110 protein-coding genes and 1 pseudogene (2 of these 111 only partly in view) are annotated in these 115,343 nt (G+C 69.7%); 86 read left to right on the top strand and 25 right to left on the bottom strand.

Annotation, left to right across the window (positions count from 1 at the left end; genetic code table 11):
• Positions 1-686, top strand: partial view of a thiamine-phosphate kinase gene (locus tag ABN034_RS09665; RefSeq protein ID WP_349690658.1) — the 3' portion only. 331 nt of this gene lie to the left of the window's left edge; only the last 686 of its 1,017 coding nucleotides appear in the window; its start codon lies beyond the left edge, outside the window; the stop codon is at positions 684-686.
• A 97-nt stretch (positions 687-783) separates the two neighbouring features.
• Here ABN034_RS09665 and rpmB read toward each other — a convergent pair whose 3' ends face one another.
• Complete coding sequence (rpmB, locus tag ABN034_RS09660; RefSeq protein WP_349690657.1) at positions 784-996, bottom strand: 50S ribosomal protein L28; 213 nt, start codon at positions 994-996, stop codon at positions 784-786.
• A 363-nt stretch (positions 997-1,359) separates the two neighbouring features.
• On the opposite strand from rpmB, the gene recG reads away from it, so the two are divergent.
• A complete protein-coding gene (gene recG, locus ABN034_RS09655) occupies positions 1,360-3,630 on the top strand; it encodes an ATP-dependent DNA helicase RecG (protein ID WP_349690656.1) in 2,271 nt (756 codons plus the stop codon).
• Positions 3,631-3,655: 25 nt separating this feature from the next.
• On the opposite strand, the gene ABN034_RS09650 is transcribed toward recG, so the two are convergent.
• Positions 3,656-4,333: an HAD family hydrolase gene (locus ABN034_RS09650; protein WP_349690655.1), complete on the bottom strand. Its 678-nt coding sequence runs from the start codon at positions 4,331-4,333 to the stop codon at positions 3,656-3,658.
• A gap of 144 nt (positions 4,334-4,477) precedes the next feature.
• Between ABN034_RS09650 and rsmD the strand changes: the two genes are divergently transcribed.
• The 11 genes from rsmD to ABN034_RS09595 all read left to right on the top strand — a co-directional run bounded on the left by rsmD (position 4,478) and on the right by ABN034_RS09595 (position 14,316).
• Positions 4,478-5,068 (top strand): 16S rRNA (guanine(966)-N(2))-methyltransferase RsmD, encoded by a 591-nt coding sequence (gene rsmD, locus ABN034_RS09645; RefSeq protein ID WP_349690654.1) that lies wholly within the window; start codon positions 4,478-4,480, stop codon positions 5,066-5,068.
• Between the two features lie 12 nt (positions 5,069-5,080).
• Positions 5,081-5,560: a pantetheine-phosphate adenylyltransferase gene (coaD, locus tag ABN034_RS09640; RefSeq protein WP_349690653.1), complete on the top strand. Its 480-nt coding sequence runs from the start codon at positions 5,081-5,083 to the stop codon at positions 5,558-5,560.
• 131 nt (positions 5,561-5,691) lie between these two features.
• On the top strand, positions 5,692-6,330 hold the full coding sequence (locus ABN034_RS09635; protein ID WP_349690652.1) for a F0F1 ATP synthase subunit B family protein: 639 nt from the start codon (positions 5,692-5,694) through the stop codon (positions 6,328-6,330).
• Positions 6,331-6,437: 107 nt separating this feature from the next.
• A complete protein-coding gene (locus tag ABN034_RS09630) occupies positions 6,438-7,037 on the top strand; it encodes a YceD family protein (protein ID WP_349326250.1) in 600 nt (199 codons plus the stop codon).
• Between the two features lie 4 nt (positions 7,038-7,041).
• Positions 7,042-7,233 carry a 50S ribosomal protein L32 gene (rpmF, locus tag ABN034_RS09625; RefSeq protein ID WP_349326251.1) on the top strand — a complete coding sequence of 64 codons (192 nt, stop codon included), beginning with the start codon at positions 7,042-7,044 and terminating at the stop codon, positions 7,231-7,233.
• 26 nt (positions 7,234-7,259) lie between these two features.
• Complete coding sequence (gene rnc, locus ABN034_RS09620; RefSeq protein ID WP_349690651.1) at positions 7,260-8,045, top strand: ribonuclease III; 786 nt, start codon at positions 7,260-7,262, stop codon at positions 8,043-8,045.
• 25 nt (positions 8,046-8,070) lie between these two features.
• Positions 8,071-8,937 (top strand): bifunctional DNA-formamidopyrimidine glycosylase/DNA-(apurinic or apyrimidinic site) lyase, encoded by an 867-nt coding sequence (gene mutM, locus ABN034_RS09615; protein ID WP_349690650.1) that lies wholly within the window; start codon positions 8,071-8,073, stop codon positions 8,935-8,937.
• Positions 8,938-9,287: 350 nt separating this feature from the next.
• Positions 9,288-9,485: a hypothetical protein gene (locus tag ABN034_RS09610; RefSeq protein WP_349690649.1), complete on the top strand. Its 198-nt coding sequence runs from the start codon at positions 9,288-9,290 to the stop codon at positions 9,483-9,485.
• Between the two features lie 246 nt (positions 9,486-9,731).
• Positions 9,732-13,301: a chromosome segregation protein SMC gene (gene smc, locus ABN034_RS09605; RefSeq protein ID WP_349690648.1), complete on the top strand. Its 3,570-nt coding sequence runs from the start codon at positions 9,732-9,734 to the stop codon at positions 13,299-13,301.
• A 164-nt stretch (positions 13,302-13,465) separates the two neighbouring features.
• Positions 13,466-14,119, top strand: coding sequence for an IucA/IucC family C-terminal-domain containing protein (locus ABN034_RS09600; RefSeq protein ID WP_349690647.1), 654 nt, complete (start codon positions 13,466-13,468; stop codon positions 14,117-14,119).
• A gap of 17 nt (positions 14,120-14,136) precedes the next feature.
• Positions 14,137-14,316: a hypothetical protein gene (locus tag ABN034_RS09595; RefSeq protein WP_349690646.1), complete on the top strand. Its 180-nt coding sequence runs from the start codon at positions 14,137-14,139 to the stop codon at positions 14,314-14,316.
• A gap of 85 nt (positions 14,317-14,401) precedes the next feature.
• Here ABN034_RS09595 and ABN034_RS09590 read toward each other — a convergent pair whose 3' ends face one another.
• Entirely contained in the window at positions 14,402-15,331 is a 930-nt protein-coding gene (locus ABN034_RS09590) for a M56 family metallopeptidase (RefSeq protein WP_349690645.1), read from the bottom strand.
• Positions 15,328-15,708, bottom strand: coding sequence for a BlaI/MecI/CopY family transcriptional regulator (locus ABN034_RS09585; RefSeq protein ID WP_349690644.1), 381 nt, complete (start codon positions 15,706-15,708; stop codon positions 15,328-15,330). Before ABN034_RS09585 ends, ABN034_RS09590 begins: the two co-directional genes overlap by 4 nt.
• Positions 15,709-15,873: 165 nt before the next feature.
• Here ABN034_RS09585 and ABN034_RS09580 point away from each other — a divergent pair, with 165 nt between their 5' ends.
• From ABN034_RS09580 to ABN034_RS09535, 10 genes are all read left to right on the top strand, one after another.
• Entirely contained in the window at positions 15,874-17,289 is a 1,416-nt protein-coding gene (locus tag ABN034_RS09580) for a cytochrome ubiquinol oxidase subunit I (RefSeq protein WP_349690643.1), read from the top strand.
• Entirely contained in the window at positions 17,280-18,245 is a 966-nt protein-coding gene (cydB, locus tag ABN034_RS09575) for a cytochrome d ubiquinol oxidase subunit II (protein ID WP_349690642.1), read from the top strand. The genes ABN034_RS09580 and cydB overlap by 10 nt, the downstream gene beginning before the upstream one ends.
• Complete coding sequence (cydD, locus tag ABN034_RS09570) at positions 18,242-19,921, top strand: thiol reductant ABC exporter subunit CydD (protein WP_349690641.1); 1,680 nt, start codon at positions 18,242-18,244, stop codon at positions 19,919-19,921. The genes cydB and cydD overlap by 4 nt, the downstream gene beginning before the upstream one ends.
• Positions 19,918-21,594: a thiol reductant ABC exporter subunit CydC gene (gene cydC, locus ABN034_RS09565; protein ID WP_349690640.1), complete on the top strand. Its 1,677-nt coding sequence runs from the start codon at positions 19,918-19,920 to the stop codon at positions 21,592-21,594. Before cydD ends, cydC begins: the two co-directional genes overlap by 4 nt.
• A 103-nt stretch (positions 21,595-21,697) precedes the next feature.
• Positions 21,698-22,663, top strand: a complete 966-nt coding sequence (locus tag ABN034_RS09560) for an LLM class F420-dependent oxidoreductase (RefSeq protein WP_349690639.1) — start codon at positions 21,698-21,700, stop codon at positions 22,661-22,663.
• A gap of 182 nt (positions 22,664-22,845) precedes the next feature.
• Positions 22,846-23,901 (top strand): DUF3048 domain-containing protein, encoded by a 1,056-nt coding sequence (locus ABN034_RS09555; protein WP_349690638.1) that lies wholly within the window; start codon positions 22,846-22,848, stop codon positions 23,899-23,901.
• 58 nt (positions 23,902-23,959) lie between these two features.
• Positions 23,960-24,805, top strand: a complete 846-nt coding sequence (locus tag ABN034_RS09550; RefSeq protein ID WP_349690637.1) for a TrmB family transcriptional regulator — start codon at positions 23,960-23,962, stop codon at positions 24,803-24,805.
• Between the two features lie 57 nt (positions 24,806-24,862).
• Positions 24,863-25,117 carry an adenylosuccinate synthetase gene (locus tag ABN034_RS09545; RefSeq protein WP_349690636.1) on the top strand — a complete coding sequence of 85 codons (255 nt, stop codon included), beginning with the start codon at positions 24,863-24,865 and terminating at the stop codon, positions 25,115-25,117.
• Positions 25,118-25,222: 105 nt separating this feature from the next.
• A complete protein-coding gene (locus ABN034_RS09540; RefSeq protein WP_349690635.1) occupies positions 25,223-25,885 on the top strand; it encodes an adenylosuccinate synthetase in 663 nt (220 codons plus the stop codon).
• A gap of 427 nt (positions 25,886-26,312) precedes the next feature.
• Complete coding sequence (locus ABN034_RS09535; RefSeq protein WP_349690634.1) at positions 26,313-26,570, top strand: hypothetical protein; 258 nt, start codon at positions 26,313-26,315, stop codon at positions 26,568-26,570.
• 385 nt (positions 26,571-26,955) lie between these two features.
• Here the strand turns inward: ABN034_RS09535 and ABN034_RS09530 are convergent, their stop codons facing one another.
• The 3 genes from ABN034_RS09530 to ABN034_RS09520 all read right to left on the bottom strand — a co-directional run bounded on the left by ABN034_RS09530 (position 26,956) and on the right by ABN034_RS09520 (position 28,938).
• Entirely contained in the window at positions 26,956-27,471 is a 516-nt protein-coding gene (locus ABN034_RS09530) for a DUF222 domain-containing protein (RefSeq protein ID WP_349690633.1), read from the bottom strand.
• A gap of 475 nt (positions 27,472-27,946) precedes the next feature.
• Complete coding sequence (locus ABN034_RS09525; protein WP_349690632.1) at positions 27,947-28,264, bottom strand: hypothetical protein; 318 nt, start codon at positions 28,262-28,264, stop codon at positions 27,947-27,949.
• Positions 28,264-28,938 (bottom strand): RNA polymerase sigma factor, encoded by a 675-nt coding sequence (locus ABN034_RS09520; protein WP_349690631.1) that lies wholly within the window; start codon positions 28,936-28,938, stop codon positions 28,264-28,266. The genes ABN034_RS09525 and ABN034_RS09520 overlap by 1 nt, the downstream gene beginning before the upstream one ends.
• A gap of 190 nt (positions 28,939-29,128) precedes the next feature.
• Here ABN034_RS09520 and ftsY point away from each other — a divergent pair, with 190 nt between their 5' ends.
• The 27 genes and pseudogenes from ftsY to ABN034_RS09385 all read left to right on the top strand — a co-directional run bounded on the left by ftsY (position 29,129) and on the right by ABN034_RS09385 (position 59,353).
• Positions 29,129-30,331, top strand: coding sequence for a signal recognition particle-docking protein FtsY (gene ftsY / locus ABN034_RS09515; RefSeq protein WP_349690630.1), 1,203 nt, complete (start codon positions 29,129-29,131; stop codon positions 30,329-30,331).
• 68 nt (positions 30,332-30,399) lie between these two features.
• A complete protein-coding gene (locus tag ABN034_RS09510) occupies positions 30,400-31,710 on the top strand; it encodes an aspartate aminotransferase family protein (RefSeq protein ID WP_349690629.1) in 1,311 nt (436 codons plus the stop codon).
• A 200-nt stretch (positions 31,711-31,910) separates the two neighbouring features.
• Positions 31,911-32,174 (top strand): hypothetical protein, encoded by a 264-nt coding sequence (locus ABN034_RS09505; protein ID WP_349690628.1) that lies wholly within the window; start codon positions 31,911-31,913, stop codon positions 32,172-32,174.
• 296 nt (positions 32,175-32,470) lie between these two features.
• Positions 32,471-34,204: an ABC transporter substrate-binding protein gene (locus ABN034_RS09500; RefSeq protein ID WP_349690627.1), complete on the top strand. Its 1,734-nt coding sequence runs from the start codon at positions 32,471-32,473 to the stop codon at positions 34,202-34,204.
• On the top strand, positions 34,201-35,862 hold the full coding sequence (gene ggt, locus ABN034_RS09495) for a gamma-glutamyltransferase (protein ID WP_349690626.1): 1,662 nt from the start codon (positions 34,201-34,203) through the stop codon (positions 35,860-35,862). Before ABN034_RS09500 ends, ggt begins: the two co-directional genes overlap by 4 nt.
• A gap of 88 nt (positions 35,863-35,950) precedes the next feature.
• On the top strand, positions 35,951-36,457 hold the full coding sequence (locus ABN034_RS09490; protein ID WP_349690625.1) for a MerR family transcriptional regulator: 507 nt from the start codon (positions 35,951-35,953) through the stop codon (positions 36,455-36,457).
• On the top strand, positions 36,412-36,675 hold the full coding sequence (locus ABN034_RS09485; RefSeq protein ID WP_349690624.1) for a thioredoxin family protein: 264 nt from the start codon (positions 36,412-36,414) through the stop codon (positions 36,673-36,675). Before ABN034_RS09490 ends, ABN034_RS09485 begins: the two co-directional genes overlap by 46 nt.
• 253 nt (positions 36,676-36,928) lie before the next feature.
• Complete coding sequence (locus ABN034_RS09480; protein WP_349690623.1) at positions 36,929-38,062, top strand: DUF4872 domain-containing protein; 1,134 nt, start codon at positions 36,929-36,931, stop codon at positions 38,060-38,062.
• A 73-nt stretch (positions 38,063-38,135) separates the two neighbouring features.
• Positions 38,136-39,515, top strand: coding sequence for an aminodeoxychorismate synthase component I (pabB, locus tag ABN034_RS09475; RefSeq protein WP_349690622.1), 1,380 nt, complete (start codon positions 38,136-38,138; stop codon positions 39,513-39,515).
• A gap of 275 nt (positions 39,516-39,790) precedes the next feature.
• Complete coding sequence (locus ABN034_RS09470; RefSeq protein ID WP_349690621.1) at positions 39,791-41,203, top strand: ammonium transporter; 1,413 nt, start codon at positions 39,791-39,793, stop codon at positions 41,201-41,203.
• Positions 41,200-41,538: a P-II family nitrogen regulator gene (locus ABN034_RS09465; protein WP_349326280.1), complete on the top strand. Its 339-nt coding sequence runs from the start codon at positions 41,200-41,202 to the stop codon at positions 41,536-41,538. Before ABN034_RS09470 ends, ABN034_RS09465 begins: the two co-directional genes overlap by 4 nt.
• A gap of 4 nt (positions 41,539-41,542) precedes the next feature.
• Complete coding sequence (locus ABN034_RS09460; protein ID WP_349690620.1) at positions 41,543-43,876, top strand: [protein-PII] uridylyltransferase; 2,334 nt, start codon at positions 41,543-41,545, stop codon at positions 43,874-43,876.
• 104 nt (positions 43,877-43,980) lie between these two features.
• The gene (ffh, locus tag ABN034_RS09455; RefSeq protein ID WP_349690619.1) at positions 43,981-45,585 is read left to right on the top strand and encodes a signal recognition particle protein; all 1,605 of its coding nucleotides are present in this window, start codon (positions 43,981-43,983) and stop codon (positions 45,583-45,585) included.
• Between the two features lie 11 nt (positions 45,586-45,596).
• Positions 45,597-46,679: an amidohydrolase family protein gene (locus ABN034_RS09450; protein WP_349690618.1), complete on the top strand. Its 1,083-nt coding sequence runs from the start codon at positions 45,597-45,599 to the stop codon at positions 46,677-46,679.
• 68 nt (positions 46,680-46,747) lie between these two features.
• The gene (locus tag ABN034_RS09445; RefSeq protein WP_349690617.1) at positions 46,748-48,244 is read left to right on the top strand and encodes a DUF3375 domain-containing protein; all 1,497 of its coding nucleotides are present in this window, start codon (positions 46,748-46,750) and stop codon (positions 48,242-48,244) included.
• Positions 48,241-48,945, top strand: coding sequence for a DUF4194 domain-containing protein (locus tag ABN034_RS09440; protein ID WP_349690616.1), 705 nt, complete (start codon positions 48,241-48,243; stop codon positions 48,943-48,945). The genes ABN034_RS09445 and ABN034_RS09440 overlap by 4 nt, the downstream gene beginning before the upstream one ends.
• Positions 48,942-52,346 (top strand): ATP-binding protein, encoded by a 3,405-nt coding sequence (locus ABN034_RS09435; RefSeq protein WP_349690614.1) that lies wholly within the window; start codon positions 48,942-48,944, stop codon positions 52,344-52,346. Before ABN034_RS09440 ends, ABN034_RS09435 begins: the two co-directional genes overlap by 4 nt.
• The gene (locus ABN034_RS09430; RefSeq protein ID WP_349690613.1) at positions 52,343-53,524 is read left to right on the top strand and encodes a Wadjet anti-phage system protein JetD domain-containing protein; all 1,182 of its coding nucleotides are present in this window, start codon (positions 52,343-52,345) and stop codon (positions 53,522-53,524) included. Before ABN034_RS09435 ends, ABN034_RS09430 begins: the two co-directional genes overlap by 4 nt.
• Before the next feature lie 197 nt (positions 53,525-53,721).
• Entirely contained in the window at positions 53,722-54,267 is a 546-nt protein-coding gene (gene rpsP, locus ABN034_RS09425; RefSeq protein WP_349690612.1) for a 30S ribosomal protein S16, read from the top strand.
• 3 nt (positions 54,268-54,270) lie between these two features.
• Complete coding sequence (locus ABN034_RS09420; protein ID WP_349326289.1) at positions 54,271-54,519, top strand: RNA-binding protein; 249 nt, start codon at positions 54,271-54,273, stop codon at positions 54,517-54,519.
• Between the two features lie 33 nt (positions 54,520-54,552).
• Positions 54,553-55,062, top strand: coding sequence for a ribosome maturation factor RimM (gene rimM / locus ABN034_RS09415; protein ID WP_349690611.1), 510 nt, complete (start codon positions 54,553-54,555; stop codon positions 55,060-55,062).
• 60 nt (positions 55,063-55,122) lie between these two features.
• A complete protein-coding gene (gene trmD / locus ABN034_RS09410) occupies positions 55,123-55,911 on the top strand; it encodes a tRNA (guanosine(37)-N1)-methyltransferase TrmD (RefSeq protein WP_502878999.1) in 789 nt (262 codons plus the stop codon).
• A 175-nt stretch (positions 55,912-56,086) separates the two neighbouring features.
• Complete coding sequence (gene rplS, locus ABN034_RS09405) at positions 56,087-56,446, top strand: 50S ribosomal protein L19 (protein ID WP_349690610.1); 360 nt, start codon at positions 56,087-56,089, stop codon at positions 56,444-56,446.
• A gap of 79 nt (positions 56,447-56,525) precedes the next feature.
• Positions 56,526-57,407 carry a signal peptidase I gene (lepB, locus tag ABN034_RS09400; RefSeq protein WP_349690609.1) on the top strand — a complete coding sequence of 294 codons (882 nt, stop codon included), beginning with the start codon at positions 56,526-56,528 and terminating at the stop codon, positions 57,405-57,407.
• Between the two features lie 30 nt (positions 57,408-57,437).
• Positions 57,438-58,079: pseudogene (locus ABN034_RS09395) on the top strand (ribonuclease HII); the annotation flags it as partial.
• Positions 58,080-58,258: 179 nt separating this feature from the next.
• Positions 58,259-58,591 (top strand): DUF2469 domain-containing protein, encoded by a 333-nt coding sequence (locus ABN034_RS09390; protein WP_349326293.1) that lies wholly within the window; start codon positions 58,259-58,261, stop codon positions 58,589-58,591.
• Between the two features lie 12 nt (positions 58,592-58,603).
• Complete coding sequence (locus tag ABN034_RS09385; RefSeq protein ID WP_349690608.1) at positions 58,604-59,353, top strand: ribonuclease activity regulator RraA; 750 nt, start codon at positions 58,604-58,606, stop codon at positions 59,351-59,353.
• A 16-nt stretch (positions 59,354-59,369) separates the two neighbouring features.
• On the opposite strand, the gene araD is transcribed toward ABN034_RS09385, so the two are convergent.
• Both araD and ABN034_RS09375 read right to left on the bottom strand, forming a co-directional pair.
• On the bottom strand, positions 59,370-61,202 hold the full coding sequence (araD, locus tag ABN034_RS09380) for an L-arabinonate dehydratase (protein ID WP_349690607.1): 1,833 nt from the start codon (positions 61,200-61,202) through the stop codon (positions 59,370-59,372).
• A gap of 25 nt (positions 61,203-61,227) precedes the next feature.
• Entirely contained in the window at positions 61,228-62,910 is a 1,683-nt protein-coding gene (locus ABN034_RS09375; protein ID WP_349690606.1) for a thiamine pyrophosphate-binding protein, read from the bottom strand.
• A gap of 199 nt (positions 62,911-63,109) precedes the next feature.
• Between ABN034_RS09375 and ABN034_RS09370 the strand changes: the two genes are divergently transcribed.
• From ABN034_RS09370 to ABN034_RS09325, 10 genes are all read left to right on the top strand, one after another.
• On the top strand, positions 63,110-63,469 hold the full coding sequence (locus ABN034_RS09370) for a YraN family protein (protein WP_349690605.1): 360 nt from the start codon (positions 63,110-63,112) through the stop codon (positions 63,467-63,469).
• Between the two features lies 1 nt (position 63,470).
• On the top strand, positions 63,471-64,946 hold the full coding sequence (locus ABN034_RS09365) for a YifB family Mg chelatase-like AAA ATPase (protein WP_349690604.1): 1,476 nt from the start codon (positions 63,471-63,473) through the stop codon (positions 64,944-64,946).
• A 17-nt stretch (positions 64,947-64,963) separates the two neighbouring features.
• The gene (locus ABN034_RS09360; protein WP_349690603.1) at positions 64,964-66,346 is read left to right on the top strand and encodes a recombinase family protein; all 1,383 of its coding nucleotides are present in this window, start codon (positions 64,964-64,966) and stop codon (positions 66,344-66,346) included.
• Between the two features lie 301 nt (positions 66,347-66,647).
• Complete coding sequence (locus ABN034_RS09355; protein WP_349690602.1) at positions 66,648-66,878, top strand: hypothetical protein; 231 nt, start codon at positions 66,648-66,650, stop codon at positions 66,876-66,878.
• 213 nt (positions 66,879-67,091) lie between these two features.
• Positions 67,092-68,195, top strand: coding sequence for a hypothetical protein (locus tag ABN034_RS09350; RefSeq protein WP_349690601.1), 1,104 nt, complete (start codon positions 67,092-67,094; stop codon positions 68,193-68,195).
• Entirely contained in the window at positions 68,192-68,596 is a 405-nt protein-coding gene (locus ABN034_RS09345) for a hypothetical protein (RefSeq protein ID WP_349690600.1), read from the top strand. The genes ABN034_RS09350 and ABN034_RS09345 overlap by 4 nt, the downstream gene beginning before the upstream one ends.
• Positions 68,593-68,787: a hypothetical protein gene (locus tag ABN034_RS09340; protein ID WP_349690599.1), complete on the top strand. Its 195-nt coding sequence runs from the start codon at positions 68,593-68,595 to the stop codon at positions 68,785-68,787. Before ABN034_RS09345 ends, ABN034_RS09340 begins: the two co-directional genes overlap by 4 nt.
• The gene (locus tag ABN034_RS09335; protein WP_349690598.1) at positions 68,784-69,056 is read left to right on the top strand and encodes a hypothetical protein; all 273 of its coding nucleotides are present in this window, start codon (positions 68,784-68,786) and stop codon (positions 69,054-69,056) included. Before ABN034_RS09340 ends, ABN034_RS09335 begins: the two co-directional genes overlap by 4 nt.
• 548 nt (positions 69,057-69,604) lie before the next feature.
• Positions 69,605-70,801, top strand: a complete 1,197-nt coding sequence (locus tag ABN034_RS09330; protein ID WP_349690597.1) for a hypothetical protein — start codon at positions 69,605-69,607, stop codon at positions 70,799-70,801.
• Positions 70,802-70,804: 3 nt separating this feature from the next.
• The gene (locus ABN034_RS09325) at positions 70,805-70,999 is read left to right on the top strand and encodes a hypothetical protein (protein ID WP_349690596.1); all 195 of its coding nucleotides are present in this window, start codon (positions 70,805-70,807) and stop codon (positions 70,997-70,999) included.
• 136 nt (positions 71,000-71,135) lie between these two features.
• On the opposite strand, the gene ABN034_RS09320 is transcribed toward ABN034_RS09325, so the two are convergent.
• Both ABN034_RS09320 and ABN034_RS09315 read right to left on the bottom strand, forming a co-directional pair.
• The gene (locus ABN034_RS09320) at positions 71,136-71,270 is read right to left on the bottom strand and encodes a hypothetical protein (protein WP_349690595.1); all 135 of its coding nucleotides are present in this window, start codon (positions 71,268-71,270) and stop codon (positions 71,136-71,138) included.
• Positions 71,267-71,638, bottom strand: coding sequence for a hypothetical protein (locus tag ABN034_RS09315; protein WP_349690594.1), 372 nt, complete (start codon positions 71,636-71,638; stop codon positions 71,267-71,269). Before ABN034_RS09315 ends, ABN034_RS09320 begins: the two co-directional genes overlap by 4 nt.
• A gap of 211 nt (positions 71,639-71,849) precedes the next feature.
• Between ABN034_RS09315 and dprA the strand changes: the two genes are divergently transcribed.
• The 3 genes from dprA (at position 71,850) to ABN034_RS09300 (ending at position 75,506) form a co-directional block, all read left to right on the top strand.
• Positions 71,850-73,073, top strand: coding sequence for a DNA-processing protein DprA (dprA, locus tag ABN034_RS09310; protein ID WP_349690593.1), 1,224 nt, complete (start codon positions 71,850-71,852; stop codon positions 73,071-73,073).
• A 145-nt stretch (positions 73,074-73,218) separates the two neighbouring features.
• Positions 73,219-74,229 carry a tyrosine recombinase XerC gene (locus tag ABN034_RS09305; protein WP_349690878.1) on the top strand — a complete coding sequence of 337 codons (1,011 nt, stop codon included), beginning with the start codon at positions 73,219-73,221 and terminating at the stop codon, positions 74,227-74,229.
• An 86-nt stretch (positions 74,230-74,315) separates the two neighbouring features.
• Positions 74,316-75,506, top strand: coding sequence for an aminotransferase class V-fold PLP-dependent enzyme (locus tag ABN034_RS09300; RefSeq protein WP_349690592.1), 1,191 nt, complete (start codon positions 74,316-74,318; stop codon positions 75,504-75,506).
• A gap of 124 nt (positions 75,507-75,630) precedes the next feature.
• Here the strand turns inward: ABN034_RS09300 and ABN034_RS09295 are convergent, their stop codons facing one another.
• Positions 75,631-76,374: a peptidoglycan DD-metalloendopeptidase family protein gene (locus tag ABN034_RS09295; RefSeq protein WP_349690591.1), complete on the bottom strand. Its 744-nt coding sequence runs from the start codon at positions 76,372-76,374 to the stop codon at positions 75,631-75,633.
• Positions 76,375-77,122: 748 nt separating this feature from the next.
• Between ABN034_RS09295 and rpsB the strand changes: the two genes are divergently transcribed.
• From rpsB to ABN034_RS09265, 6 genes are all read left to right on the top strand, one after another.
• Positions 77,123-78,103 carry a 30S ribosomal protein S2 gene (gene rpsB, locus ABN034_RS09290; RefSeq protein ID WP_349326302.1) on the top strand — a complete coding sequence of 327 codons (981 nt, stop codon included), beginning with the start codon at positions 77,123-77,125 and terminating at the stop codon, positions 78,101-78,103.
• A 118-nt stretch (positions 78,104-78,221) separates the two neighbouring features.
• On the top strand, positions 78,222-79,040 hold the full coding sequence (gene tsf, locus ABN034_RS09285; protein WP_349326303.1) for a translation elongation factor Ts: 819 nt from the start codon (positions 78,222-78,224) through the stop codon (positions 79,038-79,040).
• Between the two features lie 161 nt (positions 79,041-79,201).
• Entirely contained in the window at positions 79,202-79,960 is a 759-nt protein-coding gene (pyrH, locus tag ABN034_RS09280; RefSeq protein ID WP_349326304.1) for a UMP kinase, read from the top strand.
• Positions 79,961-80,080: 120 nt separating this feature from the next.
• Positions 80,081-80,635, top strand: a complete 555-nt coding sequence (gene frr / locus ABN034_RS09275; RefSeq protein ID WP_349326640.1) for a ribosome recycling factor — start codon at positions 80,081-80,083, stop codon at positions 80,633-80,635.
• A 110-nt stretch (positions 80,636-80,745) separates the two neighbouring features.
• On the top strand, positions 80,746-81,621 hold the full coding sequence (locus ABN034_RS09270; RefSeq protein ID WP_349690590.1) for a phosphatidate cytidylyltransferase: 876 nt from the start codon (positions 80,746-80,748) through the stop codon (positions 81,619-81,621).
• Between the two features lie 2 nt (positions 81,622-81,623).
• Positions 81,624-82,211 (top strand): histidine phosphatase family protein, encoded by a 588-nt coding sequence (locus tag ABN034_RS09265; RefSeq protein ID WP_349690589.1) that lies wholly within the window; start codon positions 81,624-81,626, stop codon positions 82,209-82,211.
• 54 nt (positions 82,212-82,265) lie between these two features.
• On the opposite strand, the gene ABN034_RS09260 is transcribed toward ABN034_RS09265, so the two are convergent.
• The 3 genes from ABN034_RS09260 to ABN034_RS09250 form a co-directional block, all read right to left on the bottom strand.
• The gene (locus ABN034_RS09260) at positions 82,266-84,089 is read right to left on the bottom strand and encodes an ABC transporter ATP-binding protein (protein WP_349690588.1); all 1,824 of its coding nucleotides are present in this window, start codon (positions 84,087-84,089) and stop codon (positions 82,266-82,268) included.
• Positions 84,089-85,969: an ABC transporter ATP-binding protein gene (locus ABN034_RS09255; protein WP_349690587.1), complete on the bottom strand. Its 1,881-nt coding sequence runs from the start codon at positions 85,967-85,969 to the stop codon at positions 84,089-84,091. Before ABN034_RS09255 ends, ABN034_RS09260 begins: the two co-directional genes overlap by 1 nt.
• A 288-nt stretch (positions 85,970-86,257) precedes the next feature.
• Positions 86,258-86,680: a TIGR03668 family PPOX class F420-dependent oxidoreductase gene (locus tag ABN034_RS09250; protein WP_349690586.1), complete on the bottom strand. Its 423-nt coding sequence runs from the start codon at positions 86,678-86,680 to the stop codon at positions 86,258-86,260.
• 357 nt (positions 86,681-87,037) lie between these two features.
• Here ABN034_RS09250 and rlmN point away from each other — a divergent pair, with 357 nt between their 5' ends.
• From rlmN to ABN034_RS09235, 3 genes are read left to right on the top strand one after another with little or no spacing between them, the layout of a single operon-like run.
• Complete coding sequence (rlmN, locus tag ABN034_RS09245) at positions 87,038-88,159, top strand: dual-specificity RNA methyltransferase RlmN (RefSeq protein ID WP_349690585.1); 1,122 nt, start codon at positions 87,038-87,040, stop codon at positions 88,157-88,159.
• Positions 88,160-88,189: 30 nt separating this feature from the next.
• Positions 88,190-88,942, top strand: a complete 753-nt coding sequence (locus ABN034_RS09240; RefSeq protein ID WP_349690584.1) for a class I SAM-dependent methyltransferase — start codon at positions 88,190-88,192, stop codon at positions 88,940-88,942.
• Positions 88,943-88,965: 23 nt separating this feature from the next.
• The gene (locus ABN034_RS09235; RefSeq protein WP_349690583.1) at positions 88,966-89,856 is read left to right on the top strand and encodes a phosphotransferase family protein; all 891 of its coding nucleotides are present in this window, start codon (positions 88,966-88,968) and stop codon (positions 89,854-89,856) included.
• A 313-nt stretch (positions 89,857-90,169) separates the two neighbouring features.
• Here the strand turns inward: ABN034_RS09235 and pdxA are convergent, their stop codons facing one another.
• The 5 genes from pdxA to ABN034_RS34315 form a co-directional block, all read right to left on the bottom strand.
• Positions 90,170-91,171 (bottom strand): 4-hydroxythreonine-4-phosphate dehydrogenase PdxA, encoded by a 1,002-nt coding sequence (gene pdxA, locus ABN034_RS09230; protein ID WP_349690582.1) that lies wholly within the window; start codon positions 91,169-91,171, stop codon positions 90,170-90,172.
• The gene (locus tag ABN034_RS09225) at positions 91,168-92,523 is read right to left on the bottom strand and encodes a four-carbon acid sugar kinase family protein (protein ID WP_349690581.1); all 1,356 of its coding nucleotides are present in this window, start codon (positions 92,521-92,523) and stop codon (positions 91,168-91,170) included. Before ABN034_RS09225 ends, pdxA begins: the two co-directional genes overlap by 4 nt.
• Before the next feature lie 5 nt (positions 92,524-92,528).
• Complete coding sequence (locus tag ABN034_RS09220) at positions 92,529-93,020, bottom strand: DUF6328 family protein (RefSeq protein WP_349690580.1); 492 nt, start codon at positions 93,018-93,020, stop codon at positions 92,529-92,531.
• Between the two features lie 47 nt (positions 93,021-93,067).
• Positions 93,068-93,274: a VOC family protein gene (locus tag ABN034_RS09215; protein WP_349690579.1), complete on the bottom strand. Its 207-nt coding sequence runs from the start codon at positions 93,272-93,274 to the stop codon at positions 93,068-93,070.
• Positions 93,275-93,338: 64 nt separating this feature from the next.
• Positions 93,339-93,578, bottom strand: coding sequence for a zinc finger domain-containing protein (locus ABN034_RS34315; RefSeq protein WP_502878998.1), 240 nt, complete (start codon positions 93,576-93,578; stop codon positions 93,339-93,341).
• A gap of 277 nt (positions 93,579-93,855) precedes the next feature.
• On the opposite strand from ABN034_RS34315, the gene ABN034_RS34310 reads away from it, so the two are divergent.
• The 5 genes from ABN034_RS34310 to ABN034_RS09195 all read left to right on the top strand — a co-directional run bounded on the left by ABN034_RS34310 (position 93,856) and on the right by ABN034_RS09195 (position 98,011).
• Positions 93,856-94,260 (top strand): helix-turn-helix domain-containing protein, encoded by a 405-nt coding sequence (locus ABN034_RS34310; RefSeq protein WP_502878997.1) that lies wholly within the window; start codon positions 93,856-93,858, stop codon positions 94,258-94,260.
• Entirely contained in the window at positions 94,155-95,117 is a 963-nt protein-coding gene (locus ABN034_RS09210; protein WP_502878996.1) for an NsdA family TPR-like regulatory protein, read from the top strand. Before ABN034_RS34310 ends, ABN034_RS09210 begins: the two co-directional genes overlap by 106 nt.
• Positions 95,114-95,590, top strand: coding sequence for a hypothetical protein (locus ABN034_RS09205; RefSeq protein WP_349690577.1), 477 nt, complete (start codon positions 95,114-95,116; stop codon positions 95,588-95,590). The genes ABN034_RS09210 and ABN034_RS09205 overlap by 4 nt, the downstream gene beginning before the upstream one ends.
• Before the next feature lie 461 nt (positions 95,591-96,051).
• Entirely contained in the window at positions 96,052-97,032 is a 981-nt protein-coding gene (gene purU / locus ABN034_RS09200; RefSeq protein WP_349690576.1) for a formyltetrahydrofolate deformylase, read from the top strand.
• 112 nt (positions 97,033-97,144) lie between these two features.
• Complete coding sequence (locus tag ABN034_RS09195; protein WP_349690575.1) at positions 97,145-98,011, top strand: bifunctional methylenetetrahydrofolate dehydrogenase/methenyltetrahydrofolate cyclohydrolase; 867 nt, start codon at positions 97,145-97,147, stop codon at positions 98,009-98,011.
• Positions 98,012-98,069: 58 nt separating this feature from the next.
• Here the strand turns inward: ABN034_RS09195 and ABN034_RS09190 are convergent, their stop codons facing one another.
• Positions 98,070-98,981, bottom strand: coding sequence for an LLM class F420-dependent oxidoreductase (locus ABN034_RS09190; RefSeq protein ID WP_349690574.1), 912 nt, complete (start codon positions 98,979-98,981; stop codon positions 98,070-98,072).
• Positions 98,982-99,221: 240 nt separating this feature from the next.
• Between ABN034_RS09190 and ABN034_RS09185 the strand changes: the two genes are divergently transcribed.
• The 3 genes from ABN034_RS09185 to ABN034_RS09175 all read left to right on the top strand — a co-directional run bounded on the left by ABN034_RS09185 (position 99,222) and on the right by ABN034_RS09175 (position 102,080).
• Entirely contained in the window at positions 99,222-99,866 is a 645-nt protein-coding gene (locus ABN034_RS09185; protein WP_349690573.1) for a DUF1989 domain-containing protein, read from the top strand.
• The gene (locus ABN034_RS09180; RefSeq protein WP_349690572.1) at positions 99,863-101,071 is read left to right on the top strand and encodes an oxidoreductase; all 1,209 of its coding nucleotides are present in this window, start codon (positions 99,863-99,865) and stop codon (positions 101,069-101,071) included. Before ABN034_RS09185 ends, ABN034_RS09180 begins: the two co-directional genes overlap by 4 nt.
• A gap of 67 nt (positions 101,072-101,138) precedes the next feature.
• The gene (locus tag ABN034_RS09175) at positions 101,139-102,080 is read left to right on the top strand and encodes a polysaccharide deacetylase family protein (protein ID WP_349690571.1); all 942 of its coding nucleotides are present in this window, start codon (positions 101,139-101,141) and stop codon (positions 102,078-102,080) included.
• Between the two features lie 36 nt (positions 102,081-102,116).
• Here the strand turns inward: ABN034_RS09175 and ABN034_RS09170 are convergent, their stop codons facing one another.
• Positions 102,117-103,688, bottom strand: coding sequence for a PucR family transcriptional regulator (locus ABN034_RS09170; RefSeq protein WP_349690570.1), 1,572 nt, complete (start codon positions 103,686-103,688; stop codon positions 102,117-102,119).
• A gap of 179 nt (positions 103,689-103,867) precedes the next feature.
• Between ABN034_RS09170 and dxr the strand changes: the two genes are divergently transcribed.
• The 4 genes from dxr (at position 103,868) to ABN034_RS09150 (ending at position 108,564) form a co-directional block, all read left to right on the top strand.
• Positions 103,868-105,112, top strand: coding sequence for a 1-deoxy-D-xylulose-5-phosphate reductoisomerase (dxr, locus tag ABN034_RS09165; protein WP_349690569.1), 1,245 nt, complete (start codon positions 103,868-103,870; stop codon positions 105,110-105,112).
• Positions 105,103-106,389, top strand: a complete 1,287-nt coding sequence (locus ABN034_RS09160) for a M50 family metallopeptidase (RefSeq protein WP_349690568.1) — start codon at positions 105,103-105,105, stop codon at positions 106,387-106,389. The genes dxr and ABN034_RS09160 overlap by 10 nt, the downstream gene beginning before the upstream one ends.
• A gap of 166 nt (positions 106,390-106,555) precedes the next feature.
• Positions 106,556-107,692 carry a flavodoxin-dependent (E)-4-hydroxy-3-methylbut-2-enyl-diphosphate synthase gene (gene ispG, locus ABN034_RS09155; RefSeq protein WP_349690567.1) on the top strand — a complete coding sequence of 379 codons (1,137 nt, stop codon included), beginning with the start codon at positions 106,556-106,558 and terminating at the stop codon, positions 107,690-107,692.
• A gap of 26 nt (positions 107,693-107,718) precedes the next feature.
• Positions 107,719-108,564 (top strand): GNAT family N-acetyltransferase, encoded by an 846-nt coding sequence (locus tag ABN034_RS09150; RefSeq protein WP_349690566.1) that lies wholly within the window; start codon positions 107,719-107,721, stop codon positions 108,562-108,564.
• Positions 108,565-108,668: 104 nt separating this feature from the next.
• On the opposite strand, the gene ABN034_RS09145 is transcribed toward ABN034_RS09150, so the two are convergent.
• The 3 genes from ABN034_RS09145 to ABN034_RS09135 all read right to left on the bottom strand — a co-directional run bounded on the left by ABN034_RS09145 (position 108,669) and on the right by ABN034_RS09135 (position 111,385).
• Entirely contained in the window at positions 108,669-109,067 is a 399-nt protein-coding gene (locus ABN034_RS09145) for a type II toxin-antitoxin system VapC family toxin (protein ID WP_349690565.1), read from the bottom strand.
• Between the two features lie 110 nt (positions 109,068-109,177).
• Positions 109,178-110,035, bottom strand: coding sequence for a putative hydro-lyase (locus ABN034_RS09140; protein WP_349690564.1), 858 nt, complete (start codon positions 110,033-110,035; stop codon positions 109,178-109,180).
• Between the two features lie 84 nt (positions 110,036-110,119).
• Positions 110,120-111,385: an MFS transporter gene (locus ABN034_RS09135; RefSeq protein WP_349690563.1), complete on the bottom strand. Its 1,266-nt coding sequence runs from the start codon at positions 111,383-111,385 to the stop codon at positions 110,120-110,122.
• A 163-nt stretch (positions 111,386-111,548) separates the two neighbouring features.
• On the opposite strand from ABN034_RS09135, the gene ABN034_RS09130 reads away from it, so the two are divergent.
• Both ABN034_RS09130 and ABN034_RS09125 read left to right on the top strand, forming a co-directional pair.
• Positions 111,549-112,250, top strand: coding sequence for a GntR family transcriptional regulator (locus ABN034_RS09130; RefSeq protein WP_349690562.1), 702 nt, complete (start codon positions 111,549-111,551; stop codon positions 112,248-112,250).
• Between the two features lies 1 nt (position 112,251).
• Positions 112,252-115,343, top strand: the 5' portion of a protein-coding gene (locus tag ABN034_RS09125; RefSeq protein WP_349690561.1) for a hydantoinase B/oxoprolinase family protein. The gene runs 547 nt beyond the window's last position; only the first 3,092 of its 3,639 coding nucleotides appear in the window; the start codon lies at positions 112,252-112,254; its stop codon lies off the right edge, out of view.

The raw sequence follows: 115,343 nt of genomic DNA, 5'->3' as shown, positions 1-115,343 counted from the left end.
GGGCGATCGAGTTCACCGACGGCCTACGCGACGAGTGTGACCTGGTGGGTGCGTCCGTCGCGGGTGGCGACGTCGTGTCCTCGCCGGCGGTGGTGGTCGGGATCACCGCGTTGGGCTCACTGGAGGGGCGTCGCCCGCTCACCCGGTCCGGAGCACGCCCCGGCGACCTGGTGGCCGTCTGTGGCCGGCTCGGCTGGTCCGCTGCGGGACTCGCCGTACTAGGCCGGGGGTTCCGGTCGCCGCGGGTCGTGGTGGAGGCGCATCGCCGGCCGCAGCCGCCGTACGACGCGGGACCGGAGGCGGCGAGTCTCGGCGCGACGGCGCTGGTCGACGTGAGCGACGGACTCCTCGCCGACCTCGAGCACGTCGCCCGCGCGAGTGGCGTACGCATCGATGTGGACTCCAGCACCCTCGAGATCGGCGAACCGCTCCAGGCCGTGGCGGCGGCGATAGGCGTCGAGCCGCTGTCGTTCGTTCTGACCGGCGGGGAGGACCATGCGCTCGCCGGGACGTTCGGTCCGGACGTGGTACTCCCAGCGCGCTGGACAGTGATCGGCCGGGTGTGCGCGGCGGGAGAGGCAGACCTCGCCGCGGAGCCGGCGATGGCGACCGCGCCGACCGGTCCGCTCGTCACTGTCGACGGCGTGGCCCACGAAGGGCGGGCCGGTCACGAACACTTCCGTTGAACGTCTGGGTGCCCGGCGCGGGCGTCCGAGGACGGCAAACGGCCGGCCATCCCGGACGGAACGGCCGGCCGTCGTGAGACCGGGGCAGGGCTTGGGGTCAGCGGCTGACCTTGCCCGCCTTGAGGCACGAGGTGCAGACGTTGAGGCGCTTCGGCGTGCCCTCGACGGTCGCGTGCACCCGCTGGATGTTGGGCTCGAATCGCCGGGCGGTGCGGGCCTTGATCCTCCGCTTCAGTGCGCGCGTACCCGTGCGGGCCACGTTGTTGCCGAACCTGGGACCCTTGCCACAAACGTCGCAGACGGCAGCCACGGCAGACACTCCTGTGCAGATTCTGGATATGGACGGTCGCCCGGCCGATCGGCGCTCAAGGGTGGCACGCACGGAAGTGACACGTACCGGCCGCGCCGACGGGGGCAACCGGTCGAGAGTATCCGACCAGGGCCACGACGCGCCAACCGGGGCGGTGGGGGTGGTGATCGGTACTCTCGCGGGCATGAGCCCGCCGACGGGATCACCGGAGTGCCACGCGCCCATGACCAGGCACGCTGGCGATAGGCTCGCCGATGAGGTGATCGGCCGGATCCGTGCCGCCCGAGGTCGACGCGTTCGGCCACGCCGGCGGCCAACCGCACCCAATCCAGGAATGTGGCCCCTGCGGATCGGGGTGGAGTGATGGCAAAAGTCCTTCCGTTGAAGTCCACGACGACGCTGGGCACCCACCTGGCTGGAGTCCTCAGCGAGGGCGCGGCGCGTGGCCTGCGTGACCGCCTCGACATCGAGACCGTCGGCGACCTGCTGCGGCACTATCCACGCCGTTACGTCCAGCGCGGTGAACTCACCAACCTCGACGATCTCCGCGTCGGCGACGAGGTCACCGTCATGGCGGAGATCGCCTCGGTCACGGGCCGCCCGATCAAGATGAAGAACCGCCCGCGCAAGGGCCACATCCTCGAGGTCGTCGTCACCGACGGCCGCGGCAGGCTGTCGTTGACGTTCTTCAACCAGGCGTGGCGGGGTCACCAGTTGCAGGTCGGCCTGCGCGGGCTGTTCGCCGGCAAGGTGGAGGCGTTCCGCAGCAAACGCCAGCTCACCCATCCCGACTTCGTACTCCTCACCGATGACGAGGACTTCGACAACAACCTCACCGAGGCGTTCGCCGGGCAGCTGATGCCGATCTATCCGGCGACCACGCAGGTGGCCACGTGGACCATCGCCCGGTGCGTACGCAGGACCCTCGACGCGCTGGAGATGGTGCCGGACCCGATTCCGGCCGAGATCCGCGAACGGCACGGCCTGCTGGGTCTGCGCGACGCGTTCTTCGCCCTGCACCGGCCCGCTTCGCAGTCCGACGTCACCGCGGCCAGGAAGCGGTTCCGCTTCGAGGAGGCGTTCGTCCTCCAGGTCGAGTTGGCCCGGCGCCGGTCGGCGGCGCGGGAGCTGCCGGCCACACCGCGGGTCGCGCGAACCGACGGCGTACTGGCGGCGTTCGACGGGCGCCTTCCGTTCGAGCTCACGGCGGGTCAGCGCGCGGTCGGCGAGGCGATCGAGCACGACCTCGCCCGCGACCACCCGATGCAGCGCCTGCTCCAGGGCGAGGTCGGTAGCGGCAAGACGGTCTGCGCGGTCCGCGCGATGCTGGCGGTTGTCGACGCCGGGGGACAGGCGGCCCTGCTGGCGCCGACGGAGGTTCTCGCCCAGCAGCATCACCGCTCGATCACGCAGTTGCTCGGCCCGCTCGCCGAACGCGGGCTGCTCGGCGGCTCCGACCAGGGCACCCGGGTCGTCCTGTTGACCGGCGGACAGAGCACGGCCACCCGCCGCAAGGCGCTGCTCGACATCGCGTCCGGCGAGGCCGGCCTGGTCATCGGCACGCACGCGCTGCTCGAAGACCAGGTGATGTTCGCCGATCTGGGGCTCGTGGTGATCGACGAGCAGCACCGGTTCGGAGTGGAGCAGCGCGCCGCGCTCACAGAGAAGGCGGGCGGTGCCCCGCCGCACGTCCTGGTGATGACGGCCACGCCGATTCCACGTACGGTCGCCATGACGGTGTTCGGCGATCTCGAGGTCTCGACGCTCACCGAGCTGCCGAAGGGCAGAGGGGCCATCCAGACCACCGTCGTTCCCATCGCCGACAAGCCGTCCTGGCTCGATCGGGTCTGGGACCGGGTCCGTGAGGAGGTCGCCCAGCGTCGGCAGGCCTACATCGTCTGTCCACGGATCGGCGACGACGGCGCCGAGGAGGAGATCCTCCCACCGGACGGCACCAGTCCACCGGTGCTCAAGCTCCTCCAGGGCGGCCGCTCACGCACCCGGGCACCGTCGAGCCGGCCCGAGGCGGAGTCTCTTCTCGACCTCGCCGCGTCGCTGCGCACCGGACCGCTGGCCGACCTCCGCGTCGAGGTGCTGCACGGCCGCCTGACATCGGATGCCAAGGACGCAGTGATGCGCGACTTCGCGGCCGGCGAGATCGACGTCCTGGTGGCGACGACGGTCATCGAGGTCGGTGTCGACGTTCCCAACGCCTCGACGATGGTCGTGATGGACGCCGACTGGTTCGGGGTGTCCCAGCTCCACCAGCTGCGCGGCCGGGTGGGCCGGGGCGGGCTGCCCGGGCTGTGCCTGCTCGTCACGAACGCGGAGGAGGGCACGCCCGCCCGCACACGCCTCGACGCCGTCGCGTCCACGTCGGACGGATTCGAGCTCAGCCGCCTCGACCTCGAGCAGCGCCGCGAAGGCGACGTCCTCGGCGCCGACCAGTCCGGCCGGCGGTCGAGTCTGCGGATGCTGGCGGTGATCCGGGACGAGGACGTCATCGCCGACGCGCGGGCCGACGCCACCGAGGTCGTCGCCGGCGATCCGGAGCTGCGTCGCGTGCCGGCCCTGCAGGAGGCGGTCAGGGCGCTGTACGAAGCCGACCGGGCCGACTATCTCGAGAAGACCTGATCTGATCTCAGCGCGCCGCCGATCCTCAGCTGTCCAGGACCGCCGTGAGGCTGGTGATCGTGTCTCCTGTCCAGGTCACCGGGTCGAAGACGTGCGCGTCGGCGTGGTCGGGCGCGAGCAGCCGGCGTGGCCGCATCCCGACCGTCGCGGCGCCCACCAGCTCGTTGCTGTCGCCGTCACCGACGTAGACGCAGTCGGTGGGCTCGACGCCCAACCGCTCACAGGCACGTAGGTAGATCGCCGGGTCGGGCTTCTTGACGCCGACCTGCACGGAGAACACCGGTGCGTCGACATGGCCCGCGATCGGCAGCTCGTTCCACACCTCCGGGAGTTCGAGGGTGCAGTCGCTCACCAGGCCGACGGCGATGCCACGTTCCCGCAGCGTACGAAGGACCGGCTCGGCGTCTGGTCGGAGGCGTACGTAGTCCCGCTGGGTCCGCCGTCGGACCGCGCAGGCGGCCGCGCAGCTCGCGTCGTCCACATCGACACCGCAGGCGGCGGCGAGCCAGCGCATGGTCGACGGAAGGTCGCCATGGCGTCCGCGCGCGCGGTCCGGCCACGAGCGGTGGAGCGCCTCGGCGTAATCGTCGGCCGGGACGCCCAGGGCGGCGGCAACCTCCGCGTGTCCGGCCAGGCGTTCGGCCGCCGGGACGCTCGCGGTGAGAGTGCCGAAGAAGTCGAAGATCACCGCGCTATGGCCCATGCACAGCAGGATAGGGCCGCACCCGCCGATCCATGATCATGAAAGGAGACAGGCTCTCTACGCCGCAAATCCTTCATGGTCACGATCATGATCACGGGAGGTCTGGCGCGGGAATCGGGTGCGGGCTTGAGATGATGGCGGACGATGAGCCGCATCGTCGCGGGTGAGGCCCGCGGACGCCGCCTGGCCGTACCCGACGGGCGTGACACCCGCCCCACCTCCGACCGGGTCCGCGAGGCGTTGTTCGCCTCGCTCGAAGCCGACATCGGCAGCCTGGTCGGTTGTCGCGTCCTCGACCTGTACGCCGGAAGTGGTGCGGTCGGCATCGAAGCCCTCTCCCGGGGCGCCACCGGTGTCGTCCTGGTCGAAACCAATCGCCGTGCCGCGAACGTCATCCGGCAGAACCTCCGTACTGTCGGTCTCCCTGGGGGACAGGTCCTCACCACCAAGGTGGAGCGACTCATCGCCGAACCGCCCGGCGATCGGCAGGCGTTCGACGTGGTTTTCCTCGACCCGCCGTACGCCATGACCGGCGAAGCGCTGGCGGGTGTCCTGACCGGCCTTCTCGCCCACGGGTGGCTCCTTCCCGGTGCCGTCGTCGTCCTGGAACGCTCCACCCGGTCCGGAGAGTTCGGCTGGCCGGACGGATTCGCGGCCGATCGCATGCGACGCTACGGGGACACGACCCTTTGGTACGGTCACGCCGCCGGTGAGGGCGAAGCAGCCGAGGAGTAGGAGGAGGCGTCCGTGCATCGCGCTGTCTGTCCGGGATCGTTCGACCCGGTGACCAACGGTCATCTCGACATCATCGTTCGCGCGGCCCGGCTCTTCGACGAGGTGACCGTCGCCATCGGGGCGAACCCTCGCAAGGAAGGACTGTTCACGGTCGATGAACGCATGGAGATGCTGCGGGAGACGACGAAGGACCTCGGGGACGTACGCATCACGACGTTCGACGGCCTGCTCGTCGACTTCTGCCGGGAGCGCGGGATCCAGGCGATCGTCAAAGGCCTGCGCGCGGTCGGCGACTTCGACTATGAACTACAGATGGCCCAGATGAACCTTCGCCTCGCCGGGATCGAGACCGTCTTCGTCCCGACGAGTCCCGAGTACTCTTTCTTGTCATCACGTCTGGTGAAGGAAGTCGCGACCTACGGCGGTGATGTCTCCGGGCTCGTGCCGGATCATGTCCACCGTCTGCTCGCGCAGAGGCTCGGTGAGGGGTGAGCATCGTGGCCGGTCACGGGGGATCCGAACGAACCCGTCCGTCGCGCGGACATCGTGCCCAGCGCGGCTGGCGGCTCGAGGTGCCGGATCCGCCTGATCCGGTACCAGCAGAAGTCCCGGAGGGACCCCCGGTGGACGTGCAACACAAGCTCGACCAGATACGCCGGAACGTCGAGAAGGCGCGCTCGATGCCGATGTCGGCGTCCTGTGTGGTGAATCGCAAGGAACTCCTCGCCAGTCTGGCGGAGGTGCAGCGGCTGCTGCCGAAGGAGTTCGCCGAGGCCGTCGCGGTCATGGAGCACCGCCAGGCCGCGATCGAGCAGGGCCGCGCCGAGGCCGCCCGGCTGGTGGACGAGGCGCGTCGCGAACGGCAGGCCCTCGTCTACAACACCGACATTCACCGCGAAGCGCGCAGAACGGCTGACGAGATGCTCGCGCAGGCGCAGTCCGAGGCGGAGGGGCTCCGCCGTGAGGTCGACGACTACGTCGATCACAAGCTGGCCGGCCTGGAGATCGCTCTCAACAAGACGCTGGCCTCGGTGGCCCAGGGGCGGGACCGGCTCCGGGGGCGGGCGCCCGCCAATCGCCGCGGTGAGGTCCCGCTCTCGCCGCGCGAGGCGGACGAGTACGTCGATCACAAGCTGAGCCGCTTCGAGCACTCGCTGCACAAGACCCTCGACGCGGTGACGAGGGGGCGGGAGCGACTCCGCGACCGCAGCGGCCTCGACACCTACACGGCCGAAGAGGACGCGCCGCCCCTGCCGACCTGAGGGGGTGGGGGTCCGTTTGAGGCTGTCAGCGCTCCTCAGGTACCCTCAGTAGCCGGTCTCATTCGCAGGCCAGGCCAGTCATGTGCAACGACGAAAGCTAGGACGCCTTGAGCACCGTTGACCCTCAGGCGCCGCTCGTGCTCGACATTCGCGAGCTCGGCCGCCGCCCGGGGGCCCAGCGCAAGCTCCGGCTCTCGGTGGACGCGCCAGCTGGTCTGGGTACGGATGTGCTCGGCGTTCCCGAGGGCACGACGATCGAGCTGCAGCTTCGGCTCGAGGCGGTGGTCGAGGGTGTGCTCGCGTCCGGCACGGCGTGGGTGCAGCTCGCCGGTGAGTGCGTGCGGTGTCTGGAGGCGATCGAGCAGACGCTCGACGTCGAGTTCCAGGAACTCTACGCCTATCCTGACAGTGACGTTGAGGACGATGAGGCCAGCCGGCTCGAGGGCGACCTGCTCGATCTCGAACCGGTGGTCCGGGACGCGGTGGTGCTCGCGCTGCCGTTCCAGCCGGTGTGCCAGGACGACTGCCCTGGGCTCTGCACAGAGTGTGGGGTGCGTCTGGCCGACGACCCTGATCATCGGCACGACCCGGGGATCGATCCCCGCTGGGCCGCCCTCGCGGCTCTCGCGGGTGAGGACCTGGCCGGACATGAACCCACCGACGACGAGAGAGCCGGCTCGACCCGGCGCCCTGATGTAAAGGAGTAGTGCCGTGGCCGTTCCGAAGCGGAGGGTTTCGCGGAGCAACACCCGCAGCCGACGGGCGCAGTGGAAGGCCAGTGCGCCGCAACTCGTCACGTGCGCCAACCCGGCGTGCCGAGCGCGCCACCTGCCGCACCGCGCCTGCCCCGATTGCGGGCAGTACGGTCCTCGTGGCGAGCGTCGTCAGGTCCTCGACGTCTGAGATCGCCTGTGGACAGCGCCGGGGGGTTGACGACGTACGACGAGCTCAACGAAAGGTTCGGGCTCACGCTCGACAGCGCCCTGTTGGAGCGGGCGCTGACGCACCGTTCGTACGCCTACGAGAACGGCGGCCTGCCCACCAACGAGCGGTTGGAGTTCCTGGGCGACTCCGTGCTCGGCCTTGTCATCACCGACGCGCTCTTTCGTACCCACCCTGATCTGTCCGAGGGCCAGCTCGCGAAGCTGCGGGCAGCGGTCGTCAACATGCGTGCACTGGCGGGCGTCGCCCGCGGGCTCGAGCTGGGGAAGTACCTCCGGCTGGGGCGTGGCGAGGAGACGACGGGCGGCCGGGACAAGTCGTCCATCCTTGGCGATGCGGTCGAGGCCGTGATCGGCGCGGTCTATCTCGCGGGCGGGTTCCCACTGGCTGGCGAGTTCGTCCACCGTCTCTTCGACCCGTTGCTCGAGGCCTCGGCGCGGATGGGTGCCGGTCTGGACTGGAAGACCAGCCTGCAGGAGTTGACGGCGCGAGCTTCGCTCGGCGTACCGGAGTACGTCGTCGACGAGGAGGGTCCCGATCACGAGAAGCTCTTCACCGCGCACGTGGTGGTCGGCGGGACCGACTATGGCGTCGGCTCGGGTCGGAGCAAGAAGGAGGCCGAGCAGCAGGCCGCTGAGGTCGCGTGGACGGCAATCCGTACCCTGATCGGCGAGAGCGCGGACGTCTCCGACGAAGACCCCGGTGGCACCAAGAACTCGCGTACGTCCGGATCCGGCGCCAGGTCGACGTCCACGCCGTCCGGCGCGGCGTAGCCCGCCCACCCACCCGGATCCGGTCATGCCTGAGCTGCCTGAGGTCGAGGTGGTACGGCGAGGGCTGGAACGCTTCGTCGTCGGCCGCCGGATCGCTTCGGTGGAGGTTCGCCATCCCCGGCCGTTGCGCCGGCATCTGGCGGGGCCGCGCGACTTCGGTGACCGGCTGGTGGGACGGCGTGTCGTCGCGGTCCGTCGTCGGGGGAAGTACCTCTGGCTCCCACTCGATTCCGGTGACGCCGTTCTGGCCCACCTGGGAATGAGTGGGCAATTCGTTCTCCAACCTCTTGATGCCGGAGATGAACCGCATCTCCGGATACGGTTTCGCTTCGACGATCTTGCCGGCCAAGAACCCATTGAACTTCGTTTTGTCGATCAGCGGATGTTCGGCGGTATGTCGCTCAGTGTCGGGGGCGCGGAACTGCCCGAAGAAATCATTCACATCGCCCGAGATCCGATCGATCCGGAATTCGACGACAAGTCATTCTCGACGGCGGTCAGAAAGCGTCGTACCGGCGTCAAGCGTGCCTTGCTCGACCAGAAATTGATCTCGGGCGTAGGCAACATCTACGCCGATGAGGCGTTGTGGCGGGCTCGTCTTCACTACGCGCGGGCGACCGAACATCTGCGGCAGGCCGAGATCTCGCGCCTGCTCACGGCGGTCCGCGAGGTGATGTGTTCCGCACTGGAGGCCGGCGGAACCTCCTTTGACCGCTTGTATGTCAACGTCAATGGCGAAAGCGGTTATTTTGAACGCTCGCTCGCGGTCTATGGTCGTGAGGGTGAGCCGTGTGGACGGTGTGGCACACCGGTTCGACGCGAGGCGTTCATGAACCGTTCGTCCTTTACCTGTCGGCGCTGCCAGCCGCGGCCACGGCGCGGACGGTGGTGAGTGGGCAGGTGGGTGTGGACTCCCGAACGTTTCGTGCGAAGGCAGGCAAGCCGTGCTTGACGACGTGCGGTGCGTCGCTGTGGTGAACCGTGACGATGACGGGCTGTGTTGATGGTGTGGCGCGATGAGGATGACGTCACGATTCATCAGAGGAATGCCGATGCGGACCTGGGAGTAAGCGATTGGGTGGGTAGCGCGACCATGGAGCTACTTTGCGTGGCCACCCCGTCACCTTGACGGCATGGCCGTCTGATGAGACGCTAGAGAAGCCGCCAGCACTCCCTGCCAAACTTGAGTGCTGTGCCGATTTCTGGCCCATCCTTTCGGTCTCTCAGCGTGGAGGACCCCATATGGCGAAAGCGCTCCTCGGCCACGTCGGTGGCCCTGACCCCCGTCTGGTCTCCGAGGTGCGACGTCTGCAGCAACGAGTATCGGAGTTGGAGGCGCACGTGATGCGTCTCCAGGCCGAGAACGACTCCCTGAACGCGGCTGTCCACGAAGGACAGCTGCTCACCATCGAAGCGCAGCACGAGCCTGTGCTGACCTGAGGGAGCCGGAGTTCGATCCGCAGACCTGCCTCGACTACCAACGACTGACGGGACGCCTCCTGGAGGCGTCCCGTTTGGTATGTCCGGACCCGCTGCACTTGTCGCGGCCGTCACGAAGGCGTGGCCTGTCCGACGCCGTTGCTGCGCGGGTGCGCGTCGGTTTCGGCCAGCGGGCTCGGCGCGAGTATCGTCGGGACGGCCGCCCTCGGCTTCGTGGTCCGCGCGCAACCAAGGAGAGTCGCCCCGTTGTACCTCAAGAGCCTGACGCTCCGCGGGTTCAAGTCGTTCGCGTCCTCGACGACCCTGCACTTCGAGCCAGGCATCACCTGCGTGGTCGGACCCAACGGGTCCGGCAAGAGCAACGTCGTCGACGCCATCGCCTGGGTGATGGGCGAGCAGGGCGCGAAGAGCCTGCGTGGCGGCAAGATGGAAGATGTCATCTTCGCCGGCACATCGGGGCGGGCGCCGCTCGGGCGTGCCGAGGTCGTCCTCACGATCGACAACACCGATGGCGCTCTGCCGATCGACTACTCCGAGGTCACGATCAGCCGGATCATGTTCCGCAACGGCGGGTCGGAGTACTCCATCAACGGTCAGACCTGCCGACTGCTCGACATCCAGGAGCTGCTGTCGGACTCCGGCATCGGCCGGGAGATGCACGTCATCGTCGGACAGGGCCAGCTCGACACGATCCTGCACGCGACTCCTGAAGACAGGCGCGGGTTCATCGAGGAGGCCGCCGGCGTCCTCAAGCACCGCAAGCGCAAGGAGAAGGCCCTCCGCAAGCTCGATGCGACCGAGGGCAACCTCACCCGGCTGCAGGACCTGCTCACCGAGATCCGCCGGGCGCTACGTCCGCTCGGCAAGCAGGCCGAGGCGGCGCGCAAGGCGGCGGTCATCCAGGCCGACGCCCGTGATGCCCGCGCCCGGCTCCTTGCCGACGATCTCGTCCAGCTCTCCACCACGCTCGCCCAGGAAGTGGCGGACGAAAACGCCCTCCGCGAGCGCAGGGCGGCCGTCGAGGCCGAGCTGACCGGGTTGCAGCGCGAGGAGGCCGAGCTCGAGGAGGCTCTGCGCGAGGACGCGCCACGGGTGGCACGGGCACAGGAGACGTGGTACCGCCTGTCCAGCCTGAAGGAGCGGCTCGGCGGCACCGCCAGCCTGGCGAACGAACGCAGCCGGCACCTGGCCGAGGCCCACGAGGAGGAGCGCAGCGGCCGCGATCCCGACCAGCTCGAGGCCGACGCCGCTCGTGTCCGTGAGGAGGAGCAGCAGATCGCGGCCGAGGTCGAGGGCCACCAGGTCGCGCTCGACGAGGCGATCGGCTACCGCCAGGCGCAGGAGCGGGCCCACGCCGAGGAAGAACGCCGGATCGCGGCCCTGCTGCGGGCCGCCGCCGACCGCCGGGAAGGACTCGCCAGGCTCGCCGGCCAGGTCGACACCGCACGCAGCCGGCTGGAGACCCGCGAGAACGAGATCGCCCGCCTGACCGCCGCCAGGGTCGAGGCCGAGGCACGTGCCGAGACCGCCGGGGGAGAGTTCACTGCCCTGGAGTCGCAGGTGATGAGCCTCGACGCGGGCGAGAGTGGTCTGGACGCCCAGCATGAGGAGGCCCGTGGCGTCCTCGACGCGCTCAAGGAGCGCCTCGACGCGCTCCGGCAGGCCGAGCAGGAGGCCGAGCGGGAGCGGGCCGCACAGGCGGCGCGCAAGGAGGCTCTCGAGCTCGGCCTGTCCCGCAAGGACGGAGCCGCGGAGCTGCTGGCGGCGACAGACCGGGTTTCAGGCCTGCTCGGCTCCGTCGCGGCCCTGCTCTCGGTCGAGCCGGGCTACGAGGCGGCGGTGGCCGGAGCGCTCGGTCGGGCCGCCGACGCCGTCGCGGTCGAGTCGGTCGACGCCGCGGTGGGTGCCCTGCTGCATCTGCGTTCGGAGGATCTCGGCCGGTCCGGGCTTGTCCTCGGTGGCACCAACCCCGTCGCCCAGGACGACCCCCACGCTTGGCCGGCGCTGCCGGTCGGCGCCCGGTACGCCGTGGACGTCGTCTCTGCCCCCGCGGAGATCCTGCCCGCTCTGGTCCGCCTGCTGGCGAAGGTCGCGGTCGTCGACGACCTGGCGGCGGCCCGCTCGCTCGTGGAGGACCGGCCCGAGGTCGTCGCGGTGACACGCGAGGGTGACCTGCTCGGCGTCCACGTAGGTCATGGAGGGTCCGCGGCCCAGCCCAGCCTGCTCGAGGTCCAGGCCGCGGTTGACGACGCCGAGGAGCGGTTGCGGCAGGCTCGTGACCGGGCCGAGCGGCTGGGGGCGGAACGCACGGAAGTCGAGCAGGAGCGCGCGGTCGCCAGCAAGCGGGTCGAGGAGACGCTGGCCCGACTTCACGAGTCCGACGCCGAGCTGGCCGCGGTCAGCGAGCGGCTGGGTGAGCTCGGCTCGACCGCCCGGTCCGCCCGGGCGGAGGCCGACCGCCTGGGCACCACGATCGACGAGGCGCGTGCGGCGATGGCGCGCGACCAGGCCGGCCTGGGTGAGCTCGAGGAACGTCTCACCAACGCCGAGGACGCGAGCGACGAGGAGCCCTCCACCGACGAGCGCGACCGGCTCGCCGAGGTCTGCCGCGAGTGCCGGCAGCGGGAGATGGAGGCACGCCTCGCCCTTCGTACGGCAGAAGAACGCGGCCGGGCACTCTCCGGGCGGGCCGACTCGCTCGAACGCGCCGCCCGCGAGGAGCGGGCCGCGCGTGAGCGCGCCAGGGCGCGCCGCGAGCGCCGGGCCCGCGAGGCCCAGGTGGCGGCCGCGGTCCTGGCCGCTGTGGAGCAGGTACTCGCCCGCCTTGACGTGTCTCTCGCCGCCGCCGGCCGTGAATGCCAGGAGGCCGAGCAGGCGCGCGCCGCCCGAGAGGCGGAGGTCCAGGCGGCCCGGCAGCGGGTGCGCGCCCTCAACGCCGAGCTCGACACGCTCACCGACTCCGTCCACAAGGACGAGATGGCCCGCGCGGAGCAGCGGCTGCGGATCGAGCAGCTGGAACAGCGCGCCGTCGAAGAGCTGGGTATCGAGCCTGCGACGCTGATGGCGGAGTACGGCCCCGAGGTCCCTGTGCCCCCCTCGATTCCCGTGCCGGGGGAGGAGCAGGAGCAACTGGAGGAGGAGCCGAAGCCGTACGACCGGGCCGAGCAGGAGAAGCGGCTCAAGCGGGCCGAACGCGAACTGCGCATCCTGGGCAAGGTCAACCCGCTCGCGCTCGAGGAGTTCGCCGCGATGGAGGAACGCCACAAGTTCCTCACCGAGCAGCTCGAGGATCTCAAGGCGACCCGGAAGGACCTGCTCGAGATCGTCCGCGAGGTCGACGATCGGGTGGAGCAGGTCTTCACGTCGGCCTACCACGACACCGAGAAGCAGTTCGCGGAGATCTTCGGCCGGCTGTTCCCCGGGGGCGAGGGTCGCCTCGTGCTCACCGACCCGGACAACATGCTCACGACCGGCGTCGAGGTCGAGGCCCGCCCGCCGGGCAAGAAGGTCAAGCGCCTGTCCCTGCTCTCCGGCGGGGAGCGGTCGCTCGTGGCGGTGACGTTCCTGGTCGCGCTGTTCAAGGCCCGGCCGAGCCCGTTCTACCTCCTCGACGAGGTCGAGGCCGCGCTCGACGACACCAACCTCGGGCGGTTGCTCGAGCTGTACGAAGAGCTCCGCGAGACCAGTCAGCTCCTGGTCGTCACCCACCAGAAGCGGACGATGGAGGTCGCCGACGCGCTCTACGGCATGTCGATGCGCGGCGACGGTGTCTCGGTCGTGATCAGTCAGCGAATCCGCGAGGCCGAGTCCGCCTGACGTCTGGGTTGTCCGCCGTACGACGGATGGCGGCCGGTCGCGGCCCCCGGTTTGCCTACCTTGGTTAGCCTTCCCTAAGCTGTGCCGGTGTCGAGCGGCGGGTATGCACCCATCGACGCGGGATCCCAGCCCACGCTCATGGCCATCACCGGGAGGCGAGTGACGTGAGCGGACAGCCGGTGCTCACGCGGCCGCGGGTGACCTCCCTGAGGGCAAGCGAGCTGGTCGATCCTGGCCGTCAGGAGCTCGCTGCGCACCTGCGGGAGATCCAGTACGCCTGGTCCTGCACTCCCGCGGTGGCCGCCGCGCTCTTCTGGAAGCAGTACAGCTGGTTTGTCGTGCAGGTCGCGCTGGAGGACCCGCGAGCCGATCTGCGCCTGGCTGCGGTCCAGCTGCAGCTGGCCATGGATCCTCCGTACATCGCCGTGGAGACGACGCCGACCGAGGCGGCGCCCGATGATGATCTCGCCGCCCGTCTGGCCACCCACCTCATCGCCGGCCACCTCAGACCGTTCGTCGAACGGCTGAACGCCATGACCCGTGCGGGTCAGCGGTTGCTGTGGGGTTCGGTCGCGCACGCCCTCGCCTATCCCTTGGCCGAACGCACGACAGACCCGGCGCGTGAGGTCCCGGCGTTCCTCGCAGCGGTCGGTCCCGAGGTTGCCGGCCTGGTCGATGTCGACGCCAGCGGTGAGATCGGACGTCGGACCTGCTGCCTGGCCTTCCGGTGCGGGACGCCGAGCGTGTGCGACTACTGCCCGATCCAGCGGCTCGATCGGCCCGGCCGGCGTGCTGTGGGGTTTGGCGCCGACACCTAGCCGGGGATCGTCCATGTGTGACTGCAGTGGTAGGTGGCTTGTTACTGATCGTGGCTGTTGCCCTGGTCGTCCTGGCGTTGGTCGCGACCATCATCGGCGGCGTTGACCTGCGCAAGGAGCTGGTCCGGCTGGCCAAGCAGGTACGACCAAAGCAGAAGCAGCAACAGGACGACGAGGGTCTGGACAAGGCCGCCTAGGGGTGGCTGATGGATCACGATGGATCAGACACCCCCTAGCGACGTTCGGCGGTCGAGGAGTTCGGCGGATGCCGCGGCGCAGCGTTCAGTCGAGCAGGGCCGCGACCCGGAGTAGCCATGGCACGGCGACGGTCACGGTCGGTACGGCGACGACGGCCGCGGCTGCGAGATAGCAGAACATCGCGAGCATCCGGTGATCCGCGTGGGGCTCGGCCATTCGGCGTACCCGTTGGAGCGTCCCGGTGCCGCTGGCGGCGAGGCCACCGGCCGGTGCGGCGGTGGCGGAGAGGGCGACGAGTGCCCGAGCCACCGGCTGGGCGCCCACCCGGTCCCGAGCCGCGTCGTCGGCGAGCATCTCGACGAGGAGCTGGTTCTGCCGCAGTGTCGTACGGCCGCGGAAGAAGCGGGGGAACGCCTCGCGGAGAGCGGTGAACGCCTCCAGGACCAGGTCGTGGCGGGCCCGCAGGTGGGCGCGTTCGTGGGCCAGGACGGCGGCGACTTCGGCGCGGCTGAGGCGGTCGAGGGCACCTGAGGACATGACGACGCGGGAGTGGCGAACGCCTGGCACGCAGTAGGCGAACGGCGTCTCCTCGGCGAGGATCCGCATGCCGGGTACGCCAAGCCCACGAGGGCGGTCAGGCTCTGCCGGCGCGGCGGCTACGAGGTCGAGCAGGTCGCGGTGGCGCCGGCGTCGGGCACGGGTACGAATGGCGACCCGCGCGGACGTCCAGGCCAGGCGTGCGACCACGACGCAGGTGAGGGTCGTCACCAGGGTATGGGCCGCGATCTCGGCCGGCCCGGGGAACGGCTGGAACACGATGTCGAGGCCGAGGCTGAGTCCCGCGCCGAGCGCGGCGAGGACCGCCGCGAGTGCGAGTGCCTGCCACAGGACGATCGCCGCGCGCGGCACCCGGGAGGGCCAGCTGGCGCGGGCCAGGAGCAACGGCGCCGGACCGGCGAGCAGGAGGGCGAGGATGCCGAGGATCACCGGTGTCGTCGGCGAGGCGACAGTCATGGCGCGTCGTCGCGCCGCTCGAGGCTGGCGAGGGCGTCGCGCAGGGCGGCGGCCTCCTCCGGAGATGCCTGGTCGACGAAGCGCACGAGGGCGGCGGCCCGGTTGGCGCGGTTGCCGGCGTCGTCGAGCGCTTCGCGCATGAGGCCGGCGATCAGCTGGTCCTTGCCCGCGGCGGCCTCGTAGCGGTAGGCCCGCCCGTCGCGGACCCTGCGTACGACGGACTTCTTGGCGAGCCGGTCGAGCACCGTCATGACCGTGGTGTACGCGATGTCGCGGTCACGGGCGAGGGTCTCGTGCACTTCGCGGACGGTCACGGGGTCGGGGGCGGACCAGACGAGTTCCATGACGTCGCGTTCGAGGTTGCCCAGCCGTGCCATGGCACCCATCCTACGACGCCGTGTCGTAGGAGCTCGGCCATGGGAATGTGGGATCGGCCACGCGGACAAGGAAGGTGATCCGACAACCACGAAGGTGACTCAGCCGCGCCGGGTGTGACCAAGCTTACGACATAACGTCGTACTACATGCCGTAGTATTTGTGCCATGGACGTCGTGGACCTCGCGCGGTGGCAGTTCGGCCTCACGACGATCTATCACTTCTGGTTCGTCCCCCTCTCGATCGGGCTGTCCGCGATCGTGGCCGGGCTGCAGACCGCATGGGTGATCACCAAGGCCGAGCGGTACCTCGCCCTCACGAGGTTCTTCGGCACGCTGTTCGTCATCAACTTCGCGATGGGCATCGTCACCGGGCTCGTGCAGGAGTTCCAGTTCGGCATGAACTGGAGTGCCTATTCGGTGTTCGTGGGTGAGGTCTTCGGGGTCCCACTCGCGATCGAAGGACTGCTGGCGTTCTTTCTCGAGTCGACGTTCCTGGGGCTGTGGGTCTTCGGGTGGGACCGTCTGCCGAAGCTCGTCCATCTCGGGTGCATCTGGCTGGTCGCGATCGGTACGCAGATCTCGGCGTACGTCATCCTCATGGTCAACGCCTGGATGCAACATCCGGTCGGCTACCGACTCGACCCCGCGACGGGACGGGTTCAGCTCACCGACTTCGGTGCGCTGCTCACCAACCCGATGGCGGTGGAGGCGGGTCTGCACACGGCCGCGGCCTGCTTCCTGACCGGCGGCGCCTTCGTGGCGGGATTGGGCTTCTGGCACCTCGCGCGGCGTCGGCGACCGGCGGGTGAGCTCGTGGCGTTCCGGACGGCGGCGAAGCTGGGCGCCGTCGTGACGCTGGTCGCGGGCGCGGCGCTCGCGGTGACGGGCGACTCGATGATGAAGCTCCTGACGCGTCTGCAGCCGATGAAGGTGGCCGCGGCCGAAGGGCTCTTCGCGACCGAACAGCCCGCTGGCTTCTCTCTTCTGACGATCGGCACCGCCGACGGCCGACGGGAGTTGTGGAGTGTTCGCCTGCCCGAACTGCTGTCGTTCCTCGCGACGGGCGACGTCGGCGGTCGGGTGCACGGGGTCAACGATCTGCAGGAGAGGTACGCGGCGACCTTCGGTCCCGGAAACTACATCCCGAACGTCCCGGTGACCTACTGGAGTTTCCGGCTGATGATCGGGCTGGGGGTGCTCGCGGCCGTCCTCGCGCTGGTGGGTCTGGTGCTCCTGCGCCGGCCGAGTCTCCTTGCCCACAAGGTGGTCGGCCCTGCCGCACTCGTCGTCCCGGTCCTGCCGCTGCTCGCGAGCAGCGCCGGTTGGCTCTTCACCGAGGGCGGACGTCAACCGTGGCTTGCGTTCGGATTGTTCCAGACGGCCGACGGGGTGTCGCCCGGCAGGACGACCGGTGAGGTCGCGTTCTCGCTCGCCGTCTTCACGGTGGTCTATGGCGCGTTGGCCGTGGTCGAGGTCGGTCTGCTCCGCCGAGCGGCGAGCCGGCTTCCTTCCGCGCACACGAAGGAGGAGTCGTATGCCGGGGACGGCGCGGAGGAGGACGAGGTGCCGGCATGGAGCTGACGACCCTGTGGTTCGGACTGATCGCGTTCTTCTGGACGAGCTACTTCGTCCTGGAGGGTTTCGACTTCGGCGTCGGCATGCTCGCGCGGGTGCTGGGTCGCGACGAGGCGGGGCGCGGTGTCCTGCTCTCGACGATCGGGCCGTTCTGGGACGGCAACGAGGTGTGGCTCGTCGTGGCGGGCGGCACGATGTTCGCGGCATTTCCCGCGTGGTACGCGGGCTTCACCAGCATCTACTACGTGCCGCTGGTCGCGATCCTGGTGGCGCTCATCGTGCGTGGAGTCGCGCTGGAGTATCGCGGCAAGCATGACGACCGGGTGTGGCGGCGCCGCTGCGACCTCGGCGTCGCCCTCGGTTCTCTTGTACCACCACTGGCCTGGGGGGTCGCGCTGGCAGGGGCGGCGCGCGGGCTGCCGCTCGACGCGTCCGGGGAGTACGCCGGTGGCGTGCGGGAGCTCCTTTCTCCGTACGCACTGCTGGGTGGCATCGCCTTGCTGGGCTTGTGTCTGGCTCATGGCGCGACCTTCCTGCGCCTTCGTACGACCGGGGACCTGCGGCGCCGGGCCGAGATCGCGCGCCGGCGGATGGGCCCACCCGTGGTCGCGGTGTGCGGGGGATTCCTGGCATGGACGGCGCTCTCAGGTGGTGCGGGTGCCTGGCTCGCAGTCGTGGCGGGCGGCTGCCTGATGATCGGTCTGCTGGTGCGTCACGACCTCCTTGCGTTCGCGGGGACGACGGTCGCGGTGGGCTGCACGATCACGGCGGTGCTGGTGTCGGCGTACCCGGCGCTGATTCCGTCGACGCTTGACTCCGGTACCGGCGTCACCGTGACGAGTGCCGCCTCGTCCGGTTACGCGCTCTCGGTCCTTGGTTGGGTGGCGCTCTTCTTCGTTCCGCTCGTGCTGGGTTACCAGGGGTGGAGCTACTGGGTGTTCCGGCGACGGGTCGCAGGATGAGGCCGTTGGACCCGCGCCTGTTGCGGCAGGCGAGAGCGACGGGGCTGTACGTGGGGTTCTGCGTGGCGCTCGGTGCGGCAGCTGCCGGTCTCGTCATCGCGCAGGCGAGCTTGCTGGCCGACGGGATCGCGGACGGGTCGCCTGTCCTGGTCCCTCTCGGCGCGGTCGTCGTCGCCCGGGCAGTGTTGATGTGGCTCCAGGAGGTGGCCGCGGGACGTGCCTCGGCCGCTGTCAAGTCGACCTTGCGTCAACGCCTGCTGGCTCATGCTCTTGCCCTTGGCCCGTCCTGGCTCGCGGGAGAACGCAAGGCAGCGTTGACCACACTGGCCACCACCGGCCTGGATGCGCTCGACGGCTACTTCGCCCGGTACCTTCCCCAACTCGTGCTGGCCGTGATCGTGCCGGTTTCGTTGGTGGCGTACATGTTCGGTGTCGATGCGATCGCCGCCGTGACCGTCGGCGCGACGTTGCCGCTGATCCCGGTGTTCATGGCGCTCGTGGGGCTCGCGACGCAGAGCCGGACCCGGCGCCGGTGGCGCGCCCTCGCCGTCCTCGCGCACCACTTCGCCGACACGGTGGCGGGGCTCGCGACCCTCAAGGCGTTCGGTCGGGCGCGGCAACAGGCCCAGCTCCTCCGCCGTAGCTCCGAGCGGCATCGCACGGAATCCCTTGCCACGTTGCGGATCGCCTTCCTGTCCTCGCTGGTGCTCGAACTCCTGTCCACGTTGTCGCTTGCTCTGGTAGCGGTCGGAGTCGGTCTCCGGTTGGTCGACGGGCACCTCGACCTGCACACGGCGGTCCTCGTTCTCGTGCTCGCACCTGAGGCGTACCTCCCACTCCGTCAGGTCGGGACGCATTTCCACGCGAGTGCGGACGGGCTCGCCGCGGCAGACGAGGTGTTCCGGGTGCTGGAGACGCGGGGAGCATCCGACGGGCGCGGGCGCAGGCTGAGCACCATGGGAGACCTGGGCAAGGCCAGCTTGACGGTCGCTGACCTCGAGGTCAGGTATCCCGATCGAGCCGAACCCGCCGTCTCCGGTCTGTCGTTCACGCTGCGTCCGGGTGAACTGCTCGCACTACGCGGACCGAGCGGTGCGGGGAAGTCCACGGTTGTTGGCGTGCTGCTGGGCTTCGTCGCTCCGACCGCAGGACAGGTACGCCTCGGACCGGTCGACCTGGCCGAACTCGACATCGACGACTGGCGGGCCGGGCTCGCCTGGGTGCCGCAACGTCCTTGCCTGCAAGCCGGAACGGTGGGCTCCAACGTCCGGTTGGGCGCTCCGGAGGCGACCGACGCGCAGGTCGGGACGGCCTTGTCCGCTGCGGGCGCCGCCGCGCTCGATCCCGAGCGACCGGTGGGGGAGCGAGGTTACGGTCTCTCGGCAGGGCAGGTACGCAGAGTCGCGCTTGCCCGAGCTTTCCTGCGGGCGCAGGCGCGTCGGGCAGCGGGCTGCCCGTGCCTGCTGCTGCTCGACGAACCCACCGCAGGCATCGATCTCGTCACCGAGCAACGCATCGCCCGCACTCTGCGCGACTCAGGGCACACGACGCTGCTCGTCACCCACCGGCCCGCCCTGCTCACCCTGGCTGATCGGGTCGTGGAGGTCCCTCTGCACAAGGCCCCGACCTCCCGACCCGGTCTGGTGGCGCCCGATCCCATGTACACGGTGTCGTGATCGCCCTCCGGCTCGCCCTCGCGACCGTGGCCGGTGTCGCCGCGGCGGCGTGTGCGATCGCGTTGCTGGCCACGTCTGCGTGGCTGATCGCGAAAGCGGCCGAACAGCCACCTGTCCTTGCGCTGATGGTGGCCATTGTCTGCGTACGTGCGTTCGCCCTCGGACGTGGCGTCCTTCGTTATGCCGAACGACTGCTCGCCCACGACGCCGCGTACCGGCTCCTGGGTGAGGTCCGGCATCGGACGTACACCCGGTTGGAACGCCTGGCCCCCCACGGGCTTGCGGCCTTCCGTTCCGGCGACCTGATGGCGCGTCTGGTCAACGATGTCGATGCGGTCCTGGATCTCGTCCTGCGCGTCGCTCTCCCCGTCATCGTCGCGGCACTCGCCGGTACCGCCACCGTGACGCTGCTCGCTCTCATCCTTCCGTCCGCAGGCGGAGTGGCGGCGGTCGCTTTGGGGCTCTGCCTGATCGGCGTTCCGTGGCTCGTGTCACGGACCGGCCGTCGTGCCGAGCGCGCACGCGCACCTGGGCGGGGCTCGCTTGCGGCCAGGACGACCGAGCTGCTCGACGCCGCTCCGGACCTGCTCGCCTACGGCGCGACGGGACTGGCACTGGCGGACCTTCGGGCGACCGACCGTGCGCTGCGGCGTGCGGAAGCACGGTCGGCCTGGAGCTCCGGTCTCGGGGGTGCGCTCGTTCTGCTGCTCGTGGGCGCGATCACGTGGTCTGGTCTCGGCCTCGGCGCCCGGGCTGTCGACTCGGGTGAGCTGACTCCGGTCCTCCTGGCCGTACTCGTCCTGACCCCGCTCGCGTTGGCCGACGTGTGGACAGGACTGCCGCTCGCGGCCGCGGCCGCCGGACGCTCCGCCCCCGCGCTCGCCCGCGTCCGCGCGATCGGGCAGGCGGCACCTGTGGTGCGCGAGCCAGCGGTGCCCCGCGCCCTGCCGGAGCCTCCGTACCACCTCCGCGTCACCGACCTCGCCGTGCGCTGGACGCCAACCGCGGCGTGGGTTTTCACCGGTGTCAACCTCGACCTGCCACCGGGACACAGGGTCGCGCTCGTGGGTCCGACCGGGTGCGGCAAGAGCACGCTCGCGCAGGCGCTGGTGCGGTTCGTCGAACCTGGCCGCGGCAGCATCACGGTCAACGGCGTCGACCTGCGTGAGCTGTCGGGGGACGACGTACGTCGGATCGTCTGCCTGAGTTCGCAGGAGGCGTACGTCTTCGACACCACGGTCGCGGAGAACCTCCGCCTCGCCCGCCCGGACGCCAGCGAGGACGAGGTCCGCGACGCCCTGGGCAAGGCGAGGTTGCTCACCTTCGTGGAATCGCTTCCTGCCGGACTCGCCACCCGCCTCGGGGAGCACGGCGTACGTATGTCCGGCGGACAACGCCAGCGCCTCGCCCTCGCCCGCACGCTGCTCAGCCGGGCACCGGTCCTGATCCTGGACGAGCCGACCGAGCACCTCGACGCCGCGATGGCTAGCGAGCTGACCGTCGACCTGTTGAGCGCCCAACCTCCCGACCGCACCGTCGTCCTCGTCACGCACCGCCCGGTCCCGCCGGAGTGTGTCGACGAGGTGAAGCGTCTCGAAACCTTTCGACCGATACCGGCCTCTCCTGCCGATGGCAACCTGCGCGAAACCCTGACGTTTGCCGGCTATCGGTAGGGTCCAAGGACAGTGACACTCCTACCCCCGATGGCTTCGCCATCGGAACCCGCCCCCACCTCAGCATCCGGTGGGCGGGTGCGACGAAGGGACAACAGGACGCATGACTGCGCGGTTTGGTGTGTTCGTACCCCAGGGTTGGCGGATGGATCTCACCGAGATCGCCGATCCGGTCGAGCAGTACGAAGCGATGACCGCGGTCGCCAAGGCCGCGGACGCAGGTCCTTGGGACTCGATCTGGGTCTTCGACCATTTCCACACGGTGCCCGAGCCCACTCAGAACACCACGTTCGAATGCTGGACGATCACGTCGACGCTCGTGCGTGACACCCAGCGGATCAACGTCGGTCAGATGGTCGGCTGCAACGGCTACCGCCACCCGGCGCTCTACGCGAAGATCGCATCCACCGTTGACGTCGCGGCGGGCGGCCGGCTGTACGCCGGGTTCGGCGCGGGTTGGTACGAGCACGAGTGGAAGGCCTACGGCTACGAGTGGACGTCGCTGAAGGACCGGATGGGCGCCTTCCGTGAGGCGACCGAGATCATCTACAAGATGTGGACCGAGGACGCGCCGGTCTTCAACGGCAAGTACTACTCGATCGACAAGCCCTACAACGAGCCCAAGGGCGCCCGCAAGCCGCACCCGTCGTTCTGGATCGGCGGCGGCGGCGAGAAGGTCACGCTGCGGCTCGTCGCGAAGTTCGGCGACGCGGCCAACATCGGTGGCGGCAACCCGGAGACCTTCAAGCACAAGGCGGACATCCTCCGCCAGCACTGCGACAGGGAGGGCCGCAACTACGACGACATCATCAAGTCGACGAGCATCAACGTCTTCCCGGTCGAGAAGGGCGCCGACCTCGAGAAGGTGACGGCGAAGGCGCGCGGGCGGACCAGCCTCGAGGAGTTCAACAAGAACAACGTGATCGGCACTGCGGATGAGATCTCCGCCCAGATCGAGGAGCTCCTGGAAGCCGGCGCGGACTATCTGATCACGTACATCCCTGGTGTGGCGTACGACCACGAACCCCTGCACCGGTTCGCATCCGACGTCATTCCCCGCTTCAGCTAAAGGGCATTACGCATGGTGCGAGGGCGGGTGCGGCCGCGGTCCGGCGGCCTCACCCGCCCTCCCACGTGCGCGTTTCGGCGCGGCGGAGGGAACCGGCTAGCGGCCGACCCTTAGCCTGGTGGCTTCCGTAGGCGGCGTAGCCCGCCTGATCCGCCCCCACCGCCTCTCGAGAGTTCCGCGAAATGCCGGCTTCTGCCTCAAAGAAACCATCCGCACCGTTTGTCGCCCTCGTCGCCGTTGTCGCGCTCTGCTTCGCCGCTCTGGCGGCGTGCGCGGGTCAGGACGACGACGCCGGGGGCGCAGCCCCTCGCAAGCCGACGGCCACGAAGACGCCCAGCCGGTCACCGTCGGCGACTCCCAGTCCGACCCCGACCCGTACGGCCGCGGCATCCCCGTTGACCGGTCTGTCCGGTAAGTGGCGTAAGCCGGTCCTCGCGGTGAAGATCGACAACGTCGGCCAGGCCCGCCCGCAGACCGGGCTCGCCAGTGCGGACCTCATCTATGTCGAGCAGGTCGAGGCAGGGCTCGCCCGGCTCATGGCGGTCTTCTCGTCCCGGCTGCCCTCCACCGTCGGCCCGGTCCGGAGCGCGCGGGAGTCCGATCTCGAAGTACTCCGCCAGTTCGGCCAGCCCGCGTTCGCGTATTCGGGCGCCAACAGCCGGCTGCTGCCGGTGATGGCGCGGGCGCCCCTCCACGACGTGTCGCCGGCCCATGCGGGTTCGCCGTATTTCCGCGGTGACTCGCGCCCAGCGCCCCACAACCTCTACGCCTCGCCGAAGGGCCTGCTCTCGGACGCGCCCAAGGCGAGCACCGCCCGCGACATCGGATTCCGGTTCGGCGAGGCGCCTGAGGGCGGTCGGAAGGTGAGCAGTGAGACCGTGCGGTACCCCGCGTTCCGCGTCGGGTTCCGCTGGTCGGCGAGCGAACGCCGGTGGCTGGTCTCGATGGACGGTGATCCGGTCCGCATGACCGGAGGTGCACCACCGAAGCCGGCGACCGTCGTGGTGCAGAACGTCGCCCGCAAGCCGTCCAAGCTCGGCGACAAGTGGGGCAACATCACGCCCAACTTCGCGTCGGTGGGCAAGGGCAAGGCGCTCGTCCTCCGGGACGGCCGGGCGTACGACGCCCGCTGGTCGCGGCCACGTGCCACGGGCGGCACAACGTTCACGACACCGGCGGGGAAGCCGATGACCTTCGCGCCGGGCCAGGTCTGGGTGGTCTTCAAGCTGCCGTCGTAGCCACCACAGGTCCTACGTAGTTGCGCGCACTACTACTCCTCGCCTAGGGTCTGCGTATGTGATCGAACGACTGATGCAGGTCGGGTTCTCCTCCCAGGAGGCGCGCGTCTATGTCGCCCTCCTGCGCCAGCCCTCGGCGACCGGTTACGAGATCGCCAAGGTGGCCGGCCTGCAGCGGGCGAACGTCTACCAGGTCCTCGCCGGGCTCAGCGACCGCGGCGTCGTCGAGCAGGTCAGCGACTCGCCGGCCCGCTTCGTCGCTCTGCCACCCGCGGAGGTCCTCGGCCGCGTCAAGCGCGAGACCGCCTCGCGCTGCGAGGCGTTGATCGTCGACCTGGCCGCCATGGCCACGCCCTCCGAGCCGGCCGCCTTCTGGACCCTGCGGGGTCGCGACGCCGTCCTTGAACGCGCCGGAGCGCTCGTTGCCGACGCCCGCGAACGGGTGGCCGTCTGCGTCATGGCCGACGACCTGGCCTGGCTCGGTCCGGCCCTACGTTCGGCCGCGCAGACCGGTTGTCAGGTCGTCGTCAACGTCTTCGGCGACGTACCCGTCGACTTCGGCGAGGTCTACCGGCACGAGCCCCAGGACATGACGGTCGGCGGGCACGTCCTGACCCTCGCCGTCGACTCGACCACGGCGCTGATCGCCTCGCTCGACGAACCCGCGGGTGCGGTCTACACCGCGCATCCCGCCCTCTTGCGGGTCGTCGAGAAACTCATCCGCGACGAGGCGTACCTCGCCGCCATCTACGAACGCCTACGCCCGGAACTGGAAGGCGCCTTCGGCCGGCACCTGGTCGAGCTGCGGGCACGCCTGCTCCCACCCGACCAGGCCAGCCGGCTGATGTCCGTCGTCGGCTTCGGCGCTGACCCCGCCACCGTCAACGAGCTCCTACCCGACTGACCTGGCGCTTTTGCCGTATCCGCCGACGAATTCCTCCGTACGAACGAAGGGACTGCCATGGGTGCCGTCATCATCGTGGACGCCATGTGGGGCGACTCCGGCAAGGGCAAGGTGTGCGCACACCTTGCCAGGCGCGACAACGTGCCGTTGACGGTACGTGCGGGAGTGGGAACGAACGCGGGCGCGAGCGTGACTCTCGACGACGGGACCCTGGTCAAGGCCAGGCAGTTGCCGACCGGATGGCTCAACCCGTCGACCACGGTGGCCGTGGGGTCGGGCGTCCTCGTCGACCCGGAGGTCTTCCTCGCCTAGGTTTCGCGGTTCGACCTGGCCGGGCGGGCGCTGGTCGACGGGCGCTGTGCCCTCATCACCCCCGACCACATCGCCGCCGAGCGCAAGGACGCCCATCTCGCCGGCGTGGTCGGCTCCACGTGTACGGGCAACGGTGCTGCACGAGCAGACTTCATCCTGCGCCGGGCGCGGCAGGCGCGGGATCACCCGGACCTGGCGCCCTATGTGACCGATGTCGCCAAGGCCGTCAACGCGGCGGCGCGGGACGGTGACGTGCTCGTCGAGGGTACTCAGGGAACCCTGCTGTCATTGGCGTTCAGCTCGGAGTATCCGTACACGACCTCCGACAACTGCACCGCCGCGGCCGCGATGGATGACGTCGGACTCAACTGGCAGCTCGTCTCCGACGTGGTGATGGTGGTCAAGGCACTGCCGACGCGAGCTGGCGAGGGCCCGTTGCCGTTCGAGCTGTGCGAGCAGGAGATTCTGCGTCGCGGTGTGGCGGAGTACGGCGTCGTGACCGGGCGTCCGCGACGCAAGGCTGCGCGCCTCGACTGGAGTCTGTTGGAGTACGCCACGATGCTGAACGGGCCGACCAAGATCGCCCTGACGTTCTGCGACCACGCTGATCCGCACATGCGCGCCGCCCGCTCGGCAGCCGACGTCACGGCACCCGTGCGGGCGTTGATCGATCGGGTGGAGGACGTGACCGGTGCTCCGGTGACGCTCCTCGACACGGGACCGCGACTGTCCGACATGATCGATCTCGCGAGTGGCGACGTGGCCTGATCAGGCGTGGCGCACGACGGGTCTGCGCCCCATCGGGAACATCGCGCGGGCGCGGGGCGGCGCCGTCGAAGCCTGCCTGTCGGCGCTGGGTTGCCGGTCGGTTCGTGCCGACGTAGACGACCTCGGCGCTGGGTGGGGGTTGGGGTTGGATGGTGTAGGTGTGGCCGAGGGGGCTTTGGGTGGTGAGGTGGCCGGGTTGGTTCTGGGTCCACCACCAGCGGGCTTGGTGTTTGGCGCGGTGGTGTCGCCGGCAGAGTGGGGCCATGTTGCACAGGCAGCTGGGTCCGGCGAGGCGGTGTTCGATGGTGTGGTCGAGATCGCATTGGGCTGCTGGTCTGGAGCAGCCGGGTTGGGCGCAGGTGCGGTGGGTGGCTTGGATGAGGCGGCGTTGGGTAGCGGTGGGTTTGTAGCGGCGGCTGGAAGCTTGGTGGTAGACGACTTTGCCGTCGATGGTGACGGTGCGGCAGTACTCGAACCCGCCTGCGGCGGCGTTCTTGATGTCGTCGATCACCGCCGGGGTGATGGCGCCGAGGCCGGCGAGTTCGCCTGTCTTCTCGCCGAGGCGGAGCCAGGTTTCGAGGTCGGCGATGAGTTCGACCTTGGCCACCAGGTGTTCGTCACCGGTCTCGACACTCTGCCCGCCATCACCGGGGTCATCCAGGTCAATCCCGGTGTCCGGGCCTGACCATGCTGTGCCGGCGGTGACGTTCGCACGGCCGCCGAGGTCGATGCCCGCGTCAGGTCCCTGCGAGTCTGCGTCATCGGAGGGGGCTGCGTGATCGGACGGGGCTGCGTGATCGGAGGGTCCTGCGTGATCGGAGGGTCCTGCGTGATCGGAGGGTTCTGCGTGGTCAGAGGGTTCTGCGTGGTCAGAGGGTTCTGCGTGGTCAGAGGGTTCTGCGTGGTCAGAGGGTTCTGTGTGAGCGGGGGACCCTGCGGTTCGGTTGGGGGCAGTCGTCTCGGCGCCGGTGGCAGGTCCGTTGGTGGATCCAGGCGTAGCGGGGTTGGGGCGGCGGCCGCGGAGGAGGTCGAGGAACACGTCGGCTTCGATCTGGGCGAGCGTCCTGCCATCACCATCGCCCTTGATCCGTCTGGCGACGGTCTTGACGAACACCCGCGCCGCCGCGGTCCCCGCCATCGGCAGGTCCTGTCCCGTGATGCTGCCGGTGCCGTCCACTCCCGCACCGAACCGCACCCTTGCCCAGATTGATGGTCCCCTCCGCGAGTGCGGCCCGAGTGCCTGGGAGTCGTTCGGTCAACTCGTAGGCGAAGGACAGTTCACGATCGGCCGACCCCGGCGACATACGCAACGCCGCACCTACCTCAGCCGAGGCGAACTCACCAAAGGTCTCCAGCAGCTCAGGTGGCGAATCCGGCTCACACGCAGGTGACCGAGCCACATACGCCATCGCCCCGTACAGCTGCGCGTTCGACCACGACACCTGCCGCTCCCAGGCGGCCATCACCACCACACGCGCATGACCATTGATCGCCGCCATGTCGATCCCCGCCAACACCGCGGCAAGCTCAGGACCCGGCGCAGCCGACGCAAGCACCGAGAACTCCACACCCCCGCAGTCGAACATATAAGCGATTCTACCGAATCAAGACTACAAGATCAACTCTCTGCCGAGAGGCGGTCACAGCCGGAACTCCTCGATGCACAAGGGGATCTGCCTGCTCGTGTGGCGGGCAGATCGTGGTAGCGGCCCCAGTGTGTCCACTCGAGGTGGGTGGATCGGCCAAGGTGCTGAGCGCCCGTCCACTCGAGGTGGGTGGATCGGCCAAGGTGCTGAGCGCCCGTCCACTCGAGGTGGGCGGATCCGCAAGGTGCTGGACGCCCAGCCCACTCGCGGATCCGCCTCCCCCCTTGCCGGGTGGCCACGATCGACCTGCGGCAGGACCCACCCCCTGGCCCTGACCCGGGATCGGACCACCCACGAGGCAGGTCGGTGCCGGCGTCATCCGGTTACACCGCCGCCCCTTGTTCAGTGGTCGCCGTGTACGCCTCGCCGTGTACGCCTACAGCCGCCCGACAGGACCTCGCGTAACCAAAAGGGGTTACTGCGCGACAATGTTGGTATCGACGCCGACGCTGCCGCCCGCCTCGTCCAGAAGCTTCGCGAATTCACGCGTACGCAGCTGGATGGGGAGGAGCGTGCCCTGCTGGCGATCCTTCTTGCGCCAGGTGTCGCGCAGGCGTACGCAGAAGAAGGTCTCGGTGAGGACGTTCCGGCAACCCACTGGGGACCGCAGCGGCTGCCCGAGAGCCTCACTCAGGCATTGCGACGCTCGGACCTGCGGGTCACCGGTCTCTGCGGCGATCCAGGCATCAGCGAGAATGCGGACGAACCACGAGATCGCCACGAACCTCGCCATCAACCGTAGATCGCCCGGCGCGCCGTTTCCTCGCACAACGGACAGCTTTCGGCATGTCGCGCGCCCGCGGTGGTGCCACCTTCGTTGACGATCGGCCCGAGTTCAGGGCACCGGATGCCGGCGCCCGCGGCCAGCAGGCGTAGGACCAACGCGGCCCGCAGCCGGCGCCGAGCGCGATGCAGGACCACCTTGGCCGCGCCGTGTTTGACCCGCAGGGCAGCGGCGACGTCGGCGATCTCGAACCCGAGAGTAACCAGGCTCAGAGCGAGGGCGTCTCGCTGGGAGAGTCCGACGACGAGCCCGTTGACCAACGCCGCCGTGTCCCGTAGGGCCGCGAGCTCGGCCGGGTCAGTTGTGTCGGACGTGACGACATCATCGTCGTTGAGTTCCTCGAGCCCGACCCGGTTCTGGTGTCTGCGGATGTCGACCGCGGTGTGTCGGGCAATTGCCAACAGCCACGGCCGGAATCGTTCGGGGTCGCGGAGTTTGTCCAACGAGGCAAGGGCGCGCGCGAATGTCTCCTGTACGGCGTCCGCGATCCGCTCGGGATCACGGAGCTGGTCGCGGACGGCGAGGTGCACGGCACGGACGTTCTCGCGGTACAGGGGGGTGAACGCCTCCCGGTCGCCTGACCGCACCGCCTCGACGAGCGAGGCGACATCGGTGTCGGTCACGGCGCCTCCCCCCTGGCCCGATCGCGTCGCATCCTTATGGAACCCCACGCCGGCGGCGAGTCGTGTGGACATGGGACAAAGTTCTGCCACTGATGTGCGCCGATTGTGGGCCCCGACGGTGCGCTTCGACTGTGTGCAGACTGTGGGCGGTGCCTGCGGGCAGGCGTGCGGTCTGGGAGTATGAACGACCGTGGAGTACGTCGTCGTCGCCATCGTCGTTGTCATCGTTCTCGCTGGTGTGATCGTCGGCCTGTTGGCCGGCGGTCGCCGCCGCAAGGGCGCCGCCACCCGGCCACCGGAGCAGCAGGGCCCTCCGCCGCGGGGTGGGCACGGAGTCGGCCTCGCGGACGAACGTGAGGACTCCCACCCACCCGCCGCCACGGACCGGCCGCACCCCCCGCAGGGCGGTGCCGTCAGCGCAGACGAGCTCGCGCTCGAGGAGCCCGTCGCGCCGGTCGTCGAACGCCCCGCCCCGGTGCAGGGCCGGCTGGTCCGGCTCAGGTCGCGACTCGCCCAGTCGCAGTCGACGCTCGGCCAGGGACTGCTCGCCCTGCTCTCGCGGGACCGCATCGACGACGCCACCTGGGAGGAGATCGAGGACACCCTGCTGGCCGCCGATGTCGGCGTCGGTCCCACCCAGGAGCTGGTCGAGCACCTCCGCACCCGCGTCCGGGTCGAGGGCGTGGCGAGCCCGCAGGAGGCCAAGGCGATCCTGCGCGCGGAGCTGGTCGCGCTGGTGGGCGCTGACCTCGACCGTTCCCTTCATGTCGTACGCACCGAAGCGATGCCGGCGGTCGTTCTCGTCGTCGGCGTCAACGGAACCGGCAAGACGACCACCGTGGGCAAGTTGGCGCGGGTGTTCGTCGCCGAGGACAAGGACGTCATCCTCGGCGCGGCCGACACGTTCCGCGCGGCGGCGGTCGACCAGCTGGCAACCTGGGGCGACCGGGTGGGCGTACCCACCGTGCGGGGATCCGAGGGCGGCGACCCCGCCAGCGTGGCGTTCGAGGCGGTGAAGGCCGGAATCGAGCAGGAGGTCGACGTGGTGATCGTCGACACCGCCGGCCGCCTGCACACCAAAACCGGACTGATGGACGAACTCGGCAAGATCAAGCGGGTGGTCGAGAAGCAGACTCCGGTCTCGGAGGTGTTGCTCGTCATCGACGCGACGACCGGCCAGAACGGTCTGACACAGGCGCGGGTCTTCGCCGAGGTCGTGGACGTCACCGGGATCGTCCTCACCAAGCTCGACACCACGGCCAAGGGCGGAATCATCGTTGCTGTGCAACGCGAGCTCGGCGTACCCGTCAAGCTGGTGACGTTGGGCGAAGGTGCCGACGACCTGGCCCCGTTCGAACCGGAAGCCTTCGTCGACGCGCTCCTCGGCGACTGAAGCCCGACCGAGCCCGAGACCGAAGCGCGAGACTGAACGCGAGACTGGGAGCGAGGAGAAGACCCGACATGGGCGACGAGAAGGACCTGCTCACCCGCCACCGCGAGGTAATGCCCGGGTGGATGGCGCTCTACTACGACGAGCCGTTGGAGATCGTGGGCGGTGAGGGACGCCGGCTGACCGGCGGCGACGGCAAGGTCTACCTCGACTTCTTCGCCGGCATCCTGACCAACTCCCTCGGCTACGGCGTACCCGAGATCAACGACGCCGTCCAACGCCAGCTCGCGAGCGGTGTGTTGCACACGTCGACCGCCTACCTCGGCAGGGCCCAGGTGGAGTACGCCGAGCGGATCGCCGAACTGTCCGGCATCCCCGACGCGAAGGTCTTCTTCACCAACTCCGGAACCGAGGCCAACGAAGCGGCCCTGCTCCTCGCCACCCACCACCGGCGCAGCAACCAGGTCATTGCCCTGCGAAACTCCTACCACGGCAGGGCGTTCGCGACGGTCGCCATCACCGGGAACCGCAGTTGGGGAACCTCGTCGCTCTCGCCGGTGCACGTCAGCTGGGTCCACGGCGGCTACCGCTACCGCAGCCCGTTCCGGGACCTGAACGACACCGACTACGTCCAGGCGTGTGTCGAGGACCTGCGCGACGTGCTCCTGACCACGACCGCGGGCGATGTCGCCTGCATGATCGTCGAGCCGATCCAGGGTGTGGGCGGGTTCACGGTTCCACCCGACGGGATGTACGCGGCCATGAAGGAGGTCCTCGACGACTACGGCATCCTTCTGGTCGCCGATGAGGTCCAGACCGGCTGGGGGCGTACCGGCGACTCCTTCTGGGGTTACCAGGCGCACGATGTCGTGCCCGACCTCATGACGTTCGCGAAGGGCGCGGCGGGCGGGCTCGCGATCGGCGGCGTGGTGGCGCGCGGCGACATCATGGACGGGCTGACCGCCAACTCGCTGTCGACGTTCGGCGGCAACCCGCTCGCGATGGCCGTCGGCAACGCCGTGCTCGACTACATGCTCGACCACGACCTGCAGTCCCACGCCGCCAAGGTGGGCGGCAAGCTGGTGAGCGGCCTGCGTACCTGCGCCGACGAGCTTCGGGTGGTCGGCGATGTGCGCGGCAAGGGGCTGATGATCGGGATCGAGCTCGTCGAGCCGGGTGGTACGACGCCGAGCGCTCGGGTGGCCGGTCTCGTCATGGAGGAGTGCCGCCGCGGCGGTCTGCTGGTGGGCAAGGGCGGCTTGCACGGCAACGTGATCCGGCTCGGCCCACCGCTGACGCTCACCGAGGACGAGGCCGACGAAGGGCTCGGAATCCTGGCCGAGGCGCTCGCCACGGTGAACAGCGCGGCTATCCCCGCCTAGCGCCTCGCTCACCCGTTGCCCGTCGCCGCGACGGGTGGGACGACCGGCCGGCGCGGGCGCGCTGCCCCCTGGTGGTCGATGAGCTCTGTGATCATGATCGTGATCATGAAGGTTGTGTGGGCACCTGGCCCCTTTCGCCTTCACAGTCCGGTCTGCCTTCATGATCATGGAAGGTCTGGCGTCGGCCACACCGCGTCGCCTTGGCTGCCGGCGCTGGCGTCGCGTTTCCGGCGAAGCTCGCTTCCAGTGGCAGGGGAATAGCCGCGGCTTACGTGATCATGGAGGCGTTCGGGCGCATGAAGGCGTTCGGCCACGTGAAGGCGTTCGGGCACGTGAAGGCATTCGGGCACGTGAAGGCGTTCGGGCACGTGAAGGCGTTCGGGCACGTGAAGGCGTTCGGGCACATGGCCCCGTTGCGGTTCATGGTCTCTGTCATGATCACCGTCGCGTCGTGGTCGGCGTAGTCAGCGCCATGGCTCAGCGGCACTGGTCACCGTCTGGTTCAGCGCCGTTGGTCAGCGTCATGACCACTGGATGGAGTCACTTGCGGGTTAACCCCGGCACACGCTGGAAAAGCCTTGTGCACAAAGGGAAGCCGGCGCTGTCCGATGCTGGCCTAACCTGCTCGTAAGCTTTCGATATCGGGCGTGGAACGACACAATCGGGCGCCATGACCTCATCACAACCGCGGTCTGAGACCCGCGTCTCCCGGCGCCACGCCCTTCAACTCGCCGGAGCCGGCGCGACGGCCTGGCTTCTCATGTCCTGCCAACGAGGTGGCGGTGGCGGTTCCGGCGCCGGTGCGCAGCTCGCCGAGTTCCACGGCGGCACGGCCTTCCAGGTGCCGCCGAAGGGTCACTTCAACCTCATGGACGGCGTCACCGACTCGATTCTCGGCGACCACTTCTACATCGATCTCATCCTCGCTCCCGGCGCGATGTTCCGGTGGAAGGAACAGACCTGGGAGCCGATGCTCGCCGAAAAGTGGAACACCGACGAGGCGGCGAGCACGTTCACCATGACGCTCCGCAAGGGACTCACGTGGAGCGACGGCAAGCCGATCACGAGCCGGGACGCGCTCACGACGTACTGGTGCCTGCGGATCATGCGCAACTCCCTCTGGGAGTACATCGACAAGGTGGAGGCACCCGACGACCACACGGTCGTGCTCACCATGCGCAAGCCCTCGACCGTCGTCGAACGCTACGTCCTGCGCCAGCGCCTCCACTCCGACGCGACCTACGGCGAGTGGGCGCGCAAGGCCGAGAAGCTCTTCACCGAGGACAAGGACCTCGACTCGCCCGAGGGCAAGAAGCTCAACGAGGAGTTCCAGGCGTACCGGCCCAAGGAGGCGATCGCCTCCGGCCCGTTCACCTACGACTACGACAGCATCACCAACGCGCAGCTCAGCCTGGTCAAGAACCCCAAGGGGTACGCGGCGGACAAGGTGGCCTTCGACAAGGTGGTCGTCTTCAACGGCGAGACGCCGACGATCACGCCGATCGTGCTGGCCCGCAATCTCGACTACGCCACCCACGGTTTCCCGGTCGCCACCGAGAAGCAGATGATCAAGACGGGATTCCGGATCATCCGCCCGCCGGTCTATTCCGGCCCGGCACTCCTCATGAACCTCGACAAGCTGAAGGAGTTCGGCGACGTCCGCGCGCGGCAGGCGCTCGCCCACGCGATCGACCGGAACCAGAACGGCCAGGTCTCCCTCGCCGACTCCGGGGTGGGTGTCGAATACATGGCCGGATTCTCCGACAACCTCGTCCCCGACTGGTTGTCCGCGGCAGACCAGGACCGGTTGGAGAAGTATGCGTACGACCAGGACAAGGCGGCCGACCTGCTCACCCAGGCAGGCTGGACGAAGGACGGCAAGCAGTGGTTGACACCGGACGGTGAGCCGGCGCGCTACGAGCTCAGCTTCCCGGCGGAGTACGCCGACTGGTCCGCCGCCGGCCAGAACGCCGCCAAGCAGCTCTCGGCGTTCGGCATCGCCGTCACCGCGCGCGGCGTCACCGAGGCGCAGCAGCCGATCGACGTCGACAAGGGAGCCTTCGACCTCGCGATCCAGGCGTGGGGGACGTCGGCCCACCCGCATCCGCACTTCGCGTTCGTCCAGGACCTGTTCACGCACAACATCCCGGTCGCGGCCAACCAGGGCGGTCGGGGCATGGGGTTCGAACTGGAGCAGACCACGAAGGCGCTCGGCGAGGTCGACCTCGAAAGGCTCGTGATCGAGGCGGGCGAGGGTCTCGACGAGGCCGCGCAGAAGAAGAGCGTGACCAACATCGCCCTTGCCTTCAATGAGTTGCTGCCGATGATCCCGCTGTTCGAGAGGTACGGAAACAATCCGTGCCTGGAGGGGGAGCGCGCCGGAAAGTGGCCGCCGGACAGCGATCCGATCCTGCAGAACTCGCCGTACGCCGACAACTTCACGATCATGCTGATGTACGCGGGACGGCTGACCCCGGCGAAAGGCGCCAAGTGATCGGGTTTCCACGGACCGACGCACAACCCTTCGACTGGCCCCGCCGCCGGATCGCCCCGGCCTTCGGTCACCACGGCATGGTCGCCTCGTCCCATCCGCTGGTCACGAGCACTGGACTCCGCACGCTCGCCGCCGGTGGCAACGCCGTCGACGCCGCGGTCGCGTCCGGGCTGGTGGCGGCGGTCGTCATGCCGGAGATGTGCGGGCTCGGCGGCGACCTCTTCGCCCTGATCCACGACCCGGCCGCGAACGGTGGGGCGGGCCGGGTGAGCTCGGTCCAGGGGAGCGGCATCGCCCCGCGTGGCGCCTCCCTCGAGGCGATGCGGCAGGCGCACGACGGCGTACGCATGCCATCCAACGGCCCGCTCTCGGTGACGGTGCCGGGCATGGTCCATGCGTACTTCACGCTGCTCGAGCAGTGGGGGAGCCGGCCGTTCGCCGAACTCGTCGAGCCGGCGATCGACTACGCGCGGGGGCACGCGATCTCCCCGGTGCTCGTGTCGTTCATCGCGAAGTTCGCCGACCTGCTCGGGCGACTGCCGGCGTCGGCGAAGGTGTTCCTGCCCGGCGGCCATCCGCCCGAGCCTGGCAGCGTCTTCCGGCAGGAGGACCTCGCGCGGACGCTGGAGACTGTCGCGGCGGGAGGTGCGGACGTCTTCTACCAGGGAGAGATCGCCGAACGCATCTCGGCGTACCTCGCCGAGGTCGGCGGTGCTCTGCGTACGACCGATTTCGCCGACCACCGCACGACCGTGTCGGCGCCGCTCTCGACGACCTATCGCGACCACACCGTTTTCCAGACGGCCCTGCCCAGCCAGGGAATCATCCTGCTGGAGGCGCTCAACATCGCCGAGTGCTTCGACGTGCCGGCGCTCGGCGTGGGGACGGCAGCCGCCACACACGTGCTGGTCGAAGCGATCCGGCTGGCGTTCGCCGACCGGCATGCGTACCTGAAGGATCCGGCGGCAGGCAAGTCGCCCGTCGACCAGATGCTGTCGAAGGACTGGGCCGCGCGGCGGGCGGCGCGGATCGGCGACCGGGCACAGACGGACATCTCGGCCGGCAGGCTCGACGAGGGGCACACGACCTACCTCAACGTCGTCGACGGCGACGGGACGATGGTGTCGCTCATCCAGTCCGTCGCCGCCAACTTCGGCAGCGGCGTCGTGGCCGGCGACACCGGCGTGGTGCTCAACAACCGCGCGTCGGCGTTCTCCCTCGACGACCGGCATCCCAACGTCTACGCGCCCGGCAAGAAGCCCATGCACACGCTCAACTGCTACCTCATCGCCGATCCGGCCGGCCGGCTGGTCGTCACAGGCGGTACGCCGGGCGGCGACCGGCAGCCGCAGTGGAACCTCCAGACCGTGGTCGGTCTCGTCGACGGTGGCTGGGACGCCCAGCAGACCGTCGAGCAGCCGCTGTGGTTCAGCTCGACGGGCTTCGGCTCCGGGCCGGCGACCGGATTCGAACTGACCCTCGAGGGCCGGGTGGGTGAGGAGTACGCACAGTCGCTTCGCGACCGCGGTCACACGATCGTCGTCGACGGGGACTGGAGCTGTCTGAGCGGCGCGCAGATCATCGCCCGTGATCCGGACACTGGCGTGCTCGCCGGTGGATCCGACCCCCGCCAGGAGGGCCTCGTCCTGGGGTTCTGAGGGTCCGGCCATTCGCGCGGGAATACCGCTCGCCACGACTGGCCTTGACGTCGGCGTCAAGGTCTACGGTCGCTGGTGAGGAGGTCAGATGCGGATCGGAGAGCTTGCCGAGCGGACCGGCACGACGACCCGTGCGCTGCGTTACTACGAGGCTCAGGGCCTGCTCGCGGCGCGCAGGAGCTCGAACGGCTACCGCGACTACGGCAGCGCGGACGAACGGATCGTCACCGAGATCAGATCGCTCCTCGCCATCGGGTTCTCGCTGGAGGACACCCGACCCTTCGTGGAGTGCCTGCGCGCCGGCAACGACGCGGGGGACGTGTGCCCCAACTCCGTCGCGGTCTACCGCCGCAAGCTCGCCGAGCTCGACGGGTGCATCGACCGGCTTCAGGCCACCCGAACCCGGGTCGAGGCGCAGCTCGCCAGCGCCCTTCGTCGTACGACAGGAGACCAGCCATGCCGCACCGTCCCGTCACGAGCGCCGACACCGCCACCGTCACCGTCACCGACGCCGACTTCGCCGAACGGGTTCTCGCCAGTGACCGGCCCGTGCTCGTCGAGTTCTGGGCACCCTGGTGCCCTCCCTGCCGGATGATCGCGCCCGTACTGGAGGAGATCGCGACCGAGCATGCCGACCGGATCACGGTGGCGAAGATCAACACGGACGAGAACCCGCAGACGGTCTCCGCCTGCCAGGTCAGGGCCAACCCGACGCTGCAGGTCTACCGTCACGGCGAGCTTGTGCACATGATCGTCGGAGCGCGGTCCAAGGCGCGGCTGATCGCAGAGTTCAGGGAGCCGCTGGGCCTTTGAGCCGCCGCGGAACGCGAGGCTCCCGAGGACGCGGTGGTGACCGGCGGGACTAGGCTGTGTCTCGGCGCCGTCCTGCGCCAGACCTCCTGACCGGGTGCCCACGCCGCCCGGCTTTCGCGGAGGCGAAGGGGACACGTGTCCTCGGGACGGCGGTCTGGTCACCGGTGTTCGATGTCACCACCCATGGTGGAACCCTGTCCGGCGGCCCGGGTGAGTCGTGGGGTGCGCGCGGGTTGTCAGGAGAGGTCGAACCATGACCGTACGCCGGTCCTTCAAGCGACTGGTCCGGGCTCGGATGGCCCGCACCAACGAGTCCTACACCACCGCGCGGCGACACGTTCTCGCCCAAGCGTCCCTCAACACCGTCGCGTCGGCGACCTACGCGGGTCTGCTTCCCGGTTACCGCAGGTTCGGCGGTGGGCAGCATCACGCTTCGGCGGCGCTGGCTCATGCCCTCGACGCCGTGGGCGTCCGGGCCCCACACACGAATGAGCCGTACACCGAGGCCATGCTCGAAAAGCCGGCGCTCTGCACCGTCGACCGTGCCGGCCTGCCCTGGCACGGACTCGCCTGTGGCGAGGGTTACGCGGACCCGTACGACGTTCTCGTCTGTGGTCTCGACGACGAGGGTGGGGAGGAGCGGGTGCTGCTCGACGACGAGGGCGTGCGGCCCTGGTCGTTGCCGCTGCCGGAGTTCCTCGCCGCGTGGGCCGCCCACCGCAGGGGGCGGCACGCGATGCTGGCCGTGGTCGCGCCGGAGCAGCCGGTCGACCTCGCGGCGGCTGTGCGGGATGCGGTCGCCACCACCTGCGCGCACCTCACGGGGCCGGTCCTGGATAACACCTTCGACGTCAACTTCGGCTTTTCCGGGATGCGGAGGCTGGCAGAACAGCTCGCCGATCCCCGCGGAAAGACCGGGTGGGCGGTGAGGTTCGCCGACCCCCGGGCCTTGTTCGCCGGTGTCCGCCGGCTGCACGACTGCCTGGAGGTGGAGTACACCGGGCCAGGCGCGACGCGGCCGTTGTACGCCGACTTCCTGGCCGAGGCCGCCGGGGTCGTCGACGATCCGGCCTACCTCGAGGCTGCGGATCTCTTCCGGCGTTCGGGCGACGTGTGGTCGGCGGTCGCGGCGGCGGCGCTGCCCGCGGGACTGCCGGCACTCGCCGCGTACGACGCGATGGTCGAGGAACGGCTCGGACTGCTGCTCGACGGTGGGCCGGCCGAGGAGATCCGGGCCGTGACCTCGCGGGTCGACGAGCTCACCGACGCCTACGCCGCGGCGCCGCCGGGCGAGGCGGTCCTGCGCGAGCTGCTCGACCGGCTGGCGGGGCTTGTCGAGCAGGCGACCGACCTCGAACGCCGGGCGGTCGACGTCCTCACCGGTTGAGTCAGAGGGCGTCGACGTGGTGCACGCCGAGGTGCGCACCGGGGCCGCCCGCTGGACTCCGTAGCCTGGTGCGGTGACGAGCTGGGTCCTCCACTGCCGGGAGCTGGCCGGCGAGGTGGACGCCGAGCAGGCGTTCGAGGCCCTGTTCGGGGCCAGCCGGTGGGCCTTCTGGCTGGACAGCAGCCTCGTGGCCGGCCCCGCCCGTTACTCCCTGCTCGGAGACGCGGGCGGTCCGCATGGCGACGTCCTGCACGCCAGGGTCACCGACCGGGGCACCGACACGGTGTTCGACGCCCTCGAACGCCGGCTCGCCGCCCGGACCGTCCGTGTGCCCGACGGTCTGCCGCCCGCTCTCGCCTGCGGTTACGTGGGTTACCTCGGCTATGAGCTGAAGGCGTACGACGGCGTAGTCAGTTCCCACCAGGCCCCGCTGCCCGATGCCACCTGGATGTCGGCGACGAGGTTCGTCGTCGTCGACCATCGCGACGCGCGGACCTGGGTGTGCGAGGTGGCGACCACGGGCGAGCCGCCGCGGTGGATCGACGGCGCTCTCGCCCGGTTGCGGGACCTGTCCCGCGCGGCGACACCACAGGGGGACTGGTCCGAACCCGCCACCGGGGTGGACCCCGAACCATGGCTCGTCCGTCCGCGGGACCGTTACGTCGCCGACATCGAAACCTGTCTTGACCGGTTGCGGGCCGGTGAGAGTTACGAAATCTGTCTCACCAATTCCGTGGAGCTGCCCTGCGACGCGGATCCATGGTTGCTCTACCGGCGGTTACGGCGGATCAACCCCGCGCCCTACGCCACCTACCTACGACTCGGGGACGCCCACGTCCTCTCGGCCTCGCCCGAACGGTTCCTCACCGTCGACGCGGAGCGTCACGCCGAGTCGCGACCGATCAAGGGGACGGCGCCCCGCGCCGCCGACCCCGGTATCGACGCACTGCTGTGCAAGGAACTCGCGACGAGCTCGAAGACGCAGGCCGAGAACCTCATGATCGTCGACCTCCTGCGCAACGACCTCGGCCGCGTGTGCGAGCCCGGCACGATCAGCGTTCCGGCATTCCTCTCCGTCGAGTCCTACGCCACCGTGCACCAGCTGGTTTCCACGGTCCGCGGCCGCCTGCGCGCCGACGTGAGCGCGGTCCAGGCGGTCCGCGCGTGCTTCCCCCCGGGGTCGATGACCGGTGCCCCGAAGCTACGGACGATGCGGATCCTCGACGAGCTGGAGGACCGCCCGCGGGGCGTCTACTCCGGAGCGGTCGGACACTTCGGACTCGCCGGCACCGCCGACCTCAGCGTGGTCATCCGTACCGCCGTCGTCCATGCCGGTCTGCTCACGGTGGGTGCAGGTGGGGCGATCGTGCTCGACTCCGACCCTGCGGAGGAGTACGACGAAATGCTGCTCAAGGCGGCGGTCCCGCTGCGGGCGCTCGCGCCTCGGGTCTGACCCTCCGCGACCGTCCCTTTTCGGGCCCTCGCACCCGGTTGGTGGCGGAGCGTAGTTCACACGGAATTCACATCGGACCGGCCTTCCGTCATCGGTCCGCAACATACGGCGGCAGCCTGCGAAACACGGCCGGACCACGCTTGCCAGATCCATCCGCGGGTGGCCCCGGTACCTGGAGGAACAGGGCCGGCGCCCCGTGGCCGCGGTGGGCCCACCGTCGGGTTCCACCACGAGAGCATCACCCGAAGGTTCGGACGAACTCGCGAGGAGAAGCGATGCCCGAGCTCAGCGCAGGCGACACCGCCTGGGTGTTGGCCAGTTCCGCCCTTGTCCTACTGATGACACCTGGACTCGCCTTGTTCTACGGCGGCATGGTCCGGGCCAAGGGCGTACTCAACATGCTCATGATGAACTTCGCCGCGATTGCCGTCGTCAGCATCCTGTGGGTGTTGTACGGCTACTCGCTGGCGTTCGGGACCGATATCGGAGGTGGCCTCCTCGGCAACCTCGAAGCTGTCGGCCTGAGGGGTCTGCTGGGCGAGGATTCGCTGTCCGGCACATTGCCCTCAACGGTGTTCGTCGCCTTCCAGGCGATGTTCGCCATCATCACCGTCGCGTTGATCTCGGGCGCGATCGCCGACCGGGCGAAGTTCAGCGCCTGGATCGTCTTCGTCGTGGCCTGGGCGACGATCGTCTACTTCCCGGTCGCGCACTGGGTCTTCTTCTTCAACGACGGCGACGGCGGCTGGATCGCCGACCGGCTCCAGGCCCTCGACTTCGCGGGTGGTACCGCCGTCCACATCAACGCCGGCGCGGCAGGTCTCGCGGCCGCCCTGGTCCTGGGCAAGCGCATCGGTTGGCGCAAGGAGCCGATGCGTCCGCACAACCTGCCGCTGGTCCTGCTGGGCGCCGGGCTGCTGTGGTTCGGCTGGTTCGGGTTCAACGCCGGTTCGGCGGTGGCCGCGAACGGTGCCGCAGGGGTCGCGTTCATCAACACGCAGGTCGCAACGGCCGCCGCGGTCCTCGGCTGGCTGCTCGTGGAGAAGCTCCGGGACGGCAAACCGACGACACTCGGTGCCGCGTCCGGTGCGGTGGCGGGACTCGTGGCGATCACACCGGCCTGCGCCGCGGTCACGCCGATCGGCGCGATCCTTGTCGGTGTCGCGGCCGGCGTGCTGTGTGCACTAGCGGTCTCGCTCAAGTCGAAGTTCGGCTACGACGACTCGCTCGACGTGGTGGGCGTCCACCTCGTCGGCGGCCTGGTCGGAACCCTACTCATCGGGTTCCTCGCCGCGGCGGTGGCGCCGGCGGGCGTCGACGGTCTGCTCTACGGTGGCGGCTTCACCCAGCTGTGGAAGCAGGTCATCGCGGCGGGCGCGGTTCTGGTCTACTCGTTCGTCCTGACCTATGTCATCTGCAAGGCCATCGACAAGACGATGGGCTTCCGAGTCAGCACCGACGACGAGGTCAGCGGCATCGACCTCGCCGAGCACGCGGAGACGGCGTACGACTTCTCGACGATCAGCGGGGGCTCCCGGGCCCACCTCCTCGTCAGGGAGAGCGCCGACGGTGCCGCGCCGGTGACCGTCGACGCCAGCACCAACTCCGCCGCTCCGGCGGACGCACCAGCTGAGCCAGCCGAATCGGCCGACGAGGCCGGGAACAAGGAAGGGAGCGTGGCCCGATGAAGCTGGTGACCGCGGTCATCAAGCCACACCGGCTCGACGAGGTACGCGCGGCTCTCGAGGCCTTCGGCGTCTCGGGTATGACCATCACGGAGGCCAGCGGCTACGGCCGGCAGAAGGGCCACACCGAGGTCTACCGTGGCGCGGAGTACGAAGTGGACCTGGTGCCCAAGGTGCGGGTCGAGATCGTCGTCGACGACTCCGACGTCGAGGACATCGTCGATGTGGTCACCAAGAGCGCCCACACCGGCAAGATCGGCGACGGCAAGGTCTGGGTCGTCCCGGTCGAGACCGTCATCCGGGTACGTACCGGAGAGAGCGGGCAGGAGGCGCTGTAGGGCCTTGACGTCGACGGCGGCATCGGCTGACGCACCACGGCAGCGCGAGCGACTGACCTCGGTCAGCCGCTCGCGGGCGGAGCGCACCGATGCCGCCGACGCGCGTCTGCGGGACCTGCTCGCCGCCGCACTGCCCGACGAGAGCGCCGGCGGCGGTGTCGCGGTCGTCGCCCTGGGCGGCTACGGCCGGGGCGAGCTCTCGGCCGCGAGCGACCTCGACGTCCTTCTGCTCTACGACGACGAACGCTGCGCCGACGTCTCCACCGTGGCCGAGGGCCTGTGGTATCCGCTCTGGGACGCCAGAGTGCCCCTCGACCACAGTGTCCGGACTCTCGAGGAGGCGACGGAAGCCGCCGACTCCGACCTGCGTTCGGCCCTGTCGTTGCTGGACGCACGGCACGTCGCCGGTGATGCCGCGCTGACGATCAAGCTGCGGACGACCCTGCTCACCGGATGGCGGCGGAGCGCGCGGCAGCGGCTGCCCGAGCTCGAGGAGAGCTGCCGGCGGCGGGCCGATCGGTTCGGCGAGCTGGCGTTCCTGCTCGAACCTGACCTGAAGGAGGCCCGCGGCGGACTTCGCGATGGGGTCGTCCTCCGGGCGCTGGCGGCGACGTGGCTGGTGGAGATCCCGCACGCGGCGCTGGCGCGGATGCGCGGCGACCTGCTGGACGTCCGCGACGTGCTCCACCAGGTTGCCGGCCGCAAGCCCACCGACCGGCTGCTGGCCGACCTGCAGGCCGACGTCGCCGAGGGCTGCGGCCTTGCCGACCGGGACGCGCTCCTGCGCCACGTCTACCAGCTCGGGCGCACCATGAGCCACACCGCCGACATCGCCTGGCGGCGGGCTGGGCGCGGGCTGGCGGCACGGTCGGGTCGCCGGGTCGGCAGGACGCGGCCTCGGCCTGGTCCGCAGCTCACGCCGCTCGCCCCGGGCGTCGCGGCCGTCGACGGCGAGGTCGTCCTCGCTCCCGACTCCGCCACCCGGTGGGGTTCGGACCCTTTGCTGCCCCTGCGGGCCGCGTACGCGGCCGCCGACCGGGGACTGCTGCTCGCGCCGCACACGGCCGAGCGACTCGCGGCCAGCAGGGCGAGGCTCCCGGTCCCCTGGCCGGCCGAGGCGCGCCGGCTGTTCACCGCCCTGCTCGGCGCCGGACATGACCTGCTGCCGGTCTGGGAGACGCTCGACCAGGCGGGCCTGATCGGACGTGTCCTGCCGGAGTGGGAGCGGGTGCGCTGTGCACCGCAGTACTCCCCGGTGCATCGGCACACCGTCGACCGGCACCTGCTGGAGACCTGCGTCCACGCGGCGACCCTGGTCCGCCGGGTGAACCGGCCCGACCTCCTTCTCGTGGCAGCGCTGCTGCACGACATCGGCAAGGGGGAGGGCGAGGGTCACAGCGAGCGGGGTGCCGTGCTCGCCGGCAAGATCGCCGCCGAGTGGGGTTTCACGCCGGCCGACGTCGACACGCTCGTGGGGCTCGTCCGCCAGCACCTCCTGCTGATCGAGACCGCCACCCGGCGCGACCTCGACGATCCCGCCACGATCGCGCGGGTCGCCGCCGCCGTGGGAGACGCCGACTTCCTCGACCTGCTGGCCGCGCTCACCGAGGCCGACGCGAGGGCGACCGGCCCCGCCGCATGGACGCCGTGGCGGGCCGGACTGCTGGCGAGGCTCGTCGTACGCGTCCGCGGCCAGCTCGAACGCGGCCACCTGCCCGTTCCCGAGCCGCTCCAGCACTGGCAGCGCGCCCTCGCCGACCGGGGCCGGCTCGACGTGGTTGTCGAGCCCAGCTCTCCCGTACGGTCGGACACGACCTGCCTGACCGCCGTGGCGCCCGACCGGGTGGGTCTGCTCGCCACGGTGGCCGGCGTACTCGCCCTCGCCCGGTTGTCCGTGCAGTCCGCCTCGGTCGAGACCGTGGACGGGGTGGGCGTGTCCATCTGGGCCGTCGTCGGCGACCCGCCCGACGCGGCGATCCTGCGCGAACGCCTGTCCGCCGCGCTGTCCAGCTCGGCGGGAGCCAGCGACCTGGCCGAGCGGCTGTCCAGGCTGGACGCGAACCACCGCAGCCCGGTGGCGCCCGCGGATGTCCGCGTGGTGCCGGACGCGTCGGCTACCGCCACGGTGGTGGAGATCCGCGCCCACGACCGACCCGGACTTTTCCACCAGATCTGTACGGCGGTGGCGGCTGCGGACGCCTCGGTGCGCTCGGCGCACGTCAGCACCTGGGCCGGTGAGGCCGTCGACGTCATCTATCTGACGGGACCCGACGGTGGACCGCTCGGTCACACCGCCCTCGCCCAACTCCTCGACTCGTTCGCGACGACACTCACCTGAGAGAGGTTTCGTCGGTCGCTGGTGGTGGTCGCTCCATCGAACCCGGACAAGACGGCTACCCTGGCCAGGACCCCACCCGCCGAGCAAGGACCGGGACTGTCACCGTGTTCGCCACACTTTCTGATCGCCTCGAGGCAACTTTCAAGCGGCTTCGCGGCAAGGGCCGGCTCTCCGATGCCGACATCGACACGACATGTCGTGAGATACGCATCGCACTGCTGGAGGCCGACGTCGCGCTGCCGGCCGTCCGTGACTTCATCGGACGGGTCAGGGAGCGCGCCCGGGGCGCCGAGGTGCACCAGGCCCTCAACCCGGCCGAGCAGGTCATCAAGATCGTCAACGAGGAGCTCATCGAGATCCTCGGTGGCGACACGCGACGGCTGCGGTTTGCCAAGACGCCGCCGACGGTGATCCTGCTCTGCGGTCTGCAGGGTGCCGGTAAGACCACGCTGGCGGGCAAGCTGGGCCGATGGCTGAAGGGCCAGGGTCACCAGCCCGTGCTGGTTGCCGCCGACCTGCAACGCCCGAACGCCGTCCAGCAGCTGCAGGTCGTCGGCGAGCAGGCGGGCGTCGCGGTGTTCGCGCCGGAGCCGGGCAGCGGGGTCGGCGACCCGGTGGAGGTGGCCCGGCAGAGCGTCGACCACGCCCGGAGCAAGCTCTATGACGTCGTGATCATCGACACCGCGGGTCGGACCGGCGTCGACGCGGAGATGATGCAGCAGGCCGCCGACATCCGCGATGCCGTCAAGCCCGACGAGATCCTGTTCGTCGTCGACGCGATGATCGGCCAGGACGCCGTGACGACCGCCGAGGCGTTCCGCGACGGCGTCGGCTTCGACGGTGTGGTGCTCGCCAAGCTCGACGGTGACGCTCGCGGTGGTGCCGCCCTGTCCGTACGCCACGTCACCGGCCGACCGGTGATGTTCGCGTCCAACGGCGAGAAGCTCGACGACTTCGACGTCTTCCACCCCGACCGGATGGCCTCGCGCATCCTCGGCATGGGCGACGTCCTCACCCTCATCGAGCAGGCCGAGCAGGCGTTCGACGAGGACCAGGCCAACCGGGTCGCCGAGAAGCTCAAGACCGAGCGTGGCTTCACCCTCGAGGACTTCCTCGCCCAGATGCAGGCCGTTCGCAAGATGGGTTCGCTGTCGAAGATCCTCGGCATGCTCCCCGGCCTCGGCGAGATCCGCAACCAGGTCGACCAGCTCGACGACCGCGAGCTCGACCGGGTGGAGGCGATCATCCGGTCGATGACACCGGCCGAGCGGGAGGATCCGAAGCTCATCAACGGCTCCCGCCGGCTGCGCATCGCCAACGGCTCGGGCACCAAGGTCAACGACGTCAACCTGCTGGTCGAGCGGTTCCTCGAGGCGCGCAAGATGATGAGCCAGCTCAGCCAGGGCAAGGGGATCCCCGGAATGCCCGGGATACCCGGCATGGGCGGTGGCGGTGTCGGAAACCGCAAGGGCAAGAAGGGCAAGGGCGGCAAGAAGCAGCGCTCCGGGCGTTCCGGTAACCCCGCCAAGCGGGCCCGGCAGGGTGCGATCGCCGCCCAGGAGGCGGTCGAGCCCGAGCCCACCATGCCCGCGCTCGGCGGCGACATCGCCGACCTGATGCGGGCACAGGGTCAGGGCCGGGCGGAGGTGCCTGACGGCTTCGAGCTCCCCGAGGAGCTTCGCGACATGCTGGGGAAAGACGGCAAGTGAGCGCGGCGCGGATGAGTACCCAACCGTTCCGGGTACGCGGGGTCGTGCTCCCCGAAGGCGACTACCGCGATCTCTACGTCGTCGGAGGCAGGATCACCTCCACCCGGGTGGCGGGTGCCGAGACGGTGGCCGAGGGTTTCGTCGTACCCGGTCTCGTCGACGCCCACTGCCACGTCGGCCTCGATGCCCACGGCGCCGTCCCCGCCGACGAGCAGGAGCGGCAGGCCCTGGCCGACCGCGACGCTGGAACCCTGCTGCTGCGCGACGCCGGCAGCGCCGCGGACACCAGGTGGATCGACAAGCGCGACGACCTGCCGCACATCATTCGGGCCGGCCGCCACATCGCGCGTACGAAGCGCTACATCCGCAACTACGGCGTGGAGATCGAGCCGCACGAGCTGGTCGACACCGTGGCCGAGCAGGCGCGCCGGGGTGACGGCTGGGTCAAGCTGGTCGGCGACTGGATCGACCGCGACGCCGGCGACCTCGCACCCTGCTGGCCGGGTGACGCGCTCTCGGCCGCGATCGCCAAGGCGCACGAGATGGGCGCCCGGGTGACCGCACACGTCTTCGGCGAGGACGCCCTGCCCGACCTGCTCGCGGCCGGCATCGACTGCCTCGAACACGGCACCGGACTCTCAGCCGAGCTGATCAGCACCATGGCCGAGCGCGGAGTCGCGCTGGTACCCACCCGGCGCCAGCTCGACAACTTCGGTGAGTACGCGAACCAGGGCGAGGCGAAGTTCCCGGTCTACGCGTCCCACATGCGTGCCCTCTACGACCGGGTCGACGACACGCTCCGGGCGGCAGCGGAGGCCGGCGTCGCGATCTACGCCGGGACCGACGCGGGCGGCGTGCTGCCGCACGGGCTCATCGCCACCGAGATCCGGCTGCTGCACGAGCGGGTGGGGCTCTCGCGGCGCGACGCCCTCGCCGCCGGCTCCTGGCGGGCCCGGGAATGGCTCGGTGCCAACCCCGGCCTGACCGAGGGCGCGCCGGCCGATTTCGTGGTCTACGACGCCGATCCGCTCGACGATCTCCGGGCGCTCGCCGCGCCCACCCGGATCGTCCTGCGTGGCGCCGTCGTCGCCTGAGCGGATCTGTCCTGCGCCGTCCCTATCATGAGGGTCGATTCACGACGGTCGGTACACGAGGGTCGAACATGAGGGATCGGTCAGACGGCGACGGACGGTGGGGCGCGGTGTCCTTCGACGAAATCGAGACGCTTCGCCGACACAGCTCGGCGTGGAAGCTGCTGCGTGCCGATCACGCCCCGCTCATCCTCAGCTTCCTGGCCAAGGTGTTCGTGGAGGACAACATCCGATCCATCTCGAGTTCGGCCCTTGCCAGCCGGCTCGACGACGAGCTCTACGCCCTCAACGAACGCCTGGGCCCTGCGACCTTCCCCCGGCGCGCGACGGCCTATCTCGACGACTGGGCGGCGCCGGAGGCCGGTTGGCTCCGCAAGTACTACCCCGCCGGGTCCGACGAACCACACTTCGACGCCACCCCCGCGGTCGAGAAGGCGCTGTCATGGGTGGCGACGCTGCGGTCCAGGGCGTTCGTCGGCACCGAGTCGCGCCTCAACACGCTGTTCGACCTGCTCCGGCAGATGGTCTATGGCGCCGAGGACGATCCCGAGGTCCGCCTCGCCGAGCTGCGCCGGCGCCGGCACGCCATCGACGTCGAGATCGCCGAGGTGGAGAAGGGCAACGTGGACGTGCTCGAACCGGCCGCCCAGCGCGACCGCTACCAGCAGTTCGCGACCACCGCGCGCGAGTTGCTCGCCGACTTCCGCGAGGTCGAGGCCAACTTCCGTTCGCTCGACCGGGCGCTGCGTGAGCGGGTCGCGGGCTGGAGTGGAGCCAAGGGGGAACTGCTCGACGAGGTGCTCGGCAACCGTCACGCGATCGCCGAGTCCGATCAGGGCAAGAGCTTCCAGGCGTTCTACGACTTCCTCCTCTCCCCGCGGCGGCAGGCCGAGCTCACCGACCTCCTCGAACGCGTCCAGCAGCTCGAGGCGATCGACGACCGCGACCCCCGGATGCGCCACATCCACTACGACTGGCTCGACGCCTGCGAACGCACCCAGGCGACAGTCCGCCTGCTGTCCGACCAGCTCCGCCGCTTCCTCGACGATCAGGCGTGGCTGGAGAACCGCCGGGTGATGGACCTCTTGCACAGCATCGAGTCCAGCGCGATGCGGCTGCGCGCACACGGCGTCCCGCCGTTGACGTTCGACATCGACGGCACGACCCCCGCGGTCGTCCTGCCGATGGAACGCCCGCTCTACACACCGGCGGCGAAGGCCCCGATCGACAGCAGGGTCGAAGGCGGCGAGGGCGACTTCGACCCGTCGGCGCTCTTCAACCAGGTCTTCGTGGATCCGACCCGGCTCTCGCTCGGTGTCCGGCGCTGCCTGCAGCAGCGTGCCCAGGTCGGGCTCTGCGACGTCATCGGTGAGCACCCACTCGAGCAGGGACTTGCCGAACTCGTCACCTACCTGTCGCTCGCCGACGACTCCTTCGCGGTCGTGTTCGACGAGGAGGTCAGGGAGCAGGTCGACTGGATCGACGCCGACGGCCAGGAACGGGTCGCGAGCCTCCCGCGCGTGACGTTCGTGCGGACAACCGACGCGACGGAACGGGCCCTTCGATGAGCGTGAGCCCTGCGCGGCGACCCGGGACGGCCGAACCCAGTCTCTCGCTGGCGGTGACGCATCTGATGAAGGGCGTCGTCTACCGCGACACCCACGAGATCCCGTGGCGACACCTGCTCCAGCTCCAGCCGCAGGTACGCGACTATGTAGGCGTCCTGGGGCTCACCGTCGTCATCGACGAAGCCGAGGGCTACGCGTTCCTGCGTTCGAAGCCCGACCTCGACGACGACAACGCTCAGAACGCGCAGAACGGCCAGGCGATCCCGCGGCTGATCGCCCGGCGCTCGTTGTCGTTCCACGTCAGCCTGCTACTGGCGCTGCTCCGCAAGAAGCTCACCGAGTTCGATGCCCGCAACGCAGACTCCAAACTCGTGTTGAGCCGCGACCAGATCGTCGACATGGTGCGTGTCTTCCTGCCGGACGGGAGCAACGAAGCTCGGCTCGTCGACCAGATCGACGCGCACATCACGCGGGTGACCGACCTCGGCTTCCTGCGCCGCACCAAGGACCGGGAGCCGCACTACGAGGTCCGCCGAATACTGAAGGCCTTCGTCGATGGTCAGTGGCTCGCCGACTTCGACGAACGCATCGCGGCCTATGCGGCACAGCTTGGCGGTGGAGCCGGTACCACCGACGGCGACGCCGATGGCGAGAGTGGCGCCGAGGGTGGCGACAACGGCAGGGGCGGAGGAGAGCGATGACGGGGCTGTTCAGCGCGGTCGAGTTGGAGAACGCCGGCACCGGCACCCCGCGGACAGGTCATCGGCTGGAACGGCTCGAGATCTTCAACTGGGGCACGTTCGACGCCCGTGTGTGGGCGCTTGACCTGCGCGGCGACAACGCCTTGCTCACCGGCGACATCGGTTCTGGCAAGTCAACCCTCGTCGATGCCGTCACGACATTGCTGCTCCCCGCCAACCGGATCTCCTACAACAAGGCCGCCGGTGCCGAAACCAGGGAACGCAGCCTCCGGTCGTACGTTCTCGGCTACTACAAGTCCGAACGCAGTGAGACGACCGGAAGCTCCCGCCCGGTGAGCCTGCGGAAACCAGGCGACTTCTCGGTCATCCTCGGGGTCTTCGGCAACGAGGGCTACGACTCGACGGTCACCCTCGCGCAGGTCTTCTGGATGACCGACCAGAACCATGGCCAGCCACAGAGGTTCTTCGCCATTGCCGACCGGGCACTGTCGGTCGAGGCCGACTTCAGCGACTTCGGCAGCGATATCGCCAGCCTTCGAAAGCGCCTGCGGGGGAGTGGAGTCAGACTTTTCGACCACTTCCCCGACTACGGCAAGCACTTCCGCCGCCAGCTGGGTATCGAGTCCGAGCAGGCGATGGAGCTCTTCCACCAGACCGTCTCGATGAAGTCGGTCGGCAACCTGAACGAGTTCGTCCGCACCCACATGCTCGAGCCGTTCGACGCGAAGGACTGGATCGAGCGTCTGGTCGCGCATTTCGACGATCTCACCAAGGCCCACGACGCGGTCGTCAAGGCCCGAAACCAGCTGAAAGAGCTGGAGCCGTTGCTCGCCGACTGCGACGCCTACGACGCGCTCGGTGCCGAGATCGGTTCCCTGGAAGGCGAACGCGCGGCAGTTCCGTACTTTTTCGCCACCCGCAAGGCCGCCTTGCTCGAGGAGCAGATCGCGATGCTCGAGCAGGAGACCGCGCGTCGGCGGGCCGACCTCGAGCAGGTGAGCGGAGACCTCGCGGGGCTGTACGACAAACGCCAGAGCCTGCTGCTCGAGCGTGCCGGGCACGGAGGTGACCGGTTGGGCGAGCTGGAACGCCAGATCGCCGAGGCGGACCAGGCCCGTGCGGCCCGCTATGCCAAGTGGCAGCGGTTCAACGAACTTCTGGGTGAGGCCGGGCTTTCGGGCGTCGAGCATGCCGAGCAGTTCCCGGCGAGACGGCAGCAGATCCTGGCCGAGTCCGCCAGCACCGGCGGCTCACTCGCCGACACCCAGAACCGGATCACCGAGGTCGCCGTCGACCAGAAGGCGCTGGCCGAGGAGGCTGCCGAGCTGAACGCCGAGCTCCGGAGCCTGCAGTCGCGGCGCAGTAACCTCCCGGCACACAGCCTCGAGCTGCGGAACCGGCTCTGCCGAGAGGTCGGGGTGGACGAGGCCACACTGCCCTTCGCCGGTGAGCTGATCCAGGTGCGCCCGCAATGGTCGGAGTGGGAGGGCGCCGCCGAGCGGCTGCTCCGGCCGTTCGGGTTGTCGATGCTCGTGCCGGACGAGCACTACCGACTGGTGTCGGACTGGATCAACGACCACCATCTCAACGCCCGGCTGATCTACTACCGGGTCCCGCGGGCGGTCGTGCCCTATTCCCCGCCGGAGCCGGGTGCGGCGGAGCAGCAGCTGTTCGCCAAGCTCGAGATCAAGGACTCGGACTTCTATCCCTGGCTGGAGAAGGAGCTCGCTCACCGCGCGGGCTACGCCTGTGTGGAGACCATGGAGGAGTTCCGGCGGGCGCAGCGGGCGATCACCAGGACCGGCCAGATCAAGGGCGCGGGCGGGCGCCACGAGAAGGACGACCGAAGCAGGATCGACGACCGGAGTTCCTACGTCCTCGGCTGGACCAACGAGCAGAAGGTCGACACGCTCCTCCAGCGGGCCGCCAAGGTCCAACGCCGCCTCCATGAGCTGACTGCCGAGCGCTCGCGGCTCGACGACAGCCTTGACACCGTGATCGAACGCCGGACGGTGCTGGGCAAGCTCGCCGAGTTCGCCGACTACTCCGAGCTCGACTGGAATGACCTGGTACGACGGGTCGACGGTCTCTCTGCGGAGAAGCGCCGCATCGAGCAGGCGTCGGGAGAGCTGGAGCGAATCGGGCAGGAGATCGAGACCCTCAAGGCAGAGATTCGTACCGCCGAGGAGGGGCGTAGGGCGCTCGAGCACACGATCGGTGGCCTCGACCGCGAAGTCGAGATCGCCTACGAGTCCCTCGGCCGAAACGACAAGGTCCTGCAGGCGGCCGACCTGGAGACCTCGAGGGAGTTCTTCGACCGGCTCGAGAAGCGGGTCGACGCGACGATGTTGGTCGCACCGGCTGACTGCGACCGCGCCGTCGCCGACACCACGCGCGCCCTCACCGACCAGGTCGAGTCACGGCGGACCCGGCAGAGCCAGGCGGCCAACCGGGCGGTGACGAAGATGAGCGTGTTCCGCCAGAACCACCCGCTGGAGACCGCCGACTTCGACAGTTCCGTCCTCGCCGCGGACGAGTACCGCGACCTCCACCGGAGGTTGGACGACGACGACCTCCCGCGGTTCGAGGCCGAGTTCAAGCGGTACCTCAACACCAACACGATCCGCGACATCGCGAGCTTCCAGGCCCAGCTCAACAAGCAGGTCGAGCTGATCAAGGAACGCATCGACACGATCAACGAGTCCCTGGTCGGGATCGACTACAACCCGGGTCGGTTCATCCGGCTCGAGCACCACCCGACGCCCAACACCGAGATCCGCGACTTCCGGAGCGAGTTGCGGGCGTGCACCGACAGCACGGTGGCAGGCGACGAGTCCGACCAGTACTCCGAGCAGAAGTTCCTCCAGGTCAAACGGATCATCGAGCGGTTCCAGGGTCGGGAGGGGCAGACGGAGGCGGACCGTGCCTGGTCGAGGCAGGTGACCGACGTCCGCAACTGGTTCGTCTTCACCGCCTCCGAACGTTGGCGGGAGGACGACACCGAGCACGAGAACTACACCGACTCCGGCGGCAAGTCCGGTGGGCAGAAGGAGAAGCTCGCCTACACGATCCTGGCGGCGTCGCTTGCCTACCAGTTCAAGCTCGAGTGGGGTGCGGTCCGTTCCAAGGCGTTCCGGTTCGTCGTGATCGACGAGGCGTTCGGCCGTGGTTCGGACGAGTCGACCCGGTTCGCTCTCGCCCTCTTCCGGCGGCTCGGGCTGCAGCTCCTCATCGTGACGCCGTTGCAGAAGATCCACGTGATCGAGCCGTACGTCTCCGCCGTCGGTTTCGTCGACAACACCCGGGAAGGCGATCACTCGCGCCTGCAGTGCCTGACGATCGAGGAGTACCACGAACGCCGGCGTGCCCATGCGTTGACCGGCCTGGACCGGCCGGCGTGAGCGCCTGGACGACTCCGGCGGACGTCGAGCGCAAACTCCGAAGCCGTTGGGACGCCGGGACGTTCCTGTCGGCGTACGGCGAGGGACGCCCGTGGGAACCCTTCGGGCTGTCCGTGCGCGGACCCGCGGTCAGCGAGCTGGGGGCAGACCTCGCCAAGGTTCAGGACTGGGCCCGTTCGTGGCGGCGCGCCGGCCGGCGGTTCCGGATCGAGCATCGGCGGGTCGGTGGTCGGCTGATCGGCGCCAACGAGCTGCCGGCCAAGGCGTGGATCGATTCCTACGACCAACTCTGGGCGGTGCTCGGCGTCGAACGGGAGGCAGCCGCGTTCGCCGGTCTCGTGGCCGATGCGCGGTCGAGGGCACCGCGTCTCGTCGCCTGGATGATCGCGCACCCGCTGAAAGTGCTCCCGCTCGAGAGCGACTGGCCCGCGATCGTCGAGACGGTCCGCTGGATCGACGCCCACCCGAGCGGCGAGATGTACGTACGACAGATCGACGTTCCCGGGGTCGACACGAAGTTCGTGGAGCGGCACCGCGCGGTGCTGGCCGAGCTGCTCGACCACCAGCTCGCCGAGGATCGCGTCGACCGTGCACGGTCACCGTCGGACTTTGCCCGGCGCTACGGATTCCGCCGGCGACCGGACTATCTCCGGATCCGCGCCCTCGGTGGCGAGCGGTTGCGCGGTGGGTTCAGCGAGATCACGGTCCGGGCCGAGGAACTCGCGTCGGCGCCGCTGGAGTGCACCGCGTGCTACGTGATCGAGAACGAGATCACCTATCTCGCCTTCCCGGACGTCGCGGACGCGATCGCGGTGTTCGGTGGGGGCTACGCGGTGTCGCTGCTCGAAGGTCAGGAATGGCTCGCCGACCGCGAGTTGATCTACTGGGGAGACATCGACACGCACGGCCTGGCAATCCTCGACCGGTTGCGGCGCCGGTTCCCCCACACCAGGTCGATGCTGATGGATCGGGCCACGCTTCTCGCCCACGAGGGGCAGTGGGCGAGTGAGGCGAAGCAGGTGGTCACCAGCCTCGACGCCCTGACCCAGGCGGAGAGCGCGCTCTACCGCGATCTCGTCGAGGAGACCTTCGGCACGGGCGTCCGACTGGAACAGGAGCGGATCTCCTACGCCGCGATCACCCGGGCGCTCGCCAGCATCTCGCGGCGGGTGGCGTAGGGGAGAGCCGCCCCGAGCCACCCTGGCGTGGGCCCCGGGCGGGCACCGCTGCCCATCTGGCACAATGGGCGGCCGAGTCCGGCGTTCGCGAGCCCTCTCAACCCGCGATCGTCCGGCTCCCCTCGAGCCGTCGGCGCGCCGACCCCCACACGGTCACCGCTGGCTCACCTCCATCCACACAGGGAGACACCACACTCGTGGCCGTCAAGATCAGGCTGAAGCGCATGGGCAAGATCCGTGCGCCCTACTACCGGATCGTCGTCGCCGACTCGCGCACCAAGCGGGACGGCAAGACGATCGAGCAGATCGGCAAGTACCACCCCAAGACCAACCCGAGCTTCATCGAGGTCGACTCCGAGCGCGCGCAGTACTGGCTGTCGGTGGGGGCTCAGCCGAGTGAGCCGGTGGTCGCGATCCTCAAGCGCACCGGCGACTGGCAGAAGTTCAAGGGCGAGCCGCCTCCGGCCGAGCCGCTGCAGGTGCCCCCGACGAAGGCCGACAAGCGGACGCTGTTCGACGAGGCCCTCCGTGACGCCCACTCCGAGCCGGCGACCGAAGCGGTGAGCCAGAAGAAGGCCCGCGGCAAGTCGAAGGACTCCGCCGACGAGGGCGGCAAGGCCGAGAAGAAGCCTGCCAAGAAGACAGCGAAGGCTGCGGACACGGCTGAGGCGAAGCCTGAGGACAAGGCTGACGCGAAGGCCGAGGACAAAGCCGAGGCGGCCCAAGGCGAGAGCGGGGCCTGATCCGTGCTCGCCGAAGCGCTCGAGCACGTGGTTCGCGGCATCGTCGCTCACCCGGACGAGGTCCGGGTGTCGACTCGTGAGCTCCGGCGTGGCCGCACCTACGAAGTGCGGGTGCACCCCGACGACTTCGGTCGGGTGATCGGTCGCCGGGGCCGCACCGCGCTTGCCATTCGTACCGTCATCGGCGCCCTCGACAAGGGACGCGCTCCGCGCATCGACTTCGTCGAGGTCGGCGAGCGCTCCGGCCGCTAGGGCGTCGGAGCGGGGGAGCGCAAGGCGGCATCGATGGAGATCGTCGTCGGCCGGGTGGGTCGTGCTCACGGGATCCGTGGTGAGGTCGCCGTCGATGTCCGCAGCGACCAACCGGAGCTGCGGTTCACCGTCGGGGCGGAGTTCGCGACCGATCGTGGTGTCGTGCGGATCGAGTCCCTGCGATGGCACGGCGCCCGTTTGCTGGTGGCGTTCGAGGGTGTCGAGGACCGGACGGCGGCCGAGCAGTTGCGCGGTGTCCTGCTCGTCGTCGACGTACCCGACGACGAACAGCTGGACGACCCGGACGAGTTCTACGACCACCAGTTGGTGGGGCTCCGGGTCGCCACTGTGGGTGGAGAACACCTGGGCGAGGTGGCCGAGGTGCTCCACCTGCAGATGCAGGACGTTCTCGCGGTGCGTACGGACGACGGCCGCGAGATCCTGGTGCCGTTCGTGGCGGCGATCGTCCCCGGGGTCGACGTCGACGCCGGGACCGTCACCATCGACCCGCCGGAAGGGCTGATCGGCCCCGAACCGGAATGAACGGGAGCCGAAATGAACGGGAGCCGGAATGAACGGGAGCCGGAATGAACGGGAGCCGGAATGAACGGGAGGTCCCGGATGCGGCTCGACATCGTCTCGATCTTCCCGGACTATCTCGCCCCGCTGCGGCTCTCGCTCGTCGGCAAGGCGGTCGAGGCGGGCCTCATCGACCTGCGCGTGCACGACCTGCGGGACTGGACGCACGACCGCCACCGCACCGTCGACGACACCCCCACCGGCGGTGGCGCCGGCATGGTGATGCGGCCCGAGCCGTGGGGCGAGGCGCTCGACTCGCTTGCTCCGGCCGATGCCCCGCAGCCAAGGCTGGTGGTGCCGACCCCCGGTGGTAGGCCGTTCACCCAGGCGCTCGCCGCGGAGTTCGCCACCGAGCCCTGGCTGCTCTTCGCCTGCGGACGGTACGAAGGAATCGACCAGCGGGTCCTCGACCACGCCGCCACCAGGATGGGTGTCGAGGAGGTCTCGCTCGGCGACTACGTGCTGGCCGGCGGCGAGGTCGCCGTCCTGGTGATCGTCGAGGCCGTGGCGCGGTTGGTGCCCGGGGTGATCGGCAACCCGGAGTCCCTGGTCGAGGAGTCCCACGCGAGTGGGGCGTGGACCGGGTTGCTGGAATACCCCGTCTACACCAAACCGGCACGTTGGGAGGGCCGCGAGGTCCCGGAGGTGCTGCTGTCCGGTCACCACGGCCGGATCGCGCGCTGGCGGCGGGACCAGTCCCTGCGGCGTACTCTCCGCCGTCGGCCCGACCTGATCGACCGGCTTGTGGCCGGGGATGCTCTCGACGACCGTGATCGCGAAGTCCTTGCCGCCGAAGGCTGGTCGCCAGGGTGATTCGGCACCGCCGAGGCTCATATGCCAGACTTGGCCGTTGGCGCCGCGCGGATCTTGCCGCGGCGGCCGGTTGCGCCTCTGCCGCAGGGGAGGCGCTTCGGGACTTTTCTGTCCCCCGTTCGATGAGTTGCCCACCGCCACCGGTGGTGACCTGTGGCACCACAAGGAGAAGATCATGACTTCGCTCGAGGCCGTCGACGCCGCGTCCCTGCGCACCGACGTACCAGCATTCCAGGCCGGCGACACGCTCAAGGTTCACGTGCGGGTCGTCGAGGGCAACCGTTCCCGGATCCAGGTGTTCCAGGGCGTCTGCATCAGGCGCAGTGGCGCCGGCATCAAGGCGACCTTCACCGTCCGCAAGGTCAGCTTCGGCGTCGGCGTCGAGCGGACCTTCCCGGTGCACACACCGGTCATCGACAAGATCGAGGTCGCGACGCGGGGTGACGTCCGGCGGGCCAAGCTCTACTACGTCCGCGGCCTTCGCGGCAAGGCGGCCAAGATCAAGGAGAAGCGCGAGTCAGCGCCCGGCCGCTGATCCTCGTCGTCTAGGCTCGACGCGGTGAACACGGGAGATCGCGACTGGTCGCGAGTCGATCTCGGGGAGGGCGCGGACGGTGCGGTCCAAGGATGAGTCCGACCGGCGCGAGGTTGCCGAACGCACGGCCGACGGCAGTCGCGACGGCGGCAGGACCGGCGGCCAGCGCGGCGAGCAGGGCCGGCGCGCACAGGAACGGTCGTTCTGGCGCGAGTTGCCCGTACTCGTCATCCTCGCCCTCGGCCTCGCTCTCCTGATCAAGACGTTCCTCATCCAGGCGTTCTACATCCCCTCGGAGTCGATGGAGGAGACGCTGGTCCCCGGGGACCGCGTGCTCGTCAACAAGCTCGCGTACCGGCTGGGCGAGATCCAGCGCGGCGACGTGATCGTCTTCAACGGAGCCGACTCCTGGGAGAGCGAGATCGTCATCGCCCCGCCGAGCGGCCCGGTGGAGGGTTTTCTCCGCAAGGTGGGCGAGCTGTTCGGGTTCGCCACGGTGGGGGAGAAGGACTTCATCAAGCGGGTCATCGGCCTTCCAGGAGACCGGGTCAAGTGCTGTGATGCGCAGAAGCGCCTCACGGTCAACGGCAAGCCTCTCGAGGAGTCCGGTTATCTCTTCCGCGGTGACACGCCGTCGGCGACGCCCTTCGACATCCAGGTGCCGCCCAACCGGGTCTGGGTGATGGGTGACCACCGGTCCGCGTCCGCCGACTCCCGTTCCCACCTCAGCGACCCGGGCAACGGGACGATCCCGACCGACCATGTGCTCGGCCGGGCGTTCGTGGTCGTCTGGCCCATCGACCGGCTCGCCGGCCTGACCCGGCCACCCGCCTACGCCGAGGCCGGTCTCGCCGCCGACGTCGCGGCCGGAGCGGCGCCCCTGGTCGCCGCGGCGGGTGTCGTGTTCCCGCTGGCCGGCCTACGCCGACTGGTCCGGCGCCGCCGCCAGGGCACCTCCTGACCGGTGGCCCGCACAGGTCACAATGGCCCTATGGTCCCTTCCCGTCGCGTCGTGGTCCGCCGGGACTCGGGCCTGTACGCCTATGAGCGGGCGCTGGGACGTGCCGACATGGCACCTGTGGCGGGAGTCGACGAGGCGGGACGTGGCGCCTGCGCGGGGCCGCTGGTGGCCGCAGCGGCGATCCTTCCGGCGGGTCGGCGGGGCGAGGTACCCGGCCTTGCCGATTCCAAGCTGCTGACGGAGCGGGCCCGGGAGCGGTGCTACGCCCAGGTCACCCGCCGCGCACTGGCGTGGTCCGTGGTCGTCGTACCCCCTGGCGAATGTGACCGACTTGGGATGCATCGGGTGAATATCGAGGCATTGCGCCGGGCGTTGTTCCAGCTCGACACGCGGCCGGCGTACGTGCTGACCGACGGTTTTCCGGTGGACGGGCTGGGTGCGCCGGGCCTCGCGGTGTGGAAAGGTGACCGGGTGGTCGCGTGTATCGCAGCCGCCTCGGTGATCGCCAAGGTCACCAGGGACCGGCTCATGCGGAAGCTGCACAACCGCTATCCGGCATACGGTTTCGCCACCCACAAGGGTTACTGCACGACCGATCACCAGGAAGCACTTGAGCGCTACGGAGCGTGTCCGGAGCACCGGATGCGCTGGGTGAATGTGATGCGGGCGGCCGTCGCCGCCGGGGAGGCACCGGACACCGCTGTTGTCGGCGAGATGGGTGAGAATGGCCCGGGGGTCAGCGACGACCCCGGCAGCGGATCCCGCGGAGGGATCGCGGAGCCGCCTACACACGACGAGGACCTGGTGACTGTGACCGCGGGGAGCCTGCATCGGGGAGGGGAGCGCGAGCGATGAGCGCTGAGGACCTCGAGAAGTACGAAACCGAGATGGAGCTGCAGCTCTACCGCGAATACCGCGACGTCGTGAGCATCTTCAAGTACGTCGTCGAGACCGACCGGCGGTTCTATCTCGCCAACCACGTCGATCTCAAGGTGCGCAGCGAGGGCGGCGAGACCTACTTCGAGGTCACCATGTCCGACGCCTGGGTGTGGGACATGTACCGCCCCGCCCGGTTCGTGAAGAACGTCAAGGTCGTGACGTTCAAGGACGTCAATGTCGAGGAGCTCGCCAAGAGCGACCTGGAGCTCCCGAAGGACGACAGCGGGCCGTTCGGAAGCCGCTGATGCGGACCATGAATGGGTGACCGAGCCGTGGCCGACGAGCCGCTCCCCGCCGACATCATCGCCGCGTTGCGGGCGGTCTCGACCGCGACGTTGACCACCCAGCTGATGGCCCGCGGGCTGCGCAACACGTTTCTGGCGGGCCTGCGTCCCCTCAACGCGTCGGCGCCACGGATGGTCGGCACCGCGTTCACGCTGCGGTACATCCCGGCGCGGGAGGACATCGACGTGCTGAGTGTGTTCCAGGATCCGGAGCACCCCCAGCGCAAGGCGGTCGAGTCGGTGAGTCCGGGCCAGGTCCTCGTCATGGACTGTCGGGGCCAGGCTCGGGCCGCGTCGCTGGGCGGCATTCTCGGCATGCGTCTCCTTCGCCGGGGCGCCGCAGGCGTGGTCACCGACGGGTCCGTACGCGACTCGCCGAACTTCGCCGACCTGGGACTCCCTGCCTATGCCGCCGGCGTCTCCGCGACCGCCAACCTCGCGCTGCACCACGCCGTCGACTTCCAGGTGCCGATCGGCTGCGCGGAAGTGCCGGTCTATCCAGGAGATGTCATGGTGGGCGACGCGGAGGGAGTCGTGTGCGTCCCACGGGACCTGGCCGCCGAGGTGGCGCGGGACGCGGTGGCGCAGGAACACCTCGAGGAGTTCGTCGAGGCCGAGATCGCCGCGGGGGCTGCCCTGCCTGGCGTCTATCCGCCCAACACCGAAACCCGCGCCCGCTACGCCGCCTGGGCCGAACGGAATCCCCCGCCCGTCCAGCTGTGACGACGGGTGCGGGTCCTCAGCGGCTCTCCGGCTCGGCCACCGTGCCCTCCCGGGCGAGAAAGTCGAAGTCGCACCCCTCCTCGGCCTGGGTGATGTGGTCGAGGTAGAGCGCGCCGTAGCCTCTGCCGTACGCCTCGGCCGGCGCGGTCCAGGCGGCTCGTCGGCGTTCCAGCTCCTCCTCGGACACGTCCATGTCGAGTCGCCGCGCGGCCACGTCCAGCGTCACGAGGTCACCGTCCCGGATCAGTGCGAGCGGTCCGCCCACATGGGACTCGGGCGACACGTGCAGGACACACGCGCCGTAGCTCGTACCGCTCATCCGGGCGTCGGAGATCCGCAGCATGTCGCGGACGCCCTGTTTCAGCAGCCGGTCGGGGATGGGGAGCATGCCGTACTCCGGCATGCCCGGCCCGCCCTTGGGTCCGGTACCGCGCAGGATCAGCACGGTGTCGGGCGTGATCGGCAGCGACTCGTCGTTGATGCGTTGCTGCAGGTCCTGGTAGTTCTCGAAGACCACCGCCGGCCCCGTGTGCCGGTGGAAGCGCGGGTCGGCGGCCGCGTGCTTGATGACCGCACCACCCGGCGCGAGGTTGCCGCGGAGTACCGCCAGCCCGCCCTCGGCCCACACCGGCTTGTCCCACGGGCGGATCACATCGGCGTCGTGCACGTCCGCGCCCGAGATCACCTCGCCGAACGTATGACCCGTCACGGTGAGCCGGTCCAGGTGCAGGTGGTCACGCACCTGCGCAAGGAGCGCCCGCAGCCCGCCGGCGTAGTAGAAGTCCTCCATGAGGTACGCACCGGTCGGGCGGATGTTCGCCAGCACCGGGATCTTCCGCGACAGTGCGTCGAAGTCGTCCAGTGTCAGCTTCACCTTGCTCCGACCGGCCATCGCGACCAGGTGGATGGCGGCGTTGGTCGATCCTCCGAGCGCGAGGACGGCGGTGATCGCGTCGAGGTAGGCGCGCCGGTCGAGGATGTGGGACGGCCGCCGGTCGTTCCACACCATCTCCACGATCTGCCGGCCGGTGGCGGCGGCCATGCGCGAGTGTGCCGAGTCGGCCGCGGGGATCGACGCCGCTCCCGGCAGCGTCATGCCGAGCGCCTCGGCCGCCGAGGTCATCGTCGACGCCGTACCCATCGTCATGCAGTGGCCGGGCGAGCGCGCGATGCCCTCCTCGATCTCGGCCCAGTCCTCGTCGGTGATGGTGCCGGCCCGCTTCTCCGCCCAGTACTTCCACACGTCGCTGCCGCTGCCCAGCACACTCCCGCGCCAGTTGCCGCGCAGCATCGGGCCGGCGGGGACGTAGATCGCGGGGACGTCCATGCTGACCGCACCCATCAGCAGGGCGGGCGTCGTCTTGTCACAGCCACCCAGCAGGACCGCGCCGTCGATGGGGTACGAACGCAGCAGCTCCTCGGTCTCCATCGCCAGCAGGTTGCGGTAGAGCATCGTGCTCGGCTTCTGGAACGGCTCAGACAGGGAGATCGCCGGCAGCTCGACCGGGTAGCCGCCCGCCTGCCACACGCCCCGCTTGACCTCCTCGGCGCGCTGGCGTAGGTGGATGTGGCACGGGTTGATCTCGCTCCACGTGTTGACGACGCCGATGACGGGCTTGCCGAGATGCTCCTCGGCGGCGATGCCCATCTGCCGGGTGCGGGACCGGTGGCCGAAGGCGCGCAGGCCCGGGTCGCCGTACCACGCATGGCTGCGGAGCTCGTCGGGACGCTTACGGTGCCCAGGTCGATCGCTGGACTCGGGTCGATCGCTGGACTCGGGTCGATCGCTGGACTCGGGTCGATCGCTGGACTCGGGTCGATCGCTGGACTCGGGTCGATCGCTGGACAAGGGGGGATCTCCTTACGTACCGGTCCTAGGCCCGGCCCTGGCCGGGGTCGAGCAGGTGGGAGAGGAGGCGTTCGGGCGCGATGACGTCAGGGTCGGTGCGAATGTCGACCACACACGCCCGGTCGCTCGCCAGCGCCGCGCGGAGGGTGTCCTCGATCGCAGTGGGATCGTCGAGGACGAAGCCTTGTGCGCCGAGGCCCTCGGCCCAACGGGCAAGGTCGAGAGCGCCGATCTCGATTCCGGCAAGGCGGCCCTGCGCCCGGGCCTGGTGCATGGCGATCGTGCCGTACATCCGGTTGGAGAAGGCGAGCACGACGATCGGCGTGCCATGGCGTACGGCGGTCTCGATCTCCTGCCCCGTCATCAGGATCCCGCCGTCGCCGACGAGCGCCACGACAGTACGGTCCGGTGCGGCCAGCTTGGCAGCCACGGCAGCGGGGACGGCGTAGCCCATCGCGCCGTTGCACGGGCCGAGCAGTCGGTGGCTGGTCTGGAAACGCCAGTAACGGTGGAAGAAGCCGGAGAAGTTGCCGGCGTCATTCGTCAGGATCACGTCGGCGGGAGCCAGCCGGCGCAGCGTGGTGATCACGTCGGCGGGATGGATGCCACAGGCGCCGGTGACGGCGTCGGGTCGGCTGCCGACCCTCGCGGGGTGGTGGGAGAAGTCCAGCGCCGCCTGGTGCGGGTCGTGCCAGTCCGTGCCGCCTGGCTCGTGTCCGGCGTCGCCGGTCAGAGCGTCAAGGACAGCTTGCGGGTCGGCGTCGAGGCGTACGGTCCCGGACGCGGGCTCGTGTTCGGGGAGGCCGCGTCCGAGTATCACCAGCCGCTGGCCGGGCAGGGGATAGCGGAACTCCTGCGAGGTGATCGCGTCGAGCCGGGTACCGAGGACCATCACCAGGTCGGCATCGTCCAGCGCCTCCAGAACGGCCGGTGTGGTCCCCAGGCCGAGGTGGCCGAGAAAGTGCGGGTGGTCCTCACTGAACGCGTCCTGCCGGCGGAACGCGACGTAGACGCCGAAACCGAAGCGTTCCGAGGCCCGGCGGAGCGACTCTCGGCCCACGCGGTCTCCTTGGCCGGCGATCGCGACCGGACGCTTCGCCGTGGCGATCATCGCGGCGAGATCCTGGGTGGCGGCCGCGAGCGCCTCAGGCGTCGAGGGCGCGGGAGCGGTGGGCTTCGGGGGTTCGCCGTCGTACGCCTCGGCCCAGAAGTCGGCCGGAACGCTGAGCGCCACCGGGCCGAGGCGTGGTGCGTACATGCGGGTGAGGGCTTCGGCGGTCGCCCGCGGGACGTCGGCGGGCCGGGAGGGCTCGTGCGACCAGACGGTGAGGGGCGCGTAGAGAGCCGCGAGGTCGACCTCCTGGAAACCCTCGCGGCCTTCGCTCGCCCGGACGTCCGACTCGACCTGGCCGAGGATCGCGATCACGGGCGTCTGGTCCTGGTGGGCGGTGTGGATGCCGATCGCGAGGTTCGTGGCGCCAGGTCCCCGGCTGGCCAGGGCGAGGGTGGGCCGCCCGGTCAGCTTGCCCTCGGCCTCCGCCATGAACGCCGCACCGCTCTCGTGCCGGGTGGAGACCAGCCTGATGCGGGGTTCGGCGTCGAGTTCGTCGAGCAGGGAGAGGAAGGACTCGCCTGGGACGGTGTAGGCGGTGCGTACGCCGGCGTCGGCGAGAAGCCGTACGACGGTCCTCGCGACGTTCTGTGACATTTCGGCGTGGACTCCCGGAGGGTTCGCTCGACTGGCGTGGATGCCTGGCCTCCTTCGTACCTCACCGGTGCCCGACGACGCCATCGCTGCCACGTTTTGTCCACAGTCGGCAGATCGGCGTGCTTTTCCACAGCCGTCGCCGCCCGCGCCCACCCCTCCCACCTCCGGCCCCATGGTGGTGCCCAGGAGGTGAACGCCGGTGCACGCGAAGAATGTGATCGGGCGCGAGGGAGAGGACCTGGCCGTCCAGCATCTGCAGGAGGCCGGATTCGTCGTCCTGGAGCGCAACTGGCGCTGCGATCTGGGAGAGATCGACATCGTGGCCCTCGACGGCGCGGTCCTGGTCGTCTGCGAGGTCAAGACCCGCTCCGGGCTAGGTTTCGGGACCCCGTTGGAAGGCGTCACCTGGGAGAAGGCGGCGAGGCTCCGCCGGCTCGCCGGGCGATGGCTGGCCGGACACCCGCAGGCCCGCAGCGGCGGCGTCCGCATCGACGTCGTGGGTGTGCTGCGGAGCGACACTGCCCCGGCCGTCATCGAGCACGTACGCGGAGTGGACTGAGATGGCCCTCGCGCGTACGCGTTCGGTGGCGCTGACCGGCGTGGAAGGGCACGTCGTCGAGGTGGAGGCGCACATCGGCAACGGCCTGCCGGGCTTCGGGCTGGTCGGCCTGCCCGACACGGCCCTGGCCGAGGCCCGCTCGCGTGTCCGGGCCGCGGTCACCAACTCCGATCAGGACTGGCCGCAGCGGAAACTGACCGTGGCGTTGTCACCGGCCACACTGCCCAAGGGCGGCGCCCACTTCGACATGGCGATCGCCTTGGCGGTGCTCGGTGCCGCGGACGTCATCCCTCAGACGGCGTTGGATCCGGTGATCATCCTGGGTGAGCTCGGGCTCGACGGGCGGGTCAAGCCGGTCCGCGGCACCCTGCCGTCCGTGATCGCCGCCTCGGCGGTGGGCTGGCGGCGGTTCGTCGTCCCGGAACCCAACGTCGGCGAAGCGAAACTGGTCCAGGACGCCGAGGTCTTCGGGGTCCGGTCGCTGCGTCAGGTCGTGGCCCTGCTCCGCGGCGACGAGATTCCGGACGAGCCTGCCGACGTTTCCGCCGCCGAAGCCGCGACCGTGGACGAACACGGCGGACTCCGCCGCCCGGACCGCCTCGACGGGCTCGATCTTGCCGAGGTGCTGGGCCAGGCCGCCGCACGGCGCGCGGTCGAGGTGGCCGCGGCGGGTGGTCATCATCTGTTCATGTCGGGCCCACCCGGTGCCGGCAAGACCATGCTCGCCGAACGCATGCCCGCCCTGCTTCCGGATCTGCCTCTGGTTGCCGCGCTCGAGGTGACGGCGATCCATTCGGTCGCGGGACTCCTACCCGCCGACGCGCCGCTGATCGTCCGGCCGCCCTTCTGCGATCCGCACCACTCCGCTTCGCTGCCGGCGATCGTGGGTGGCGGTGCGCGAGTCGCCCGACCAGGCGCCGTCTCGCTCGCTCATCGCGGCATTCTCTTCCTCGACGAGGCACCGGAGTTCCGGCCCAGCGTGCTCGATGCGCTCCGCCAGCCACTGGAGCACGGCGAGGTGGTGATCGCCCGCTCGGCGGGAACGGCGCGGCTGCCGGCACGGTTCCAGCTGGTGCTCGCGGCGAACCCGTGCCCCTGCGGTCGTGCGTACGGCCAGGGGGTCTACTGCACGTGCAGTTCCCAGGCCCGCACCCGCTACCAGCATCGACTGTCGGGCCCGATCCGGGACCGGGTCGACCTCCTCCAACTGGTGGAGCCGGTCTCGCGGGCGGAGATGCGGGCCGACCAGCAGCTGGTCGAGTCGACCGAGGTCGTCGCCGCCAGGGTCCGGTCGGCGCGGGAACGCCAGGCCGACCGCTATGCCGGACTGCCGTGGTCACTCAATGCCCACGTCCCCGGCTATGAGCTACGCAGACGCTGGCCGCCCGAGCCGTCGGCGCTACCCGCGCTGGAGCGCCACCTGTCCGCCGGCTGGTTGACCGCCCGCGGTGCCGACCGGGTCCTTCGGATCGGCTGAGTGTTAAGTTAGCCGACGTGCGAGTGATCGTCTACACGCGGATATCCCGCGACGACACGGGCGCAGGTCTCGGCGTCGCGCGGCAACGCGAGGACTGCGAAACGCTGGCCGCCGCGCGCGGCTGGCGCACTGTCGACACCATCGTCGACAACGACATGTCGGCCGCCGGCAAGCGGCAGCGACCAGGATTCGAGCGTCTCATGGCCGCCGTCGAGGCCGGCCAGGTCGACGCCGTGGTCGCCTGGTCGTTCGACCGACTCACCCGCAACGCACGCGACAGGCTCCGCATGGTCGAGGCCGGCAAGTCGCGCGGCCTGATCGTCGCCCTCGTGCGCGGCTCCGACCTCGACATGTCGACGCCGGCCGGCCGGCTTACGGCCGGCGTCCTCGGCGAGGTCGCGCAACACGAGATCGACCAGAAGGCCGACCGGCAGCGTCGTGCTGCCCGCCAGGCCGCGTCGCAGGGCCGTCGCACGGGCGGCCGGCGCGTGTTCGGGTACGACGCCGATATGACGCCACGGCAGGTCGAGGCCGACGCCGTGCGCGACGGGTACGAGGCGCTGTTGGCTGGCGCGTCGCTCGGCGCGATCGCCCGCGACTGGCGCGGCCGTGGTCTCACGACACCGCAGACGCGTCGAGGCGCCTACGCCGGCGAGCCGGGCAGGTGGACGCCGCAAGTTGTGTCACGGACGCTCCGCAAGCCCGCGTACGCCGGCCTGCGCCCGTTCGACGGCGACCTGATCGCGGCGGCCTGGCCGTCGCTCGTGACCGAGGACGTGTGGCGCGCGGCGCAGGCCGTTCTCACCGATCCTGGCCGACGTACCGGCGGCGGCGGGCAACGGTTCCTGCTGACGGGGATCGCTTTGTGTGGGGTCGACGGGTGCGGCCTGACTGTGCACTGCGGCGGCGGGTACGCGTCGCGCCGCAACTATCGGACGTACCGGTGTCGCAGCATGGGGCACGTCGCCCGCAAGGCCGACCCGATCGACGAATTCGTCGGCGCCGTCGTCGTGGCGCGGATGTCTCGCCGCGACGCGGCCGACCTGCTCGTCGACCACGACCGGCCCGACGTCGACAGGATGCGCGGCGAGGCCGACAACCTGCGCCGCCGCATCGACGCCCTGGCCGTCGACCTCGAGATCGACGAGAGGACGTTGGCGCGACGCGATCGGGCGTTGCGTGAACGGCTCGCCGTGGTCGAGGCCGAGTTGGCGGATGCCGGCCGGGTCGATGTGCTCGGCGCCCTGGTCGGCGTCGACGACGTGGCGGCGGCGTGGGATGGGCTCGACCTCGACCGGCGCCGCGCCGTGGTTGATCTGTTGTTGACGGTTCGCCTGCTGCCTGTCGGGCGCGGTGTGCGCACGTTCCGGCCTGAGTCGGTGGGTATCGCCTGGCGCTGAACCGCGCGGTTTGGTGTCAACTGTTGGTTGCGTTTGGCCTTGTGTGTAAGGGCGTTCGGGGTTCGCGGCGAGTTACGCGAACGTACGCGACGAAACGCAGCTAAGCGCGTTGGCATGGTAGGTTGCTAAGCGACCGGCCACGAACGACGAACGACCTCACCCCCGAGAGGACGCCCGGCACACGGGAGCGGTCTCGGGATTGCGGCGCCGCCGCGATGCGTCGAGGATCACTGCGCGGGCTGCCGGCGCCCGGCGCGCAGGTGGCTCGACACGAACCCTCGGAACCTCGAAGGACCGTGTCATGTCGCAGCGCGTCCGCACTGCCAAATCACGTCTCGCCGCCGCCCGTAGGTGGCACCCGAACGCCGACACAACCGACCTCGACCGCGACCTGAAATTCGCGAACGCCGAGGACTACATTCGCCGCCTGGTCGACACTGCGCCGCCGTTGACGGCCGACCAGCGCGACCGGCTCGCCGTCCTACTCCGCCCCGCCCGCAAGCGTCGCGACGACGGGCCGGAGGCGGCCTGACATGACCAGGCAAACGAAAGGCCGCCCCACGGGAAGGGGGGCGGCCAATCGCCGAACGGACGCAAACCGAGACGTCGACATTGTCGCACAGGGCGCCGACGTTATGCACCGTTGTGGCCGGCGGCGCCTCGACGGTTCGGTCTGTCAGGCGCCGGTCGCCCGCGCCGGCCTCGCGTGCCGATGGCACGGCGACCAGGACGGCGGGCGGCGCTGATGGGCGCGCGGGTCGCCTACGCCGAGGCGGGCGCCGCCATGCGCCAGGCGGTCGAGCGGGCGTTAGCGCTCGACTGTGGCGAGCGCAAGTTGCGCGTGCTGCTCGTCGTGCTCGCGCTCACGGCGTCGTACTCGAAACTCTCCGACCGCGTGTACCTGGCCGCCATCGCGTCGCGCGTGTTCGGGATCGCTGAGCCGTACGGCTGGCAGGTCAAGAAGGTTGGCCGCGACCTGGCTTGGCTGGCCGACCGAGGGGTTATTGGGCGGCAGCCGGCCAGGGTCGGCCGCCCCCGCGCGGGGAGCGGCGGCGCGTCATACACGGTGACCTTGCCCGCCCAAGAAAGGGAGCCGTCTCAGTCGGGAAAGGGAGCTGCTGACGGCTCCCTTTCCGCAGAAAAAAGGGAGCCGTCACAGTCGCGAAAGGGAGCCGTCACAGTCGCGAAAGGGAGCCGCCCACGGGACCCCTACCTAGAAGTCGAGAAGGTCGAGGAGAAAGAAACACACACACACAGCGGGGGTGGGCCGCCTGCGGCGGCCGTCAAGTCGTCAGGACGCGATCCCGACGCGGAACCTCGACGCAAGTCCCGGTCCCGTGGCTGGGATATCGAACGGGTCGTGTCGAAACTGCGGCGCCGGCTGAGTAGCGCCGACGAGGAGTTCGCGGCAAAGCTCGCCGAGGACGAGGGCCTATGGGTCGACGGGACATGGCTGTCTGACGGGTTCGACGCCCTGTTGGTGGAGTTGGGCTGCGCTGACCCGGACGACGACGACCGGCGGCTGCGCGCGAACATCCCTTACCGGGTCAGGCTGGAGCTGAACGCCAAGTGCGAGGCGATCGACGAATGGCTCGACAGTGGCGACGTCGACGACCTGCCCGCCGCACTCGAACCGGCATTTCGCAAGCGGAGTCGAGCGCGACGCAAGGCCCGGGAGTCGGTCGGGCGTAACTCGGCCATGGGCGAGCCGGCGCCGACGTCGGAACCAGCGCCGGAACCGGAGCCGACCCCGGCGCCGGTCGTGAACGGCGCCGGTCGCCCGAGCGCGGCCGACGTCGCCAGGAAATTCCAGATGCGCGCACCATCCACAACGGGAGGGAAACCATGACCACGAAACGCACACTCGCCGAGCACATCGGCGACGCCCTGTCCGCGTCCGCCCGACGCGTCCTCGCCGAGCATCCCGAGCAGCGCGAGGCCGTCGCCGCGTTCATGGAAACCGCACACGAACGTGTCGTGATCGTCCCGACGGTCGACCGTGACGCGTCGGGGCGCATCGACACCCGGTCGTACGCCCTCGACGTGTACCTGCGCCTGTCGCAAGGGTTGGTGCCGTTGTGCACGGTGCGGCGGCGTGAGCTGGCGATGCCGCCCGGGCACGAGGACGCCGACCCACGCGCCGAGGCGCGCGACCTGCTCGACCAGAACGGCGCCGCACTCGGACGTATCCCAGACACCCCCGCCGCCCTGTTCGACGACGGACAGGCCAACCAGGAAGGCACACCATGACCACGACCGACCGTTCGTACGACTTCCCGCCCGCCGTCGGCGACGACCTGCGCGACTGCCCGACCTGCACGCGCGGCCGGCACGAGATCGTCGCCAACGACGACCCCGAATGCGCCGCGCCGTTCCTCATTCGCGCGTGGCACGCGGCCGACTGTCCCGCCCTCGACGACGGCGACCAGGGCGACACGTGAAGCTCGACCGACGCACCAGGTACGGCGCCGCACACAAGGCGGTGCGGCGCCGCCTGGTCGACATGTACCGGCCGGGGCAACCCTGCGCCCTGTGCGGCGAGCAGATGACCGACCCGGCCCGCCTGCTCGACCTCGCACACTCGGCGTCCGGCACCTGGTTGGGCCTGGCGCACCGCAAGTGCAACCGGGGCGACGCCGCACGCATCGGCAACCGCACCCGCGTCGGCAAGGCCGTCGACCCCGCGCCGGCGCCCCGCACCAGATGGTGACCACGCGCCGCCCGCGCCGGCCAGGACACGACAGAACAGGCGGGAACGTCCCGACCTACCCGGAACGGGTCACAGTCGCCCAGAATGGCGCACAGGGCCTCTCACGATTTTTCCGCGACCGGCCCGCCTGCTGACCCTGGCCACTGTCGAATCTCTCTCTCCGAGGCGCCGGCCGGGGCGGGCGGCCCGCCGGGTTCGTCGAGGCGGGCGGGGTTCTCGCGGGATTCGGCGAGGTTTGCCGAGAAACGTCGAGGATCGTCGAGCGACGCCGCGACGCGGCGAGTTGTCGCCGGTTTTGTGCGATGATTGGCGGGCCGCTCGGAGCGTGGTGATCCTGCCGGGCGGTTGGCGTCGGAATCGGCACCCCGGGTCGTAATCACCCCGGCACCCCGTCCGACTGCCGGCGACGCAAACGCTGATGACGGCACCCCGTGCCCCGCTGCGCCGACACCCCCGCGAACGGCGGGCACCTCGATGCGGCCGGGTGGCGCGGCACCCCGCCGGCGGCGTCGAGTCCACCAAACTTCAACCCTGCAAGGGGAAAGGCTATGAATCCGTTTCTGAAGGCGCAGCGCGAGCGTTACGAGCGACTGCGCTCCAATATCGCCGCATTGCAGGACGCCGCGACCCGTGATGGGCGCGACTTCTCCGAAGACGAGGTGCGCCAGGTCAACGAGCAGGCCGCCGAGGCGCGCACGCTCGCCGCGTCGATCGAGTACCTGACCGACGAGGACAAGCGGGCCGAGCAGGTGCGCGAACTCGCAGCCCGTCTCGACGGCGGCGACGGGCAGGTGCGGAACCTCGGCGGCGGCGAGGCCGACCCGTACGGCGACGAACAGACCGGCGTGCCGGCGCTGATGCCGTCGCGGGCGCAGGTCGCCGACATGTTCCGCGCGGTTGCCGACGGCAAGCCGCTTCGGGTGACGACCGGACACGCCGGCGTCGACCACACCCGCGCCGTCGTCACTCTCGCCGGCGACGTCGGCACGCCGCAGACGGCGCTGTCGGCACGCACGCCGATCGAGCCTCGCCGGATCGCCCTTGCGGCGAACCTGACCAGTGAAGGCGTCTCCGGTGCGTCGGGTGCCGTGTTCCCGGTGTTCCTTGCCGGCGCGGCCGGGCAGACCGCTGAGAACGTGGCGAAGACCGAGTATTTCAACATCAACCCGGGCACGGCGGCGCCGAAGACGCTCGCCGTGTGGACCGACTTCACCCGGCAGGCGTCGTCGTCGCACACGGCGTTCGAGGGCCGGTTGCGGCAGAAGCTCGCCGCCCTGGTCGCCGCACAGCAAGACATCCTGCTGTGCGCGAAGGTCCTCGGCACGACCGGCATTCAGGTGCAGGCGGCGACGGGCGACCCGATGGCGCAGCAGTTGCTTGTCGCCGCCGGCAAGGTCGCCGCGTCCGACGTCGGGCAGGCGCCCGACCTGGTGGCGGTGAACCCGGCCGACCTCGGGAAGATCATGGGCGCCGGTGTCGGCAACACCCCGCCCGGTGAACTCGCCGAACTGCATCTGACGTTGCACGGCATGGTCGTGTACCCGACGACCGCGATCACGGCGGGCACTGCCCTGGTGGGTGCGTGGCGGGCGGCGTCGCGTCTGGTGGTCGGCATGTCGCCGACATACATGCTCGACCCGTACACGCAGATGAAGTCGAACATCATCACGGCGTTGCTCGAAGAGGCCGTCGACCTGGCCGTCGAAGAACCTTCGGGATTCGTCAACGTCGACCTGGTGGTGTGATCAATGGCGCTGGCGACGGGTCCGGCGATGGTCGGGCCGGTGTCGAAGGTGGTGCTCTCTGAGGACGACCGCGAGGCACGCCGGCGGGAACTGCTCGGCGCCGAGGGGCTGTTCCCGGGGGAGCTTCCCGGGCAGCAGTGGCCACGGCCTGACGGTTTCGCGACTGTCGGGCACGACGGGCCGGCGCCGGAGCGGTAACGACCTGGCCGGCGGGCGGCGCACACCCTCGCCGCCTGCCGGCCTTCCCCCGCCCGGGGAACCTTCCGACCCTGGGCAAGCGAAACGCCCCGCCGGTAGTCCTCCCCGGCGGGGCGTTTCGCGTTGCAGGGTTGGGTTATTCGAACAGGGTGCGCCACACGTTGACGGCGGCGAGGATCACCAACGCCCACGCGGCGGCGCAGAACGTGACCACGGCGGCGGCGCCGGCGACTTTGGCCGGGTCGAGGCCGCCACGGTGCGCGCCCTTCACTGCTCGACCTCGCCCTCGGCGGCGGCGGCGGCGACGTCGGCGGCGATCTCGACGCGTCGGGCGAGGATGCCGGCGAGCGACAGGCAGGTCGACGGCAGGTCGCACACGGTGCGCCAGTCGTCGCGGGTGATGCCGAAACCCTCCGATACGCCCCAGAGGGCGGCGAGGACGGTCGCAGCGTCGTTGCGTACGGCGTCGGACACGCCGTAGCGGGGGCGCAGGTGCAGGGTTGCGTCGATGGCGCCGGCGGCGCGGTTGGCGAGGGCGACCTCGTGGCAGCGGCACGGGCATGTGTGGTCGGCGTCGGCGCATCGGGCGTGTGCGCCCTGCTCGCACGCGGGGCGGGCAGGGTCGAAAATGGTTGGCACGGTCGAACCTCCGGGGTTCGGTCGAGGGTCCGGCCGGCGCTTGGGGCGCCGCGCCGGACCCGCCTTCCGACATCTGCTAGGTGGCATCCCTAGCGATCGCGTGGACACTCGCCGACCTTGCGAGTCGTGACCGACCGTCCCGCCACGACACGTTCGCGGCCCTGACGATGCGGCTCGGCCACGAACCCATCCAGACGCGGAGGCGGGCAGGATGAGCGAGGAGCTGATGGACGCGGTGGCAGGTGCTCAGCCGAGTCGCGCCGTCTCCGATGCCGAGCGGCTCGCGTGCGCTGCTCTGACGACGATGGGTGAGCCGGGTGATCTCGTCCTTGCCCGGTTCGTCGGTGAGCACGGCGCCGAAGCGACCGTCAAGGCGATTGAGTCCGGGCAGTTTCCCGGGCGGGCGCTCGGTGACTACCAGACGAGGCTCGCGACGAGTTCCCCGGCGCGCGACCTCGACCAGGCTGCTCGCATCGGCGCGCGCCTGGTGTGTCCCGGAGAGGACGAGTGGACCGAAGCGCTCGACGTGCTGGCGTCGGCCGGGGCGATCGAGCGTCGCGGTGGGGTACCACTGGCGCTCTGGGTCCGCGGCCAGGCCGATCTGAGACTGGTGACCGCACGATCGTGTGCTGTGGTCGGTGCGCGCGCTGCCAGCGAATACGGCCAGTACATGGCGGGCGAGCTGGGGGCCGGCCTCGCCGATCGCGGCATCACGGTCGTCTCGGGGGCGGCCTTCGGCATCGATGCCGCCGCCCACCGGGGCGCGTTGGCGGGCGGTGGGCTGACAGTGGCTGTCCTGGCGTCGGGAGTCGACGTCGCCTACCCACGAGCCCACCAACAGCTCCTTCGTTGGATCGCAGAAGAGGGCCTCATCGTCAGCGAGGTACCACCGGGGTCCACCCCGCGTAGGCCGCGGTTCCTGATCCGCAACCGGCTGATTGCCGCGCTCACGCAGGGGACGCTGGTCGTGGAGGCTGCCCTGCGCAGCGGTGCTCTCAACACCGCAGCCTGGGCCGAGCGGTGCCATCGAGAGGTCATGGGTGTACCCGGACCGGTGACGTCGATGACTTCAGCTGGCGTACACCGGCTGCTCCGCGACGGCATCGCGACCCTCGTCACCGATGCCGACGAGGTCGTTGAGCAGATCAGCCGGATAGGGGAGAACCTCGCCCCTGCCAAGCTCGGGGAACGACGCCCCCGCGACGAGCTCGACGCCCGCGCACGGCAGGTTCTCGAAGCGGTGCCGGTCATCCGCGCGGGCGGCGTCGCGGGGATCTCGTCCGCGGCGGGTATCCCACCCGACGAGGTGCTCGGCACGCTGGGGGAGCTCCTCCTGGTCGGATACGTCGAGCGACAGGGCAACGGCTGGCGGCTTTCGGCACGCGAGCGTGCCAATCGCCGCCATCCGTCGACTGCGGGTCGGGACAGCCTCTGATGGACCGGGTGCGGCATCCGTCGAAGGGTGGCGGCTTGCGTTCACGGAGACGATGGGCCACCGTCGGGATGTGGCCGGCGCGAACCTCGAATCCGACAACCTGGGATCCGGCGACGTGGGATCCGGCGACGTGGGATCCGGCAAGGTGGGATCCGGCACTGCAGATGGCGGTGCGCTCTCCGCCGCCGGGCGTGCGCTCCTCGTGGAGTTCGAGCGCCACCTGTCCGCGGAGCGCGGGGCATCCCGGCACACGATTCGTGCCTACCTCGGCGACGTCCAGAGCCTGCTGGAGCACCTTGCGACGCCCGAGGACGCACCTGCGGGTCACACGGCGGCCGACGCGGCCGAGGCCCGGCCGGATGGTCGGCCGGACCCGGCACCGTCTGAGCTCGAAGGGTTGGGCATTCGGGACCTGCGCGGCTGGCTCGCTGAGATGCAGGCGTCCGGGCGTGCTCGCACGACTCTCGCCCGCCGAGCGGCGGCGATCCGCACCTTCACGGCGTGGGCACACCGGCGTGGGACCATCTCCACGGATCCCGGCGTACTTCTGGGTACTCCGAAGCCGCACCGGAAGCTGCCGGGCGTTCTTCGCCGGGAGGAGGCGACCCGGCTGCTCGAACTCGCCGCCGTAGCCAGCGACGACGGCAGCCCGGCCGGTAGTCGAGATCGCGCCATCCTGGAACTCCTGTACGCCACCGGCGTGAGAGTGGGCGAGCTCGTGGGCCTGGACGTCGACGACGTCGACCACGAGAGGCGGGTTGTTCGCGTCCTGGGCAAGGGCAACAAGCAGCGGTCCGTACCGTTCGGTGTGCCCGCGGCAACGGCCCTTGCCGACTACCTCGGTCGGGCCCGGCCGGCGCTGGCTCGACCGGCAAGTGGTGCCGCGCTGTTCCTGGGAGCCCGAGGAGGCCGGATGGATCAGCGCGCGGTGCGCAGGCTCGTCCATCAGCGGCTCGCCGACGTCCCCGACGCCCCCGACCTCGGGCCGCACGGCCTCCGGCACACGGCCGCCACGCACGTGCTCGAAGGTGGCGCTGACCTCAGGAGCGTCCAGGAGCTGCTCGGGCACGCGTCGCTCGCCACCACACAGATCTACACCCACGTCTCCGCCGAACGACTGCGCAAGGTCTATACCCAAGCACATCCCCGGGCATGACCTGACGCCCAACGCGTGCTGCCCGGCGGCGAAATCGGTCGGGCGGTGGCTCGGCCGGGCGGCGAGGGCTGGCAGAATCGACGTGCGTGACAGCCGATGTGGCAGCAGAAGGTTCGAACGAGCTGTGGGGCCCCGACTGGCCAGGCGTGCGGGAATCCTGGAGTCTCGACCCGCACCGAGCTCACCTCAACCACGGTTCGTTCGGCGCGGTGCCGGGGCCCGTGCGCGAGGCGCAGGACCGGTGGCGCGATCTCATCGACGCCAACCCCATGCGGTACTTCCGGACGATTCGGACGCCGTCGATCGTCGCCGCGCGGCAGGCGGGCGCTAGCCTTCTCCAGACCTCGCCCGAGGCTGTGGCGCTTGTCGCCAACGCGACCGCCGGGGTGAGTACGGTCCTCGCCGGGCTCGGCCTGCGCGCCGGCGACGAGATCGTCCTGACCGATCATGCCTACGGTGCCGTCGCACTCGCCGCCAAGAGGTTCGCGCGAGCGGCGGGCGCTCGGGTCGCATCTGTCAAGATCGCCTTGACGGCATCCGACGAGGAGGTCGTGCAACGGCTGGCGGAGGCCGTGGGTCCACGGACTCGGCTCGTACTCGTTGATCAGGTGACCTCGCCCACGGCCCGCGCCTTTCCGGTCGGAGGCATCGCCGAGATGGCGCGGTCGCATGACGTCCCGACGCTTGTCGACGGCGCTCATGCGCCCGGCATGCTGGATGTCCGGCTGGACTCGCTCGGTGTCGACTTCTGGGTGGGCAACTTTCACAAGTGGGCGTTCGCGGCCCGTAGCGTCGCCGCGCTCTGGGTCGCCCCACGCTGGCGCGAGTCGATCCGCCCGCTCGTCATCTCATGGAACGACGAGCAGGGTTATCCCACCTCCTTCGACCAGCAGGGCACCACCGACGACTCGGCCTGGCTGTCGCTCCCCGACGCCGTACGGTTCTTCGAGGACCTCGGAGTGGACCGCGTACGCCGGCACAACAGCACCCTGGTTGCCTACGCTCAGGAAACCCTGGCCACCGCGCTCGGCGTTTCCCTGGCAGACGTGTGCAGCGATCCGCGGATGTCCATGCGACTGGTTCCGTTGCCCCGCGGCGTGGCCACGACCGAAGAGCAGGCCGCGCGGTTGTACGCCAGCATCGCCGACAAGATCGGCGCCGAGGTGGCGGTGATCAGCTGGTCGGGTCGGGGGTGGATCCGGCTGTCCGCGCAGGTGTACAACGCGCCCGCCGAGTACGACCAGCTGGCGGTCGGGTTGTCCGATCTCATCCGTTGAGTCCCTGAGGTCGCGCGGGTCCCCGAGGTCGCGCGGGTCCCTGACGTCGCGCGGGTCCCTGACGTCGCGCAGGTCTCTGAGGTCGCGCAGGTTCCGATCGCCTTTCAGGATCGACGAGTGGAGGCTAGGCCGCGTCGCGCAGTCGTTGTCGCACGGTGGCGAGGTCGATCACGCCTCCGCCTCCGGCATCGCGGCGGGACGCGGAGGTGGGAGGCCAGTACGGCGGTGGGACGGGCGGTGACGGGCCACCTCCGCGGGATTGTCGACTCAGGCGGACCACCACCCCGGCGGCGATGGCGCCGGCCAAGGCACCCGCGGCCGGTGGCGCGAAAGTGCTGACAGCGGCGGAGAGCTTGCGCGTTGCCGGATCGATGGACGTGTCACCGCCTTCGTGGCCTTCACCGCCGGCGCCTGGCACGGCCACGACATCGGCCCGAGCGCTCCTCCAGGCGGGCACCGCCGTGGCCGGTGCGGACGTCCGAGGGCCGGCATCCCGGCCAGGGTCGCTGGGCGACGGGGCGGGCCCTCTCAGGGTGACCGGGGCCCCGACATCACCGAGCGGGAGCAGTCGAGGCGTGGGCGGCGTGACCAGGCTGAGCGGGTTCACGTACGCCCCGGCCCGGATGGCACCCCAGTGCAGGCAGAAGCGGGGCGCGCAGTGGCTCTGGCTTCCGGTCAAGGTGCCGAGCACGGTCCCGGTGGACACGCGGGCACCGACGTCGACCGCCGCGGCGACGGGTTCGTACGTGGTCCGCAGGACACCATGCGAGACGGCCACCACACCTCGTCCGGCGAGAAGCCCGGCGTACGTGACCACGCCCGCGCCCGCCGCGCGAACCTGCTGGTCCTCCGCTCCCAGCAGGTCCACGCCGCGGTGCCCGGCACCCCACCTCGAGTCAGGTCGGTCGAATGGCCCACGACCTCCGGCCGCGGTGACAGAGGCCAACCCCAGCGATCCGGTGCGGCGTGTGCCGTGACCAGAGGGAGGAAGGTCCCCACAAGGATGACGAGAAGGACGAGAACGGTCCGAAGAGGCCATCGGTGCCGCGTCCAGAACCAGCCAGGGTGCACAGACCGTGCACAGGACTCGGCCGGCGCGCGCTCGTCAGGTGGTCGAGCCGTGAGCGGTGGGCCGGGAGAGGCGAGCAGAGAGCGGCGGGTTCGCGTCGGCGGGTAGGAATTGGTCATGCACTGATCGTCGACGACGGGGGCGTGGGCGGGAGGCGGGCAGGGAATGCCTGTGGATGACGATGCCGATTCGACTGCTGTGGACAAAATGTGCTGACCATGAGGGTGGCAGGAAGCGGCCGGACCATCGAGTACACTTCACCGGGCATTTCCGTCGGGTCTCGCACCTCGTCTCTGCCACGATGTGGCATCAGACAGGCACACACGGTGTGGGATCTGAGGGAGCAACATCCCACAGCACAATCAGCATCACATTACGCACGCTCGCTCTCCGCTTCCCCAGCGAAGCGGGCACACCTCTCGGTCCCCGCGGGTCGACAGCATCCAACGGGCTTGGTGTGCGCGAGCGTCAGGGGCCCGGGCCACTCGGTCACGGGCCAAGGAACCGAGAGCGCGTCCCGTCGAGGACGCGGAGGAGGCACGCGGCCATGGCCGTCGTCACGATGAGGCAGCTGCTCGAGAGCGGCGTACATTTCGGACACCAGACCCGGCGCTGGAACCCGAAGATGAAGCGCTACATCTTCACTGAGCGCAACGGTATCTACATCATCGACCTGCAGCAGTCGCTGTCCTACATCGACCGGGCGTACCAGTTCGTCAAGGACACCGTGGCGCGCGGCGGGTCGGTTCTCTTCGTCGGTACGAAGAAGCAGGCGCAGGAAGCGATCGCCGAGCAGGCGATGCGGGTCGGCATGCCGTATGTCAACCAGCGCTGGCTCGGTGGCATGCTCACCAACTTCCAGACGACCTACAAGCGCACCCAGCGGTTGAAGGATCTCGAGGAGATCGACTTCGACGACGTAGCCGGCTCCGGCATGACCAAGAAGGAGCTGCTCGGCCTGCGGCGTGAGCGCGACAAGCTCGACCGCACCCGAGGCGGCATCCGCCGGATGCAGCGCCTTCCGAGCGCGGTGTGGATCGTCGACACCAAGAAGGAGCACCTCGCCGTTGACGAGGCGAAGAAGCTCGGCATCCCGGTGATCGCGATCCTCGACACCAACTGCGATCCCGACGAGGTGACCTTCCCGATCCCCGGCAACGACGACGCGATCCGGTCCGTCGCCCTGCTCACCCGGATCGTCTCCGACGCGGTGGCCGACGGGCTCATGGCTCGGGCAGGCGCCGGTGAAGAGGCGCAGGTGGGTGCGGAGCTCGGCGTCGAGGAGCCCCTGCCCGAGTGGGAGCGCGAGCTGCTCGCCCGGTCGGAGGCGGACGCGGGAGCGGGAGCAGCCGAGGCCGGTACGCCGGCGGAGCCGTCCGCGACCAGTGCGGAGCAGCCGGCCGCTGCGAGTCCGGACAGCGCCGCGGCGCAGCCGGGCGAGGCGGCACCCGAGGCGGCGGCCGACGCGACAGAGGCGACCAGCACTGACGCCGGCGCGGCCGCACCCACCGGTGACAACCAGGCGTGAGTCCCTGGCCCGCCCGGGCCGCGAGCTTCCCACGGCGCCGGACCGGGCGCCCGCCCTCGGCGCCATGCGTACGAGGAACTGACACCGACACTGACCAAGAGAGCGATCACCAGAGCAGATGAGCACCTTCACCACGGCCGACGTCAAGCGGCTCCGCGACGCAACCGGGGCCGGAATGATGGACTGCAAGAATGCCCTCACCGAGGCCGAGGGCGACTTCGACAAGGCGGTCGAGGTACTCCGCGTCAAGGGGGCCGCCAAGGCGGCCAAGCGGGGTGCCGAACGCACCGCCAGCAACGGCATCGTCGTCGCCAAGGACGGCGCCCTCCTCGAGATCAACTGCGAAACCGACTTCGTGGCGAAGAACGAGCAGTTCCAGGCGCTCGGAAACGATCTTGTCGCACTGGCGAGTGCGGCGAAGGTCTCCAGCTCCGACGAGCTCCTCGCCGCGAAGAGCTCAGACGGCAAGACCGCTGCCGAGGCGATCGACGCGCTCGCCGCCGTCATCGGCGAGAAGCTCGCCATCGGGCGGGTGGTGGCATTCGAGGGGAACACCGCGGTCTACCTCCACCGGCGGGCGACCGACCTGCCGCCGCAGGTCGGCGTGCTGGTGGCGTACGAAGGCACCGGTGAGGACGCCGCCAAGGCAGCTGCCATGCAGATCGCGGCGATGCGTCCGGACTATGTCACCCGCGACGACGTACCCGCTGATGTTGTCGAGAGCGAACGCCGGATCGCTGAGGAAACCGCTCGGAACGAAGGCAAGCCGGAGCAGGCACTGCCCCGGATCGTCGAGGGCCGGGTGAACGGTTTCTTCAAGGACGCGGTGCTCGTCGAGCAGCCGTCGGTCCACGACCAGCAGAAGACCGTGGGACAGGCGCTGGCAGAGGCGGGCGTCACCGTGACCCGCTTCGCACGCTTCGAGGTGGGCCAGTAGCACGGAAAGACCACATCGCGCGGATCACCACAATTTCCGCGCGGGACACCACCACAATGCCGACACTCGGGCGGCCGGTACGCACCGTGCGGCCGATGGCCACGTAACGTCGGTGGAGGAGGAGGCGGGGTCGTGGAGGCTGATGTCGTGGGAGTAGCGCTATGACGACCGAAACGGTCCCGGCCTCGCCGGCCCCTGGCACGACTCCGATGCCGTATCGCCGGGTCGTCCTCAAGTTGTCCGGCGAGGTGTTCGGTGGCGGGAAGCTCGGCGTGGATCCTGACGTCGTGGCGAGCATCGCCGCCCAGGTGGCGGAGGTGGTCCGGGACGGGGTGCAGGTGGCGGTCGTCGTCGGAGGCGGCAACTACTTCCGGGGCGCAGAGCTCGAGCAGGGCGGCATGGATCGTGCCCGCGCCGACTACATGGGCATGCTGGGCACCGTCATGAACTGCCTCGCCCTCCAGGACTTCCTGGAGAAGCAGGGCGTGGACACCCGCGTACAGACGGCGATCACCATGGGCCAGATCGCCGAGCCCTACATTCCCCGGCGGGCGATCAGGCACCTCGAGAAGGGCCGAGTGGTCATATTCGGTGCCGGGTCGGGCATGCCGTACTTCTCGACCGATACGGTGGCGGCCCAGCGCGCCCTCGAAGTGGATGCCGAAGTGCTGCTGAAGGCGACGTCGGTCGATGGTGTCTACGACGCCGACCCGAAGGAGGTGCCGGAGGCGCGCAAGTTCGAGCAGGTCAGCTTCGCCGAATGTCTGCGGCGCCGCCTGCGGGTCGCCGACGCGACGGCGTTCAGCTTGTGCATGGAACACAAGTTGCCGATCATCGTCTTCAACCTCCTCCAGGACGGCAATATCGCCCGCGTCGTTCGAGGTGAGAGGATCGGGACGCTCGTCTCGGTTGACCCCTGACCGGGCGGTTCGAATACGGGACGGCCCCACGGAGCACCATCGGCTCGTAGGCGCGTGGCGGGTCGGTCCGGCCGGCCGGCGGCCGAACAACGCAAGGACAAGGAGATCGCGACCGTGACCATCGACCAGACTCTCCGCGACGCGGAACAGAAGATGGGCAAGGCCGTCGACTTTGCCAAGGAGGAGTTCGCCGCGATCCGTACGGGCCGTGCGCACCCGGCGATGTTCGCGAAGCTCCAGGCGGACTACTACGGCACGCCGACGCCCATCCAGCAGCTGGCGTCGTTCCACATCCCCGAGGCGCGACTCGTCGTCATCACGCCGTATGACAAGAACGCCCTTGCCGGGATCGAGAAGACGATCCGCGACTCTGACCTGGGCGTGAATCCGGCCAATGACGGTGCCGTGATCCGCATCGCCCTGCCGGAGCTCACCGCCGAACGCCGCAAGGAGTACGCCAAGCTCGCCCGGACCAAGGCCGAGGAGGCCCGGGTGGCGGTGCGCAACATCCGCCGGCACGCGAAGGAGACGCTCGACCGCCTGTCCCGCGACGGCGAGGCCGGCGAGGACGACGTCGCCCGAGGCGAGAAGCACCTCGACTCGTCGACGCGCAAGTACGTCAGCCAGATCGATGACCTGCTCAAGCACAAGGAAGAAGAGATCCTCGAGGTCTAGATGGCTAACTCCAAGGGGGCGCCGGCGAAGCGAGCGGCCCACGTGGCGCCCGCCACAGCCGCGGCAGAGCCGCAGGCGGGCACCGTACGCAACCTGCGCGTGAGCCGCCCGTGCGTGACATCGTGACCGCGCCGCCTGAGGGAGAAGACACCGAGAGGCGGCGGTCGTGGCGTACCGGCCGCCTCGGCCGCAACCTCACGGCGGCGATCGGTGTGGGTGCGCTGCTCGGAGCGCTTTTCCTCGGGTCGCTGTTCATCGTCAAAGCCGTCTTCGTGGCCTTCGTGGTGGTTGCCGTCGGCGTTGCCGTCATCGAGCTCTCCCTTGCTCTGCGCCCGGCTGGGGTGCGGCTCCCGCGTGTGCCGCTGTTGGCCGGCGTTGTCGGCATGCTGGTCGGTGCGTACGTCGGCCAGACGCCAGCGCTGGCGGGTGCCCTGGGGCTCACGACGCTCGCGATCTGCTTCGGACGGTTGCCGGCCGGGCGGGAGGGCTTCGTCCGCGACGTGACGGCCGGGGTGTTCGTCGCGCTCTACGTTCCGTTCCTGGCCGGGTTCGCCCTGCTGCTTCTGCGACCGGACGACGGGCCCTTCCGCGTGTTGATCTTCGTGGCGGTGGCGGTGGCGAGCGATGTCGGCGGCTACGTGGCCGGGGTGTTGTTCGGGCGGCACAAGCTGGCGCCGGAGATCAGCCCAGGCAAGACCGTGGAAGGGCTTATCGGATCGGCGCTGTTCTGCCTGGCCGTCGGCGTGGCAGGGGTGGTGATCCTGCTCGGCGGTTCATGGTGGGCAGGGCTGGTGCTCGGTGTGGCCGCGACCGTCACCGCGACACTCGGCGACCTGGTGGAGTCGATGCTCAAGCGCGATCTCGGGATCAAGGACATGGGCAGTCTGCTGCCCGGACACGGCGGTGTGATGGACCGGTTGGACTCGCTCCTGCCTACCGCGTTGGTGAGTTGGCTGGTGCTGACCCTGCTCGTCCCCCCGGGCTGAGCATGGTCGCCCTCCATCTCGTACGCCATGGAGACGTGGTGCCCGATGCCGGTCCGGCGTCGGGCTGGGCGCTGCATCCGGACGCGGCGGACGGCATCGCCGACCTGCGCGGTTCGGCTGCTCTTCCGGTGTCGGCGAGGTGGTTCTCCTCGCCGGAGCCCAAGGCGTTCCAGACCGCGCGGGCGCTCACCGACGTGACGATCGGGCGAGTGGACGGTCTTCGCGAGATGTCCCGCCCGGCCGAGCGGTGGCGTGGCGGGGACGAGTGGCGCCAGATCGTTCGCCGGTCGATGGAGCAACCGGACCGGCCCGCACTGCCAGACTGGGAGACCGGCCGGGCAACGACGGACCGGGTGGTCGGCGCCGTGGGTCGGATCCGGGAGGGCTGCCCTGACGACGATGTGGTCCTGGTCGGGCACGGAACCGCATGGACGCTCCTCGTCTCGGCACTGACCGGACGACCGCCGGACTTCGACGCATGGACCCGACTCCGGATGCCGGACCACTGCGTACTCACACTCGACGATCGCACCGCTGGCACCGGCACTCTCGTTGCTGGGTGGGGCCAGTGGGCGCTGGGCAGCGGGTGAGGGTCGGCCGGAAAGCCACTCGGTTGGCCGACGTCGCGCCCCCGCGGGCGGCGGTCACGCCTGGACGACGGGGACGAATCCGGTGCCAGGGCGGTAGTGCGGAGACTGGTGCCGGAAGTAGGTGTTGTAGACCTCGCAGTACCGGCCGCCGCGCCGCATGAGGGTGGGGTGGTCGCCCTCCTCGACGATCCGCCCGCCGGAGAGGACGACGATCCGGTCGGCGTGCTGGATGGTCGAGAGCCGGTGCGCGATGACGATGGATGTACGCCCGTGCAGGACGACGTCCAGGCCTTCCTGGATCTGGGCCTCGGTGAGCGGGTCGACGCTCGCCGTTGCCTCGTCGAGGATGATGATCGCTGGGTCCTGGATGAGCAGTCGGGCAAGGGCGACCAGCTGGCGTTGCCCCATCGACAGGGCCTGGCCGTGCTCGCCGACCTCCGTCTCCAGCCCGTTCGGGAGGGCCGCGAGCCAGTCGCCGTTGCCGACCTGCTCGGCCGCCAACCGCACCTCGTCGTCGGTCGCCTCCGGACGTGGATAGCGGATGTTGTCGGCCACCGTGCCGGAGAAGAGGAACGGCACCTGCGGCACGACACCCAGCTGCCGGCGGTAGTCCTGGAGGTCGAAGGACCGGATGTCGCGCCCGTCGAGGTAGATGTGCCCGCCCTGGAACTCGTAGAACCGGGTGATCAGCTTGCCCAGGGTGGACTTGCCGGCGCCGGTGTGACCGACGAGCGCGACCATCTCGCCCGCCTGGATCGTCATGGTGAAGTCGGACAGGACCGGCTGAGTGGGGTGGTAACCGAAGGTCACGTCGCGGAACTCGATCTGTCCGGTCAGCCGACCGGCCGGCTGGGAGTCGTTCTGCAGGACTCTCGGTGTCGCGTCGACCAGGGCGAAGACCCGTTCGGCGGCCGACAGCCCTTGCTGGAACTGTGACCAGAACGAAGCGATGCTCGTCAGCGGGAACCAGAACAGCGCGACCGCCTGCAGGAAGAGGTACCAGTCGCCGGGTGAGACCGACCCGCCCAGCACGCCGCGCCCGCCGACCAGCACCAGGAGCACCGTGCCGAACCCGGCGACGAGGAACAGCAGCGGGAAGATCGCTCCGAAGACCATGCCTTGCCGGACCGTGACCTGGTAGTTCTGCTCGTTGATCGGGAGGAACTCGTCATAGATCGTCTGTTCCTGGCGGAAGTTCTTGGCGACCGCGATTCCGCCCATCGTCTCCTGCACGGTGGAGTTGACCCTGGCGAGAGAGCGCTGGGCGCGGCGGGTGGTGTCGCGGGCGATCCGCCGGAACGCCAGGGCCATGGCGATGACGATCGGGGTGATCGCCAGCGTCAACAGGGCGAGTCCCACATCGCGGACGAAGAGCAGCGCCGTGACGAAGCCGACCAGGAGCACCTGGCTCAGGAGGTTCATCGTGAGCGTCACGGTGTTGGCGAAGTCGTCGGTGTCGGAGGTGACCCGGCTGACGATCTTGCCGGACGGATTCTCGTCGTAGAAGGACAGGTCGCGCTTGAGGACCGCGGCGAACGCGTCCTGGCGGATGGTGAGCACGACGTCGCCGGTGACGCGGGCGCTGAGCGCCTGCCGGACATAGTTCGTCGCCCACGCCAGAACGCCGGAGAGGAGGATGAGTGCCACGAGAATGGCCAGGAATGAGTTGGACTGGTCGCCCACGAGTTGGTCGATGCCCCAGCTGATCACCAGCGGCAGCACGGCCTGCAGCGCCGACGTGGCGACGATCATCACCGCGACCACCGTCATGGCCGGGAGCTTGGGCCGGAAGTAGCGCAGGATCCGCCGGACCAGGTCGCGGTCGGCGTAGCGCCGGTCGTAGTCCTCGGCGTCGAGGCCCTCCATGATGAAGCCCATCAGACCTCCTCACCGTCGTAGGCCGGAACGGCCGTCGCCACGCGCCCGTCGCCTGCGGCCGGCAGCTGTCCCCACTCCTCGTCCGCGTGGCCGTCCGGGCTGGGGTGCGTGACCTCGTCGTAGTGGGCGAAGATCCGGCGGTAGAGCGGGCACCGCTCGAGGAGTTCGTCGTGGGTGCCCTGGTCGATGAGCTCGCCCCGCTGGATCAACAACACCTTGTCGGCCCAGCGGATCTGGGAGAGCCGGTGGGTGATGAGCAGGGTGGTACGCCCCTGCAGGATCCGTCGGATCGCGCGCTGGATCCCGTCCTCGGTGGCGCTGTCGATCGCGCTGGTGGAGTCGTCGAGGACGAGGATGCTCGGGTCGGTGAGCAGGGCGCGGGCGATCGCCAGGCGCTGCCGCTGCCCGCCGGACAGCGTGACCCCGCGCTCGCCGATGACCGTGTCGTAGCCCTCGTCGAGCTCCTCGATGAAGCCATGTGCCTGCGCGTCCTTCGCGGCGCGAACCACCTCGTCCCGGTCCGCGCGTTGGCCGAGACTGAACGCGATGTTCTCGGCGACGGGCCGGGAGAACAGCACGATGTCCTGTTCGATGGTGGAGATCTGCGAACGCAGGGAGTCGAGCGTCCAGTCGCGGACGTCGGTCCCGTCGATCAGGATCCGGCCCTTGTCGGGGTCGTAGATCCGGTTGACGAGCTTGGTCATCGTGCTCTTGCCCGACCCCGTCTCGCCGACGATCGCGACGGTCTGTCCCGGCTCGGCCCGGAACGACAGGTTGCGCAGCACCGGGTCGTCACCGTAACCGAACGACACGTCCTCGAACACGAGCTCGCCGCGCATCCTGCCCTGGTGGCCCTGTGGGTTCTGGTCGAGCTCTGCTTCGTCGTCCATCAGCGTGATGATCCGGCGGGCGCTCACGATCCCGAGCTGGACGAGGGAGAACGTGAAGATCGAGATCATCGTGGGGAACTGCAGCAACCCCATCAGCCCTAGATAGGCCACGAGGTCCCCGAGCGTCAGTTCGCCGCCGCGGTAGAGGACGAGGCCGTGGAGAAGCGCGCCCGCGGTGCCGACCGCGAGCAGGAGCGGCGGAAGGTAGCGGGCCTGCACGAGCCCCTGCTCGACGAAGGAGTCGCGGTAGGCCCGGGCGTTGGTCTCGAACTGGCGGCGCTCCTGTGCCTCCTGCGCGGTCACCTTGACGACCTCGATGCCGCGGACGGCTTCGTTGAGACCGGCGTTGAGGGTGCCGAACTGCTCGCGCATGCGGATGGAGACCGGGTTGAGTCGGCGCATGTAGTGCCGCAGCGACAGCCCGAACGCCACGCCGAACAGCAGGGGTGACAGCAGTAGCCGTGGATCGATCAGCGCGATGAAGACCAGGGGGACGAGTCCCTGCAGCATCGAGTCGACGATCAGGTCGAGACCGGGGGAGACCATCGCGGAGAGCTGGCGGACGTCGTTTGCCGCGCGGGCCATCAGGTCGCCCACCCGCTGGCGGGTGTGGAACGTCTGGCTCTTGCCGAGCAGGCTGGTGTAGAGCTCCTCGCGGGCGTTGCGTTCGAGCCGCTTGGCCAGGATCTCGGTGCACATGCGGGCGGCCAGGTCGAAGACGCCACGCAACAGGACGATGGCGATCAGCGCGACCACGATCAGGACCAGCCGGGACCGCCCTGACTCGCCCCCGGTGAGGACGGCGTCGAAGGCCGCCCCGGTGAGGCCGGGGATCGCGGAGTTGAGAATGACCATGACGAGCGATCCGCCCAGAAGGCCCACGAGGTAGCGCCGGTAACGCCACTGGTGGGACAGGATCCAGCGGATCGGGCTGCGACGGTCGGTGCGGTGCTGGTCGACGACGGTGAACTCTGAGGTGAGGGTGGCCACGAGACGCTGCCTCCGGAAGGGACACGAGGTGGTGGTCGCACGTCGCTTCCGGTGCCGGCGCAGCAAGCGTGAGACGAAGACTGTTCTAGCACGAAGACGGCCGGAATTACCAACCGAATTTCGCCGAAATCAGGTTGTCGGTGGCCGGTGATAAAGTCTCGGCCGAGCAAAGTGCGTAGGCGAATTGACCGCCGAAGAATGTGCGGCGGACGCCATCCGCCGGCCTCCCGCCAAAGGCCCTGTCGCGCGGTGCCGCTCCCCGGAGCGCGGTCCGTCAGGGGCGTGCCCTCACCCGGTGTACGCCCATCCGGACCACCGTGCGACCTCGATCCGGATGACCGGTCCGGCCGGCGGTTCGGCGGCGTACTGAGCGTACTTCGCGGCCAGCCACGACCGCGCTTCGGCAGACTCCTCGGGGGTGTCGAGGATGTGGGCGACACCGTCGCCACGCACCCACCACAGCCGGGTCCAGTCGGCGTCGTCGTACTGGTCGACGAGGATGCTCACCTGCGGATTCGCGGCGATCAGTCGCAGCCGGTGGAGCCGTGGCGTCGTCTTCGGCTTGCTGTCGACTGCGGTGACGACGACCGACCCGACGGCGGCGAACGTCACCACCACGACGTGGGGTCGAGCACTCTCGTCGGCCATCGCCAGGTGGGCCGTACGGCCGCCGGCGAAGCGTGCGCGGGCGTCGGCTTCAGTGAGTCGCATCGTGGCGAACCTGCGGCTTGTGTCGGCGTACCGCGCGGGAGATTCCGGCGTGCAGGCGAACGGCTCCGATGAGCATGCAGCGAGCCTATAGCGCCGTCACGCGGACCCTTTTCGGGCCTCGCGGAATTCCCGCTCGCGGCGTCGTTCGCAATTCATCGGCGAAACCAATTCCGGCGCGTCAATTGTCCGTACTGGACGCCGCAGGAGGTGGGTATTCCGCCATCGAATTTCGGGCCGGCAATTGCGGCGGGCGCGCCAACTGCGAGCCGTCCCGGTCCGACCCGATCCGGTATCGGCGATCCTGACATGGCGCGGACGGATCACCGGAGGCGTACGCATGCGAGGATGGCCGACGCCATGTCTGCGCATCCAGATCTCGTCTTCGCGGCGCCCCGGAGGGCGAAGCCGCCACGTCACCTCGCCGACCTCGACCTCGCCGCACGCAAGGATCTCCTGGTGGAGCTGGGTGAGCCGGCCTATCGCGCCCGCCAGCTCTCGACCCACTATTTCGGTCGATTCACCGACAACCCGGGCGAGATGACCGATCTGCCGGCCGGGCGGCGTGAGAAGATCGCCGCCGCCGCGCTGCCGGTCCTGTTGACCCCCGTCCGCACGCTGGCCTGCGACGGCGGCAGCACCGTCAAGTCGGTGTGGCGGCTGTTCGACGGCGCACTGGTCGAGAGCGTGCTGATGCGCTATCCCGGTTCGGGGGCGCAGGCGGCCAGGGTGACGATGTGCGTGTCCAGCCAGGCCGGCTGTGGCATGGCCTGCCCGTTCTGCGCGACCGGCCAGGCAGGACTCACCCGCAACCTGTCGGCGGCGGAGATCGTCGCCCAGGTGGTGGCCGGGGCGAGGATGCTCGCTGACGGTGAGGTTCCTGGAGGTCCCGCCAGGGTCTCGAACGTCGTCTTCATGGGCATGGGCGAGCCGCTCGCGAGCTACGCGACCGTGCTTTCCGCCGTGCGCCGGCTCACCGACCCGGTTCCTGCCGGGCTCGGCCTGTCCCAGCGGGGCATCACGGTCTCCACCGTCGGCCTCGTGCCGCGGATCCGGCAGCTCACGCAGGAAGGCCTCGCCGTCACCCTGGCCGTGTCCCTGCACGCGCCGGACGACGAGCTCCGCGACGAGCTCGTACCGATCAACACCCGCTGGCCGGTCGCCGAGGTCCTGGACGCCGCCTGGGACTACGCCGCGCAGACCGGCCGCCGCGTGTCGATCGAGTACGCCATGATCCGCGACATCAACGACCAGGCGTGGCGGGCGGATCTGCTTGGCCGCCTGCTGCGCGGCCGGCTGGCGCACGTCAACCTCATCCCGCTCAATCCCACGCCTGGTTCGAAATGGACCGCCTCCGAGCCCGAGGACGAGCGGGAGTTCGTACGGCGGCTGGAGGCGCACGGCGTGCCGGTGACCATTCGCGACACCCGCGGCCGGGAGATCGACGGCGCCTGTGGGCAGCTCGCGGCCAAGGAGGCGTGAGCCGGTGGTGCGGCCCGCGTTCCGGCGCTGATGCTCGACTACGACGTCGAGGCGGCCCGCTACGACGACACGAGGGGCGGGGTGGCGCGGGCGGAGGCCGCGGCCGATGCCATCGCCTCCCTCCTTCGGGCCGTGCGGGCTCGGACCGTGCTCGACGTGGCGGGCGGTACCGGTCTCGTCGCTTCCAGGCTGGCCCGCCGCGGCTACGACGCCGTCGTGTGTGACCGGTCGGCGGGAATGCTGGCGCTCGCGACCGGACGGTGTCCCGGTCGTACGCTCCGGGGCGACGCGACCCGGCTTCCGTTCGCGACCGGTCGCGTCGACGCGGTTGTCGTGGTGTGGTTGCTGCACCTGTTGGCATCACCGGCCGAGGTGGCCGCGGTGGTGTCCGAGGCGGCCCGGGTGCTCCGGCCGGGCGGGATGCTCGTGTCGACCGTGGACAAGGACGCGGGCCATCCGCCCGACACCGACGTGGAACGGTTGCTCGTGTCGTACGGACGTACGCAGGGCGGCGCCGCGCCCACGGACGCCCGCGGGCAGGTGGAGGTCCTCGCCCGCAAGGCGGGGTTGACACTCCAGGCGGAGGGCGGGTTCGTCGGTCATGGACAGGGCCGGGTGCCTGCCGCGCTGGCCGACGTCCTCGAGTCGTCGTCGCGGTCGTACCAGCACGTCGAACCGCACCGGAAGGAAGCGCTGATCCGCGACCTGCGCGCTCTTCCTGACCCCGACCTGGCGCGGACGCCGCCGACCTACCGGCTGCTGGCCTGGCAGAACGCCGGGTAGGCCCGCGGGTAGAGTCGGCGCCCGTGTCTGTCGACGACCCCGCTCTCGCGCCGGTCCGGCGGCTCGAACCCGACCGGCTCGTCGCGCTCGTCAACGCGCACACCGACGCCCGGCTGACGCTGGTCGGACCCGCGCCGGGCGGCCAGGTGGGCGCGGCGTACGTCCGATGGTCCGACGGGCGCGAGGGAGTCCTGACCTGGTTGCCTGACGGACCGGTGGGCCAGGTACGCCGCACCGCGGAGATCCTCGCGCTGGCGAGGGAGCGTGGTCTGCCGGTTCCGGCGTACGACATGATCGCGGAGGTGCCAGGAGCGCTCGCGATCGTGCAGGAACGCCTGCCGGGCGCACCGCCCACGCACCCCGACCGCGCTCTGGTCGAGCAGCTGGTGGAGCTCGTGGAAGGGTTCGCCGGGCTGCTCGCCGAGCGGCCTGACGTCGAGGTGCCGGACATGTGGCTGCGGGGGAGCGGTCCGGGGTTCTGCCTGCACCGTCCGTTGGAGCTGCACAACGTCCGGACCCGCCGGCTCCTGGAATGGGTACGCACGGTCGGGGCGTCCGAGCCGTCGGCGATGGCCGGTGACGACCTCGTCCACCTCGACTACCACCCGGGCAACGTTCTCGTCGCCGAGTCGATGCCGGCCGATGGCGGCGCGATCACCGGCATCGTCGACTGGGACGGCATCGGGCGGGGCGACCGGCGGTTCTGCCTGGTGACGCTCCGGTTCGCGATGCTGTCGGACCCGGCCCTCGGGCGCTGGCTCGACGGGTTGCTGGACGACCTCCTCGACCCGGCGACGCTCCGCCTCTACTGGGCGCACATGAGCCTGCGCCAGGTCGACTGGGCGATCCGGCACTTCTCACCGGGCGACGTGGAGGACTGGCTCGACCTCGCCGAGACGCGGATGGACTCCTGACGAGGTGGGGCGACGGTGTCTCCGGCGCGGCCCGGTCTGGATGGTGGGTTCCCTCATCCAGACACCGGGTACCGGGAGCGCTTCACCTATGCGGGCAGGTCGATGCCGCGGACCAGGCCGTCCTGGTCAGCGGTGACGAGAAGGTTGTCGACCAGTGCGGGCGTACTGAAGGTGTTGCTCGGACCCAGCTGGCGCCGGTGTCGGACCTCACCTCCGTACGGATGGGCAGATCGCGATCGGCGTCCGGAGGCTAGTCGGTACCGGGAACCCTTGAATCCGAAAACTGTGAACAGGCCCGAACCGGTCGGTGAAACTACGTTTCGGTGCGCTGCGGAGCCAGTTCGGCCGCCTGGCGGAGGGCTTCGAGCATGCTGCGCTCGTCGGCGGTGCCGGTGCCGGCGATGTCGAACGCGGTGCCATGGTCGACCGACGTACGCACGACCGGCAGCCCGACCGTGATGTTGACGCCGGATTCCAGGCCGAGGACCTTCACCGGGCAGTGGCCCTGGTCGTGGTACATCGCGACGACGAGGTCGAAGTCGCCGCGGACCGCCCTGAAGAACACGGTGTCCGCGGGCAGTGGCCCGGTCGCGTCGATGCCGTCGGCCCTGGCTGCGGCGACGCCCGGAGCGACCTTCGCTTCCTCCTCGCCCCGGCCGAAGAGGCCGTTCTCGCCGGCATGCGGGTTGATGCCGCATACCGCGATGCGCGGGCTCGCGATGCCTGACCGGACGAGGGTCTCGTGGCCGCGCCGGATCGTGCGTTCGACCAGGGCGGGATCGATCCGCTCGACCGCGTCGACCAGACCGATGTGCGTTGTGCAGTGCACCACCCGCAGGGTGGGCGCGCTGAGCATCATCGAGACCTCCGGGGTGCCGGTGAGGTCGGCGAGGATCTCGGTGTGGCCTGGAAAGCGGTGGCCGGCGGCGTGGAGCGCCTCCTTGTTGAGCGGTGCCGTGCAGATCGCGTCGACCTCGCCGGCGGTCGCGAGTGCGACGGCGCGTTCGATGCAGCGGTAGGCCGCCTCACCGGCCACGGGTGACAGTTCGCCGAACGGCAGGTCGGCGGGTATCAGTGCGAGGTCGATGCAGTCGATGGTGCCGGGGGTGTACGCGGCGTCCGACGGTTGGGTGACCGGGCGGACTGCGACGTCGAGGCGGCAGATATCGGCCGCTCTGGTGAGCCGGGCCACGTCGCCGATGACGAGGGGGCGAAGCAGGTCGTGGACGTCCGCCCTGGTCAGGGCCTTGACGATGACCTCGGGACCCACCCCGGCGGCGTCGCCCATGGTGATGGCGATGACAGGACGGTTCATCGTTCTCCTTCGGCTCGGGTGAGGACTGCTTCGAGCCTTGCACGGGCGGCGGCCAGAGTGCCCGTGCGCCCGAACGCGCCGGCCTTCGTCACGACCGGGATCGGCCGCGGCCCGATGCTGCGGGACAGGGGGACACCGGGTTCGACCTCGCCGACGAGGTGGAGCGCGGTCGTGCCCCAGGCGCGGAGGACGCCGGTCGCGGTGTCGCCGCCGGTTGCCACCAGGCCGCCCACCAGTGGTGCGCAGGGACGAAGGAGCTGGCCTAGACCGGTGGTGAGACCCGCATCGTCGGTGGCGTCCGGTCGTCCCGCGTCGGCGCCGAGGGTGACGATGACATCGTGTCCCGCGTGCAGGCACGCCATCACCTCCGCGACAGGTGACCCGCCCGGAACGCCTTGCCGACCGCTCGGTTCGTGCGTACTCCCCAGCGTGGCGACCGGAATCGTGACGTGTGCGACGCCGGCCGCGGCGAGGTGGTCGACCTGTGCGCGGGCGATGACCGCCGTGCTGCCGACGACGAGGAGGACCGGTCCGCTGGCCGCGGGTGTGACGTGCCCGCCCCAAGCGGCGGGTAGGACCGGGTTGGTGGTCGCGAGGGCTCTCCCGGTGAGGTCCGCCGGGAGACCGGTCCCGGTGAGGTCGGCGAGAGCGGTCCCGTCGGTGGTGCCGGTGGAGAGGCCAGTGGAGAGGGTGGCGGCGAGGGTGGCGGCGAGGCCGCCGGAACCCACCCACACCACGCAGGAGCCCAGGTCCGCACCGGCTGCGGCGATCGAGCGCAGGTCCGCGTCGGTCTCGGCGTCGCACACGATCGCCTGGCTCCCGGTGCCGCGATGGGCAGAGAACGTGGCCGCCAGCGCACCGCTGCGTACGTCCGCCAGGTCTGCCCGCGCTACGGCGAGGCCGGCGTCGGTGAGCAGGCGGCTGATCGACGGACGGTCCAGTGGTACGCCCTCGACGAGGACCTGCCCGCGGACTGTCGTACGCCCGGTCGCAGGGAAGGCGGGTGCGACTATCGCCACCGCGTCCGGCTCCCACGCTGTCAATGCGGCCTTGACCTCGACCCCGACATGTCCGCGTAGTAGGGAGTCGACCTTCTTGTAGAGGGTTCGCACTCTTGACGCGCGGAGTTCGCCGACGATCCGCAGGGTGGTCGCCTCAGCGCGTGGAGGACCGAGCGCCCGCGTGCCGGAGTCGATAGCCAGGACGTCGACCTCCATGGGCGTGCCGGCGTGCTCCTGGTCTGCCCAGGTGACGAGCGCCGAGAATCCCGAACGTATGAACCCCACCGCCGTGTCAGCGGCTCCGGTCAGATCATCGGCGACGACACCGATCCGGGCCTTCGGGTGAGGCACCGAGGTCACATCCGCCCGGACTGGCGGAGCCGGCGCAGCGGCAGGAGATACCAGAGCAGAACGAACAGCACGCCGACGCAGCTGGCGAACACGATCGCGAGCGTGAGACCGAGGACGAGGTTGATGACCAGCAGGACTGCGCTGACGATCGCGAGGAGCAGGGTGGTCATGCCGCAGCGGGCGAACCGGTTGGAGGCGCGGACCACCTCGGGCTTGAGACCCTTGGCGAACAGCATGCGGTGGTAGGCGACCGGGGCCATCAGCAGCGCGGTCGCGGCACAGCAGAGGATCAGCGTGACGAGGTAGGTCACTCGCGAGAACGCCGAGGCCTCGGCGAACCGCGGCTGGACCGCCAGGATGAGCAGGAAGCCGAACAGGATCTGCACACCGGTCTGGAGCACCCGTAGCTCGGCGATCAGCTCCTGGAAGTTGCGGTCCGCCCGCTCCAGCGGGGTCTCCCGCCGGTCCGCGCTGGTCGGGTGCTCGTCGCTCGCCACTCCTGAATGATGCCCGCCATGGTGGGGGGAGCCAAGGACCGGCAGGCTCAGGTCACGCAGAACTCGTTGTCCTCGGGATCGCCCAGGACGACCAGGCCGCCGTCGCTGGGGAACGCCTCGACAGGCGTGGCACCGAGGGCAGTCAGCTCGGCCACCTTCGCCGTGTCCATGGCGCGACGGTCGTCGTCCGGGAGACCCTGGCCGACCTTGATGTCGAGATGTAGGCGGTTCTTGACGACCTTCGGCTCGGGCACTTGAGCTCAAGTCGAAGTAATGACCGGTACGAGATCACGTGGCGGGCCGGACGACCAACCGCCGTCACCCGGAAGGACGTCCGGGCGTTCGGCGTGCGACGTGCTGGAGGTCGAGATGTGACAGCTCGGTTCCTTTGCCGGTCGTCCGGCACCATGCGCCGGTCTCAGCGCCGCAGTGCGGACACGGCCGCGACAGCACCCGCGCGATCGTCGAGAGGTCCGATTCTGTGTAGCCGTCGGCGAGTAGGCGGCCGTCCCAAATCCAGTCGAGAGAGCCGCTCTCGAGAGTGTCTCCCCAGCTCATCGACCGATCGCCGCCGTCCAGAGCCGGCAGAGCACTTCACCGACGAAGAAAATGCCAATGCGCCATCGCACTGTGTCGTTCCTTCCGTGGAGAGGGGTGCGACGGCCCGCCTCCTGAAGGGGTGGCCTTCCTCGGCCGCCGCACCGGCCTTGGGTGTGGCGCAGCGGTCGGGACCGCTTCGGGTCGACCGGTCGCCGTGCCACGGGAGCCACCTTGACGGTGCGTGGCCGCTTGACCTACACCTCGGCGCATAGAAGTCTCATGTGCCTATACATCGATGCATGAGCGGATGGGGCGGAGGTCGCCGATGATGGGGGCGGCGAGTCTCGACGAGGCCTACGCACGCCCGGACGTCCGCCGTGCGCTTGCGGCCGGAGATTGGGCGACAACGCTCCGCGCGGTTCTCGATACGGGCATGACTCAGACTGAGATCGCGAGCCGGACTGGGATCTCGCAGGCGCAGGTCTCGCGGCTCGCACGCGGACAGAGCCGAGATCCGGGCATCGCAACGGTGCGAGCCCTCTGCGACGGTCTCGGGATACCGCGCAGGCTCGCCGGTCTCGTCGATGATCAACCTTGGAGGAAGCCACGGACCGTAGGCAACTCCTCGCGGGCGCGCTCGCCGCTGCCGCCGCGCCCGTGCTACCGGCGCGTGGGCAGGTCGGCGACGAGGAGTGGTTGATGTTCACGTCGCTGTCGTATCGGCGGCTTGAGCAGCACACGCCGACACGGATGCTGGTCGGCGCCGTGCATGCCCATCTGGCTCTCGCACAGCAGCTCACGAAGGCGTGCCGAGACGGGCAGCGAGCTCGGTTGCTGGGTGCGATCAGTGAGATCGCGGGTCTTGCCGGGTGGCTGCATGCCGATCTTGTCGAGGCGGCGCAGGCTCGCCGCTTCTACCGGATGTCGATCTTTGCTGCCGGTCGCGCCGGTCATCAGTTGCTGCCGATCTACATGCAGGGCAGTCTCGGGCAGTACGCGACGAACGCGGGTGATCCGGTCGAAGGTCTGCGGTTGATCCGTGGGGCCGCTGCACGGTTGCCGAGATCGGCTCCGCGTATCGCGCGTGCGTGGCTGTGCGCGCTCGAAGGTGTCGCTCTCGCGTGCGCGGGTGACCGGGTCGGGCTCACCGTGCTCGATCAGGCCGACCGGCATGCCGACGCGGCACAAGATGACGAGCCCGTCTGGCCGTGGGTGTTCGCCTTCGACGCGCGCAAGATCGCCGTGCAACGTGCGGTCGCTGCCGCGCGTCTGCGGTTGCCGGCCGTAGCGCTGGAAGCCTTCGCGCAGGCAGGGGAATCCCGCAGTCCGAAGCAGGCGGCCGTGGCCGCTGTTGACTTCGCGCGTGCGCTGGCTGCCGCAGGCAATGTCGACGAGGCGTGCCGCGTCGCTGCAGCCGCCTATGACACCGGCCGCACGTACGGCTCGGAGCGTGCCTGTCAGGCAGCGCGCGATTTCCGCAGCAGGCTCCGAGCACCGGCACGCGCACTTCGTGATCTCGACGACCGGATCCACGCAAGCTATCTGGAGGACGGGTGAGGCTCGCCATCTCCGGCCATCGCGGCCTGTCTGCTGCGACTGAACGGCTCATCGACGAAGGCATCCGCGCCGAGCTAGCCCGTCTCGATGCTGCCGAGCTGGTCGGTGTCACGTGTCTCGCGGACGGAGCCGACCATATCTTCGCGCGTGCCGTGCTCGACGCGGGCGGCCGGGTGGAAGTCATCGTCCCGGCCGCGAAGTACCGGGATGGGTTGCCGGTCGAATCTCACGCGACCTATGACGAGCTGCTCGCCCAAGCGAGCGCCGTGCACGAGCAGCCGCACGTCGAGTCGACCGAGCAAGCCCACATGGACGCCAGTGCACACATGCTCAAGCGTGCTGACGGGCTGCTCGCCGTCTGGGACGGTAAGCCGGCTCGCGGATACGGCGGAACCGCCGACGTGGTGCAACTTGCCCGCGAGTCCGGCGTCGGCGTCACCGTAATCTGGCCGGACGGAGCAACCCGCGACTAGCCTCGGCGGGCTCTCGTTTTGCCCGCCACCGGGACAGCACGTCATCAACCGAACCTTGTCCACCAGGGTGCGCCAGGTGCTGGACTGGTCCTCGCGTATGCCCTGCCTGGCAGCATGCGTACTCCCCTCACCGTCGTTGTCTATGGTGAAGGCACGGTACGTGGGAGCGGGGATAGCGGGCTGTCACCCCGTCCGTCCGTACTTCGCCCCCGCCGGGGCCGTCGATGCGTCTGTCGGGTTCAGGGCTCGCCGGGCTTGTGTACGGCATCTCCGCAGATGTACGGCCAAACTCCCCGCCTACCGCGGGGATGATCATGCCTGCCTGATCCTTCTCGGCGCCGCAGGGGCCAGGGGCCCACGGGAGGGTACGAGAGGTGCGGGGCGGGGCGCGCGAGACAATGGCGCGGCCCGGGACCCACTGCCTGCCGAGTCCCGATGCGACCCAGAACGACGAGGTTTTCATGAGCACCACCGATTCAGCCGCGGACAGGGCTCCGGCAAGCGCCCCGGGGCTCAGCCCAGTCGGCCCGCTCGGTCCACCGGTCGCAGCCGGCGTCGGCGAGGCCAGGGGGACCGGCGACACCGCCACTCCTCGCGAGTACGTCCTCACCCTCTCCTGCGCCGACCGGCTCGGGATCGTCCACGCCGTGTCCGGCTTCCTCGCCGAACACTCCTGCAACATCGTCGACAGCCAGCAGTTCAGCGACCGGCAGGGTGGCTGCTTCTTCATGCGCGTCCATGTCCAGGCCGAGTCGCCCGAGGTGACCCTCGACGATCTCCAGGTGGGGTTCTCTCCGGTGGGTGCCGAGTTCGGCATGGACTGGCAGGTGCGCGACCTCGCAGTGCGGCAACGCCTGCTGGTCCTCGTCTCCAAGCAGGACCACTGCCTCAACGACCTGCTCTACCGCTGCCGGGTGGGCGCGATCCCGGCCGACATCGCCGCGGTCGTCTCCAACCATCCCGACGCGGGTCCGATGGTGGAGTCGGTCGGGCTGCCGTTCCATCACCTCCCCGTCACCCCGGAGACGAAGCGGGAACAGGAGGAACGCATCCTCGACCTGGTGACCGAACACCAGGTCGACCTGGTGGTCCTGGCCCGCTACATGCAGGTCCTCTCCCACGAACTCTGCGAGAAGCTGGTCGGGCGGGCGATCAACATCCACCACTCGTTCCTGCCGAGCTTCGCCGGTGCCAAGCCCTATCACCAGGCGTACGAACGCGGTGTCAAACTGATCGGCGCCACCGCCCACTACGTGACGGAGGTCCTGGACGAGGGTCCGATCATCGAGCAGGAGGTGGCGCGGGTGGACCACTCGCTCACCCCGGCGAAGCTCGCGGCGGTGGGCCGCGACCTGGAGAGTCTCGCGCTCGCCAGGGCAGTGACCTGGCACCTGGAGCACCGGGTCATTCTCAACGGCGGGCGGACCGTGGTCTTTCGTTGAGTGGAGTTCAGTCGAGTGGGCTTGCGATGACAGGCCTTGCGATGACAGGCCTTGCGATGACAGGCCTTGCGATGACAGGCCTTGCGATGACAAACACCGGACAAGGAGCGGCATGACGGCACGGATTCTGGACGGCAAGGCGACGGCGGCGGCGATTCGTACCACCCTGACCGCTCGGGTCGAGGCACTGCGGGCGCGCGGTGTCACGCCGGGCCTGGGGACCGTGCTGGTCGGTGACGATCCGGGCAGCCATGCGTACGTCCGCGGTAAGCACCGCGACTGCGCCCAGGTCGGGATCGCGAGCATGCAGGTGGAGCTGCCGGCCACGGCGACCCAGGAGGAGGTCGAGGCGGAGGTGGAGCGGCTCAACGCCGACCCGGCGTGCACGGGCTTCATCGTTCAGCTGCCGCTGCCGAAGGGGCTCGACGCCAACCGCGTGCTGGCCCGGATGGATCCTGCCAAGGACGCCGACGGGCTGCACCCCGTCAACCTCGGCTGGCTGGTGCACGGCAAGCCGGCGCCCCTGCCGTGTACGCCCCGGGGGATCGTCGAGCTGCTCCGGACCTACGACGTCGAGCTCGCCGGCGCGGAGGTCTGCGTCATCGGGCGCGGCATCACCGTCGGCCGCCCGCTCGGTCTGATCCTCACCCGCCGGTCCGAGAACTCCACGGTGACGCTCTGCCACACCCGGACGAAGGATCTCAGCGCTCACGTCAGGGCTGCCGACATCGTGGTGGCGGCCGCGGGGGTGCCGGGGCTCGTCACCGCGGACATGGTGCGTCCGGGCGCCGCGGTCCTCGACGTCGGCATCACCCGGACCGACGCCGGCCTCGTGGGCGACGTCGACCCGGGTGTGCGCGAGGTGGCCGGCTGGCTGGCGCCGATGCCGGGCGGTGTGGGTCCGATGACGCGGGCGATGCTCCTCACCAACGTCGTCGACGCGGCCGAAGCCGCATCGGCAAGCGGTCAGCCGACCTAGGACGGGTCACCACAGCCGCACGGAGCTCTCCCGGTGCCGCGGCCGTGGAGGCGTCCCGCTAGCCGACGAGCGCGGGGGCGAGGTCGCGGAGTTGACCGAGGTCGAGTCCGCGGTCGGGGGCGAGCGGCTGGAGAAGTACGTGGTCGGCACCGGCGTCGAGGTGCTCCTTCACCCGATCGCGTACGGCGTCGACCGATCCCCACGCGACGACCGCGTCGACCAGCCGGTCACTCCCACCATTCGCGACGTCCTCCTCGGTGAACCCGAGTGCGCGCAGGCTGTTCACGTAGTTCGGCAGCCGCAGGTAGAACGCCGTGTGCTCGCGGCCGACCTCCCTCGCCCGGCCCGGATCGGTCTCGACCAGGACGGCCTGTTCGGGGATGAGCAGCGGTCCTTCGCCAAGAATCTCCCGGGCCCTCGCCGTGTGGGTGGTGGGGACGAAGTACGGATGAGCGCCGTCGGTACGGTCGCGCGACAGCTCCAACATCTTCGGGCGTAGGGCTGCCAGGACGCAGGGCACCGGCTCGGGCGGTTCCGCCGCCGCGTACGCCGCCGCCGCCATCTCGTCCAGATAGCCGCGCATCTTGGCGAGCGGACGTTCGTAGGTGTGGCCACGTGCGGCGACGGGCGGCTGGTGGCTCACGCCCAGGCCGAGCAGGAACCTGCCCGGGAACGCCTCGCCGAGGGTTTTCGCCCCGCTGTTCATCGCGGCGGCGTCGCGGCCCCACACGTTCGCGATCCCGGTGCCGAGCGAAAGGCGGTTCGTTGCCGCGAGCAGGATCGCGGCGTTGCTGAACGGCTCCTTCGTCGCCGGTGTGTCCGCAAGCCACAGCGAGCCGTACCCGAGTTCCTCGATCTCCGCCGCGGCCTCGCGAACCTGCCCTGCGGGTAGTCCGTTGAGGGCGGCGATCCAGGTGCCGACCTGGCCGAGGCGCTGCTTGACGGCTGCGGTGTCGATCCTGCTTGTCATCGATGACCTCTCGGGTGTGGGTTGTCCTGTGGAGGGCGGCAGTGCGGTCGTCCGGCGTCGTCAGTGGAGAACTTCTGCTGGGCGCGACGTATGCCCGAACCGCGTCGTCGGCCGCGCACCAGGCTCAGACCCGATGCCGCAGAGAGCTTACGTTTCTCTGGGCGATCATCCAGAAGGTCAATGAGTCTCTGGAGGTATCTCCATCGACTCTCGTGATTCAGCCATGGTGAAGTGATCCGCATGGAGGAGATCTTGCCCACCCACCCGCCACGTCAGCACACCGTTGTCCCTGCCGGTGCGGCGCGTGCTCTCGCCCTGGCGGCCGGTCAGACGCTGCGCGTGGTGGATCTCGAGGGCCAGCAGGTGGGCGACGTCTTCGCGTTCGTCCGTGACGACCCCCTCGAACACCACAGCGCCTCGCACACGCGTGCAGCCGTGGGACGGCTGTTCCCCGCCGTCGGCGAGGCGTTCTTCACCAATCGCCGGCGCCCGATGCTGAGGTTGCTGGACGACACGTCACGCGGCTCGCACGACATGTTGATCGCGGCGTGCGACCCCGCCCGCTACGCCGGGCTCGGCGCCTCGGCTGGGCATCCCTCGTGCGCGGAGAACCTCCACCGCGCCCTCGCCGACCTGAACACGCCGATCACCCACACCCCGCAGCCCATCAACCTGTTCATGCGGGTCACCGTCGACGCGGACGGTGGGCTGCGGTGGCTTCCGGCAGCGACCCGAGCGGGCGACAGCGTCAGCTTCGAGGCGCTTCTCGACTGTGTTGTCGTCGTGTCCGCCTGTCCTCAGGACATCGTCGGCATCAACGGCCCCGGTCCGACCGCGCTCGGCCTCGAGCTGACGTCCGTACGAAAGAGAGAAGGAAGAGCGTGAGCCAATCGAACGCAGTCCGGCTGGAGCACCCTGCCCTGGCGCCTACCCGCCTGGGTGGTCAGACGCTGGCCAACCGGTTGGCCGTGGCACCGATGACCCGGGTCTCCGCATCGCCTGCCGGAGTACCGACGCCGGCGATGGTCGACTACTACGCCCGCTTCGCGCGTGGCGGTTTCGGGCTGGTGATCACGGAGGGAACCTACACCGACGAGACGTTCAGCCAGGGCTATCTCCATCAGCCTGGCCTCGCGTCACCGGCTCAGGTGTCCGCATGGTCGGAGGTCACCGCCAAGGTTCACGCGGAGGGGGCCCGTATCGTCGCCCAACTCATGCACGCGGGGGCTCTGTCGCAGGGCAATCCGCATCGTGACGGGACAGTCGGCCCGTCGGCGATCCGCCCACGCGGGGAGATGATGCCGGAGTACCGCGGGAGCGGGCTCTGGCCGGTGCCCGCGGCGATGACGGCGTACGACATCGACGAGGCGGTGGAGGGATTCGTCGACGCGGCCGCGCACGCCTGTGCTGCTGGCTTCGACGGGATCGAGGTGCACGCGGCGAACGGCTACCTGCTCGACCAGTTCCTGACGACCTACACCAACCATCGCGACGACGAGTACGGCGGGTCGGTCGCCAACCGGGTGCGGCTCACGGCGCGGATCGTGACCGCGATCAGGGTGGCGCTCGGTCCCGACTTCTGGGTCGGCGTTCGGCTGTCGCAGACGAAGGTGAACGACTTCGAGTACCGCTGGCCGGGAGGAAGTGCCGACGCCCGGGTGATCTTCGCCGCTCTGGGCGAGGCGGGTGCGACCTACCTGCATGTCGCCAGCGAAGGGCGCAACTGGATCGAAACCGCCCGACTGGACGGTGACGGGGACGGCAACGGCGCGGGACCCGGCGGCACCATCACCGCACTTGCCCGCGACGTGAGCGGACTGCCGGTGATCGCCAACGGTGGCATGCACGATGTCGAACAGGCGGCACAGGTGTTGACCGGCGGCCACGCGGACCTGCTCGCGCTCGCCCGCGGCGCCCTCGCCAACCCGGACTTCCCGCAGCGGTTGGCCGCCGGCGAGCGTCTGCGTGAGTTCGACCACTCCATGCTGACGCCGATGGCGACCCTGGAGAACGCCGAACGCTGGCGGAGGGCCGTCGATCTCCCCTCGTCGGATGCGGCCGCAGCCGGATCCGAAGAGGCGCGGACCTGAGCAGGCGGACGTGAGCAGGCGGACGCGGGAAGGGACGGGTGCCGGGTGCCGGGTGACAGACTCCCGTATGCCCACGAACGCACGCTCCTGGCTCGGCGGTGCGGCTGCCGTGGCCACGTTGACCTTCGACGTGGACGCCGAAGCGGCCATCCTCGCCCAGGGCCGCCGCTACGCCCGGCACGCGTCGACCATGACCCACCAGGCGTACGGCCCGGACGTGGGAGTACCCCGGCTGCTGGACCTGCTCGACGAACTCGGCGTACCCGCGACGTTCTTCGTACCCGGCTGGGTCGCCGAGCAGCGGCCCGGCCTCGCGGCGAAGATCGCGGGCCGGGGTCACGAGGTGGCCCACCATTCCTACAGCCACCGGCCGCCGACCCAGCTGACTCCGGCACAGGAGCGGGCGGACTTCGAGCGTGCCTTGCGGGTCTTCGCCGACCAGGGCATCGACGTGGCAGGGCACCGTGCGGCCGGTTGGGAGGCGACCTGGCAGACCGCGGAACTGGTCGCCGAACACGGCCTGCGCTACGACTCGTCCTTGATGGGCGATGACCGGCCCTACCAGGTCAGGACCGGCGCCGGCGACGTTGTCGAGCTTCCCGTGCACTGGTCGCTCGACGACTGGGAGCAGTACGCCTTCCTGCCCGATCCGCCCATCGGTCAGGTGATCGAGTCACCGCGCAAGGTGCTCGCGATGTGGCAGGACGAGCTGGATGCCATGCGCCACTACCACTGCCTGTTCAACCTCACCTGCCACCCGTTCCTGTCCGGTCGGCCCGGGCGGGCGTTGGCGTTGCGGCGGCTGATCGAGTACGCGAAGGAGTGCGGCGACGTGCGGTTCGCACGGTGTCGGGAGGTGGCTGCCGCGACGCTCGATGATCCGGCTGTCCGAACCGTCGAGCAGCGTCCGGTCATCGCCGACCCGGAGGTGTACCCAGAGGTGGGCCCAGGAATGGGCCCAGGGGTTGGCCCAGCGGTTGGCACGGCGGTTGGCACGGGGAGGACGTAACGCAGTAGCGCCACGGATCGGGCCTCCCGGCGGGACTCAGCGGTGGGTGATCGCCGCGTCGGACTCGAGGGCGAGGAAGAGGTCCACCCGGTCCGCGGTGTGGTTGACGTCCTTGCCGGTGAGTTCGGTGATCTTGGTCAGCCGGTTCCGCAGGGTGTTGACGTGGATGAAGAGCGCCGCCGCGGTCGCCGCCCACTGGCCGTCGTGGGCGAGGAAGCTGCGGAGGGTCGCTTCCAGGTTCGCTCCGCGGCGGTCGTCGTACGTTCGCAGTGGACCGAGGACCCCTTCGGCGAACCTGCGGACGACTTCTGGATCCTGTAGTCCGAGCAGGATCCGGTGGGTGCCGAGTTCAGAAAGGCTGCCGACCTGCGGGCCGCCAGAACGCTGGCGCAGCAATCGGCAGGCGTCCCGTGACTCCACCAACGGACGCCGTAGCCCGGAAGCGTCCGGAACGACGTCGCCGATGCCGATCACCGGGCGCAGCTGTGCGTGGCGATCCTCGACGGCCGCCACGAGCGTGTGCGCGAACGCGGGCAGCTCTCGCCCGGGACCGCGCCAGGACAGCACGGCGATCACGTCGTCGCTGCCGCTGATCACCACGGCGGGAACGCCTTCGCCGACGAAGAACTCACGGACCGTCTCCGCGAGGGTGGGTGGCGCCGCCGCTCCACCGCCAGAGAACGCCAGTGCGCAGACCGCGAGCGGGCCGCCGGCGTCGATGCCGAAGGCCTGCAGCCGCTCGGCCACCGCGGCGGCCCGGCTACCGCCGGAGAGAATCATGTCGATCAGCTCGCCGGCGAAACGCATCTCGATGGCCTGCACCGCCTGTTGCTTGGCCAACTCGAGGCTCAGGAACCTGGCCGCCTGCTCGAGGGCTTGGCCGACCCGACCGCGGAGTGCGGAGGCTGGACGCAGGCAGAGCAGGGCGGCGTCGACGTCGGTGAGCGCCCCCACCAGGAACACCGTGGCAGGGCCTGACGGGCCGACGTCGAGTTCGAGCGGAGGCGGGCGCCGGTTCAGTCCTTCCACCACCGCGTGCAGGGCCGCTGCATCGAGGTCGGCGCCTGCGGCCGCGAGCAGCCGGCCGGAACGGTCGACGACCGCGAGTGGAAGCTCGTGGTCGCGGCGCAGGATGCCGAGCACGCCCGAAGCCCCGAACCCGCGCGAGATCGTCTCGGCCAGCGCGTTGCTCCGGCGGACGGCCCCCAGGATCGCGCTCTGGCGTTCGTCGGCGTACATGTCCGCTGCGGCCTGGGTGAGTGCGGTGAACGGCACCTCGGTGGAGATCTCCGCGAGGGGGAGCCGCGCCCCTCGGCATGCGTCGACGAGATCCTCGGGCGTGCGCGGTGTCGCTTCACGAAGGCCGAACACGATCCCTGCGGCGCCCGCTCGCACGACGTTGGCGACGAAGGTCGCGGACATGGCCGCGTCAGTACGCCACAGTCCGTTGGTGAGGACGAGTTCGCGGTTGCGGAGGTACGGCGACGGGTCGGGGAGCTCGGTGTTGTGCACCCAGAGCACTTCGCTGTCCAGGGCGCCTGACGCGCCTTCGGCGAGCACCCGCAGCTCGAGTGCGGGGTTGTCGACGAGGCCACGCAACGTCAGCACGCTGTGAGCTTATCCATGCTGCAAGGCGGTCCAGAGGAGGTTCGTCTACCGCCGCCCGGCCCCGACTGAGGACTCCGGGTCCGATCCGGAGCCGGCAGTTGATCTTCTCGAGTACCTGACCTGGTGAAGGCCACCCCATGCGGGACACCGGTCCATGGTCATGAGGGAGACTGGTCCACATGCGTGAGGTCATGATCCTCGGCTCGACCGGCTCGATCGGTACCCAGGCGATCGATGTCGTACGCCGCAATCCGGACAGGTTCCGGGTCGTCGGCCTGGCCGCGGGCGGCAGCCAGGTGGAGGTCCTCGCGCGGCAGGCGCTCGAGTTGGGCGTCGATGTCGTCGCCGTCGCGAAGGCCAGCGCCGTCCAGGACCTCCAGCTGGCGATCTACGCGGCGGCGCAGAAGCACGGCTACAGCGCGGGGGAGTTCGCGATCCCCAAGATCCTCGCCGGGCCGGACGCCGCCATCGAGGCGGCCCGGTGGCCCTGTGACGTCGTACTCAACGGCATGACGGGTTCGGTCGGGCTCGCACCCACGCTCGCGGCACTCGAGGCGGGCCGCACCCTCGCCCTCGCCAACAAGGAGTCGCTCATCGCCGGCGCACCGCTGGTCAAGGCGGCCGCGAAGCCGGGCCAGATCGTCCCGGTCGACTCCGAGCACACCGCCCTCGCGCAGTGTCTGCGTGGCGGCCGGCGGGAGGAGGTACGCCGGCTCGTCGTCACCGCCAGCGGCGGCCCGTTCCGTGGTCGCAAGCGGGCCGACCTCACCGACGTGACACCTGAGCAGGCGCTCGCGCACCCCACGTGGAACATGGGCCCGGTCATCACGATCAACTCCGCCACCCTGGTCAACAAGGGCCTCGAGGTCATCGAGGCGCACGAGCTCTTCGACATCCCGTACGACCGGATCGAGGTCGTGGTCCACCCGCAGTCGATCGTGCACTCGATGGTGGAGTTCCACGACGGCTCGACGCTCGCCCAGGCCAGCCCGCCGGACATGCGGCTGCCGATCGCCCTCGCGCTCGGCTGGCCCGACCGGGTGCCCGACGCCGCCCCGGCCTGTGACTGGTCGAAGGCGTCCACCTGGGAGTTCCAGCCTCTCGACGACGAGGCGTTTCCCGCGATCCGCCTGGCCCGTGCGGCCGGTGAGCGGGGTGGCGCGGCGCCCGCGGTCTACAACGCTGCCAACGAGGAGTGCGTCTCCGCGTTCGTCGACGGCCGGCTGTCCTTCCTCGGCATCGTCGACACCGTGGCTCACATCCTCGACGAATACACTCGCGGCGACACTCCGGTATCCCCGGGCGGCGTCTCGACTCTTGCCGACGTGCTCGCCGGCGAGACGTGGGCCCGGTCCCGCGCCACCCAGCTCATTGCGTCACCTGCCGCAACCCCCGACGAAAAGGATCTGTCCGCATGGACCTGATCGCGATCTTCGGCGCCGTCGTCTTCTTCGCCGGCGTCCTCGCGTCCATCGCGCTCCACGAGGTGGGGCACATGGTGCCCGCGAAGCTGTTCGACGTGCGGGTGACGCAGTACATGGTCGGATTCGGCAAGACGCTCTGGTCGCGCAAGCGGGGCGAGACGGAGTACGGCATCAAGTGGATCCCGTTCGGCGGCTACGTACGCATGATCGGGATGTTCCCGCCCGCCCGCGACGGTCGACTCCGGCGGTCGAGCACGGGTCCGTTCCAGACGCTGGTCGAGGAGGCGCGGAGCGCATCGGCCGAGGAGACCGCGCCCGGCCAGGAGCACCGGCTCTTCTACACCAAGAAGTGGTGGCAGAAGCTGATCATCATGAGCGGTGGTCCGCTCATGAACGTCTTCCTGGCGATCATCCTCTTCGGCGTCGTCCTCATGGGCTTCGGCACCTTCGTCCCGAAACCTGTCGTCAGCATGGTGCCGGACTGTGTGATCCCCGCGAGCGAGGGCCAGCGCAAGTGCACCGACCGGGATCCGGTCTCACCCGCCAAGCAGGCCGGCTTCAAGCAGGGCGACGAGATCGTGGCGTTCAACGGCAGCCCCGTGGCGTCGTGGGCCGCGATCTCCGCGCACATCCGTGACTCCGACGCCGGTGCCGTGACCATCACGGTCGAGCGTGACGGCACGCGGCGCGACCTGCGGGCCGACCTGATCGCCACGGACCGGCCGAACCCCGACAACCCCACCCGGACCGAGCGGGTCGGGTACCTCGGCATCTCACCGAAGATGGTGCACGAACGCCAAGGCCCGATAGCGGTCTTCGGCGAGATGGGTCGCATCACTGCCCTGACCGTGCAGGCGATGGCGCACATCCCGGACCGCATGGTCGGCGTGGCACAGGCCGCGTTCGGCGGAGAGCGCGCGCAGGACAGTCCCATGAGCATCATCGGCGCCAGCCGGGTCGCCGGCGAAATCGCGACGCTCGAGATCCCCGTGTCCAGCCGGATCGCCGGCTTCATCCAGTGGTTGGCCGCCCTCAACCTGTTCGTCGCGCTGTTCAACTTCATCCCGCTGCTCCCGCTGGACGGCGGTCACATCGCCGGCGCCCTGTACGAAGGCCTCCGCCGGGCGATCGCCCGGCTGCTCAAGCGCCCCGATCCCGGTTATGTCGACGTGGCGCGGGCGCTGCCGATCGCCTACGCCGTGGCGAGCGTTCTCGTCGTGATGGGCGTCCTGCTGATCTACGCCGACATCGTCAATCCCGTGCGATTGCCGGGCTGAGGCGGGGTTGGCAGAGCGTGTGACGGAGAATTGAGAGACGGTAGAGGGACACGAGACGCCGGGAAGCAACGAAGGACTGCCGCGAAGCAACGAAGGACTGCCGCGAAGCAACGAAGGACTGCCGCGAAGCAACGAAGGACTGATGGTGACAAGCGTTGATCTAGGCATGCCAGCCGCTCCGCCGCCGACCCTTGCCGAGCGCCGCAAGACCCGCCAGATCCGGGTCGGCAAGGTGCTCGTCGGCGGCGACGCTCCTGTGTCGGTGCAGTCGATGACGACGACCCCCACGACCGACATCAACGCCACTCTGCAGCAGATCGCGGAACTCACCGCGAGTGGTTGTGACATCGTGCGGGTCGCCGTCCCAAGCCAGGACGACGCCGAAGCGTTGCCGGCCATCGCGCGGAAGTCGCAGATCCCGGTGATCGCCGACATCCACTTCCAGCCGAAGTACGTCTTCGCCGCGATCGACGCAGGATGCGCCGCGGTGCGCGTCAACCCCGGCAACATCAGGAAGTTCGACGACAAGGTGGCCGAGATCGCCAGGGCGGCCACAGATGCGGGCGTCTCGATCCGGATCGGCGTCAACGCCGGTTCGCTCGACCCGCGGCTGTTGGAGAAGTACGGCAAGCCGAGCGCCGAGGCGCTGGTCGAGTCGGCGCTGTGGGAGGCGAGCCTGTTCGAGGAGCACGGGTTCGGCGACTTCAAGATCTCCGTCAAGCACCACGACCCGGTGGTCATGGTCAAGGCGTACGAACTGCTGTCCGAGCAGTGCGACTACCCCCTGCACCTCGGCGTGACAGAAGCCGGTCCGGCGTTCCAGGGCACGATCAAGTCGGCGGTGGCGTTCGGCGCCCTGCTGGCCAAGGGGATCGGCGACACCATCCGGGTGTCTTTGTCCGCGCCGCCGGTCGAAGAGGTCAAGGTCGGCATCAAGATCCTCGAGTCGCTCAACCTGCGTCCGCGCAAGCTCGAGATCGTGTCCTGCCCATCGTGCGGTCGTGCCCAGGTCGACGTCTACAAACTCGCCGAGGAGGTGACGGCCGGCCTGGAGGGCATGGAGGTGCCCCTGCGCGTGGCCGTCATGGGCTGCGTCGTCAACGGCCCGGGGGAGGCGCGCGAAGCCGATCTCGGTGTCGCCTCGGGCAATGGCAAGGGCCAGATCTTCGTCAAGGGCGAGGTCGTGAAGACTGTGCCGGAGAGCGAGATCGTCGAGACGTTGATCGACGAGGCGATGCGGATCTCGGAAGAGATGTCCCGATCCGGGGTACCGTCGGGACCACCTGAGGTCGAAGTGCGCTGAGGCCCGGTGCCGCGGAAGGAGGGCGGATGCTCGAGACCACCGAGCGGGTCCGACTTCTGCATGCGGGAGACCTGCGTGCCGTCCGCCGGGTGCTCGACGCCGACCCGGTGACGAACGTCTTCGTCGACGCGCGGGTCGAGGCCGCGGGATCCGATCTTCGCCGGATGGGTGGCCAGTTGTGGGGGTTCGCCCACCGCGGCCGGCTCGTGTCGTTGTGCTACTCCGGTGCCAATCTCGTCCCTGTGGCGGCCACGTCGGCCGCCGCTTCCGCCTTCGCCGAACGCGCGCTGCGCGTAGGGCGCCACTGCTCGTCGGTGTGGGGCCCCCGTGACGCCGTCGCGGCCCTGTGGGAGGTGCTGGAACCCTCCTGGGGTGCCGCCCGCGGCGTCCGCGCCGACCAGCCGTTCCTCACGCTGCGGCGCGAGCCGGCCATCCGCCCGGATCCGTTGGTACGCCGGGTCACGATCTCAGACCTGGGCCTCGTCTACGACGCGAGCGTGGCGTTCTTCCGCGAGGAGCTGGGCGTTTCTCCCGAGGCGAGGGACGGTGGGGCCTACTACCGTTCCCGGGTCGCCGAGTTGGTGCGGCAGGGCCGGGCGTTCGCCCGGATCGAGGACGGCGAGGTCGTCTTCAAGGCGGAGATCGGGGTGGCCACGCGGCGTACGTTCCAGGTCCAGGGGGTCTGGGTGCGGCCCGACCGGCGCGGGGAAGGGCTGGCGGCACCGGGAGTCGCCGCGGTGGTCGCGGCGGGGCTGCGTGATGTCGCGCCGGTGGCGACGTTGTACGTCAACGACTTCAACCTCGCAGCCCGCCGCGCCTACGCCCGGGTCGGCTTCACCCAGGCCAGCACCTTCATGACCGTGCTGTTCTGACAGTCGCCGGGCGATCCCCGGTTCCCGGTTCCTGGTTCCCGGTTCCCGGCTCGAGGTGGACGCCGAGGCCGTCGCGACCGGCCGGGTGGCGATCCGGACCGCTGTCAGGCGCCGGGATGCGCGATGGGGAGTCCGATGGACTTGGCCGCGGCGAGCAGCCACTTGTCGTAGGTGACGAATGCTGTCAGCTCGTCGCCGAAGACGGCGGAAGCGGTTGCCAGATGGATGGTGTCGAGTGACCGGAGGGCGGGGTCCTGATATGCCGCCGCGGTGGCGCGTACGAGGTCGTCGAGGTCGTACAGCGCGATGCGCGAAAGCACGGCCGGTGCCGCGCTGAGGAGCTCCGGTTCGCTCCGGCGTAAGGCCCTCGGCACCTCGACCTCGACAAGAGCCGATGCCACGAGCGGTTCAGGTCGCCGTTGTTCCAGCCAGTCCACCAGGGCATTGCTTTCCTGCTCCGGCCGGATGAGTTTGATCAGTGCTGCGGTGTCGAGGTAGATCATCAGTAACGTTCGTCGTCGCGCATCTCGCTGACCAGCCGGCCACTTTCGTGATCGCTCCTGACCGGGCCCCGCGGGTGGGGTATCGGCCCGGTCGCGGTGGGGAGCCGTGGTCAGGTGTAGCGGTAGGCGGTGTCGGGAATGTCGGTCACGAACATGTGGCCCGGTGCATGGGTGATCGCGAAGGGCGTACACGAGGACATGACTGCCGCCTGGGGTGTCGTTCCGCAGGCCCAGAACACCGGCACCTCGTCCTCCCGGATCGTCACGGCGTCACCGAAGTCCGGCCGTCCGAGGTCGGCGATGCCGAGTGCCTCCGGGTTGCCGACCGCGACCGGCGCGCCGTGAGCATCCGGCATCGCGGCCGTGACCCGCACCGCCGTGGCGACCAGATCCGACGGGATCGGCCGCATGGTCACGACAAGCGGCCCACGCAGCCGACCCGCCGGCCGGCAGGGGCGAGTCGTGACGTACATCGGGACGTTGCGACCCTCCTCGACGTGGCGCAGGGGCAGTCCTGCCGTGCGTAGCGCCGCCTCGAAGGTGAAGCTCGAGCCGATGAGGAAAGCCACGAGATCCGGTCGCCAGTAGCGCCCTACCTCGCCTGGTTCGTCGACGAGGGAGCCGTCACGCCAGATGCGGTACGCCGGCAGGTCGGTACGCAGGTCTGCGCCGGGTGCCAGCTCGGTCCGGGCCAACCCCGGATCGGTGACGTCGAGCACGGGGCACGCCCGCTCGTTGCGCTGCGCGAAGAGGAGGACGTCGTACGCCCAGTCCGACGGCACGGCGATCAGGTTGGCCTGGGCGAAGCCGGCCGACCATCCTGCGGTCGGCGCGATGGTTCCCTTCCGGAACAGCGCCCTCGCCCGGGCCGGCGGGATGTAGGCCATCCCTGTCGTGTCGGGGCTGAGCTCGGCGAGGGCGGCGCCCGCGGCAGGGGCGTTTCCGGCGCTCGCCGGTGTGGAAGCCATGGTGGACATGGCGGCCCCTTTCCGATCTGTTGGAGAAGGTGGGCCTGTCAGAGGAGGTTGGCCTGTCAGCTGAGCCTGGCCCCGTCAGGTGAGTTCGCGGCCTCGGGTTTCGGGCAGGCCGAGCAGCGCGAGCACGGCGATGGCGTACGCCGCCGCCCCGAAGGTCATCGCGCCTCCGAGGCCGACGCTCGCCGCCAGGAACCCGACCGCCGCCGGGAAGAACGCGCCCATCGCGCGGCCGAAGTTGTAGGTGAAGCCCTGTCCGGTGCCGCGGAGTTGTGTGGGGTAGAGCTCTGCGAGGAACGCACCGAACCCGCTGAAGATGGCTGACGCACTGAACCCCAACGGGAATCCGAGGACCAGCACGAGAGTGTTCGCACCAGTCGGGATCTGGGTGTAGGCCAGCAGCAGCACCCCGGACAGCGCCGCGAACAACGTGAACGTGCGCTTCCGGCCGAGCCGGTCGGTGAGGTACCCGCCAGTGAGATAACCGGCGAACGCGCCGGAGATGAGAAACGCCATGTAGCCGCCGGTGCCGACCACCGTGAGCTCCCGTTCGTTCTTCAGGTAGGTCGGCAGCCAGGTGGCGAGGGTGTAGTAGCCGCCCTGCACACCGGTCGCGAGGAGTGCGGCGAAGAACGTCGTGGAGGCCAACCTGCCGCGGAAGATCGCGGAGAACGAACCGGCGGTCGTGCCGCGCCGCCGCTCTGTCGCGACAGGTGCGTCGGTGACGCTGCGCCGGAGGTAGAGGATCAGCAGCGCCGGCATCGCGCCGGTCCAGAAGAGCACCCGCCAGGCGAGGTCTTCTGACACCAGGGAGAACACCACGGTGTAGGCGATGACGGCGAGGCCCCAGCCGACCGCCCAGGCACTCTGGATCCAGCCCAGGACCTGGCCGCGGTGAGGGGACCGGGCGTACTCAGCGACCAGGATGGCACCGGTCGCCCATTCACCCCCGAAGCCGAACCCCTGCAGGGCGCGGAACACCAACAGGGTCTCGTAGTTCGGTGCGAACCCGCACAGGACGGTGAAGAAGGCGTACGTCGCGACGGTGATGACGAGCATGCGGGTGCGCCCGATGCGGTCGGCGAGAACGCCGGCCACCGCGCCGCCCACGGCCGACACGACGAGGGTGACCGTGGCGAGCAGACCCGCCTGTCCGGTGGTCAGTCCCAGGGCGGCGGTCATGGCGGCGAGCGCGAGCGGGAGGATCTGGAAGTCGTAGGAGTCGAGTCCCCAGCCGCCGAACGCGCCGACGAACGCGCGCCGTCCGCGCGGGCCGAGTGTGCGGAACCACGCGAAGGCGCGGTCGTCTTCGGGAACGAGAGTCTGTGCTGATGGCGACGTCATGGGTGACCTCACAATGAGGATGAGGTGAGCAGGAGTCCCCGCGTCGGTGGGCCACGTTGCGACGCCGGCGCGAGGTGGATTGCTGCGTGACGTATCGCTCGATGCTATGGTTCACCGTAAGGATTGTTGAACGATTCCACAAGATCCATGGCGGAGGATGTTCATGGCGGCGAGGGTCGCGGTCCGGTCCGGACTCGAAGGCGATCGGGCTCTGCTGGGACGGACCAGCACCGCGGGCCGGGTTGCCGACATCCTCCGCGACCGGATCGCGGAGGGCTTCTTCCCGCCCGGCGACCGTCTGCCCGAAGACGAGATCGGCCGCGCGCTCGGTGTCTCCCGCAACACCCTGCGCGAGGCGTTCAGGCTGCTGACGCACGAACGCCTGCTGGTGCACGAGATGAACCGAGGCGTGTTCGTCCGCCGGCTGTCGGTCGAGGACGTGGTCGACCTGTTCCAGCTACGCCGGCTGTTGGAGTGCGCGGCGGTCCGCACGGTCGGCTCGCCATCGCCGGACCTCGGCGCGCTGCGGGACGCGGTCAAGGCGGGACGTGGGGCCGCGCGCCGTCGCGGATGGCAGGACCTCGGGACGGCGAACATCCGCTTCCACCAGGCGATCGGCGCGCTTGCCGGCAGCGCCCGCATCGACGAGATCATGCGCGGGCTCCTTGCCGAGCTTCGTCTCGTCTTCCACGCGATGGCCGACCCGCGCCGGTTCCACGAGCCCTACCTCGCCCGCAACGTCGAGATCCTCGGCGCTTTGGAAGCCGGCAAGGGCAAGGTGGCCGAACGGCTGCTCGGGCGCTATCTCGACGACGCGCTGGCCCAGCTGCTCGACGCCTACTCCGAACGCACGAAGGGGGCCTGACATGGAGCGCGGCGCCTGGCAGTTCTGGATCGACCGGGGCGGCACGTTCACCGACGTGGTCGCACGCCGTCCGGACGGTTCGTTGCGTACCCACAAACTCCTTTCGGACAACCCGGCGCGCTACACCGACGCCGCGGTCGAGGGGGTTCGCCGGCTGCTGGACCTAGGCCCGGGCGAACAGGTGCCCGCGGAGCTCGTCGAGTCGGTCCGCATGGGGACGACGGTCGCGACGAACTCCCTGCTCGAGCGCACCGGAGAGCGCACCGTTCTCGTCATCACCAAGGGATTCGCCGACGCGCTGCGGATCGGCTACCAGAACCGCCCGCGCATCTTCGACCGGCACATCGAGCTGCCGGACCTGCTCTACGAACGCGTGATCGAGGTCGACGAGCGGATCGCCGCCGACGGAGCCGTCCTGCGTCAACCTGACCTTGACGATCTCGCTGAGCTGCTGCGACAGGCGTACGACGATGGCATCGGCGCCGTCGCGATCGTCTGCCTGCACAGCCATCTCTACCCCCAGCACGAGCAGGAGATCGCCAAGCTGGCCGAGCGGATCGGCTTCGGTCAGGTGTCGTCGTCGGCCGAGGTGAGCCCGCTGATGCGGGTGGTGCCGCGCGGTGACACGACTGTGGTCGACGCGTACCTCTCGCCAGGGCTGCGGACCTACGTCGACGAGACCGCACGCCAGCTCGCGGGCGTACGCCTGATGTTCATGCAGTCCAACGGCGGCCTGGCAGAGGCGGGGCACTTCCGCGGCAAGGACGCGATCCTGTCCGGCCCGGCAGGCGGCATCGTCGGCATGGTGCGGATGTCGCGGCTCGCTGGCTATGAGAAGGTGATCGGCTTCGACATGGGCGGCACGTCGACCGACGTGTCGCACTACGCCGGCACCTACGAACGCGTCTCCACCACGATGATCGCCGGTGTCCGGCTGCGTTCGCCGATGCTCGACATCCACACCGTCGCAGCCGGCGGTGGGTCGATCCTGCACTTCGACGGCGCCCGTTACCGGGTGGGGCCCGACTCCGCCGGCGCCGATCCCGGTCCGGCGTCCTACCGCGCCGGTGGCCCGCTCACCGTCACCGACGCCAACGTCATGCTCGGCCGGATCCAGCCGGCGTACTTCCCCCAGGTCTTCGGCCCGAACGGCGACCAGCCGCTCGACGTCGCCGTCGTGCAGCGGCGGTTCGCCGAACTCGCCAAGCAGATCTCGACCCAGACCGGCGACGACCGCAGCCCCGAGCAGGTCGCCGAGGGCTACCTGCGGATCGCCGTCGCCAACATGGCCAACGCGGTCAAGAAGATCTCGGTCCAGAAAGGCCACGACGTCACCGAGTACGTGCTGACGACGTTCGGCGGGGCGGGCGCGCAGCACGCGTGCGCGGTAGCGGACTCACTCGGCATCCACACCGTGCTCGTACCTCCGATGGCGGGAGTCCTGTCGGCGTTGGGGATCGGCCTTGCCGACACGACAACGATGCGGGAACAGTCGGTCGAGTCCCGGCTCGACCACGCCGTGCTGCCGCGCCTCGCGGAAGTCGCCGACAGTTTGGCCGACGCCGCCAGCGACGAACTGCTGGACGAAGGCGTACGACCGGACCGGCTGCGGCTCATCCGCCGGGCCCACCTGCGCTACGAGGGCACCGACACCGCACTACCGGTGACGCTCGCCAACCTGGACGAGATGGTGGCGGAGTTCGAAGCCAGCTACCGGCGTACCTACACCTATCTCATGGACCAACCGCTCACCGTGGAGGCGGTGTCGGTCGAGGCCGTCGGTCTCACCGAGCAGCCCGATCTCTCGCACGTGCGCGACGACGACTCCGGGCCCGCGCAAGGCCAGGTTGACACCATCCGGATGTACGCAGGCGACCGCTGGCTCGACGCTCCGCTGCACCGCAGGGAGCATCTTCGTACGACCGACACGGTGACCGGGCCCGCGATCATCGCCGAGGCCAACGCGACCACGGTGGTCGACGAAGGCTGGGCCGCCACCGTCACCGACCACGGCCATCTGAAGGTGGAACGCGTCCGTGCGCCGGTCGAGGACGAGGAACTCGACACCGCCGTCGACCCGGTGCTGCTGGAGATCTTCAACAACCTCTTCATGAACATCGCCGAACAGATGGGCGCTCGCCTGGAGTCGACCGCGCAGTCGGTCAACATCAAGGAACGCCTCGACTTCTCCTGCGCACTCTTCGACCCCGACGGCAACCTCATCGCCAACGCGCCGCACATGCCGGTCCACCTGGGCTCGATGGGCGCGAGCGTGCAGGAGGTCATCGCCCGTCGTGGCGAGAGGATGAAGCCGGGCGACATCTACGCCGTCAACGATCCGTACCACGGTGGCACCCACCTGCCCGACGTCACGGTCGTGACGCCGGTCTACGACACGGCGGCCTCTCCTGGGGGCAGTCGCGTGCTGTTCTATGTCGCCTCACGCGGCCACCACGCCGAGATCGGTGGGCTGACACCCGGTTCGATGCCGGCGTTGAGTCGCACGGTCGACGAGGAGGGTGTGCTCTTCGACAACTGGCTGCTGGTCGACGGTGAGGGTGACAACGGACGGCCGCGGTTCCGTGAGGAGGAGACGCGCCGGCTGCTCACCGAGGCGCCCTATCCCTCGCGTAGTCCCGACACCAACATCGCCGACCTCCGTGCCCAGATCGCCGCCAGCGAGAAGGGTGTCCAGGAGGTGCGCGCGATGATCGACCACGTGGGGCTGGACGTCGTACAGGCGTACATGCGACACGTGCAGGACAACGCGGAGGAGTCGGTCCGGAAGGTCATCGACACCCTCGACGGCGGCGAGTACGCCTACGAGATGGACTCGGGCGCACTGATCAGGGTGAAGGTCTCCGTCGACCGGGCGAACCGGGAGGCGACCATCGACTTCGCCGGGACGACGGCCCAACTCGACACGAACTTCAACGCGCCCGCGTCGGTGGCGAAGGCGGCGGTCCTCTACGTCTTCCGTACTCTCGTCGACGACGACATCCCGCTCAACGACGGCTGCCTGCGGCCGCTGCGCATCGTCGTGCCGGACGGTTCGATGCTCGCTCCGGAGTTCCCGGCCGCGGTCGTCGCCGG

The sequence above is a fragment of the Actinopolymorpha sp. B11F2 genome (assembly GCF_040195635.1).
GTDB lineage: Bacteria > Actinomycetota > Actinomycetes > Propionibacteriales > Actinopolymorphaceae > Thermasporomyces.
Note: the sequence above shows the minus strand (reverse complement) of the source record. Positions and strands in the feature narration are given on the sequence as shown.

Bases quoted from the DNA above. Each gene is read 5' to 3' on its own strand.
- ABN034_RS09175 (WP_349690571.1), top strand. From the start codon at position 101,139: ATGCCCACGAACGCACGCTCCTGGCTCGGCGGTGCGGCTGCCGTGGCC.
- ABN034_RS09445 (WP_349690617.1), top strand. From the start codon at position 46,748: ATGAGGGATCGGTCAGACGGCGACGGACGGTGGGGCGCGGTGTCCTTC.
- ABN034_RS09185 (WP_349690573.1), top strand. From the start codon at position 99,222: ATGGAGGAGATCTTGCCCACCCACCCGCCACGTCAGCACACCGTTGTC.
- ABN034_RS09435 (WP_349690614.1), top strand. From the start codon at position 48,942: ATGACGGGGCTGTTCAGCGCGGTCGAGTTGGAGAACGCCGGCACCGGC.
- ABN034_RS09560 (WP_349690639.1), top strand. From the start codon at position 21,698: ATGACTGCGCGGTTTGGTGTGTTCGTACCCCAGGGTTGGCGGATGGAT.
- ABN034_RS09545 (WP_349690636.1), top strand. From the start codon at position 24,863: ATGGGTGCCGTCATCATCGTGGACGCCATGTGGGGCGACTCCGGCAAG.
- ABN034_RS09610 (WP_349690649.1), top strand. From the start codon at position 9,288: ATGGCGAAAGCGCTCCTCGGCCACGTCGGTGGCCCTGACCCCCGTCTG.
- purU (WP_349690576.1), top strand. From the start codon at position 96,052: ATGAGCACCACCGATTCAGCCGCGGACAGGGCTCCGGCAAGCGCCCCG.
- rlmN (WP_349690585.1), top strand. From the start codon at position 87,038: ATGTCTGCGCATCCAGATCTCGTCTTCGCGGCGCCCCGGAGGGCGAAG.
- ABN034_RS09465 (WP_349326280.1), top strand. From the start codon at position 41,200: ATGAAGCTGGTGACCGCGGTCATCAAGCCACACCGGCTCGACGAGGTA.
- dprA (WP_349690593.1), top strand. From the start codon at position 71,850: ATGAGCGAGGAGCTGATGGACGCGGTGGCAGGTGCTCAGCCGAGTCGC.
- rsmD (WP_349690654.1), top strand. From the start codon at position 4,478: ATGAGCCGCATCGTCGCGGGTGAGGCCCGCGGACGCCGCCTGGCCGTA.
- ABN034_RS09350 (WP_349690601.1), top strand. From the start codon at position 67,092: ATGGGCGCGCGGGTCGCCTACGCCGAGGCGGGCGCCGCCATGCGCCAG.
- ABN034_RS09590 (WP_349690645.1), bottom strand. From the start codon at position 15,331: ATGACTGTCGCCTCGCCGACGACACCGGTGATCCTCGGCATCCTCGCC.
- ABN034_RS09330 (WP_349690597.1), top strand. From the start codon at position 69,605: ATGAATCCGTTTCTGAAGGCGCAGCGCGAGCGTTACGAGCGACTGCGC.
- tsf (WP_349326303.1), top strand. From the start codon at position 78,222: ATGAGCACCTTCACCACGGCCGACGTCAAGCGGCTCCGCGACGCAACC.
- ABN034_RS09265 (WP_349690589.1), top strand. From the start codon at position 81,624: ATGGTCGCCCTCCATCTCGTACGCCATGGAGACGTGGTGCCCGATGCC.
- ispG (WP_349690567.1), top strand. From the start codon at position 106,556: ATGCCAGCCGCTCCGCCGCCGACCCTTGCCGAGCGCCGCAAGACCCGC.
- ABN034_RS09510 (WP_349690629.1), top strand. From the start codon at position 30,400: ATGGGCGACGAGAAGGACCTGCTCACCCGCCACCGCGAGGTAATGCCC.
- ABN034_RS09340 (WP_349690599.1), top strand. From the start codon at position 68,593: ATGACCACGACCGACCGTTCGTACGACTTCCCGCCCGCCGTCGGCGAC.
- ABN034_RS09140 (WP_349690564.1), bottom strand. From the start codon at position 110,035: ATGGCTTCCACACCGGCGAGCGCCGGAAACGCCCCTGCCGCGGGCGCC.
- ABN034_RS09160 (WP_349690568.1), top strand. From the start codon at position 105,103: ATGGACCTGATCGCGATCTTCGGCGCCGTCGTCTTCTTCGCCGGCGTC.
- ABN034_RS09250 (WP_349690586.1), bottom strand. From the start codon at position 86,680: ATGCGACTCACTGAAGCCGACGCCCGCGCACGCTTCGCCGGCGGCCGT.
- mutM (WP_349690650.1), top strand. From the start codon at position 8,071: ATGCCTGAGCTGCCTGAGGTCGAGGTGGTACGGCGAGGGCTGGAACGC.
- ABN034_RS34315 (WP_502878998.1), bottom strand. From the start codon at position 93,578: ATGAGCTGGGGAGACACTCTCGAGAGCGGCTCTCTCGACTGGATTTGG.
- pdxA (WP_349690582.1), bottom strand. From the start codon at position 91,171: ATGAACCGTCCTGTCATCGCCATCACCATGGGCGACGCCGCCGGGGTG.
- ABN034_RS09260 (WP_349690588.1), bottom strand. From the start codon at position 84,089: ATGGGCTTCATCATGGAGGGCCTCGACGCCGAGGACTACGACCGGCGC.
- ABN034_RS09650 (WP_349690655.1), bottom strand. From the start codon at position 4,333: ATGGGCCATAGCGCGGTGATCTTCGACTTCTTCGGCACTCTCACCGCG.
- ABN034_RS09130 (WP_349690562.1), top strand. From the start codon at position 111,549: ATGGCGGCGAGGGTCGCGGTCCGGTCCGGACTCGAAGGCGATCGGGCT.
- ABN034_RS34310 (WP_502878997.1), top strand. From the start codon at position 93,856: ATGCATGAGCGGATGGGGCGGAGGTCGCCGATGATGGGGGCGGCGAGT.
- ABN034_RS09585 (WP_349690644.1), bottom strand. From the start codon at position 15,708: ATGGCACGGCTGGGCAACCTCGAACGCGACGTCATGGAACTCGTCTGG.
- ABN034_RS09135 (WP_349690563.1), bottom strand. From the start codon at position 111,385: ATGACGTCGCCATCAGCACAGACTCTCGTTCCCGAAGACGACCGCGCC.
- ABN034_RS09190 (WP_349690574.1), bottom strand. From the start codon at position 98,981: ATGACAAGCAGGATCGACACCGCAGCCGTCAAGCAGCGCCTCGGCCAG.
- ABN034_RS09150 (WP_349690566.1), top strand. From the start codon at position 107,719: ATGCTCGAGACCACCGAGCGGGTCCGACTTCTGCATGCGGGAGACCTG.
- pyrH (WP_349326304.1), top strand. From the start codon at position 79,202: ATGACGACCGAAACGGTCCCGGCCTCGCCGGCCCCTGGCACGACTCCG.
- cydB (WP_349690642.1), top strand. From the start codon at position 17,280: ATGGAGCTGACGACCCTGTGGTTCGGACTGATCGCGTTCTTCTGGACG.
- rpsB (WP_349326302.1), top strand. From the start codon at position 77,123: ATGGCCGTCGTCACGATGAGGCAGCTGCTCGAGAGCGGCGTACATTTC.
- rplS (WP_349690610.1), top strand. From the start codon at position 56,087: ATGACTTCGCTCGAGGCCGTCGACGCCGCGTCCCTGCGCACCGACGTA.
- rimM (WP_349690611.1), top strand. From the start codon at position 54,553: ATGGAGATCGTCGTCGGCCGGGTGGGTCGTGCTCACGGGATCCGTGGT.
- ABN034_RS09480 (WP_349690623.1), top strand. From the start codon at position 36,929: ATGACCGTACGCCGGTCCTTCAAGCGACTGGTCCGGGCTCGGATGGCC.
- ABN034_RS09240 (WP_349690584.1), top strand. From the start codon at position 88,190: ATGCTCGACTACGACGTCGAGGCGGCCCGCTACGACGACACGAGGGGC.
- ABN034_RS09375 (WP_349690606.1), bottom strand. From the start codon at position 62,910: ATGTCACAGAACGTCGCGAGGACCGTCGTACGGCTTCTCGCCGACGCC.
- ABN034_RS09195 (WP_349690575.1), top strand. From the start codon at position 97,145: ATGACGGCACGGATTCTGGACGGCAAGGCGACGGCGGCGGCGATTCGT.
- ABN034_RS09365 (WP_349690604.1), top strand. From the start codon at position 63,471: ATGGCCCTCGCGCGTACGCGTTCGGTGGCGCTGACCGGCGTGGAAGGG.
- dxr (WP_349690569.1), top strand. From the start codon at position 103,868: ATGCGTGAGGTCATGATCCTCGGCTCGACCGGCTCGATCGGTACCCAG.
- ABN034_RS09145 (WP_349690565.1), bottom strand. From the start codon at position 109,067: ATGATCTACCTCGACACCGCAGCACTGATCAAACTCATCCGGCCGGAG.
- ABN034_RS09555 (WP_349690638.1), top strand. From the start codon at position 22,846: ATGCCGGCTTCTGCCTCAAAGAAACCATCCGCACCGTTTGTCGCCCTC.
- ABN034_RS09580 (WP_349690643.1), top strand. From the start codon at position 15,874: ATGGACGTCGTGGACCTCGCGCGGTGGCAGTTCGGCCTCACGACGATC.
- cydD (WP_349690641.1), top strand. From the start codon at position 18,242: ATGAGGCCGTTGGACCCGCGCCTGTTGCGGCAGGCGAGAGCGACGGGG.
- ABN034_RS09525 (WP_349690632.1), bottom strand. From the start codon at position 28,264: ATGGCGAGGTTCGTGGCGATCTCGTGGTTCGTCCGCATTCTCGCTGAT.
- ABN034_RS09500 (WP_349690627.1), top strand. From the start codon at position 32,471: ATGTCCTGCCAACGAGGTGGCGGTGGCGGTTCCGGCGCCGGTGCGCAG.
- recG (WP_349690656.1), top strand. From the start codon at position 1,360: ATGGCAAAAGTCCTTCCGTTGAAGTCCACGACGACGCTGGGCACCCAC.
- ABN034_RS09530 (WP_349690633.1), bottom strand. From the start codon at position 27,471: ATGTTCGACTGCGGGGGTGTGGAGTTCTCGGTGCTTGCGTCGGCTGCG.
- ABN034_RS09450 (WP_349690618.1), top strand. From the start codon at position 45,597: ATGAGTACCCAACCGTTCCGGGTACGCGGGGTCGTGCTCCCCGAAGGC.
- ABN034_RS09345 (WP_349690600.1), top strand. From the start codon at position 68,192: ATGACCACGAAACGCACACTCGCCGAGCACATCGGCGACGCCCTGTCC.
- ABN034_RS09325 (WP_349690596.1), top strand. From the start codon at position 70,805: ATGGCGCTGGCGACGGGTCCGGCGATGGTCGGGCCGGTGTCGAAGGTG.
- ABN034_RS09440 (WP_349690616.1), top strand. From the start codon at position 48,241: ATGAGCGTGAGCCCTGCGCGGCGACCCGGGACGGCCGAACCCAGTCTC.
- ABN034_RS09355 (WP_349690602.1), top strand. From the start codon at position 66,648: ATGTCGCAGCGCGTCCGCACTGCCAAATCACGTCTCGCCGCCGCCCGT.
- ABN034_RS09390 (WP_349326293.1), top strand. From the start codon at position 58,259: ATGAGCGCTGAGGACCTCGAGAAGTACGAAACCGAGATGGAGCTGCAG.
- ABN034_RS09385 (WP_349690608.1), top strand. From the start codon at position 58,604: ATGGGTGACCGAGCCGTGGCCGACGAGCCGCTCCCCGCCGACATCATC.
- trmD (WP_502878999.1), top strand. From the start codon at position 55,123: ATGAACGGGAGGTCCCGGATGCGGCTCGACATCGTCTCGATCTTCCCG.
- ABN034_RS09470 (WP_349690621.1), top strand. From the start codon at position 39,791: ATGCCCGAGCTCAGCGCAGGCGACACCGCCTGGGTGTTGGCCAGTTCC.
- ABN034_RS09490 (WP_349690625.1), top strand. From the start codon at position 35,951: ATGCGGATCGGAGAGCTTGCCGAGCGGACCGGCACGACGACCCGTGCG.